At 59.3% G+C, this 86,321-nt stretch carries 69 protein-coding genes and 2 rRNA genes (2 of these 71 running past the window's edge); 26 read left to right on the top strand and 45 right to left on the bottom strand.

Annotated elements, in window-relative coordinates:
- From HU724_RS19250 to HU724_RS19260, 3 genes are all read left to right on the top strand, one after another.
- Window positions 1–320: the end of a winged helix-turn-helix domain-containing protein gene (locus HU724_RS19250; protein ID WP_186566135.1), read on the top strand. It extends 421 nt beyond the left edge of the window; the window shows 320 of its 741 coding nt (coding positions 422–741); its start codon lies off the left edge, out of view; the stop codon is at window positions 318–320.
- A gap of 277 nt (window positions 321–597) precedes the next feature.
- Complete coding sequence (locus HU724_RS19255; protein WP_041477289.1) at window positions 598–1,257, top strand: winged helix-turn-helix domain-containing protein; 660 nt, start codon at window positions 598–600, stop codon at window positions 1,255–1,257.
- A gap of 391 nt (window positions 1,258–1,648) precedes the next feature.
- A complete protein-coding gene (locus HU724_RS19260) occupies window positions 1,649–3,043 on the top strand; it encodes an undecaprenyl-phosphate glucose phosphotransferase (protein WP_122612703.1) in 1,395 nt (464 codons plus the stop codon).
- A 456-nt stretch (window positions 3,044–3,499) separates the two neighbouring features.
- Here the strand turns inward: HU724_RS19260 and HU724_RS19265 are convergent, their stop codons facing one another.
- The 6 genes from HU724_RS19265 to galE form a co-directional block, all read right to left on the bottom strand.
- Window positions 3,500–5,578, bottom strand: coding sequence for a YjbH domain-containing protein (locus HU724_RS19265; RefSeq protein WP_186566133.1), 2,079 nt, complete (start codon window positions 5,576–5,578; stop codon window positions 3,500–3,502).
- Window positions 5,575–6,336 (bottom strand): capsule biosynthesis GfcC family protein, encoded by a 762-nt coding sequence (locus HU724_RS19270; RefSeq protein WP_071173030.1) that lies wholly within the window; start codon window positions 6,334–6,336, stop codon window positions 5,575–5,577. The genes HU724_RS19265 and HU724_RS19270 overlap by 4 nt, the downstream gene beginning before the upstream one ends.
- Window positions 6,333–6,998, bottom strand: coding sequence for a YjbF family lipoprotein (locus tag HU724_RS19275; protein WP_186566131.1), 666 nt, complete (start codon window positions 6,996–6,998; stop codon window positions 6,333–6,335). Before HU724_RS19275 ends, HU724_RS19270 begins: the two co-directional genes overlap by 4 nt.
- Before the next feature lie 12 nt (window positions 6,999–7,010).
- The gene (locus HU724_RS19280; protein ID WP_177180896.1) at window positions 7,011–8,126 is read right to left on the bottom strand and encodes a polysaccharide biosynthesis/export family protein; all 1,116 of its coding nucleotides are present in this window, start codon (window positions 8,124–8,126) and stop codon (window positions 7,011–7,013) included.
- Between the two features lie 91 nt (window positions 8,127–8,217).
- Complete coding sequence (locus tag HU724_RS19285) at window positions 8,218–8,454, bottom strand: hypothetical protein (protein WP_016775457.1); 237 nt, start codon at window positions 8,452–8,454, stop codon at window positions 8,218–8,220.
- A 230-nt stretch (window positions 8,455–8,684) separates the two neighbouring features.
- Window positions 8,685–9,701, bottom strand: a complete 1,017-nt coding sequence (gene galE, locus HU724_RS19290; RefSeq protein WP_016775458.1) for a UDP-glucose 4-epimerase GalE — start codon at window positions 9,699–9,701, stop codon at window positions 8,685–8,687.
- A 387-nt stretch (window positions 9,702–10,088) separates the two neighbouring features.
- On the opposite strand from galE, the gene galU reads away from it, so the two are divergent.
- Together galU and HU724_RS19300 are read left to right on the top strand one after the other, a co-directional pair.
- On the top strand, window positions 10,089–10,922 hold the full coding sequence (gene galU, locus HU724_RS19295; RefSeq protein ID WP_041477294.1) for a UTP--glucose-1-phosphate uridylyltransferase GalU: 834 nt from the start codon (window positions 10,089–10,091) through the stop codon (window positions 10,920–10,922).
- Window positions 10,923–10,953: 31 nt separating this feature from the next.
- Window positions 10,954–11,367, top strand: coding sequence for a mannose-1-phosphate guanylyltransferase (locus HU724_RS19300; protein WP_133340466.1), 414 nt, complete (start codon window positions 10,954–10,956; stop codon window positions 11,365–11,367).
- 178 nt (window positions 11,368–11,545) lie between these two features.
- Here HU724_RS19300 and HU724_RS19305 read toward each other — a convergent pair whose 3' ends face one another.
- From HU724_RS19305 to HU724_RS19340, 8 genes are all read right to left on the bottom strand, one after another.
- Window positions 11,546–12,676, bottom strand: a complete 1,131-nt coding sequence (locus HU724_RS19305; RefSeq protein ID WP_186566129.1) for an SGNH/GDSL hydrolase family protein — start codon at window positions 12,674–12,676, stop codon at window positions 11,546–11,548.
- Window positions 12,677–12,785: 109 nt separating this feature from the next.
- Window positions 12,786–13,832, bottom strand: a complete 1,047-nt coding sequence (locus HU724_RS19310) for an acyltransferase family protein (RefSeq protein WP_076563644.1) — start codon at window positions 13,830–13,832, stop codon at window positions 12,786–12,788.
- Window positions 13,833–13,844: 12 nt separating this feature from the next.
- A complete protein-coding gene (locus tag HU724_RS19315) occupies window positions 13,845–14,948 on the bottom strand; it encodes a hypothetical protein (protein ID WP_016775461.1) in 1,104 nt (367 codons plus the stop codon).
- Window positions 14,939–16,171 (bottom strand): oligosaccharide flippase family protein, encoded by a 1,233-nt coding sequence (locus tag HU724_RS19320; RefSeq protein ID WP_186566126.1) that lies wholly within the window; start codon window positions 16,169–16,171, stop codon window positions 14,939–14,941. The genes HU724_RS19315 and HU724_RS19320 overlap by 10 nt, the downstream gene beginning before the upstream one ends.
- The gene (locus HU724_RS19325; RefSeq protein ID WP_186566124.1) at window positions 16,168–17,280 is read right to left on the bottom strand and encodes a polysaccharide pyruvyl transferase family protein; all 1,113 of its coding nucleotides are present in this window, start codon (window positions 17,278–17,280) and stop codon (window positions 16,168–16,170) included. The genes HU724_RS19320 and HU724_RS19325 overlap by 4 nt, the downstream gene beginning before the upstream one ends.
- 15 nt (window positions 17,281–17,295) lie before the next feature.
- On the bottom strand, window positions 17,296–18,378 hold the full coding sequence (locus tag HU724_RS19330; RefSeq protein WP_016775464.1) for a glycosyltransferase: 1,083 nt from the start codon (window positions 18,376–18,378) through the stop codon (window positions 17,296–17,298).
- 40 nt (window positions 18,379–18,418) lie between these two features.
- A complete protein-coding gene (locus HU724_RS19335; RefSeq protein ID WP_186566122.1) occupies window positions 18,419–20,641 on the bottom strand; it encodes a polysaccharide biosynthesis tyrosine autokinase in 2,223 nt (740 codons plus the stop codon).
- 39 nt (window positions 20,642–20,680) lie between these two features.
- Entirely contained in the window at window positions 20,681–21,121 is a 441-nt protein-coding gene (locus HU724_RS19340; protein WP_186566120.1) for a low molecular weight protein-tyrosine-phosphatase, read from the bottom strand.
- A 289-nt stretch (window positions 21,122–21,410) separates the two neighbouring features.
- On the opposite strand from HU724_RS19340, the gene HU724_RS19345 reads away from it, so the two are divergent.
- Together HU724_RS19345 and tal are read left to right on the top strand one after the other, a co-directional pair.
- Window positions 21,411–22,367 carry a glycosyl hydrolase family 5 gene (locus HU724_RS19345; protein WP_186566118.1) on the top strand — a complete coding sequence of 319 codons (957 nt, stop codon included), beginning with the start codon at window positions 21,411–21,413 and terminating at the stop codon, window positions 22,365–22,367.
- A 202-nt stretch (window positions 22,368–22,569) separates the two neighbouring features.
- Window positions 22,570–23,496 (top strand): transaldolase, encoded by a 927-nt coding sequence (tal, locus tag HU724_RS19350; RefSeq protein WP_016775468.1) that lies wholly within the window; start codon window positions 22,570–22,572, stop codon window positions 23,494–23,496.
- 214 nt (window positions 23,497–23,710) lie between these two features.
- On the opposite strand, the gene rssC is transcribed toward tal, so the two are convergent.
- From rssC to HU724_RS19365, 3 genes are all read right to left on the bottom strand, one after another.
- The gene (gene rssC / locus HU724_RS19355) at window positions 23,711–24,193 is read right to left on the bottom strand and encodes an anti-sigma factor antagonist RssC (RefSeq protein WP_003226553.1); all 483 of its coding nucleotides are present in this window, start codon (window positions 24,191–24,193) and stop codon (window positions 23,711–23,713) included.
- A complete protein-coding gene (gene rssB / locus HU724_RS19360) occupies window positions 24,193–25,374 on the bottom strand; it encodes a two-component system response regulator RssB (RefSeq protein ID WP_024013622.1) in 1,182 nt (393 codons plus the stop codon). The genes rssC and rssB overlap by 1 nt, the downstream gene beginning before the upstream one ends.
- A gap of 344 nt (window positions 25,375–25,718) precedes the next feature.
- Window positions 25,719–26,408 (bottom strand): MlaA family lipoprotein, encoded by a 690-nt coding sequence (locus tag HU724_RS19365; RefSeq protein WP_016775470.1) that lies wholly within the window; start codon window positions 26,406–26,408, stop codon window positions 25,719–25,721.
- Between the two features lie 199 nt (window positions 26,409–26,607).
- Between HU724_RS19365 and pcrP the strand changes: the two genes are divergently transcribed.
- Both pcrP and HU724_RS19375 read left to right on the top strand, forming a co-directional pair.
- Window positions 26,608–27,228: an HAD superfamily inactivated hydrolase PcrP gene (gene pcrP, locus HU724_RS19370; RefSeq protein ID WP_186566116.1), complete on the top strand. Its 621-nt coding sequence runs from the start codon at window positions 26,608–26,610 to the stop codon at window positions 27,226–27,228.
- A 108-nt stretch (window positions 27,229–27,336) separates the two neighbouring features.
- Window positions 27,337–27,600, top strand: coding sequence for a DUF4404 family protein (locus HU724_RS19375; RefSeq protein ID WP_016775472.1), 264 nt, complete (start codon window positions 27,337–27,339; stop codon window positions 27,598–27,600).
- Between the two features lie 186 nt (window positions 27,601–27,786).
- On the opposite strand, the gene queF is transcribed toward HU724_RS19375, so the two are convergent.
- A complete protein-coding gene (gene queF, locus HU724_RS19380) occupies window positions 27,787–28,617 on the bottom strand; it encodes an NADPH-dependent 7-cyano-7-deazaguanine reductase QueF (RefSeq protein ID WP_016775473.1) in 831 nt (276 codons plus the stop codon).
- Between the two features lie 61 nt (window positions 28,618–28,678).
- The gene (gene copI / locus HU724_RS19385; RefSeq protein ID WP_186566114.1) at window positions 28,679–29,212 is read right to left on the bottom strand and encodes a copper-resistant cuproprotein CopI; all 534 of its coding nucleotides are present in this window, start codon (window positions 29,210–29,212) and stop codon (window positions 28,679–28,681) included.
- A gap of 166 nt (window positions 29,213–29,378) precedes the next feature.
- Between copI and HU724_RS19390 the strand changes: the two genes are divergently transcribed.
- Both HU724_RS19390 and HU724_RS19395 read left to right on the top strand, forming a co-directional pair.
- Window positions 29,379–30,059, top strand: coding sequence for a heavy metal response regulator transcription factor (locus HU724_RS19390; RefSeq protein WP_133340484.1), 681 nt, complete (start codon window positions 29,379–29,381; stop codon window positions 30,057–30,059).
- Complete coding sequence (locus HU724_RS19395) at window positions 30,059–31,405, top strand: heavy metal sensor histidine kinase (protein ID WP_186566112.1); 1,347 nt, start codon at window positions 30,059–30,061, stop codon at window positions 31,403–31,405. The genes HU724_RS19390 and HU724_RS19395 overlap by 1 nt, the downstream gene beginning before the upstream one ends.
- Window positions 31,406–31,524: 119 nt before the next feature.
- Here the strand turns inward: HU724_RS19395 and HU724_RS19400 are convergent, their stop codons facing one another.
- The 3 genes from HU724_RS19400 to HU724_RS19410 form a co-directional block, all read right to left on the bottom strand.
- Complete coding sequence (locus tag HU724_RS19400; protein ID WP_071173051.1) at window positions 31,525–32,769, bottom strand: lipoprotein-releasing ABC transporter permease subunit; 1,245 nt, start codon at window positions 32,767–32,769, stop codon at window positions 31,525–31,527.
- Window positions 32,770–32,832: 63 nt separating this feature from the next.
- Window positions 32,833–33,531, bottom strand: coding sequence for a lipoprotein-releasing ABC transporter ATP-binding protein LolD (lolD, locus tag HU724_RS19405; RefSeq protein WP_024013628.1), 699 nt, complete (start codon window positions 33,529–33,531; stop codon window positions 32,833–32,835).
- Window positions 33,524–34,774: a lipoprotein-releasing ABC transporter permease subunit gene (locus HU724_RS19410; RefSeq protein WP_024013629.1), complete on the bottom strand. Its 1,251-nt coding sequence runs from the start codon at window positions 34,772–34,774 to the stop codon at window positions 33,524–33,526. Before HU724_RS19410 ends, lolD begins: the two co-directional genes overlap by 8 nt.
- 94 nt (window positions 34,775–34,868) lie before the next feature.
- Between HU724_RS19410 and HU724_RS19415 the strand changes: the two genes are divergently transcribed.
- Together HU724_RS19415 and HU724_RS19420 are read left to right on the top strand one after the other, a co-directional pair.
- Window positions 34,869–35,450, top strand: a complete 582-nt coding sequence (locus tag HU724_RS19415) for a PilZ domain-containing protein (RefSeq protein WP_016775478.1) — start codon at window positions 34,869–34,871, stop codon at window positions 35,448–35,450.
- A 14-nt stretch (window positions 35,451–35,464) separates the two neighbouring features.
- Window positions 35,465–36,187 (top strand): glycerophosphodiester phosphodiesterase, encoded by a 723-nt coding sequence (locus tag HU724_RS19420; protein ID WP_008087738.1) that lies wholly within the window; start codon window positions 35,465–35,467, stop codon window positions 36,185–36,187.
- A 42-nt stretch (window positions 36,188–36,229) separates the two neighbouring features.
- Here HU724_RS19420 and sthA read toward each other — a convergent pair whose 3' ends face one another.
- Window positions 36,230–37,624 carry a Si-specific NAD(P)(+) transhydrogenase gene (sthA, locus tag HU724_RS19425; protein WP_039760770.1) on the bottom strand — a complete coding sequence of 465 codons (1,395 nt, stop codon included), beginning with the start codon at window positions 37,622–37,624 and terminating at the stop codon, window positions 36,230–36,232.
- Window positions 37,625–37,825: 201 nt separating this feature from the next.
- On the bottom strand, window positions 37,826–38,872 hold the full coding sequence (locus tag HU724_RS19430; protein ID WP_186566110.1) for an FAD:protein FMN transferase: 1,047 nt from the start codon (window positions 38,870–38,872) through the stop codon (window positions 37,826–37,828).
- 75 nt (window positions 38,873–38,947) lie between these two features.
- On the opposite strand from HU724_RS19430, the gene HU724_RS19435 reads away from it, so the two are divergent.
- Complete coding sequence (locus HU724_RS19435) at window positions 38,948–40,249, top strand: MFS transporter (protein WP_186566108.1); 1,302 nt, start codon at window positions 38,948–38,950, stop codon at window positions 40,247–40,249.
- A 181-nt stretch (window positions 40,250–40,430) separates the two neighbouring features.
- Here HU724_RS19435 and HU724_RS19440 read toward each other — a convergent pair whose 3' ends face one another.
- A complete protein-coding gene (locus HU724_RS19440) occupies window positions 40,431–41,894 on the bottom strand; it encodes a glyceraldehyde-3-phosphate dehydrogenase (protein ID WP_016775482.1) in 1,464 nt (487 codons plus the stop codon).
- A gap of 354 nt (window positions 41,895–42,248) precedes the next feature.
- On the opposite strand from HU724_RS19440, the gene mfd reads away from it, so the two are divergent.
- Genes mfd through HU724_RS19455 form a run of 3 tightly spaced genes read left to right on the top strand, consistent with a single transcriptional unit; the run spans window position 42,249 to window position 48,977 of the window.
- Entirely contained in the window at window positions 42,249–45,698 is a 3,450-nt protein-coding gene (mfd, locus tag HU724_RS19445) for a transcription-repair coupling factor (protein ID WP_024013632.1), read from the top strand.
- A 10-nt stretch (window positions 45,699–45,708) separates the two neighbouring features.
- The gene (locus HU724_RS19450) at window positions 45,709–46,275 is read left to right on the top strand and encodes a CsiV family protein (protein ID WP_056791507.1); all 567 of its coding nucleotides are present in this window, start codon (window positions 45,709–45,711) and stop codon (window positions 46,273–46,275) included.
- A gap of 11 nt (window positions 46,276–46,286) precedes the next feature.
- Window positions 46,287–48,977, top strand: a complete 2,691-nt coding sequence (locus HU724_RS19455) for a DEAD/DEAH box helicase (RefSeq protein WP_186566106.1) — start codon at window positions 46,287–46,289, stop codon at window positions 48,975–48,977.
- A gap of 123 nt (window positions 48,978–49,100) precedes the next feature.
- Here HU724_RS19455 and HU724_RS19460 read toward each other — a convergent pair whose 3' ends face one another.
- The 4 genes from HU724_RS19460 to HU724_RS19475 form a co-directional block, all read right to left on the bottom strand.
- The gene (locus HU724_RS19460; RefSeq protein WP_186566104.1) at window positions 49,101–52,394 is read right to left on the bottom strand and encodes a DEAD/DEAH box helicase; all 3,294 of its coding nucleotides are present in this window, start codon (window positions 52,392–52,394) and stop codon (window positions 49,101–49,103) included.
- Between the two features lie 9 nt (window positions 52,395–52,403).
- Window positions 52,404–53,141 carry an S-methyl-5'-thioinosine phosphorylase gene (locus tag HU724_RS19465; RefSeq protein WP_186566102.1) on the bottom strand — a complete coding sequence of 246 codons (738 nt, stop codon included), beginning with the start codon at window positions 53,139–53,141 and terminating at the stop codon, window positions 52,404–52,406.
- Between the two features lie 12 nt (window positions 53,142–53,153).
- Window positions 53,154–54,152, bottom strand: a complete 999-nt coding sequence (gene nagZ / locus HU724_RS19470) for a beta-N-acetylhexosaminidase (protein ID WP_186566695.1) — start codon at window positions 54,150–54,152, stop codon at window positions 53,154–53,156.
- Window positions 54,153–54,322: 170 nt separating this feature from the next.
- Window positions 54,323–55,030: a TetR/AcrR family transcriptional regulator gene (locus tag HU724_RS19475; RefSeq protein WP_133340502.1), complete on the bottom strand. Its 708-nt coding sequence runs from the start codon at window positions 55,028–55,030 to the stop codon at window positions 54,323–54,325.
- A 229-nt stretch (window positions 55,031–55,259) separates the two neighbouring features.
- Between HU724_RS19475 and lexA the strand changes: the two genes are divergently transcribed.
- The gene (gene lexA / locus HU724_RS19480; protein WP_016775490.1) at window positions 55,260–55,868 is read left to right on the top strand and encodes a transcriptional repressor LexA; all 609 of its coding nucleotides are present in this window, start codon (window positions 55,260–55,262) and stop codon (window positions 55,866–55,868) included.
- 10 nt (window positions 55,869–55,878) lie between these two features.
- Window positions 55,879–56,352: an SOS-induced cell division inhibitor SulA gene (gene sulA, locus HU724_RS19485; RefSeq protein ID WP_186566100.1), complete on the top strand. Its 474-nt coding sequence runs from the start codon at window positions 55,879–55,881 to the stop codon at window positions 56,350–56,352.
- A gap of 99 nt (window positions 56,353–56,451) precedes the next feature.
- Here the strand turns inward: sulA and HU724_RS19490 are convergent, their stop codons facing one another.
- The 7 genes from HU724_RS19490 to HU724_RS19520 all read right to left on the bottom strand — a co-directional run bounded on the left by HU724_RS19490 (window position 56,452) and on the right by HU724_RS19520 (window position 64,856).
- Window positions 56,452–56,685 carry a hypothetical protein gene (locus tag HU724_RS19490; protein ID WP_003226592.1) on the bottom strand — a complete coding sequence of 78 codons (234 nt, stop codon included), beginning with the start codon at window positions 56,683–56,685 and terminating at the stop codon, window positions 56,452–56,454.
- Window positions 56,686–56,791: 106 nt separating this feature from the next.
- Window positions 56,792–57,316 (bottom strand): DUF6586 family protein, encoded by a 525-nt coding sequence (locus tag HU724_RS19495; RefSeq protein ID WP_186566098.1) that lies wholly within the window; start codon window positions 57,314–57,316, stop codon window positions 56,792–56,794.
- A gap of 144 nt (window positions 57,317–57,460) precedes the next feature.
- Complete coding sequence (gene topA, locus HU724_RS19500; protein WP_133340509.1) at window positions 57,461–60,094, bottom strand: type I DNA topoisomerase; 2,634 nt, start codon at window positions 60,092–60,094, stop codon at window positions 57,461–57,463.
- 114 nt (window positions 60,095–60,208) lie between these two features.
- Window positions 60,209–60,445 (bottom strand): DUF1653 domain-containing protein, encoded by a 237-nt coding sequence (locus tag HU724_RS19505; RefSeq protein ID WP_133340511.1) that lies wholly within the window; start codon window positions 60,443–60,445, stop codon window positions 60,209–60,211.
- Window positions 60,446–60,538: 93 nt separating this feature from the next.
- Complete coding sequence (gene fadA / locus HU724_RS19510; protein ID WP_016775495.1) at window positions 60,539–61,714, bottom strand: acetyl-CoA C-acyltransferase FadA; 1,176 nt, start codon at window positions 61,712–61,714, stop codon at window positions 60,539–60,541.
- A gap of 29 nt (window positions 61,715–61,743) precedes the next feature.
- Complete coding sequence (fadB, locus tag HU724_RS19515; protein ID WP_024013640.1) at window positions 61,744–63,891, bottom strand: fatty acid oxidation complex subunit alpha FadB; 2,148 nt, start codon at window positions 63,889–63,891, stop codon at window positions 61,744–61,746.
- Window positions 63,892–64,418: 527 nt separating this feature from the next.
- On the bottom strand, window positions 64,419–64,856 hold the full coding sequence (locus HU724_RS19520) for a hypothetical protein (protein ID WP_110603450.1): 438 nt from the start codon (window positions 64,854–64,856) through the stop codon (window positions 64,419–64,421).
- Between the two features lie 103 nt (window positions 64,857–64,959).
- Here HU724_RS19520 and HU724_RS19525 point away from each other — a divergent pair, with 103 nt between their 5' ends.
- The gene (locus HU724_RS19525) at window positions 64,960–65,397 is read left to right on the top strand and encodes a universal stress protein (RefSeq protein WP_016775498.1); all 438 of its coding nucleotides are present in this window, start codon (window positions 64,960–64,962) and stop codon (window positions 65,395–65,397) included.
- Window positions 65,398–65,589: 192 nt separating this feature from the next.
- Here the strand turns inward: HU724_RS19525 and HU724_RS19530 are convergent, their stop codons facing one another.
- Window positions 65,590–67,512, bottom strand: a complete 1,923-nt coding sequence (locus HU724_RS19530) for an ATP-binding cassette domain-containing protein (RefSeq protein ID WP_039760799.1) — start codon at window positions 67,510–67,512, stop codon at window positions 65,590–65,592.
- A gap of 214 nt (window positions 67,513–67,726) precedes the next feature.
- On the opposite strand from HU724_RS19530, the gene HU724_RS19535 reads away from it, so the two are divergent.
- The gene (locus tag HU724_RS19535) at window positions 67,727–69,655 is read left to right on the top strand and encodes a transglycosylase SLT domain-containing protein (RefSeq protein WP_122746893.1); all 1,929 of its coding nucleotides are present in this window, start codon (window positions 67,727–67,729) and stop codon (window positions 69,653–69,655) included.
- Between the two features lie 103 nt (window positions 69,656–69,758).
- Here the strand turns inward: HU724_RS19535 and HU724_RS19540 are convergent, their stop codons facing one another.
- Window positions 69,759–71,531, bottom strand: a complete 1,773-nt coding sequence (locus tag HU724_RS19540; RefSeq protein WP_186566096.1) for an ABC transporter transmembrane domain-containing protein — start codon at window positions 71,529–71,531, stop codon at window positions 69,759–69,761.
- A gap of 258 nt (window positions 71,532–71,789) precedes the next feature.
- On the opposite strand from HU724_RS19540, the gene HU724_RS19545 reads away from it, so the two are divergent.
- The gene (locus HU724_RS19545; protein WP_016775501.1) at window positions 71,790–71,969 is read left to right on the top strand and encodes a PA1571 family protein; all 180 of its coding nucleotides are present in this window, start codon (window positions 71,790–71,792) and stop codon (window positions 71,967–71,969) included.
- Window positions 71,970–72,123: 154 nt separating this feature from the next.
- Here the strand turns inward: HU724_RS19545 and pdxB are convergent, their stop codons facing one another.
- Complete coding sequence (pdxB, locus tag HU724_RS19550; RefSeq protein ID WP_186566094.1) at window positions 72,124–73,269, bottom strand: 4-phosphoerythronate dehydrogenase PdxB; 1,146 nt, start codon at window positions 73,267–73,269, stop codon at window positions 72,124–72,126.
- 160 nt (window positions 73,270–73,429) lie between these two features.
- On the opposite strand from pdxB, the gene HU724_RS19555 reads away from it, so the two are divergent.
- On the top strand, window positions 73,430–74,839 hold the full coding sequence (locus HU724_RS19555) for an MATE family efflux transporter (RefSeq protein ID WP_275970773.1): 1,410 nt from the start codon (window positions 73,430–73,432) through the stop codon (window positions 74,837–74,839).
- Between the two features lie 48 nt (window positions 74,840–74,887).
- Here HU724_RS19555 and tusA read toward each other — a convergent pair whose 3' ends face one another.
- Both tusA and rlmM read right to left on the bottom strand, forming a co-directional pair.
- A complete protein-coding gene (tusA, locus tag HU724_RS19560; RefSeq protein ID WP_016775503.1) occupies window positions 74,888–75,136 on the bottom strand; it encodes a sulfurtransferase TusA in 249 nt (82 codons plus the stop codon).
- Window positions 75,137–75,280: 144 nt separating this feature from the next.
- Window positions 75,281–76,354 (bottom strand): 23S rRNA (cytidine(2498)-2'-O)-methyltransferase RlmM, encoded by a 1,074-nt coding sequence (rlmM, locus tag HU724_RS19565; protein WP_186566090.1) that lies wholly within the window; start codon window positions 76,352–76,354, stop codon window positions 75,281–75,283.
- A gap of 222 nt (window positions 76,355–76,576) precedes the next feature.
- On the opposite strand from rlmM, the gene acnA reads away from it, so the two are divergent.
- A complete protein-coding gene (gene acnA / locus HU724_RS19570) occupies window positions 76,577–79,318 on the top strand; it encodes an aconitate hydratase AcnA (RefSeq protein WP_186566088.1) in 2,742 nt (913 codons plus the stop codon).
- Between the two features lie 314 nt (window positions 79,319–79,632).
- Here the strand turns inward: acnA and HU724_RS19575 are convergent, their stop codons facing one another.
- The gene (locus HU724_RS19575; RefSeq protein WP_186566086.1) at window positions 79,633–80,121 is read right to left on the bottom strand and encodes an SRPBCC family protein; all 489 of its coding nucleotides are present in this window, start codon (window positions 80,119–80,121) and stop codon (window positions 79,633–79,635) included.
- Window positions 80,122–80,297: 176 nt separating this feature from the next.
- Between HU724_RS19575 and HU724_RS19580 the strand changes: the two genes are divergently transcribed.
- Complete coding sequence (locus tag HU724_RS19580) at window positions 80,298–81,212, top strand: ADP-ribosylglycohydrolase family protein (protein ID WP_186566084.1); 915 nt, start codon at window positions 80,298–80,300, stop codon at window positions 81,210–81,212.
- Between the two features lie 40 nt (window positions 81,213–81,252).
- Window positions 81,253–81,657, top strand: coding sequence for a lysozyme inhibitor LprI family protein (locus HU724_RS19585; protein ID WP_186566082.1), 405 nt, complete (start codon window positions 81,253–81,255; stop codon window positions 81,655–81,657).
- Between the two features lie 44 nt (window positions 81,658–81,701).
- Here HU724_RS19585 and mrdA read toward each other — a convergent pair whose 3' ends face one another.
- The 3 genes from mrdA to HU724_RS19600 form a co-directional block, all read right to left on the bottom strand.
- On the bottom strand, window positions 81,702–83,594 hold the full coding sequence (mrdA, locus tag HU724_RS19590; protein ID WP_186566080.1) for a penicillin-binding protein 2: 1,893 nt from the start codon (window positions 83,592–83,594) through the stop codon (window positions 81,702–81,704).
- Window positions 83,595–83,786: 192 nt separating this feature from the next.
- Window positions 83,787–83,902, bottom strand: a 5S ribosomal RNA gene (gene rrf / locus HU724_RS19595).
- A gap of 147 nt (window positions 83,903–84,049) precedes the next feature.
- Window positions 84,050–86,321 (bottom strand): 23S ribosomal RNA (locus HU724_RS19600); it runs 622 nt beyond the window's last position.

Below are 86,321 nucleotides of genomic sequence, written 5' to 3' on the forward strand. Positions count from 1 at the left end.
GCGAAGACTGGCTACGAGATATCAATCTCACGCTTGATCCGACGCGGATCTGCCTGATGGACAGTCGGCGCAAACTGGATATTTCTTTCGCCGAAATGAAGATCCTCGAGGCCTTTGCGCACACCGGCAATCACATTCTGAGTCATGATGAAATCGCCAGCATCATGGGCCTCAACGCCAATTTCTACGACCCTCGGGCACTGGAAAAATCAATCAGTCGCTTGCGTGGAAAAATCAAGGACATGTATGGTACAAACGCGATTCAGAGCATCCGCGGCTACGGCTATCGCCTGATGCGGGGCCTGATATCGACTGCCTGAGTCTCGGGCAGTCTTCCCTTTTGCATACGTACGAAGGATCGTCTGATGCAGCCATATCGTTCCAATTGCGCCTCATACTTATTAAAACTCAAGCACTTGAATGAGCACGGCATCACGCCACATAACAATAAAACTCCATAACATAGCAGCAGATCGAGTGGAATTTATCGATGGCCATTTTCGGCCAGAACCCTGCCTACGATTACTTCCGAGGAAGTCATTGCTCGCCTGCCGATTTATCTTTTAGCCAATTTTGGTGTGTATTTAGGAGAGAGACATGGAAACGAGTACAACCCTCCCCAGAAAATATTTTGTTGTTGTGACGCACAGCACAACGTCGCAACGTGAACTGGAAAGCATCTTGTCCAGTGAGCGTTTCAATTCGTTTGGCACGTCGCAGGCACAAATGTTTGTTGAAGGTGTTGCTTCGCCCTCTTCCGCCCCGATGGTCATGGAGTTCAGTTACCCAAGCCTCAGCCGAAAGAATGTTGCGCGCAGTATCGAACATGATACTCAACGCATACTGGCCACTCTTGAAAATGAATGGCGAGCCGCGCAAACAGACAATCCGTTTCAAAGCTTCCCGACCCGCAGTGCAGAACGCGCTCATATCTCCAATGTCAGCGAGAGCACTGAGCCTTGCAGCGATACCTGGCATCTCGACGATGAACAAGGCGTGTTGCTCAAGGACAATGTTGCGATCAGCCTGACTGGCCTGGAAACCGCTCTGGTCAGGAAAATGCTGAGCCATGAAGAGCGCGTGGTCAGTCGTGATGACCTGATCATCAGCATTGGTCGGGAACCCGAGCAATACCGTGGCCTGGAAATGTGCCTGAGCCGATTGCAGGATAAATTCAAGAGCGCAAGTAATGGCGAGCGATTGTTCCGAGCCGTAAGAAATCGCGGATATTGCCTGATTCAAGAAGTCGTTGCGTAACCGAAGACGACCTTCAAACCGAGACAAACAGATATAAAGTGCGACTACAACAACAAGAAGAGCACTCTGTTTGGGTTTACCCTCCCTGATTCGATAAAAGCTTCCCTGCCTCCACCCTTCAACAGTAACAAATACGTCCCCGCTTTTTCATCCCCCGCTCTACGACCTTTTCTAACAACCTTCTATTTAAATATTAAAAAGTTGGCACTGTGCCATCTTGTTAGAACTCGTCAGACACCATTCCCGGCAATAACTTAGTCTATTGGCTGACGACAGTTCGGCTCTCGATGTTGTTACCTCAAGACACTCGCTAAAACAAAAACAATAAGTCTGCATAACAACTCGGCTTTCAACTGTTGAAACCTGAATGGACGTCTTTTGGGGATATCGTATGGATCTTTCTCTCAGTATTAATCGAAGCACGGGCCTCAAGGGACTGACCTTTTGGGGCCAATGGGCGCTGGCACAGGCTTTCGTTGTGACGCTGCTGTTCATTCTCGCTGAACAGCACACCGGCACCGTCGCGTTCTACTACCGAATGTGCGCCACCCTCGCCGTCCTGGCGTCGGTGCCGGCTTACACATTCAGCGGCGTTTATCGCAAACGCGACAACTACCTGACCGGCCTCGGCCGCTTGTTCATGGGCTGGTCGATGACCATGGCCGCGCTGGCGTGCATCGCGTTTGTCTGCCAGGCCGATGAGCTGTTTTCCCGTCAGGTGATTCTGAGCTGGGCGGTGTATGGCTTCCTCGGTCAGGCGTTCCTCTACGCGCCGCTGCATGCGTTTTCCAAGTACTACCAGCGTTCGCGTAAAAGCGAACACCGGACGTTGATCGTCGGTACTGGCGAATTGGCGTTGGGCCTGGCGAAAAAGCTCAGCCAACTGGAAAACCTGCCGCTGATCGGTCTGGTCAGCAACGGTGACAAACCGGTCCTCGCTTCCGACGCACCGCGTGTCGTTGGCGCTCAGGACGAGTTGCTTGAGCTGATCGAAGCCCACGACATTCGCCGCCTCTACATTACCCTGCCGCTGTGCGAAGCCGCGAAAATCGAAGCGATGTATGTCGATTTGCTCGGCGCCAACGTCGATGTGGTGTGGGTGCCGGACTTGAACAGCCTGACCCTGCTCAATCATTCGGTGAAAGTCGTGGACGGCCTGCCGGCGATTTACCTCAACGAAAGCCCGCTGACCAGCCGCCCCACCGCTGCTCTAAGCAAGAGTCTGGTTGAGAAAACCGTGGCATTCCTGGCGATCATCGCGCTCAGTCCGCTGCTGTTGATCATCGCTCTGGCGGTAAAACTCAACTCGCCCGGCCCGGTGTTTTTCAAGCAGGACCGCCATGGCTGGAACGGCAAGGTGATCAAGGTCTGGAAATTCCGCTCGATGCGTGTCCACGATGACCGCGAAGTGAAACAGGCCAGCCGCAATGACTCGCGCATTACCGCAGTAGGCCGTTTTATTCGCCGCACTTCCCTGGATGAGTTGCCGCAACTGTTCAACGTGTTGCAGGGGCACATGGCGCTGGTAGGTCCACGGCCGCATGCGGTGGCGCACAACAATTACTACTCGGGCAAGATCCTCGCTTACATGGCCCGTCACCGAATCAAACCGGGCATCACTGGCCTGGCACAGATCAGTGGCTGCCGCGGTGAGACCGACACCATTGACAAGATGCAGAAGCGTGTCGAGATCGACCTGCAGTACATCAACAGCTGGTCGTTGTGGCTGGATCTGAAGATCCTGGTGAAGACGCCGTTTACGTTGTTGTCGAAGGATATTTACTGAGGTTCAGCGCTGCAGATCACAAGGGGACGAAAGTCCCCTTTTTTGTGGGCGGGATTTGGGTAACCAGTATCGACTACAGGTGCGCCCCCGTGGGAGCGAGCCTGCTCGCGAAAGCGGTGTGTCAGGCGATGGAGACGTTGGATGTGCCGGACCATTCGCGAGCAGGCTCGCTCCCACAGGGATTCGGGTGATGACCAGGATGTGTGGCGTGACGCCGATTAAGTGTAGGAGCGAGCCTGCTCGCGAAAGCGGTGTGTCAGGCGATGGCGATGTTGAATGTGTCGGCGCCTTCGCGAGCAGGCTCGCTCCCACAGGGATCAGGGTTCGGGTCGAAAACTGTGCTGTAACACAACCCCCTGTGGGAGCGAGCCTGCTCGCGAAAGCGGTGTGCCAGGCGATGAAGATGTTGGATGCGCCGGCGCCTTCGCGAGCAGGCTCGCTCCCACAGACCAGCGCTTACTCGGTAATCTTCTCGAAGTTGCGATAGAACATGTCCCCTTCCCGGCTATCCGTCATCGAGTGCAGTTGATAGCTGCGGCTCAGTCTGGCGCCGCCATCTCGGGTCAGTGGCGCCCAGACCAGGTTGGCGCGGCGCATGGTCGACATGCTCATCATTTCGTCGAACGGGATCGACAGGTACAGGCCTTTGTCGAAACTACCTTCACCATATTCCGCGCTGCTGGCCGTGGTGATGGTTGCCCAGGCACCGACGCGCACGCCGTTGAAGAACTCACGCGAGATGTCCACGGTGGTGCCCCAGTCTCCGGCCAGATAGCGACCGACACTGACCGCCGCCAGCGTGTCGAAAGGCAGGTCGGTATAGCCGGTGATATGCCCGGTCACGACCGAGTAATCGCGCAAGGCAAAGCCCTGATCGAAATCACGCTGGCGCACCCAGTTCAGGTCCGCGCCCAGCGACCAGCGCTCGCCGGTCGGGCGGAACAACACTTCCGCGCCGACACCGGCAAACATTGATTCCAGATAACCGCCGTACACCATGCCGTACAGGTCTTTATCCAACTGCTCGGCATGGCTGAGCTGGAACAACGGCATGGTCGTGTTTGACGTGGTCAGATACTGGCGCAGATCCGTGCGCACGCGGGGCAATCCGCTCGGCGCGTCGTAGACGAATTTGTCGAAGTTGTTGACCAGGTTGGCGCTGAGCAAACCGCTCCACCAGGTGTTGCGGTTGAAGCGATATTCCGCGTCCGCATCAGCACTGAATTGATAGAGCAAACCATCCGGGCCGCCGACGTTCTGCTTGAAGCCCAGACCCACGCCATAGCTGAAATGCTGCGGCGCTTCGGTGTAGAGGGTTTTCTCGTTGTGCGGCATCGCCGGGTTGATTTCGGTGGTGCGGTGCAGCGCCTCCAAGGGTTCCTCGTTGTTGATCACTTCGCGAAAGGTCTGGCGCGGCAGGCTGGTTTCTTCCAGCGGCAAGTCGTAGCGCTTGTTGACCACGGTGAACCAGTCGATGTCGTCGTTGACGCTGTTGTCGAGAATCCGGCTCGCGCGGCCAACGGCTTTGGACGAATGGAAATAACGCTGCTGCTCGCCATAGACGATCAATTCGGAATCGCGCTGGCTGATGCGCTCGACCTTGTACCCGGCATTCTGCTGCAAACGCCGCGACACATCGGCCCAGTTGACCTGTTCCATCGAGGTCGTCGGCGCCTTCGCCGGCAACGGTTCGGGGGTCGGATCGTAGGTCTTGGCCGGCGCCTTGCGGCTGACGAAATTGGTGTGAAAGGTCACGCCGAACATCGCCGTATTGCCCCGCTCCCACGCGGCGCTCAAGTCGATCGAATCGGTCACCTTGAACACCGCGCCGAGGTTGATCGGCGAGTCCTGTTTGATCTCGTTGTCCTTCGGCTCGTTTTTGTAGTCGTTACCTTCGAATTCAAGCTTCAGACTCAGCCGATCCCAAGGCGTCTGGTAGCTCACGCCACCGAACAGCGAAGGCTTGCCACGAAAGTATGAGCCGGAGTTGACGTCGCCGGTGCCTTCCAGCGCCGGGCGCGTGTCGAAGCGATTGCTGACGTAGCCCAGCGGGTTGTCCAAGTCGCCGCGATTACCGATGTAGCCCCAGGCAATGCCGGCGCTGAAGTCGAAATTGTCGAAGCGCTTGTTGGCGACGAAGAATTCGCTGGAGAACAAACCGGTACCACCGATATCTCGAAAGCCCAGCGCCACTTCCGGCGCCCAGTGGCTTTCCTGCCACAGGCGTACCTTGGCGTCGACCGCCTTGTCCTTGTAGCTTTGACTGCCGCTGAGGGCCTCCGAGCCGTACGGCCGGTTGGTGATCGCGGTGTAGCGAAACGAACCTTCGAGCCAGTCCAGCGGTTGCAACGACACGCTGTAGCGGCTGTAGGGATCGGTGCGGTTGGCATTGACGCTCAGCTCGCCGGCCGGGGCCATGCGCGCCGTCGGCGTCTGCAACAGACCGGCGCCACCGAAGTCATTCTGGGTGATACGCGACTCGGCGTGAGCCAGACCGCAGGGCAATAACAACACAGCTGCAAAACGTAACTTCAACGAACCACCTCGGCCAGCTGCGTGGCAATGAATTCGGCCAACTGCTGATTCAATTCAGGAAGAGGCGGATCAAGATCATCATTTTTTATCGGTACCAGAATCCTGCTTCCGGCCACCGGAAACTGCCCGGACTCGCGATTCCAGTGCGCGATGCCGACGCGCCGCGAAACGCCGTTGGGCTGGATCAACCACAGGTAATCGGCCTCGGCATCGTCGAGAATCGAGCAGCCTTCGAGATATTCGCGCGCCTCTTGCAACGGCTGATAGGGCAAGTGGCATGGCTCGGTGACCGCGCCCAACACCTGCACTTCATCAACCCGTTTCGGATAGATCAGCCGATCGCCGTCATCCAGACGAATGTTGCGCGCGAAGCCGACTTCCACCGCCACCGGATCGAGGTCAGCGATCTGCCGTCCGGTCACTGGCATTTGTCGGACTTCTTCAGCAACCCGCTGTGCCAGTGCCGCGCGGCTTGGCCGATCGAACAGCGTTGCCATGCGTTGCAGCACCTCGAGATCGAACAACACGCCGACCTTGAGCCGTGTCTGTTCCTCGACCAGCGACTGGCGCAACAAGCCGCCCGCCAGCCAATAGCCTTCGGCATTGGGCACGGCTTCGCTGATCACATCGAACAGGCGTCCACCCGGCGGCAATGCGATCGGACCGGGATTGGCGACGTCGCCGGACACAGTGACGGCGGCCTGACTCGCCCCTGCGATCAGCAAAAGACCCGCCGCGATCAGGCTTAAGCGCTTCACGGCAGATGCCTGCGGTCAGGAGTCAATTGCACCAGCTTCACGCGCAGTTGCGAGGTCAGTTGTTGCTCGCTTTGCAGAATGAAACCGTCCCGCGGGTCGACCCAGTAACGGTTAGTCGCGCTGAGGCCGATGGCTGGGGCGTCGATCTGTTCATCGATGCGCAGCACCGAGTAAGGCTTGTCGAGAATGTCCAGGGTTTCGGTGGCGCGGCGCGAGAAGCGGCTGTTGACGATCACGCCGACTTCCTGGCCTTTGTACAGATCGATCCAGCGCCGTGTGGTGAAACCGTCGGCGACGTGATGCAGGCCTTGCTTGAACGGCGAGTCATCGGCCAGCCGCGTGCCATCCAGATCGCCTTGCAGGCCGAGGCCGATGCTGCGCACGGCGAGGCCATCGCGCAGCAGCAAAACCTGCTTGCCGGAGGCGACCCAGAATTGCAGGTCTTCGCGCTCGCGCACCAGCGCCAGTACACCTGAGCCGGATGGCGTGGTCAGTTTCAGTTGCGGGTAGTTGACCCCGGCGACTTCGGCCGCTGTCACATCAACCTCGTCGGGGCCGACGACGGCGGCTTTGAGGTTGTTCAGCGATGCGCTCATCAGCGGGTTACAGCCGCACAGCAACGAGGCCGCCATCAGGCAGACGCCCACTTTCAATAGGTTCACAGTCGGGCGGCCTTATTTGCTGTTGTTGCTGTATTCGCTCCAGTTCTTCGCTGCCGAAGCTCCGGTGCCGACAATCGACGCCGACGGCACCAACTGGCTGATGAAACGGTTCCAGCGAGTGACGTTGGCCGGGCCGACGTAGACGACATCCTGCGGCCGCACCTGAAAGTGCGAGGCCAGCGCCATGGCGGTCGGCGATTCGGCTTCGAGCTGATAGATCTTCGCCGGCTCGACGTCGAGATTTTCCACGCCGCGAATCACGTACACCGCGTTGCCGTTGGAACTGGTCTGACTCAGGCCACCGACCGAACCGAGCACGTCGGACAGGTTCATGGTTGCGGTCTTGAAGCTCAGCGCGCGCGGCTGGTTGACCTCGCCCATGACGTAGATGCGCTTGTTGTCGTTGTACGGCAGATACAGCTGATCGCCGCCCTTGAGGTAGACGTTCTGCAGTTCGGAATCCTGCTGATTGAGCGTGTCGAGATTGAGCGGATACACCCGCCCGTTGCGCGTCAGCAGCAGGCCCGACAAGTCGGCGTTATTGGTGTCGATGCCAGCGGAACCGAGGGCTTCGACCACACTCAGCGGATTGGTCGAAATCGCTTGCGGGCCGGCCTTCGTGACGGCGCCGGTGACCACGACTTTCTGGCTGGCGAAGCGCAACACCGCGACGTCGACCTGCGGCTCGGCGATGAATGCCGACAAACGCTGTTCGATGTCCGCGCGCAGTTGCTGGATAGTCCGGCCGGCCGCCTGGACTTCCTTGATGAACGGGTAATACAGCGTGCCATCGGAGCGCACCAGACGGCCGTTGGCATCGATCTGTTGTTGCGCGCCGGAGGGGGCAGTCAGCTCCGGGTGATCCCAGACGGTGATGTACAGCACGTCGTTGTTGCCGATGCGATATTCCGCCGGCGTCACCAGCAGTTCCGCCGGCAGCGACTCACGCTTCTGCGTGGCGCGGTTCATGGCGATCAGCTTCGGGGTGATCGGAATCAGCTCGACCCGACTGCTTTCGCTGGCACCCTGGCGGGTGATATCGCTGGTGCTCAGGTACTGGCCGGGGGAAAACATGCAACCTTGCAAAGCGAGACTTGCCAACATTAAAAGATAAACACTACGAGTCATAATGGCACTACGCTATTCAAGGGCGAATCCAAAAAACAAAGTCACCCGACTTGCGTCGGGCGACTCTGTACTGCACTAACAAATGTTCCTGTTAGTTATGCGTGCCGGTTGTACCGGTGGTACCCGTCGTACCGGTGGTACCGCCGTTGGCACTGCCACCGCTGTTGGACGCCGCTACAGCACTGGCAACCATTGCAGTACTGGCCGCGGGCGCTTGCGAAGCCGCCACACTGCCACCTACATTGGTTACCGCTGTCAACGGCGCTTCAGCGGCGGCAGCCCAGTTGCTCAACATCGTCAACAGGGCAACTGCCATCACTTTTTTCATAACAACTCCTTTCTAACATTCGAACTGTTAAAAAACAGATCTGTGTCAGAGCTGGTAGCTTTCAAGTCCGCAAAGAGCGCGAACAAGATCCGTTGTTCTTTCACAGTCCTGTGCAACTGCTAAAGTCGAACGGCAGGTTTATATCTACGGATTTGCAAATGGCATTGCCAGTGTAATTTCCCGACGTTATCTAACAACCTGACTGAAACTAACATCGGACTAAATGGCCATCATCGCGAATAACCATTGGGATGATTCGATTGCCAGCGCCAAGTGTCGGCGACCATGTCCTGCAAGTTGCGCGTGGCTTTCCAGCCGAGTTCTTTCGCCGCTTTCGAAGCATCGGCAAAACTCTCGGCGATATCACCGGCGCGGCGCGGCATCATCCGGTACGGCACCGGCCGCCCGCAGGCCTGTTCGAAGGCATGCAGCACTTGCAGCACGCTGTAGCCATCGCCGGTGCCGAGGTTCCAGGTGTGAATGCCGGTGCGCTCGCTGATCGACTGCAACGCTTTCAAATGCCCATCCGCCAGATCAACGACATGGATGTAATCGCGCACGCCGGTGCCATCGGCGGTCGGGTAATCGTTACCGAAGATCGACAGCTCGCGCAGGCTGCCGACCGCGACCTGGCTGATATACGGCACCAGATTGTTCGGGATGCCGTTGGGGTCTTCGCCCATGTGCCCGCTGGCGTGGGCACCGATCGGGTTGAAATAGCGCAGCAGCGCGATGCTCCAGCGCGGCTCGGCGAGGCTCAGGTCGCGCAGCACGTTCTCGACGATCAGCTTGGACTGGCCGTAGGGATTGGTCGGATTGCCCGTCGGAAAATCCTCGCGAATCGGCATCTCTTCAGGCTCGCCGTACACCGTCGCCGAGGAACTGAACACCAGCCGGAACACCCCCGCCGCCGCCATCGCCTGACACAGGGTGATGCTGCCGCCGACGTTGGTTTCGTAGTATTCGAGCGGCTTGCGGACACTCTCGCCCACGGCTTTGAGCCCGGCGAAATGCAGCACGGCGTCGATCTGATGCTCGCGGAAAATCCGGTCGAGCAGCGGCCGATCGCAGACATCGCCGCGAATCATCCATGCACTTTTGCCGCAAATGGCTTCAACGGCGTGAAGTGCTGCGTCGCTGCTGTTACAAAGATTATCCAGAACGACAACTTCATAACCTGCCTCAAGCAATGCAAGTGTGGTATGCGAGCCGATATAGCCGGCACCACCCGTTACCAGAATCTTCATAGCGCGGTCCGTCATTGAATAAATACCCGGTAGCGTGTCAAGCCATGCCTGGTGGATATGCGGAGCAATTCACACAAACAGGGCGACAACAACCTCAAACAAATTTAGTTCAACCACTGGCAATAATTATTTTTGCCGGTCAAACTGTTTGACGGATACTTATTAGCACTCCCTGGACACTTATCACTATCGACAGATACCGACTAAAAATAACTAATAACCAAGTAGTCGACATCTCATAACATTAGCACTTTTTAACAGCGCAACTAATTGCCAGCAACAACCTGACTCGGGTATTAAAGTAAGCCTTCAATAATCATTGAAACTTGCCGCCACTTTGTGGTGCGCAACCGTCGCCTGTGTTCCATGACTGTCCAGGATACTTTTATGATTCGTAAATGTTTGTTCCCCGCTGCCGGCTACGGCACGCGTTTCTTGCCGGCGACCAAAGCCATGCCGAAAGAGATGCTGCCGATCGTCAACAAGCCGTTGATCGAATACGCCGTTGAAGAAGCGCGGGACGCCGGCCTGCAACACATGGCCATCGTCACCGGCCGGGGCAAGCGCGCGCTGGAAGACCACTTCGACATCAGCTACGAACTCGAGCACCAGATTCGCGGCACCGAAAAAGAGAAATTCCTCGCCGGCACCCGCGAGCTGATCGACACCTGCACCTTCTCCTACACCCGTCAGGTGGAAATGAAAGGCCTGGGCCACGCCATTCTCAGCGGCCGCCCATTGATCGGCGACGAGCCGTTTGCCGTGGTGCTGGCCGACGACCTGTGCCTGAACCTCGAAGGCGATGGTGTGCTGTCGCAGATGATCCAGCTGTACAGGAAATTCCGCTGCTCGATCGTCGCCATCCAGGAAGTCCCGGCCGACCAGACCCACAAGTACGGCGTGATTGCCGGTGAGCTGATTTCCGAGGGTATCTACCGGGTCAACAACATGGTGGAAAAACCGGCGCCGCAGGACGCGCCGTCGAACCTGGCGATCATCGGGCGCTACATCCTCACCCCGGACATCTTCGACCTGATTGCCGACACCGAACCGGGCAAGGGCGGCGAAATCCAGATCACCGACGCACTGATGAAACAGGCGCAGAACGGCTGCGTGCTGGCCTACAAATTCAAAGGCCTGCGCTTTGATTGCGGCGATGCCGAGGGTTACTTGCAAGCGACCAATTTCTGCTACGACAACGTGTACCTCAAGGGCCGCTGAGACGGCTCCCCACCACCAGAGGCAGGCAACCATGAACATTGCACAACATTCGACAGAGATTGAACGTGAGGTGGGCAACCTCGGGGTGATGAGCTGGTTGTCGCGCCATCAACCGCTGCCCAGCGCCAACGAGACCTGGCTGGGCACGATTCTGCTGGTGGAGCGGATCGGTGTGTTTCCTGCGTCCGGCGATATTCGCCGGCCGCTGCGTGATCCCTATCCGCTACTCGCGCACCTGAAGGCGCTGTATGGCGAACAGGCGCTGGAAATGGATGACCGCGATGGCCTGAAGGTGATCTTCAGCGACTGGCGTTTTCGCGTGCGCATCTGCTGCAACGATCCGGCGATCATCATTAACGTCGAGACCCGCTGTGATGCGCGGTTGATGCCGCGCAAGCTTGACGAACTGTTGGGGCTCATCGACGCCTTCAAGCGCGACGCCTGATCACCCTGGCGTCACGCCAATCCATTGTGGGAGCGAGCCTGCTCGCGAAGGCGGCGGCACAGTCAGCATTGATCGTTCCCACGCTCCGCGTGGGAATGCATCCAGTGACGCTCTGCGTCACGCTGCGGAGGGACGCGGAGCGTCCCGGGCGGCATTCCTTTGCTGCGCGTGGGAACGATCATGGTGGCGAGTCGTCGCAACCGGTACTCGTACCACTTATCCAGCGATAAAAATAATCGGCAATCACCTTCCCGCCTGTTGCCGGCAACGGATGAATCTTGTCCGGGCCGATCATCGCGCTGGCGTAGCGTTTGACGTCGGGGCCAAACGCGCATTGCAGGTTGGCAAAACCGAGCTGCTGTTCACGCGCCCACGGCTCGAGCACCTGCGCATAGGCCGACATCGGATAAGCGCTGGAGCGCGTGGTGTCCTGACGCATGATCAGGTTGATGCTCGCCGCCGGCTGAATCTCGCGCAGCATGCTCACCAGACCCTGAACGTTATGCAGATACTGCGCAGGTTTGACGCCGAAGCCCTGATCGTTGCCGCCGAGCATGATCAGGTAAACGTCGGCCGGGATCTTCGACACCACGGCTTTCCATTGCGTCTGCCACTGTCGATCGGCGTGGTAGAAATCCGCCGATGCCGCGCCGGAGGCCGCCAGTTTCGACACCCGAATGCCCTTCTCATCATTCGTCATCCAAAGGCCGAACAACGTGGGCGCGCCCTTCACCACTTCCAGTCTGAATGACCAGTCTGCGGCTGATGGAACGCCCGCTAGCGCGACTTCCTGAACGCCTGAGCCTGCGAGTTTCAACGGTTGCCAGTCTTGCAGGGGCGACCAGCGATAGCGCAGCTCGTCGGACTCGCCATTGCCCAGATACAACAGTTTCGCCTGAGTGACCGTGGTATCGATGCGCGGCGAAGGGCTGGTATCGACTTGCAACCAGGCGCCCGGCTTGCCGCTGATCGTGCGACTGTCCGGACTGGCCTGGCCCAGCTCGGAAACCTTCCAGCCGCCACCGAAGTATTTGTCGCTGCTGCGGGTGTATTTGAAATGCGTGCCGCCCAGCGCCGCGCCGTGGTTGAAACCGACGTAACCGGGGCCGGCGAAACCCACCTCGGCGGCCACTCGCTGCACCAGTTTGTTCAGGTAGAAATCCTGCCCGGCGGTGTAGCTGTCGCCGATCACCGAAACCGCCAACACCTTGCCCGCCTTGCCCTCGCGCCACTGCGCAAAGCGCTGGCGGGCATCGTCTACCGTGATGGCCGTGGTGGCGACGGGTTGAGGGGCGTCTACTGGCATCATTGAATATTTCCTTTGTCCGGGATGGCCCCTTCGCGAGCAGGCTCGCTCCCACAAAAGACCTTGTGCAATTCACACAACCTCTGTGGGAGCGAGCCTGCTCGCGAAGCTTTCAGCTGTTCTGCGTCTGCACCACCGGAGCGACAATCACCGGTGCTTTTTTCTTCGCCGCGCGCTCGCCAAGGAACAGCACCGAAGTGAAGTTGAAACGACTGAACACCATCGCCAACAGCACCGGCCCGAGCAATCCACAACTCAGACCACCCAGCACCAGCAAGCTCTCATCCTTCACGCCGAGGCGCCCGAGGACAAAGCGCGAGGTCGCCGCGAACAAAACATGAAACAGGAAAATCGCATAGGAATATCCACCGAGCCAGGTCAGCGCTTTCGAGCGCATGTCACTCGACAGCAACGCGATGCAAGACACGCACCCCACCGCCAAACCAATCAGGCTGCGGCGATCGACAATCAGCTCACGATCAATCGCCGCGACATACAACAGCGTCAGCGAGATCAGCACAAACAACAGCGGCCCGATCACTTTGAAACGCTGCTTCAAAACATCGACATTTTCCTGACCGATCATCCCTGCAACAAAAAACGGCAGCAGATAAATCGCACCGTTGATACCGAACGCATCCAACGGCAACGGCGGCAGCAGGAACAACACCGCCGCAAACGCAAACAAGCCATACAGCCGCGTCGCCGAACGCAGCAGGCCGCGCCACTCCAGCAGGCCGACGAAGATGAAAATGCTGAACACCGCCTGCAGAAACCAGAAGTGGTTGATCGGCACCCAGAACGACAACAACGCGTCGATCACGCCGACGTCCTTGTTCACCCCCGGCCCCACCGCTTGCAGCACCGAGAACGGCACGCCGACGCAGAACAGCGGCACGATCAACCGCCGCACTTTGCCGACGAAGAAGGCGGAAAAGTCATTGCCGCGAATCTTGTAGATCGAATAGATGTAGCCGGAGATGAACGTGAACAGCGGCATGCGCACGTACACCATCGAGTCGGCGATGACCCGGAACGGCGAGCCGATGTCGATCTTCAAGCCGCCGCCCAGCGGGCCGATGACGTGATAGAGCACCAGCAGCAGGCACGCCAGGCCGCGCAGGGTTTCGATCTCCAGGGATTTTTTCTTGCTCGACATAGAGCACCTGCCTTAAGTGAGAATTCTTGATTCGACCTGCACCGGTTTGTTCGCGCGCAGCATCAAGCCCAGGCCGACGAACAACACCGGCACCACCATCGAGAAGTGGCGGGCGAAGGAGCCGAAGTCCGGCTCGAACAAGCCTTGCACCAACAGAAACGCCAGCGGAATCGCGATCAGTTCCTTGGGTTTGGTCTGGATCGGCGCGCCCTTGTAGTCGGTCGAAGTGATGACTTTGAACAGCAGCAGCGCGGTCATGATCATCAGCGCAACGAAGATCACCTGCCCCGGCCCGGACAGCAGAATCAGCTCAACCGGGAACGACAGGCGGAAGAAAATGATCATCGAATCCAGCGCCTGGGAGACGAAGTCGCTGCCGCTGAGCCACGAGACGATCAGCGACTTCGAGCCCTCCTCGCCCGCCGTGCGCAGCTCGTTGTTGCTCGCCCGGATCGACGACACCGGAAAGCCCAGCGCCAGCTGAATGGCCATGGCTACCGCCAGATAAAACAGGAACAGCATCAGAAAGAAGGTGAAACGCGAGACGTACTTTTTCATCACGCAGACGCCGACCCACGACAGCGAAAACAGAATCCAGTAGGGCCGGATCAGCACACCGTAAATCACCGCCGAGAGGAAAAAACCGCCGCGATATTTGCGCGTCAATGCGCTGAGCAGAATGCTCAACACCGCCACCGACACGATGATTTCCTTGGTCAGGTTCTCCAGGAAGAACGAGCGCACGATGCCCCACAGGCACAGGGTGCCGAAAATGGTCAGCGGCATGCGCCGAAACACCACCACCGGAATCGCCGTGAGGAAGAAATTGCAGAACATGCCGTAGGCCCAGGCGTTGGTCAGGTTGATCCCGGTGGGCCGCAGCAGGAACGCCGAACACTCGTAGGACGAGCGATCCGGCGAGAACGGGTTCCAGAAATTGCAGTTGTCGGCGCGCGCATACGACGACCACAAGGTCATCGCATCCGGACCCGGATCACGCGGCACCAGCAACGGCATCGCCACTGACAGAAACAGCCCGGTGAACAGAATCAGAAAGGAAATCGACGAATCGAATTTGCGCCCACGAAACTCGATGCGCGGCAGTTTCAGGCCCATGACAGCGCAGCCTTTTTCGCGCCGGTGACACGGGTCAACACTGCAATCACACTGAGCTGCACGACGATGGCGAAAACGTTGCCCCACGCCGCGCCATAGATTGAGTAATGCTTGATCAGCACATAGCTGACCGGCACTGAAATCAGCAGGCAGAGCGCCGCGCTGGCCAGCGACACCCGGCTGTTTTTCGAGGCAATCAAACCGCCCCAGACAATGTCGCCAATCGCCCGCAAGGCGAACGAAAAGATCAGCACCGCGAGGAGCGCGTTATCCGGACGCGGCACGCTGGCGGCGACGTAATCGAGCAGCACATTGAAAAACACATAGATCGCCACGGCCACAACGGCGGAAACCGCCAGCGAGCGCATCACCCATTTGTTGACGAACAGTTGCCTGACCGTAAATGCCTGCTGATCGGCCTGGAAACGCTTGGCCAACACCGGAATGCCGACCACTGCCACCACCGCATACGACAACGCCTGCAAAGTGTTGGCCGCCGACCACGCATACACATATTTACCGAGGCTGGCGTAGGGCTCCAGGTCGATGATCAGAAAGCGCTCAGCGTACTGACTCAGCGCAATCAAACCGGTGCCGAGATAGAACGGCAACCCGGCCTTCCACACCGTCGCGGTGTCCAGCGGCGCGGCTTCGCGGCCCTTGTGCACGTTCACCACGATCAAATAACCGGCGATGATTACCATCACGTTGGCGGCGACCCACAGCCACAACACACTGGCGATGCCCGCGACCCAGCCGAGCACCATGCCGCCCACCGCCAACACCGCCCAGAGGCCGGTCTTGATGAAGAACAGCAGAGCTCCGGCGGTGGCTTTCTGCGCGGAAAACACGAAGGAATTGATTTCGAACGACAGGTGCTCGGTGAGCAGCACCAGGGTCACGCACAGGATCAACGTGGCGGTCGCTTCCACCGACTGGAACAGCGAATAGATCAGCACGGTCAGTATCGACAACAACAGCCCCACCGCCAGATACAGCAGCAGAACCTTGTCGACCACCCGCCGCGAACTGCCGCCGACGCTGATCAGCCGGTTGATTTCGGAACTGAAGCCGACGCTGTAGAACTTCGATGCGATCAGCGAAGCCGCGACCACCACACCGTAAAAACCCAGCGCCTCGTAACCGAGGTAATGGGTGATGGCCAACACCAGCAAGAACTTCGCGCCCAAGGCTCCGCCGCGAAGCAACAGCCGAAATATCATCGAACGACACCCTTGATGATTTCGTCCATGGCCACGGTTTTCGCTTCGATTTCGCGGCAAGTGTCGGTCAGGCGCTTGCCGAAATCCGCCAAGGCATTGGGCGCGTAGACGGTGTTGATGATGGTGTCGACGTCGATGTCGCCGCCGTTGATCACCCAGTCGTCGACGCCCATGTCCTGATAGGCGCCAAAGCCTTTGCGCTCGTAGCTGATGTGATACGCCGGCACGCCGGAGAGCAGCGATTCGATGGCGCCGTGCAGACGCACCGAGATCACCAGGTCCGGTTGGTACTTGGCGATGGTTGCCTTAAGCGACAGCAGGTCTTCGTTGATGCCCAGCTCGCGGTAGAACGCGCCGTCATCGTTGCCACGTACGGCGCTTTGCACGGCACAGACCACTTTGCTTTTGTTCTTCAGACGCTGCAGCAGCAGTTTCAGATTGGCCACGTAAGCGACCTTCTTCTCTTTGCTCCACTCCGGCGGCTTGCGCAGCACCACGCACACCGTCGCCGGCGAAGCGGCGCAGCGGGTGAATTTCGGTTGCTGAAGAATCTTGCTCGCCAGCGACTGCACGGCCAGATCCGGCGCGCGGTAGACGTTTTCGCAAGCATCGAAAATCGCCGAGGAACGGTTGTCACGCACGAACACCGCATCGGCGCTGGCGTAGTGCTCGACAATCTTGCTGCTCTCGCCGTGGAACGGGCCGATGCTCTGCGGCAGGTACACCGACGGCACTTTGCTGAGAATCGCGGTTTCCAGTTGCTTGGCATGGCCGAGCTTCAGCTTGATGTGCTCGAAGGCGCTTTTCGAACGCATGTAACCGCCGCCGACACCGACGATCAGATCGGTCTTCTTCAGCAGATCGGCGAGCCCGGCGTAGGACTGATTGAGAAACACCGCTTGCTTGACCCGGCCCAGACCTTTGGCCGCCATCACCGGCGCATCGAAACGCGGGTGCGGCAGATAGTTGAACGACTCAGGGTCGGACGCCACGACACTGATCGCGGTGTCGTCACCGAAGTTACGCTGCACCAGAGCAATGGCCAGATCGACGAGCAGACCGTCACCGGAGTTGGACGCACTGTAGCCATGCAAAATCGTTACGTTCATAAGCTTGAGTTCTACTTAATAAGTGGGAGCGTGATACAGGTCGTAGGTCTGGCGGATCATCAACGCGGCGCTGAAGCGTTCGCGGACAATACTCCGGCCTTCATTGCCAAGGTCGAGCAGGCGCGGCTTCTGGATGATCGTCAACACGTCGGCCAGCGCCTGGTGATCGCCGGACGGAAAGACGTAGCCGGAGACTTCGTTGGTGACCAGTTCCGGCAGCGAGGTGCAGTTGCTGGCGATCACCGGCAGTCCCATGGCCATGCCTTCCAGCGGCACCATGGCAAAGCCTTCCCAGCGACTCGGCACGATCAGCGCATCGGCTTTCTGATACAGCGCCTGCACTTCACTCGGCGTCACCCAAGGCAGGTACTCGACCGAATCCATCGGCGGGCACTCGACCGAGTCCTCATTGACCGCACTGCCAACCACCGTCAGTTTGAGGTCGTTGCGATTGACCTTGGCGTAGGCCTTGAGCAGGACGTCGAAGCCTTTCTGGTAATCCAGGCGCCCGACGAACAGCAGATGAATCGGCTCGGCGCCAGCGCTTTTCGGTGCGTCATCCTTGTGATGAATGCCGTTGTAGATCAGCTTCATGCGCTTGCGCTCGATGCCGAAACGCGCGGCTTTATCCAGCTCGTACTGGCTGACGCAGATGATCACGTCGGTGACTTTCTGCAGCACCCGCTCGATCCACGCATAGACCTTCTGCTTGGTCGGCGAGCTTTCCATCAAGAACGAAAACGCGTGCGGGCAGTAGACGATTTTCGGCTTGCGCCATGGTCGCAACAGCACGCACACCACACGGCCGATCACCCCGGAAAAGGTGCTGTGCAAATGCACCACGTCGGGCTTTTCCTTGAGCAGCACCTGGCTCAGACGCCAGGCGAAACGCAGCAGCGATGGCACGTTGCGACCGCTGCGCGGGAATGTGCGCACTTGTTGCGGGGCGATGCCGTGCAGCTCCTTGGCCTGATCCTCGGGCACCAGATAGACCAGTTGATAATTCGCCGCGTCATCTTCGGGGGATGCCGAGATCGTGCGGATCACCGTCGCCACGCCACCTTTGATGGTCTCTGCCACGTGCAGTATTTTTTTCACAACTCACCCACTTCAAACAGGAAAGAACAATCGGCAACCATCAGGATTTGTCGGACGCGTATTCGTAGTTGTAATAGCCAGTGCCGCCGTAATAGCTGGCCGCACGCTTCTCGACGCCGTTGAACACCGCGCCTTTCAGCTCGATACCGTTTTGGGCGAAGCGGCGAATGGTCAGTTCGATCTCTTTGGCCGGGTTCACGCCGAAGCGGGTGACGATCAGGCTGATGCCGGCTTCGCGACCGACGATGGCAGCATCGGTCACCGCCAGCAGTGGCGGCGTGTCGATGATCACCAAGTCGTAGCGCTCGCTGAGTTCTGCCAGCAGTTCGCGGAAGTTGGCGTGCATCAGCAGCTCGGAAGGATTGGGCGGCACCTGTCCCCGGCTGATGAAGTGCAGGTTGTCGACTTCGACTTTGTTGATCGCCTGCTCAAGGGTGCAGCGCTTGACCAGCAGGTCGGACAGCCCGTTGCTGATCGGGGTGTTGAGGGTTTTGTGCAGGTGCCCTTTGCGCATGTCGGCATCGATCAGCACCACGCGCTGGCCGCTGAGGGCCATGACCGCCGCAAGGTTGGACGAGACGAAGGTCTTGCCGACCTGTGGGCTCGGCCCGGAAATCATGATGCGGTTGTTGGTCGAATCGAGCCCGGCAAAGTGCAGGCAGGTGCGCAGGCTGCGGATCGATTCGATCGACAGATCGGTCGGGTTGCGCAGCGCCAGCAGGTACGCCGGCTTGTCGACGCCATCGCGGGCGCGGCCCTTTTTGTTGTCCTCTTCTTCCTGCAAGGCACTGTAGGGAATCGACGCATAAACCGGCAGGCCCAACTGCTCGATGCCTTCCGGGCCTTCAAGGCCTCGGCTGAGGGATTTGCGCAGCAGCACCAGCGCCACGCCGACAAACGCGCCGAGCAATGTCGCGATCAGCACGATCAGTGGTTTCTTCGGTTTGATCGGATTGGTCAGGTCGACATCGGCAGTGTCGATCAGGCGCACGTTGCCGACGGCCCCGGCGCGTACGATGTCGAGTTCTTGGGATTTGTTCAGCAACTGCGTGTAGATCTGCGAAGCCACCTCGACGTCGCGGGTCAGGTTGAGCAATTCCTGCTGAGTAGCCGGCAAGTCCTGAACCTTGCCCTCGAGGGATTTCTGCTGCTGGGTCAATTCGCCGATCTGCGTCATCAAGGCGCGATAGGCCGGGTGCTGTTTGGTGAACTTGCGATCGAGTTCGGCCTGCTGCATTTTCAGCTCGGAGATGCGCGTTTCCAGCGCCACCGACTGGCCCAGCACCGACTGGGTTTCCAGCGAGATGTTCACGGTCTTGCCGTGGGTCTGGTAGGCATTCAAGGCGTCGCTGGCCTTGGCCAGATCACGCTTGACCTGGGGCAACTGGCTTTGCAGAAACGCGAGGCTCTGCGCGGCTTCCGCCGAAGTTCGGCGCACGTTTTGCTCGACATAGAGCGAGGCGATCTTGTTGAGGATCTTCACCGCCTCGGCCGCGTCCGAGCTGGCCAGCGCCAGACGAATGATCCCCGACTCCTTGCCCTGTTCGGAGATATCCAGCGCGTCCTGATAGCCCTGAATGGTCACGATGCGTGGATTGCGCACCACCTGAAAGCGCGTGCCGGGGTTGGCCGACAAGTGCGCGATCTGCCCTTCTACGCCGTCGTTGGCAAACGCTTCGCCGGCCACGCCTTCGGCGAGCAGATTGTCGTTTTCATCGAACAGCTGAAAACGCTGCTGCTCGCCGGCGATCAGGGTGAGTTTCTTGCCGAGCAGGTCCTTCGGCAATTGCAGCCGGTTGAACTCCAGACGCTCGCCACCCCAGGCGTAACTGTTCAAACCGAAACGCGGCGGCGCGACGCTGGTCTCGCTGTCTCCGCGATAGCGCCGCGAAAGAAAGCCGCCGAGCAACGGGAACGTGTTGGGGGTGACGTCGATATCCAGGCGCAGGTCGTCAACGGTTTTGCCGATCACCGCGCGGGATTTGATGATGCCGATTTCGGTCACCGACGGCGATTGCCCACCGAGCATGCTGTTGAGGTCGGAGAAACCGAGCATGTCGTTCTTTTTCGGTTCGACCTGCACCAGCGCGTTCGCCAGGTACACCGGCGTCGCCAGAACCGCATAGGCGACGCCGGTGACCATGAAGGCACCGGTCAGCGCGCCGATCAGCCACTTCTGGTCGATCAGGCTGCCGAAGATGCCGAGCAGATCAATACTGTCTTGATCATTGTCGCGGGTGCCGATTACGGACGGTAACTGCATAAGTCTGTTCTTACCATTTACTGTTCTGAAGAAGATTCATCAATGCCCGAGACGCTTTGCCCATGAACTAACAGCATCTTCAATCAATGCGTGGGCATGAATAAACGCGGCTTTGCCTTGACGATACGGATCATGTATTTCGCGCTCGCTCTGCCACTTGCCGAGCAGAAACACTTTGCCTCGGGCGTGCGAGGCAATCTTCAGCACTTGATTGACGTGGGCCTTTTCCATGACCAGGATCAGGTCCGAGTCATTGACGATGTCCGAAGTCAGTTGCCGCGCCTTGAAGGCCTCGGCGCAATGCCCGTGCTCTTCGAGAATCTGCCGCGCCGAGGCTTCCACGCCCTCGCCCACGCGGGCGGACAGGCCGGCAGAGGACACGGTGATGGCGGAGGGGCCCAGCGCGTTGCGCAGCAGCAGTTCAGCCGTCGGACTTCGGCATATATTGCCCACGCAGACAACGAGGATCTTTTTGAACAAGTCTTGCTTTCCTGTGTAATATCAAACAGCCAACATGCCGTGAAAATTAATGAACCCTCACGACTTTCCTGCACTCAGAAATAGCTTCGCCCTGTTAGTACAGGAACATTAAGTACCACAGCGTTTTAAGCCGCCCCAACCACAATTAGCGGACTAAAAATAACTGTGATTTTCAGTTGCTGTTTTCCTGACAAAAAATAACATTTGCGCACTTAGTGCCATCACCGTTATCGGAAATTGAGTAACGGGATAAATATTCGTAGTTGTCATTCTCTTCAGGAGAGCAGACATGAAAACAGCACAGCGCAATACACTCGCCGCCCTCGCCCTGATGGCGCTCGGTGCCACCAGCCAGGGTCACGCCAGTGAGCTGTTCCCCAACCTTCCAGCGAAAACCATTGGCGTGCAGGTGAAAATTCAGAGCTTCACCGCCGCCGATGCCGCGCAAATCAAGGCCGCAGGCTTCAGCTTTGTGCGCTTCGGCGTGTGGAGTGACAGCCTCACCGCCAAGACGTATCAGAAACAGGTCAGCGACGCCTTCGCCGCCGCCGCTTCCGCCGGCCTGCCGGTGCTGCTGACGGTGCGCGCGATCAAGGCATTGCCGGCCACGTCGCCGGAGGAGCTGGACGCCGCCGGCGGTAAGTTCGCCAACACCGTGACCGGGCTGGAAAAAACCTGGAGTTCACAATTGGTAGCGATCGAAATATGGAACGAACCGGACCTGGAAACCTATTGGCCGACGCGCAATTTCGATACCACCTTCGTGCCGTTCATGGCCGGCATGTGCAAGGCCTTCGAAGGTCAGCCGCAGACGACGCCACGGGTCGGCTTCGGCTTCGCCCGGCCGCCAAGCGCGGGCTCGGCGTCGACGGTGGCGATGAAAAGTATCGTCAGCGATTACCCCAAGTGCCTGAACGCCGTGTCCTATCACCCTTACGGCATGACCGCCACGCAGATCAGCAACGCACAGACCTTCATCCAGCAGAACTTCAATCTGCCGGGGGTCATCAGTGAATGGGGTGTTTCGGCCCTCGCCTCCAACGGTGGTCCTGAGGGGCAAGCAACCAAGATCAACGCGTTTATTACCGACGTTAAACGCCTCAATATTCCCCTGACCTCTATCTATGAATGGCGGAACAGTGAGTCGGGCAGCAACGATCGCGAGAAGAACTTCGGCTTTATCACCTCTGACGGCCAGCCAAAACCGGCGCGCTTGTCGGTAGAAGGTCTGTTGAACGCTGAGTAGGCATTGGGCAACCGGTCTGTTCACAGGTCGGTTGCTTTGAACCTGTGGGCTGTTTTGGCATCGTATTCAGCGACACCGCGCCCCACCTTTCAAACAATCGTTTTCAGGTTGTTGCCGCAGGGGCCATCGATCCACGAATGCACCCTTGAGCGCCCGTCAGCGCTCGGGTAATGTCTTCAGACCCATAGGATAGAGCACGCCCATGACTTCCAAGCTGGAACAACTCAAACAGTTCACCACCGTGGTTGCCGACACTGGCGACTTCGAAGCGATCGCCAGAGTCAAACCGACCGATGCCACCACCAACCCTTCCCTGCTGCTCAAGGCTTCGGCCATTCACGGTTACGCCGAACTGCTGAACGATTGCGTTCGCGACTGCAAGGGCGATGTCGGCCTGGCCAGCGACCGTTTCGGCGTCGCAGTGGGCAAGGAAATTCTCAACGTGGTTCCGGGCCGCATCTCCACCGAAGTGGATGCGCGCCTGTCCTTCGACCAGGATGCGATCCTCAAGCGTGCGCATCGTCTGATCGAGCTGTACGACAAGGCCGGCGTCGGCCGCGACCGCGTGCTGATCAAGATCGCCTCGACCTGGGAAGGCATCCGTGCCGCCGAGATCCTCGAGAAGGAAGGCATCCAGACCAACCTGACCCTGCTGTTTTCCTTCGCCCAGGCCGCCGCCTGCGCCGACGCCGGGGTGTTCCTGATTTCGCCGTTCGTGGGCCGTATCTACGACTGGTACAAGAAAGCCAACGGCAACGACTACACCGGCGCTGATGATCCGGGCGTGCAGTCGGTGACGCGCATCTACAACTACTACAAGGCCAACGACTACAAGACCGTGGTCATGGGCGCCAGCTTCCGTAACATCAACCAGATCGAACAACTGGCTGGCTGTGATCGCCTGACCATCAGCCCGGAACTGCTGGAGAAGCTCGCCGCCGACACCGGCAAGCTGGAACGCAAACTGGCGCCGGGCAATGCCGGTGAAGCACGCCTGAGCCTCAACGAAGCGCAATTCCGCTGGTTGTCCAACGAAGACGCAATGGCCACCGAGAAACTGGCTGAAGGCATCCGTCAGTTCGCCCGCGATCAGGAAAAACTGGAAGCATTGCTGCAGGCCAAGCTCTGATTTGATTTGTAGAATGCAAAAAGGGCGAACCTGTGAGGGTTCGCCCTTTTTCATTTTGCCTGCACTGATAAATGTATCGACCGACCCGACGCCATCGCGGGCAAGCCCGCTCCCACAGGGTATGTGGAGAACCCAAGTTTGAGGTTTCACGCGATCATTGTGGGAGCGGGCTTGCCCGCGATGAGGCCAGCCCAGACACCATCAATTCATGAGGTCAGTGTCTTTCCAGGGCATTGACCAGATCATGAAACGCTTCCCGATTGGAATCGTTCAGGCCCATGAGAATCTTGTGCGCTTCCAGCACCTTGATTCGCACCACTTCTTCGGACTGGTCCTGATCCGGCAGGTCGTCCAGGCACTCCGGGCACGGCACCGGGTGGTTGACGATGTTGAACACCTGCTCGAAGCCCATCGATTGCAGCAGACGGGTGATGTCTTCGTGGGTGGTGACAACCGTCGGCAACAGGCCGACCTTCTGCCGCGACAGGATCGACAGTTTGGCCAGCAGGCCCAAGGTGGTGCTGTCGATGCTGCGGGTTTCGGTCAAATCGATCACGATCGCGTTGAAATTCAGCGCGGTGAAGATTTTCTCAATAGTCGCATCCAACGCCGAACACAGGGTCAGGCGAACTTCACCGACGAACTTCAGGACGAAGGTGCCGTCCTGCTCGGCGAACTGGATTCTACCGGTACTCATTAAAGATTCCTGCTCAACACCAACAGGGCGATATCATCCGGCATCTCCCCTAGCGTGGCCAAACCAAACACTTGCCGCAGACCATCCAGGCTGCCGCCCGCTGACTTCACCCGTTCGGGCAAAGCAGCCTCTTTTTCTTTGAGCGTTGCTTCCGGCAAAAGGTCCAGAATGCCATCAGACATCAGCGTCAGGCTGAACGTCGGCGGCAGCTCAAGCACGTGGTCTTCGTAAGTGGCTTCATTGAAAAGCCCCACCGGCAGACCACGGCCTTCGAGATAACGAACACTGTCAGGCGTGTACAACACAGGCAAAGGCAGATGGCCGCCAATGCTATAGGTCAACAAACCGGTCTCCTCGTCGATGACTCCACCGACCATTGTGACGTGTTTACCCAGCTTACAACTGATCAGTCCCCGGTTGATATGACCGAGCACTTCCGAAGGCTTGAACTCCGGCAAGGTACCGCTGCGTTTCGACTCGAAGAGCAAACGCGTGGTCATGAACTTCAGCAGCACCGTGACGAAGGCTGATGACGCGCCATGCCCGGAAACATCCGCCAGATAAAACGCGACCCGGCGCTCGTCGACACGGAAATAGTCGACAAAATCACCCGACAGGTACAACGACGGGATGATCTGGTGGGCAAAATTGAATTCGTCGATGCTCCACGGGCTTTCCGGCAGCATGTTCATCTGCACCTGGCGACCGGCGTTCTGGTCTTCCTGGAGCAGGTTCAGGCTGGCTTCGAGCTCGCGGTTGGCCTTTTCCAGCTTCTCGCTGTAGCGCTGGTTTTCCAGCAGCAGCCGCGCACGATCCAGGGCCCGGCGCACGGAGTGCTCGAGCACAGCCAGATCTTCGAGAGGCTTGATCAGGTAATCCGCCGCGCCCAGGCGCAGGGCCTCGACCGCGTCGTTCATCACCCCGGCACCCGAAACCACGATCACCGGCGTATCGGGTGAGCGCTCGGTGACCTGACGGATCAGTTCGAGACCGCCCATCTGCGGCATACGCAGATCGCAGATGACCAGATCGGGCTCGTCTTGCTCGAATACCTGAAGACCCTGTTGACCGTTGCCGGCCTGCAGGACGCTGAAACCACTGTCTTCCAGATAGGCCGCGAGGCTCGCGCGCACTACCTCGTCATCATCGATTATCAGCAGCGTGGCACTGGTTTTTGGCATGTGGGCAAACGGCGCCAGAATTAGGTTGGCGTAGTGAGCGGGGCAACGGCCCTGCGCAGACTACTGGATTCGCTTTCTAGCCTCTCTGTTGCAGCGCTTTCAAGCATTCGCCTGGCGCGCGGTTTTAAACAGAGGTGCCCTTCTAAGGCGCAGACGGTACTCCCATCCGCAGAGCGTTTCAAGCATGCGCCGATTGTCGCTTGACGACTTTGTTTGTCAAATCACCGGGAGTTATAAGAACCGCTCCAACGGTAACCCGATGGAAGGTAGCGGCAGTCGCCGGTGACGCTCTGGCGCGGACAAAAAAGGCGACCCGAGGGTCGCCTTTCTGTCGCTGGTCGAAATCAGAAATCGTCTTCGACCTGACCGTCCTTCACCTTGAACTCGCGGTTTTGCAGGTAAGCATTGCGGATGAAGGTGTATTTGTCGCCGCTGATCAGCTTCTCGCTCGACAGCAGGCTGGCGCGGGTGTCGACGATGTTCAGGCCGAAGATCGAGTTACGCGTCGGCACGTGGTCGATGTAGCGGTACGCGCCGGTGAAGCTGTCGACGTATTTCGACGGTGCGTCACGCAGGGTGCTCGGGCCCATCAGCGGCAGCATCACGTACGGGCCGCTGCCCACGCCCCAGTAACCGAGGGTCTGACCGAAGTCTTCGTCGCTGCGGTTCAAGCCCATCTTGGTGCCGACATCAAAGAAGCCGAGCAGACCGAAGGTGGTGTTGAAAATCAGTCGGGCGGTATCAACCCCCGCTGCAGCCGGTTTGGCCTGGAGGATGTTGTTCGCCAGGTTGGTCACGTCACCGACGTTGCGGAACATATTGTGAATGCCGTCTTCAACGAACTGCGGGGTGATGAACTCATAACCCTGCGCCAATGGCTTCAGCGCGTAGGTATCAACGAAGTCGTTGAACTGGAAAATCGGCCGGTTGACGCTTTCCCAAGGGTCTTCTTCGGTGGCCGCCTGGGTGGCGAACGGCGCCAGCAACAGGCTGGCACATACACTTAGCTGAGTGAGCGAAGGGCTCCAGCGCATAGAAAAACTCCTTGGATTTGATACTGGCGCGGACCTCTCGGTCCAAGCATTAAGGCCGCTAGTATAAGCATAAACGGCGATTTGGGCAGTGCGCCGCTGCAAGGATATGCAGGAAGTTTCCTACACAGGCTTTCACTCGGCTGTCATGCAACTGTCACCCCAGCGCCCTAGTCTTGAGCGTTATTTCAGGGACGTTGCCATGACTCACGCCGAAACCTTGCCCGTCGCCGCGCCCGGCCTGACTGCCGTGCTGTTCGGCCTGAGCGGTTGCCTGGTGGATTTCGGTGCCCGCGCCGCGCAAGAGCTCAACGCCGAGCCGGAACATGCCAAAACTACACCCGGCGCACTCGATAGCCTGAAAAGTTTGCAGCGCCAGGGAATTCCCTGCGCGTGGCTCGACGAATTGCCCCCTGCCTTCGCTCAGCCACTGGCCGCCTCGCTGCCAGACTGGATCAAACCGACGCAACATTCAGCAACAATGAATCCGTGGCCCGCCCCCAACGCCTGCTGGCAAGCGTTGATGGCTCTGAACATCGACCGCCTCGACGGCTGCGTGCTGGTAAGCGGTGAGCCGCGCCTGTTACAGGCCGGTCTGAATGCCGGGTTATGGACGATTGGCCTGGCGTCCTGCGGCTCGCTATGCGGCCTCAGCCCGAGCGAGTGGCAGGCTTTGTCACAAAAGGAACGCGAAAAGTTGCGCGGCAAGGCAACCGTGCAGTTGTTCGGCCTGGGCGTGCATTCGGTGATCGATCATCTCGGCGAACTGGACGCCTGCCTCGCCGACATCAGCCTGCGCCGCGCCAAAGGCGAAAAGCCCTGATCGGCATCATGCAGGTTTACCGAGAGTGGATTAATCTAAAGGTCAGCCATAGACCTTTGGCGCGTGGCTGCGGTCAATGCCAGTGCCTATTGATAAAAGGAAACCACCATGCCCGCCCAAGAACTGCAAAAACAGCTCGATACCCTGCGCGAGCAGCTGGAACACAATCCACCGCTGTCGGAAGCCGAGCGTGAGGATCTGCATGCGCTGATGGCGCAGATCGAATCGGAAATCCAGCTGGAAACTGCCACCCAGGACGCGAGCATCGCCGACGGCGTGAACCTGGCGGTCGAACGCTTCGAAGTCGAACACCCGGCGATCGCCGGCACCCTGCGCAATATCATGAATACGCTGGGCAGCATGGGCATCTGACGCCCCGCCGCACAAAAAAGCCCTGCCAGCGATGGCAGGGCTTTTTCATTTCCGAAATGTGCATGCAAGCCCTTGTGGGAGCGAGCCTGCTCGCGAAGGGTCGTGGCAGTCGACATCATCGTTGAATGACACACCGCATTCGCGAGCAGGCTCGCACCCACAAGGGATATCGCACATTCCGTTTCTTTATTGACGTACAAGCCGGTGATTCGGCAGCTGCACCTCTTCAGTGCTGCGATACGGGTTGATATCCAGCCCACCCCGGCGCACATAGCGCGCAAACACCGTGAGTTTCTCCGGCTTCAACAACCGCTGCAGATCAAGAAAGATCCGCTCCACGCATTGCTCATGGAAGTCCGAATGCTGGCGGAAGCTGACGATGTACTCCAGCAGGCTGGCATGATCCAGCGCCGCGCCGCGATATTCCACCACGACGCTGCCCCAGTCCGGCTGGCTGGTCACCGGGCAGTTGGATTTGAGCAGATGGCTGTGCACGCTCTCTTCAACGATCCGCGAATCATCGCAACGCAGCAGCTCCGGACGCGGGTGTTCATAATTGCTCACGCTGATATCCAGATCGTCGATGCACACGCCCGGCAACGCCACCACGCCTTCAGCTTCCACGTCTTTCAGACTGCGCACCCGCACGCCCACCGGTTTGCCGGCAGCGGCGGACAGATCCTTGACCAGCGTCGCTTGCAATGTGGCGACGTCGGCGAACGGCGTCTGGTTCAGCGAGTTGAGGTAGAGCTTGAACGACTTCGATTCGATGATGTTCGGCGAGTCCGCCGGGATGCTGAATTCAGCGATCGCCACCACCGGTTTGCCCGAGGGCAGCAGCCACGACAGCTCGAAGCAGTTCCAGAAATCCACGCCTTTGTACGGCAGGGTTTCGGCGGTCAGGCCCAGCTCGGCCCATTTCGCGGTGCGCGGAATCGGGAACAGCAGGGACGGTGTGTAAGTGGCGATGTATTCGCTGGATTTGCCCAGCGGCGAATGTTCGGCTGCGGGATGCATGGCGGAAACCTGACTGAAGAATCAGCGGATTCTACCAGCCTTTGCCCGCGCCTTTGAGTGCTTACTGACTGACTGTCAGTTTGCCGACCATGCCCGCCTGATAATGCCCGGGGATATTGCAGGCAAACTCAAGCGCCATGGCCTTGCTGAAGGTCCAGGTCAACTCAGCAGTTTTACCGGGCTCGACCAGTACGCTGTTGGGGTCGTCATGCTGCATGCCATGCCCCATCGCCGCGTGATTCATGCCCGCCATATCGTGGGACATTTCTTTCATGCCGGTAGGCGTAAGCATGCCGCTTTGCTGCATCTGCAACATTTCCTGCTGGTGACTGGCATGCATCGCCGCATCACCGAGGTTGAATTCGTGCAGTAACTGGCCTTTATTCACCAGCACAAAGCGAATCGTCTCACCGGCCTTGACCTGTATGGCTTTCGGGTCGAAGTTCATGTCGCCCATGACGATTTCGATAGTCCGCGTGGCCTGGCTCGCCGCTGCCGGCTGGCCGAAGGCGAAGGTGTGCACCGGTGTCGCCCAAGCTGGCGTACTCAATGCCAGCAGACAGGCGGCTATTTTCAGGGAGGTGCGCAAAAACATGGTCGTACTCCAACAAGAGAAGGTTCAGCCTGTGGGAAACTCTAACCACCCAGGGCTGGCATCGACCTGACAGGCAGATTACAACTTTGTCAGCTTGGCGCTAATCGCCGGATCTCACGGTATAACGCCTTCGCCCTTCCAAATACCAACCCCGCCCGAGTCGCCCATGAAACTGTTGATCGTCGAAGACCAAGCGAAAACCGGCCAATACCTGCGTCAGGGCCTGACCGAGGCCGGATTCAATACCGAGCTGGTGGCCGACGGAATCAGCGGCCAGCAATTGGCCTTGAGCGGCGACTACGCGCTGTTGATCCTCGATGTAATGCTGCCCGGGCGCAGTGGCTGGCAGATTCTCCAAGCGGTGCGCAGCGCCGGTCTCGACACGCCGGTACTTTTTCTCACCGCCAAAGACGCCGTAGAGGACAGGGTTCACGGCCTCGAACTGGGCGCCGACGATTATCTGGTCAAGCCGTTCGCCTTTTCCGAGCTGCTCGCGCGGGTGCGCAGCCTGTTGCGGCGCGGTAGCGCGATCGCCCAGGAAACCAGTCTGCAACTGGCCGATCTGCGCCTGGATCTGATCCGTCGCCGGGTCGAGCGCAACGGCCAGCGCATCGACCTGACCGCCAAGGAATTCGCCCTGCTGGAAATGCTCCTGCGCCGTCAGGGTGAAGTCCTGCCCAAATCGCTGATCGCTTCGCAGGTTTGGGACATGAATTTCGACAGCGACACCAACGTCATCGAAGTGGCGATCCGCCGTTTGCGCCTGAAGATCGACGATGACTTTCCCAACAAGTTGATCCACACCGTGCGCGGCATGGGTTACGTGCTCGAAGAGCGTTCGCTGTGATGCGTCGTTGGTCCTTGAGCACGCGCCTGGCACTGTTGTTTGCCGCTTGCACTGCGGTGGTCTCGCTGTTCGCCGGGGTGCTGTTCGACCGCGCCAGCGAGGCGCACTTCATCGAACTCGATCAGCAACAACTGGAGACGAAACTGATCGGCCTGCGCCGCGCCTTGCAGGATCTGCAGCCTGCTCAACGCGAAGCGCGGCTGGCCGATGAACTCAGCCGTCAGGCGGATCTGTCGTTGCGCATCACCAGCGGCGACGGGCAGCACTGGTATGACAGCTCGGTGCAGATTCCGAAGAATCTGCCGCTGCAAACCGGCCTGTCGACCATCAGCCATGACGGCACCGATTACCGCGTGCTGCGCGCTCCGCTCTACCCGGACACAGCGGACTCGCCACAACTGACGCTGCTGCTGGACATAACCCATCACCAGCATTTTCTTACGCGCATGCAGCATCTGATCTGGCTGACCGTCGGCCTGTCAGCGCTGGCTACCGCCCTGCTCGGGGCCTGGGCCGCGCGCAGCGGTCTGCGCCCGTTGCGGCGGATGAGCGCGGTGGCCCGTGGGATTTCCGCGCAATCGCTGAATGCCCGACTGCCTGAAGAGAAGATGCCGCCAGAGCTTGCAGAAATGGCCTACAGCTTCAACGCCATGCTCGAACGCCTCGACGATTCGTTTCAGCGCCTCTCGGCATTCTCCGCCGACATCGCCCATGAGCTGCGCACACCGTTGTCGAATCTGCTGACCCACACCCAGGTCACCCTCACCCGCCCACGCGCACTGGAGGACTACCGCGAAGCGCTGCACAGCAACCTCGAAGAACTGCAATGGATGGCGCAACTGGTCAACGACATGCTCTATCTGGCCAAAGCTGACCACGGCTTGCTGATGCCCAAGCGCGAACCACTGGAGCTGGCGGATGAGGCCGACATGCTGCTGGAGTTTTTTGCGCCACTGGCGGAAGACGCTGGTGTGAGCTTGAGCCGTGAAGGTGAGGCGCAAATTGAAGGTGATCGCGGCATGTTGCGCCGGGCCTTGTCGAACCTGCTGGATAACGCACTGCGGTTTACCCCGGCCGAGGGTTATGTGCGCTTGAGCATCGTCGACGAGGGGGAAACCGTACGCGTCCGCGTCAAGAACAGTGGCGAGGGGATTTCCGCGCAATTACTGCCACGTCTGTTCGACCGCTTCTATCGGGCGGATCCGGCGCGGCAGGAAGGCAGCAGTGAGCATGCGGGGTTGGGTTTGTCGATTACCCATTCGATCGTGCGGGCACATGGCGGGACGATTCATTGCGAATCTGAAGCGGGTTGGACACGGTTTGTAATCGAGTTGCCTCGGACCTGATCGTTCCCACGCTCTGCGTGGGAATGCAGCCCGGGACGCTCCGCGTCCCTTCAAGAGCCGAACGCAGAGCGTCCATTGAGGCATTCCCACGCAGAGCGTGGGAACGAGCATGGAGTCGCTTACGAATATCTCAGCGCATGCGCCGGCTCGATCTTCGCCGCCCGCCACGCCGGATACACCGTCGCCAAAAAGCTCAGAATGAAACCCGCCGAGCAGATCAACAGCACATCCCCACCCTGCAGTTCCGAAGGCAGGTTGCTGACGAAATACACGTCCGAACTGAAGATATGCTGGCCGGTCACACGCTCGACCCAGCCGACCAGTTCGCTGACATTGAGCGCCGCAATCACGCCCAGCACGCCGCCAATGATGGTGCCGACAATACCGATCACCGTGCCCTGGACCATGAAGATCGCCATGATCTGCCGCGGTGTAGCGCCGATGGTGCGCAGAATCGCGATGTCGGCGCCCTTGTCGTTCACCACCATGATCAGCGTCGCGATGATGTTGAATGCCGCCACCGCGACGATCATCAGCAACAGCAGGCCAATCATGGTTTTTTCCATCTTCATCGCGCTGAACAGGCTGCCCTGGGTGTGAGTCCAGTCGTCAGCCTTGAAGTCAGCGCCGAGGCCACTGGCAATGTCCGCAGACACCTTCGGCGCGGCGTACAGATCCTTGACCGCCAGACGCACGCTCTGCACCTGATTCGGCTGCCAGTGCTGCATGGTCGCGGCGTCGGCGACATGAATCAGGCCCATCGAACCGTCCAGCTCGGCGCCAACCTTGAACACGCCCACCACATTCAGGCGCTGCATGCGCGGGGTGATACCGCCCGGCGCGGTGCTGACTTCCGGGACGATCAGAGTGATCTTGTCGCCGACATTGAGGCGGAAACGCCGCGCGGTGATTTCACCGATCACCACACCGAATTCCCCCGGCTTCAAGGCATCCAGACGACCCTGGACGATGTGCTGGGCAACGATCGACACCTTGCCTTCCTGGGCCGGATCAACGCCGCTGATCTGAATCGGCTGCATCGAACCCTTGTAGGAAAGCATGCCTTCCATCTCGGTGAACGGCACGGCGGCCGTCACTTCGGGATTTTTCATCGCAGCGGCGGCCACTGGCTGCCAGTCGTCGATCGGCTTGACGCCGACGATGGTGGCGTGAGGGACCATGCCGAGGATGCGCGAGCTCATTTCGCGCTGAAAGCCGTTCATCACCGACAGCACCACGATCATCGCCAGCACGCCGAGGGCGAGGCCGATCATCGAGGTCATCGAAATGAACGAAACAAAGCGATTGCGGCGCTTGGCGCGGGTATAGCGCGTGCCGATAAAGATCGATAACGGTCTGAACATTCGCTGGGGCACCGTATAGAAATAAAAGACCCGGCGCCGTTACGGGCGCCGGGTTTCAGCCAGTCAGATGGGAGTGAGGCAACCTTCCTGCAATTGCAGGACACGATCCATCTGGCGAGCCAGGTTCATGTCGTGCGTCACCACCAGGAACGCCGTGCGCATCGAAGTGCTCAGCTCCAGCATCAGATCCTGAATGCCTTCGGCGGTGTGCAGGTCGAGGTTGCCGGTCGGCTCATCGAGCATCACCAGCCCCGGGTTGTTGACCAGGGCACGGGCGATGGCCACGCGCTGACGCTCGCCGCCGGACAGTTCCGCCGGTTTGTGTTCCAGACGATGACCCAGCCCGACACGCTCCAGCAATGCCGTGGCACGCTGACGCGCCTCCGGGATCGCCGTCTTGCCGATCAGCAGCGGCATGCAGACGTTTTCCAGCGCGGTGAATTCCGGCAGCAGGTGGTGAAACTGGTAAACGAAACCAAGCGCGCGATTGCGCAGCAGGCCCCGCTTCTTCTCGCTCAACGCAGACAGTTCTTCACCGTCGAGCCAGACGCTGCCCTTGCTTGGCGTATCGAGACCGCCGAGCAGGTTGAGCAAGGTACTTTTGCCGGAACCGGATTTACCCACGATCGCCACACGCTCGCCTGGGTGCAACTCCAGTTGCAGGCCGGCCAGCACTTGTACCGACTCCGGACCCTCCTCGTAGGATTTGCCCAGATTACGGCAGCTCAGAATTGCTTGTTCACTCATGCCCGACTCACTCATAACGTAACGCCTCCGCCGGCTGGGTGCGCGCGGCACGCCAGGCGGGATACAGGGTGGCGAGGAAACTCAGGACCAACGCAGCGGCGCAGACCATGACGACGTCCTGGCTCTGTACCTGCGAAGGAAGATAATCAATGAAATACACGTCAGCATTAAGAAACTTGTGGCCGATCAGCCCTTCAAGCGCCGAAATGGCCGCACTGACATTCAGTGCCGCGAGGATCCCGACCACCGCGCCGATGGCCGTGCCGACCACGCCGATTACCGTGCCCTGAACCATGAACGTGCGCATGATCGTGCCCGGTGTCGCGCCGAGGGTGCGCAGAATGGCGATGTCGCCCTTCTTGTCGTTCACCACCATCACCAGCGTGGAAATGATGTTGAACGCGGCGACGGCGACGATCAGCAGCAACAGCAGCCCGATCATGGCTTTTTCCATGCGGATCGCTTGATACAGGTTGCCGTGGGTACGCGTCCAGTCGCGGGCGTAGTAACGATCTTCGCCGAGCTGCTGGGCAATGTTCCACGCCTCGCGCGGCGCCTGGAACAGGTCGTCGAACTTCAACCGCAGGCCCTGCACCTGATCGGCTTTCCAGCGGTGCATTTTCGCCAGATCCTGCAGATTGGTCACGCCGAGGTAGCCGTCGAGCTCACCGGCGCCGACATGGAAAATGCCGACCACGGTGAAGCGCTTCATGCGCGGGAACATGCCGGCCGGGGTCACGCTGACCTCCGGTGCGACGAAAGTAACCTTGTCGCCAATGCCGACGCCAAGCTTGGTCGCCGCCTTGTCGCCGATGACGATGCCGAAGCTGCCCGGTGTCAGGTCGTCGAGTTTGCCCTGCTTCATGAAGTTGTCGATGATCGACACATTGCGCTCGAGCGCAGGATCAATGGCATTGAGCAGCACCTTGGAAACCTGACCGTTGTTGGTCAGCAGGCCCTGCATCTGGGTGAACGGCGCCACCGCCGTCACCTGCCGGTTCTGCTTGACCTTGTCGGCCAGGCTCTGCCAGTCATTGATCGGCTCGCCGGTCTCGAGAGTAGCGTGGGGCACCATGCCCAGCACGCGGGTGCGCATCTCATGGTCGAAGCCGTTCATCACCGACAGCACAACGATCATCACGACCACGCCAAGGGCGAGCCCGATCATCGAAGTCAGGGAAATGAATGACACAAAATGATTGCGACGCTTTGCACGGGTATAACGCGTGCCGATAAATACGAAGAGAGGTCTGAACATGTCGGGGCTTGTTCGGAGGGAAAAGGAACGTCCTTGTGGCGGGGGTCGAAAACCAGCTTTACACTCAGACCACCGCCGCTACCATGGGTTCGCCATGTCGACATTAGATGAAGAAGATCGCCGCGAATACTACCGTATCGAGGACACGATCGCACTGGAAATTCGGCCCCTGTCCGCTCCCGAAGCCGCAGGCCAGGAAGTGTTGCAGGATGCTTCCCCACTCTTCAACCTGCTCAGCGAACTGCACCTGAGCGAATTCGAGTCGCAGCACCTGTTGCGGCAGATCAGCGAGCGCGACCGCGCCATCGCGGCGTTCCTCAAATCGCAGAACAAACGCATCGACCTGCTCAGCCAGGTGATCGCCCTGACCGTGCTCGGCCACATCGGCGAGCCGCAGCCGGTGATCATCTCCGAGGGCGGGATCGACTTTCAGTACCCGACCCCGATTGCCACCGGCGCGCACCTGTCGGTGAAACTGGTACTGATGCCGCAGGCGCTTGGCCTGCTGCTGCGTGCCCGGGTCACCCATTGCGATCCCAAGGGGGATGGGTATGACGTCGGCACCGAGTTCGAGCGTCCGACCGATGCCCAGCGCCAATTGCTCGCGCGCTACATCTTGCAAAAGCAGGCTCAGGAACGCCGTCTGGCCCGCGAACAGAACGAATCTGGCATTTAACTTAAGGAAGCACCGTGACCCTCATCTACGGCCACCGCGGCGCCAAGGGCGAAGCACCGGAAAACACCCTGAGCAGCTTTCAGGAATGCCTCAAGCACGGCGTGCGCCGCTGCGAACTGGATCTGCACCTGTCCAAGGACGGCGAGCTGATGGTCATCCATGACCCGACCCTCAAGCGCACCACCGACCGTCGCGGCAAAGTCGTCGAGCACACCGCTGCCGAGCTGGTCACCTACGACGCGCGCAAGGGCGGCCCGGGCTGGATCAAGCCGTGCCCGATTCCAACGCTGGAAGAATTGTTCGAGCAATGTGATTTCGAGCACTGGCAGCTGGAAGTCAAAAGCGCTTCACGCACCCGCGCGGCGACTACCGTGCTGGCGATTCGGGAAATGGCTCAGCGCCACGGCCTGCTCGACAAGGTGACGATCACCTCGAGTTCGCGGGAAGTCTTGAAGGCAGCGCTGGATCTGGTACCGGACGTATCCCGTGGCCTGGTGGCCGAATACGCCTGGCTCGATCCGTTGAAAGTCGCGGCGAGCTACGGTTGCGAAATTCTCGCTTTGAACTGGACGCTGTGTACGCCGGAACGCCTGCAGAAGGCGCAGCGTCAGGGCCTGCATGTGTCGGTGTGGACCGTCAACGAGCCTGCACTGATGCGCAGACTCGCCGACTTCGGCGTTGACAGCCTGATTACAGACTTTCCCGGTTTGGCCACTGCCACCCTTGAGAATTGCTGAAATCGGTCTCCCCGGCCGGCTCAGGCCACCGGCCGGAGCCCGTCAAAAAAGCCGGTTGAGGCCGTCGTACGCCGCTACCCGATAGGCTTCGGCCATGGTCGGGTAGTTGAACGTGGTGTTGACGAAATACTTCAGCGTATTCAGCTCGCCCGGCTGGTTCATGATCGCCTGACCGATGTGCACGATCTCCGACGCCTGATAACCGAAGCAGTGCACGCCGAGCACTTCCAGCGTTTCGCGGTGGAAGAGGATCTTCAGCATGCCCTGCGGCTCACCGGCAATCTGCGCCCGAGCCATGCTCTTGAAGAAGGCCTTGCCGACTTCGTACGGCACTTTCGCCTGGGTCAATTCCTGCTCGTTCTTGCCGATCGAGCTGATCTCCGGAATGGTGTAGATGCCGGTCGGCACGTCATTGACGAAGCGCCAGCTGCCATTGTCGACGATGCTGCCAGCGGCCGAACGACCCTGGTCGTGGGCGGCACTGGCCAGGCTTGGCCAGCCGATCACGTCACCGGCGCCGTAGATGTTCTCTATGCAGGTGCGGTAGTTCTGGTCGACTTCGATCTGGCCACGGCTGTTGACCTTGACCCCGATGTTTTCCAGACCCAGCGTGTCGGTGTTGCCGGTACGGCCGTTGCACCAGAGCAAGGCGTCGGCCTTGATCTTCTTGCCGGATTTCAGGTGCAGGATCACGCCGTTGTCCACGCCTTCGACGCGGTCGTACTCTTCGTTATGACGCACGGTGATGTTGTTGTTGCTGAAGTGGTAGCTCAACGCCTGGGAAATTTCCGAGTCGAGGAAGCTCAGCAACTGGCCACGGTTGTCGACCAGCTCGACCAGCACACCCAGACCACTGAAGATCGATGCGTATTCGCAACCGATCACACCAGCGCCGTAAACGATCAGTTTGCGCGGGGTGTGGCCGAGGCTGAGGATGGTGTCGCTATCGTAGATACGCGGGTGGTGGAAATCGATGTCCGCCGGGCGATACGGACGCGAACCGGTGGCGATGATGATGTGCTTGGCCACCAGTTTTTCCACCACGCCGTTGCCGCAAACCACTTCGATGGTTTGCTCGTCGGCGAAGCTGCCGGTACCGAAGAACACGTCGACGCGGTTACGGGCGTAGTAGCCGGTGCGCGATGCGACTTGTTTGGAAATGACTTTTTCGGCGCTTTTCAACACGTCCGGGAAGGAGAACCAGCGTGGCTCGCCGATCGCGCGGAACATCGGGTTGGTGTTGAACTGCATGATCTGCCGCACCGAGTGACGCAGTGCCTTGGACGGGATGGTGCCGAGGTGGGTGCAGTTGCCGCCGACCTGGCGACGGCTGTCGACCATCGCCACCTTGCGCCCCGCTTTGGCGGCGTTCATTGCCGCGCCTTCTCCCGCCGGGCCGGAACCCAGTACCACCACGTCGTAGTTGTAGACAGCCATGCGTACTCCTCAGAACAGGCCGCGGTGCCAGCAGCACCGGCGGCTAAATCACGCCGAACGGCGGCGCGAAGGAACAATTGGGGGCCAGTGAAGAACCCGGACACAGTCTATAGAAGCGTCAACGCCGCGCACATTAACCCTTGGTCGCGTCGTAGGCTACTTTTGCCTGCACTACAACGCCAGCTTTCGTCTTGTCTTCGGTCAGTTTTTTTCACCGACAAGCTGCGTAAATGCCTGACTGCTGCGGGTGACAAAACCTGTATCGGCACGCAGGACAAAGAATGCAGCAATGTCATGCTTTTGGGCATAGTCCCGCGCCCTTTCCGGCCCGAGAATCAGCAACAGCGTCGATAGTCCATCGGCCATCAACGCTGAAGGATGAATCACCGTGACTGACGCCAGATCATGTAGGACCGGTCGCCCGCTGCGTGCATCGAAGGTGTGGGAATAACGCCGACCGTCCTGCAGAAAATAATGGCGGTAGTCACCGGAGGTGGACACGCCGTAGCCATCGACATCGATAATCCGCTCGGCCACTTGCTGGTCATCGCGAGGCTCTTCGAGAGCGATGCGCCACGCTGAACCATCCGGCTTCTTGCCCCGGGCTTTGAGTTCGCCCGTGGCTTCGACCAGGTAATTTTCGATGCCCATGCCCTGCAATCTGGCGGCGATGGTATCCACGGCGTAACCGGCGGCAATACTGTTGAAGTCGACTTCGACGGCGGCGTCCTTGCACAACCGCTCGCCATCGATGCGCAGGTGCTGATGGCCAACCCGCTGCATGACCTCGGCCACAGCGGCCGCATCAGGGATCTTTTCTTCCCGTCCTTGCGGGCCGAATCCCCAGAGGTCCAGCAGCGGTTCCACGGTCAGGTCGTAGGAGCCTTCGCTTTGCGTTGAAAGCTGTTCGCCGATGCGGACCAATTCGAGCACCGCTGCCGGCATGGCTTGGCAGCTATCGGCGGGCAACGCGTTGAAACGCTGGATGGCGGAGTCACTTCGGTAAGTCGACAGCTGTTGATCGACTTCACCGAGGATGGCCTGCACTTCGCCGCGCACCCGCGCAGGATCGGCGCCCCCGGCGTGGCGCACGTACTTGACCGACCAGGTGCTGCCCATGGTCGAACCGCCAACCTGTTCCAGGGAATCGCCGCTGCCGCAGCCGCCGATTGCCACCGCCAACACCACAGGCCCCCACCAGCGTCCAGTTAACAATTCTTCATCTCCCCGCAAAACCACGGCGGCCATTATGAACTACAAGCGCCCGCTCGCTTCCCCATGGCTGCAACGCCTTTATACAAAATTGAACAGTGAGTACCTCCCATGTCCTCCACCACGGGCAAAGGCAAAGCGATCTTTCGCGTTGTCAGCGGCAACTTCCTCGAAATGTTCGACTTCATGGTCTACGGCTTCTATGCCACGGCCATCGCCAAAACCTTCTTCCCCACCGACAGCACCTTCGCTTCGCTGATGCTGTCGCTGGCGACCTTCGGCGCCGGCTTCCTGATGCGCCCGCTCGGGGCGATTTTCCTCGGCGCCTATATCGACCGTCACGGACGGCGCAAAGGGCTGATCATCACTTTGGCGATGATGGCCGCCGGTACGGTGCTGATTGCCTGCGTGCCCGGTTACGCGACGCTCGGCGTCGCCGCACCGCTACTGGTGTTGTTCGGCCGCCTGCTGCAAGGCTTCTCGGCGGGCGTGGAATTGGGCGGCGTGTCGGTGTATCTGGCGGAAATTTCTACGCCGGGGCGTAAAGGCTTTTTCGTCAGTTGGCAGTCCGCCAGCCAACAGGCAGCCGTGGTGTTCGCTGGCTTGCTCGGCGTTGCTCTGAATCACTGGCTGAGTCCGGAGCAAATGGGCGAATGGGGCTGGCGCGTGCCGTTTCTGATTGGCTGCATGATCGTGCCGGTGATTTTCTTCATCCGTCGCTCGCTGGAAGAAACTCCGGAATTCCAGGCGCGCACCCACCGCCCTACCCTCGGCGAAATCGTCCGCTCGATCGGCCAGAACTTCGGCATCGTCATTGCCGGCATGGCGCTGGTGGTGATGACCACGGTGTCGTTCTACCTGATCACTGCGTACACGCCGACGTTCGGCAAGGCCGAGCTGCATCTGTCGGACCTCGACGCCTTGCTGGTGACGGTGTGCATCGGCTTGTCGAACTTCTTCTGGCTACCGGTGATGGGCGCGGTATCCGACAGGATCGGCCGTAAACCCTTGCTGTTGGCAGCGACGATTCTGGCGACCCTCACGGCGTATCCGGCGCTGTCGTGGCTGGTGGCGAACCCCAGCTTCAGCCATTTGCTGATTGTCGAACTGTGGCTGTCGTTCCTTTATGGCTCGTACAACGGCGCGATGGTGGTGGCGCTGACCGAGATCATGCCGGTGGAAGTGCGCACGACCGGTTTCTCGCTGGCGTACAGCCTGGCGACGGCGACGTTCGGCGGCTTTACCCCGGCGGCGTGTACCTACCTGATTCATGTGCTGGACAACAAGGCAGCACCGGGGATCTGGCTCAGTGGCGCGGCGGTGTTGGGGTTGATTGCGACGTTGGTATTGTTCCGTGGCAACAGGCATGAGTTGCGCACGGCGCAGGCTGCTGTGGTTGGCGGCGCCAGCTAGATCGCACCCGCCAGCGCGATCGTTCCCACGCTCTGCGTGGGAATGCTTCAAGGGACGCTCCGCGTTCCAATGGGACGCAGAGCGTCCCGGGCTGCATTCCCACGCAGAGCGTGGGAACGATCGCTCCACAAACAGAAACGCCCCGACAAAATGCCGGGGCGTTTTCATTCAAGCCTGAGGCTTAGCGCGGGAACGCTGGCGGATTCACATCAGCCATGTCTTCCATCACGCGAACCACCTGGCAGCTGTAGCCGAACTCGTTGTCGTACCAGACGTACAGAACGACGCGGTTGTCCTGCACGATGGTCGCTTCAGCATCGACCACACCAGCGTGACGCGAGCCGACGAAGTCGGTCGACACCACTTCCTGCGAATTGACGAAGTCGATCTGCTTGTGCAGCTCGGAGTGCAGCGCCATGTAGCGCAGGTACTCGTTCATCTCTTCACGGGTGGCGGCTTTCTCAAGGTTGAGGTTGAGAATAGCCATCGACACGTTTGGCGTCGGAACGCGGATTGCGTTACCGGTCAGCTTGCCGGCCAGCTCAGGCAGAGCCTTGGCAGCAGCGGTAGCGGCACCGGTCTCGGTGATTACCATGTTCAGCGCGGCGCTACGACCACGGCGATCGCCCTTGTGGAAGTTGTCGATCAGGTTCTGGTCGTTGGTGTACGAGTGAACGGTTTCGACGTGACCGTTGATGATGCCGAACTTGTCGTTGACCGCTTTGAGCACCGGCACGATGGCGTTGGTGGTGCAGGACGCAGCCGAGACGATCTTGTCGTCAGCGGTGATTTCACCGTGGTTGATGCCGTGAACGATGTTCTTCAGCTTGCCCTTGCCAGGCGCGGTCAGAACAACGCGGTCGATACCCGGGCAGGCCAGGTGCTGACCCAGGCCATCGGCGTCACGCCATACACCGGTGTTGTCCACCAGCAGCGCGTCTTTGATGCCGTACTGGGTGTAATCCACCTCGGTCGGGTTCTTCGCGTAGATCACCTGGATCAGGTTACCGTTGGCGGTGATGGTGTTGTTTTCTTCGTCGATGGTAATGGTGCCGTTGAACGAACCGTGTACCGAATCGCGACGCAGCAGGCTGGCGCGTTTGGTCAGGTCGTTCTCGGCGCCTTTGCGCACGACGATGGCGCGCAGACGCAGGCCGTCGCCACCACCGGTTTTCTCGATCAGGATGCGCGCCAGCAGACGGCCGATACGACCGAAGCCGTAAAGAACAACGTCGGTGCCTTTGCGGGCCGAGGCGTTCTGCTGGCCAACCACGTCAGCCATCTCTTCACGCACGAACTGCTCGGCGCTGCGGCCGTTGCCTTCGTTACGGAACTTGAACGCCAGCTTGCCCAGATCCACCGACGCCGCGCCGAGCTTGAGCTCGCTCATGGCCTTGAGCAGTGGGAATGTTTCGTGGACGGAGAGTTCGCTGTCGTCCGAAGAACGGTGGCGAGCAAAGCGGTGAGCTTTGAGAATCGCGATGACAGACTGGTTGATCAGGCTGCGGCCATAGATCGAGCTAACCACGTTGTTATTGCGGTAGAGCTGACCGATAAGCGGGATCATCGCTTCTGCGAGTGCTTCACGGTCGATCCATTCACCAAGACACTGGTCGGGCTTCTGAGTCACGGTAACCTTCCACATGTAGGGGCAGAAAAAAGGGGCTACATTATGCCGCCGACAAGCCCTTTCAGCAATGCGCGCTTGTCGCGCAATCGGTAACAAATTCCCGTTCAAAAAATTTACGCCCTTCTCCAGCCCAATAAAACCGGGGCTTTCAGCGCAGTCAATTTTTCGACGACTGTTAGACGATGTCTGTAACCCTCCGTAACACCACCCGGTTTCGGCACTACATAACCATGAAAAAAGTGCTCGTTTTTATGGTTACCACTACATTTCGTCCAAACCATGAAGATAGACGCAGTCTGCAACTGACAGGCGGCACCGGAGGCCGCTACAATTACCGACTTTGTCGCAACGCCTGGAGCTCAACCTTCCGTGCCTGTTCTGCGTCTACCGCTACTCCCTGCCGAAGCAGGTAAACAGCACTGGGGCAATCTGCCCGGTGCCGCCCTCAGCCTGGCGATTGCCGAGGCTGCCAGCGCTGCCAAGCGCTTTACCCTGCTGCTGACCGCCGACAGCCAAAGCGCCGAACGGCTGGAACAGGAGCTGAGTTTCTTCGCCCCGGATTTGCCCGTACTGCATTTCCCCGACTGGGAAACCCTGCCCTACGACCTGTTCTCGCCGCACCAGGACATCATCTCCCAGCGCATCGCCAGCCTGTATCGCCTGCCGGAACTGGCCCACGGCGTGCTGGTGGTTCCGATCACCACCGCTTTGCATCGCTTGGCGCCGACCAAATTCCTCCTCGGCAGCAGCCTGGTGCTGGACATCGGCCAGAAGCTCGACGTCGAACAGATGCGCGCGCGGCTCGAAGCCAGCGGCTATCGCTATGTCGACACGGTGTACGAGCACGGCGAGTTCACCGTACGCGGCGCGCTGATCGACCTGTTCCCCATGGGCAGCAAACTGCCGTATCGCATCGACCTGTTCGATGACGAAATCGAAACCCTGCGCACCTTCGATCCGGAAACCCAGCGCTCGATCGACAAGGTCGAGTCGGTCAAGCTGCTGCCGGCCCGCGAATTCCCGTTGCAGAAAGACGCAGTCACCCGCTTCAAGGCGCGCTTTCGCGAGCGCTTCGACGTCGACTTCCGTCGCTGCCCGATCTTTCAGGATTTGAGCAGCGGTATCACCCCGGCCGGTATCGAGTACTACCTGCCGCTGTTCTTCGACGAAACTTCGACGCTGTTCGATTACCTGCCCCAGGACACACAAGTGTTCTCGCTGCCGGGCATCGAGCAGGCGGCGGAAAACTTCTGGAACGACGTGCGCAATCGTTATGAAGAACGCCGCGTCGATCCATCGCGTCCTTTATTGCCACCGGCCGAACTGTTCCTGCCGGTGGAAGACTGCTTCGCGCGCCTGAAGAACTGGCCACGCGTCGTTGCCAGTCAACAGGACGTAGAAAGTGGCGTCGGCCGCGAGCGCTTCCCGGCGCACGCGCTGCCGGATCTGGCCATCGAAGCCAAGGCCACGCAACCACTGGCGGCGCTGGCCGGCTTCCTCGAAGAATTCCCCGGTCGCGTGCTGTTCACCGCTGAATCGGCGGGTCGTCGCGAAGTCCTGCTGGAACTGCTGGAACGCCTGAAGCTGCGGCCGAAAACCGTCGACAGCTGGCCGGACTTCGTCGCCAGCAAGGATCGTCTGGCGATCACCATCGCCCCGCTCGACGAAGGTTTGCTGCTCGACGACCCGGCGCTGGCGCTGGTGGCGGAAAGTCCGCTGTTCGGCCAACGGGTCATGCAACGTCGTCGCCGCGAGAAGCGCAGCGACGTCAGCAACGATGCGGTGATCAAGAACCTCACCGAACTGCGCGAAGGCGCGCCGGTGGTGCATATCGACCACGGTGTCGGGCGCTATCTGGGCCTGACGATTCTGGAAATCGACAATCAGGCCGCCGAATTCCTCACCCTCGAATACGCCGAGAACGCCAAGCTCTACGTGCCGGTGGCCAACCTGCACCTGATCGCGCGCTACACCGGCAGCGACGATTCGCTCGCGCCGCTGCACCGCCTCGGCTCGGAAACCTGGCAGAAAGCCAAGCGCAAAGCCGCCGAGCAGGTGCGTGACGTCGCCGCCGAATTGCTCGACATCTACGCCCGTCGCGCCGCTCGTGAAGGTTACGCCTTCGCCGATCCTAAGGCCGATTACGCCACCTTCAGCGCCGGTTTCCCGTTCGAGGAAACCCCCGACCAGCAAGCGACCATCGAGGCCGTGCGCGAAGACATGCTCGCGCCGAAACCGATGGATCGCCTAGTCTGCGGCGACGTCGGCTTCGGCAAGACCGAAGTGGCCATGCGCGCCGCGTTCATTGCCGTGCACGGCGGGCGTCAGGTGGCGATTCTGGTGCCGACCACCCTGCTCGCCCAGCAGCACTACAACAGCTTCCGCGACCGCTTCGCCGACTGGCCGGTGACCGTGGAAGTGATGAGCCGCTTCAAATCGGCTAAGGAAGTCAACGCGGCGATCGCCGATCTGGCGGAAGGCAAGATCGACATCGTCATCGGCACGCACAAACTGCTGTCCGATGATGTGAAGATCAAAAACCTCGGGCTGGTGATCATCGACGAAGAACACCGCTTTGGCGTACGCCAGAAAGAACAGCTCAAGGCCCTGCGCAGCGAGGTCGACATCCTCACCCTGACTGCGACGCCGATTCCGCGCACGCTGAACATGGCGGTGTCGGGCATGCGCGACCTGTCGATCATCGCCACGCCACCAGCGCGTCGCCTGTCGGTGCGCACCTTCGTCATGGAGCAGAACAAGAGCACGGTCAAAGAGGCCCTGCTGCGTGAACTGCTGCGTGGCGGTCAGGTTTACTACCTGCACAACGATGTGAAGACCATCGAAAAATGCGCCGCCGACCTCGCCGAACTGGTGCCGGAAGCGCGCATCGGTATCGGCCACGGGCAGATGCGCGAACGTGAACTCGAACAGGTGATGAGCGACTTCTACCACAAGCGCTTCAACGTGCTGATCGCCTCGACCATCATCGAGACCGGCATCGACGTGCCGAGCGCCAACACCATCATCATCGAACGCGCCGACAAGTTCGGTCTGGCCCAGCTGCACCAGTTGCGCGGTCGTGTCGGCCGCAGTCACCACCAGGCTTACGCCTACCTGCTGACGCCGCCGCGCCAGCAGATCACTTCCGACGCGGAAAAGCGTCTGGAAGCGATCGCCAATACCCAGGACCTCGGTGCCGGTTTCGTGCTGGCCACCAACGACCTGGAAATCCGTGGCGCCGGCGAACTGCTCGGCGATGGCCAGAGCGGGCAAATTCAGGCCGTCGGTTTCACCCTGTACATGGAAATGCTCGAGCGCGCGGTGAAGTCGATCCGCAAGGGCGAGCAGCCGAACCTCGATCAACCGCTGGGCGGCGGCCCGGAAGTCAATCTGCGGGTGCCGGCGCTGATTCCGGAAGATTACCTGCCGGATGTACATGCGCGGTTGATTCTGTATAAACGCATCGCCTCGGCCACCGACGAGGAAGGCCTCAAGGATCTGCAGGTGGAGATGATCGACCGCTTCGGCCTGTTGCCGGAGCCGACCAAGAACCTGGTGCGGATCACCGCGTTGAAATTGCAGGCGGAAAAGCTCGGCATCAAGAAAGTCGACGGTGGGCCGCAAGGCGGACGTATCGAGTTCGAAGCGCAGACGCCGGTTGACCCGATGACCCTGATCAAGCTGATCCAGACGCAGCCCAAGCGCTACAAATTCGAAGGCGCGACGATGTTTAAATTCCAGGTGCCGATGGAGCGCCCGGAAGAACGTTTCAATACTGTCGAGGCGCTGTTTGAGCGTCTCATCCCGAAATCCGCTTGAAGGACGCCCGATGCGCCTGTTCCGCTCTCTGACTTTGTTGCTTGCACTTGCAGCACCGACGGCGTTTGCCGATGACACGTATCAGGTCGAAATGATCCTGGTGCGCCAGAATGCCGTCCCGGCCATCGTCAGCCGCGCCGCCCCGGAAGACTGGGCCGCAGGCGCCCAGCGTCTGGGCAGCGACAGCCAGCGCACCCCAGCGCTGAATGATGTAGTGAACAAACTCACCGCCAGCGGCGAGTACACCGTGCTGATGCACAAAGCCTGGCAGCAGAGCCTCGGCGAAGCGCCGGCAAAAGTCGCAGTGAGCGAAGGACAGGAACAGTTCGGCCAGTTCCCGATCGAGGGCACGCTGGAAATGAAACTCGGCCGCTTCACCGACGTGACCGCCGATTTCTGGGTCAATCAGATCGACGCCAATGGCTTGGTCACCGCCAGTGAGCGCCTGCGTCAGGACAGCCACACCAAGAACGGCCAGCTCAATTACCTCGACAACGGTCATCTGGCCCTGCTGATCAAGATCACTTCCCTGACCGCGCCAGCGCCTCGCGAAGCGCCTGAAGTCGTGCCGGACTGATCGAAGTCCTTATGCCGCCGCCCCTGAGCAAACCGCTGGCCCCGTCGTGGGTCAGCCGATTCAAAGAACAGAGTCTGGAGCGCGGCCGCCGCTACGCTTTGGAGAATCGGGTGCGCATCGCCCAGGTCGGCGATGCGACCATCACCGCCAGTTGCGAAGGCTCCGGCGGCAGTGTCTACCGGCAAACCATCCATCTGCGCGAGTCAGCCAAAGCGACGCTGTTGCTGGTCGACGCCACCTGCACCTGCCCGGTGCGCAGCAATTGCAAACATTGCGCGGCGGTGCTGCTGAAAATCCAGGAAACCCTCGACTACCCCGCCGCCGCGAAAGATGCCGAGCTGCTGGAGAAGCTCCAGGCCGTGCTGGAAAACCGCAGCCCGAAAGCGCCACCGCAAGTGCTGGTGGACAACGTGCAGCCGGTGCCGCGCCTGTGGCTGGCGAGCGTCGAGTTCAGCGCCTTCGAGCCGCGCAACGGCAAGATGCAGCGCTACATTCAGCATCGTGCGGCGCTGTCGTTCAGCTATCTGGACGAATACGTCAGCGGGCAAAAACACAGCGATATCCTGATCCGTCAGGAAGCCCAGACCCTGCGGATAAAACGTCATCCGGACGTCGAACAGTCTTACCGCGAACAGTTGCGCATCCTCGGTTTCCGCATCGCCACCCGGCAGAGCAAAGCGCTGCCGGAAAGCGCCGGCGAACTCTACGAGATGGTCAACGACAGCGCCTGGCTGACCTTCACGCTCAATGACTTGCCGAAGTTGCGCAGCCAGGGCTGGGAGTTGCAGATCGATGAGGAATTCGGTTTCGACCTGACCGCCGTCGACGACTGGTACGCCACCGTCGAACAGGCGCCGGAGCGCGACTGGTTTGATCTGGAGCTGGGCATCATTGTCAACGGCGAACGCCTGAGCCTGCTGCCGATCCTGCTGAATCTGATGCGCTCGCACACCGAGATCCTCAACCCGGAACGCCTCGCCCGGCGTCGCGATGACGAGCTGATTCTGGTGAACATTCCGCAACGCAGCAGCGAGCATGGGCCGTTGCAAGTGGCGCTGCCCCTCGGTCGCTTGAAGCCGGTATTGATGACCTTGGGCGAGTTCTATTTGCAGGAGCCGGGCGAAACCACCCTGCGTCTGAGCAAGGCTGACGCCACCCGGCTCAATTCGCTGGAAGGCCTGCCGCTGTTGTGGGAAGGCGGCGAGCAGATGCGCACCTTCGCCCAGCGCCTGCGCGACATCCGCGATTTCAGCGCCCAAGCGCCGCAAGGCTTGAACGCGACGCTGCGCCCGTATCAGCTTGAAGGCTTGAGCTGGATGCAATCGCTGCGGCAACTGGAGGTCGGCGGGATTCTTGCGGATGACATGGGCCTGGGCAAAACCCTACAGACCCTGGCGCATATTCTCAGCGAGAAGAACGCCGGACGCCTCGATCGTCCGTGCATGGTGGTGATGCCGACCAGCCTGATTCCGAACTGGCTCGATGAGGCGGCGCACTTCACCCCGCAACTGAAAGTCCTCGCACTGTACGGCGCGACGCGAAAAAAGCACTTCGACAATCTGGCCGACTTCGACCTGATCCTCACCACTTACGCCCTGTTGCCCAAGGACCTTGAGCGTTTGGCCAAACAGCCGTTGCACGTGCTGGTGCTGGACGAAGCGCAATACATCAAGAACCCCAACAGCAAAGCCGCCCAGGCCGCCCGCGAGCTGAACGCGCGCCAGCGCCTGTGCCTCAGCGGCACGCCGCTGGAAAACCACTTGGGCGAGCTGTGGTCGCTGTTCCACTTCCTGCTGCCGGGCTGGCTTGGCGACGTGAAAAGTTTCAATGCCGATTACCGCGTGCCGATCGAAAAGCGCGGCAGTGAAGTCAGACTGCAACACCTCAACGGTCGGATAAAACCGTTTCTGCTGCGCCGCACCAAAGAGCAGGTTGCCACGGAGCTGCCGCCGAAAACCGAAATCATCCATTGGGTCGAACTCAACGAAGCGCAGCGCGACGTGTACGAGACCATGCGCCTGGCGATGGACAAGAAGGTCCGTGACGAGATCACTCGCAAAGGCGTGGCACGCAGCCAGATCATCATTCTCGAAGCATTGCTCAAGCTGCGCCAGGTCTGCTGCGATCTGCGCCTGGTCAACGACGCCACCCTGCCCGCACGCGGCAGCACCTCGGGCAAACTCGACAGCCTGATGGAAATGCTTGAGGAGTTGTTCGAGGAAGGCCGGCGGATTCTGCTGTTCTCGCAATTCACTTCGATGCTGACATTGATCGAAGAGGAATTGAAAAAACGCAAGATCGCTTACGCCCTTCTCACTGGCCAGACCCGTGACCGGCGCACACCGGTGAAGGAATTCCAGAGCGGCACGAGGCAGATCTTTCTGATCAGCCTGAAGGCCGGTGGCGTCGGCTTGAACCTGACCGAAGCCGACACGGTGATTCACTACGACCCGTGGTGGAACCCGGCAACCGAGAATCAGGCGACTGACCGCGCGTATCGAATCGGCCAAGAGAAACCGGTGTTCGTCTACAAGATGATTGCCCGGGGCACAGTGGAAGAGAAGATTCAGCACCTGCAGAAGGAAAAGTCTGACCTGGCAGCGGGCGTGCTCGATGGGCGCAAGGCCGGGGACTGGAAGTTGCAGAGCGATGATATTGAAGCGCTGTTTGCGCCGTTGCCGGACAAGATCGACAAGCGTTGAAAGCGGCGTTGCTGGTTAGATAGCTTTTCGCGAGCAGGCTCGCTCCCACACGATCCAGATTCACTGAAGATCAAATGTGGGAGCGAGCCTGCTCGCGAATGGCCACACCGCGATTTAAACCCTTCAACCTCGGGAAACCGGCAACGGCGCAAACAACGCCTCGATATCACTCTGTTCCAGTTTGAATCCGCCCGTCGTGCCACCCTCAAGCACCGCCCCGGCCAGCGCCGCTTTCTCCTGCTGCAACGCCTGGATCTTTTCTTCGACGGTGCCTTTGGCAATCAACTTGTAGACGAACACCGGATTGTTCTGCCCGATGCGATACGCCCGATCAGTCGCCTGATTCTCCACTGCTGGGTTCCACCACGGATCGAAGTGAATCACCGTGTCCGCCGCCGTCAGGTTCAGACCAGTGCCCCCGGCCTTGAGGCTGATCAGGAACAACGGCACCTTGCCGCCCTGGAAATCCCTCACCGGCGTGCGCCGATCGGTGGTGTCGCCGGTCAGCAATGAGTAGGCAAGCCCGCGTTGCTGCAACTCCTGCTCGATCAGCGCCAGCATCGAGGTGAATTGGGAAAACAGCAGAATGCGCCGACCTTCGCCGAGCAATTCTTCGAGCATCTCCATCAGGCTGATCAGCTTGCCGCTGCCCGAGCGCAACGCTTTCGCCGTCAGCGGCATATTGACCAGGCGTAGATCGCAGCAGACCTGGCGCAGCTTGAGCAGCGCATCGAGGATGATGATCTGACTGCGCGCCACGCCGCTGCGGGCGATTTCGTCGCGGACCTTTTTGTCCATCGCCACACGCACCGTCTCATAGACGTCGCGCTGACCATCGCTGAGTTCGACCCAGTGGATGATCTCGGTTTTCGGTGGCAACTCGGTGGCGACCTGATCCTTCTTGCGTCGCAGCAAAAACGGCTTGATGCGCGCGGTCAGGTGCTGCATGCGCTGCACATTGCCGTGTTTCTCGATCGGCGTGCGGTAATCGCGGTTGAAGGATTTGCTGTCGCCGAGCCAGCCGGGCATGAGGAAATGGAACTGCGACCACAGCTCACCGAGGTGGTTTTCCAGCGGCGTACCGCTCAGACACAAGCGCTGACGGGCCTGTAAGTCACGGGCGGCCTGGGCGGCTTTGCTCAGCGGGTTCTTGATGTTCTGCGCTTCGTCGAGAATCAGCACGCTCCACAACTGCGGCTGCAAGATTTCCAGGTCCCTGGGCAGCAATGCATAAGTGGTCAGCACCAAGTCGTATTCGCCCAGAGTGGCAAAGTCCTTTTGCCGCCCGCTGCCGTGCAGCGCCAGTACTTTCAACTGCGGCGTGAAGCGCTCGGCCTCGTCGAGCCAGTTGGGAATCAGGCTGGTCGGCATCACCGCCAGTGCCGGACAGTCCAGACGCCCGGCGTGTTTCTCCGTGAGCAGATGCGCCAGGGTCTGCAGGGTTTTACCCAGGCCCATGTCATCGCCCAGAATGCCGCCGACCTCCAGCTCGCGCAGGGTCTGCATCCAGTTCAGGCCTTCGAGTTGATACGGGCGCAGCTGCGCGTTGAGGCCGGCCGGCGCAGCAACCTGGGCGTGGCTGGAATTCTGCAGACGCTTGGCAAAAGTGCGCAGACGTTCGCCGCCCTGCCAGTCCAGCGGCACGCCATCGAGCATACTCAGGCGCGCGGCGTCTGGAGCGGTCAAACGCAGCGCATCGCCTTGGTGTCCGCCCAGGTACAGCTCGCCGAGCGTCGCCATCAGCGGTTTGACCCGACTCAGCGGCAACGCGACTTTGGCGCCCGCCGGTTCGCCAAAACCGCTGGGCTTGAGCTCGATCAGGATTTTTTCATCATCGCTGCGCTGCGCCAGATTGACCGGGTCGAGCAAGCGCGGCTGGGTCCGCAACAGGTGCAGAAGGATCGGCAGCAAGCTGTAACGTTCGCCGTTGACGACGATACCCAACTGCAGATCAAACCACTGATGCGTGGCCTCTTCTTCGACCTCGGCGTACCACTGTTCAACCGGTTGTACATCGAAATGGAAACCGGGACTGATCTCGATTTTCCAGTCTGCGGCGCGCAGTGTGGCCAGCCCTTCGTGCATGAACCCGAGCCAGGCGGAATCATCCGGCAAGGTAAACATCTCGCCAGGACGATCCATTGCACTCTTGCGCGTGGCTTTCTTGAAGCCATGTTTTTGCAGGTTCTGGCGCAGCTTCTTTTCCAGCGCCGGTTGACGCTGAATGCGCTGGGTTTCGCTGCCGTTGAGGATCATCACTTCCGGGTTGCGATCCACCGCCGGATGACCGTTGTAGGTAAACAGCAGAGCGGCGCGGTGCTCCAGCACATATTCCCAGCGCGAGCGTTCTCGGCCGCTGACCAGGGTCAGTTGCGGCTGCGGCAGCACGTCATCGAGGATCCGTTCGGTGAGTTTGTGCGGTGGCGCAATTTGGGTCGCCGCGCTCATGCGATGGCTGAACTGCATGGCCTGACGCGCCGGAATATCTGGCGCCTGGGTCAAATGACAGGCGAGTTTTTCTTCCAGCTCAGTGAACAGCGGGCCAACCTGGCGCTGCTCGCGATCAAGATAATAAAGCGGCTCCAGCGCCAGCACGGTTTCCTGCGCGGCTTCGGCACTGCTCCATTGCGCGCGGAATCCGCCATCGGCCTGCTCAGCCCAAGAGAACTGACCGACGCGTTTCACCCCCGGTGTCAGCGCTCGCAGGTCTTCGAAGTCGAGGAACAGCCGCGAAGTACGCAGGAGCATTTCCAGCAGTTCGGCGCCACTGCTGCCTTCCAGCGGATAGCCGCTGTAATAGGCGTGATGGGAATGCATGGCGACCAACAGCCGGGCGATGCGCAGATCCAGCTCGGACAGGTAGCCGGGCTGGCGCATGAGCATTTCCGCGAGCGAGTACATCGGTTTGACCTCGCGTAATTCGCCGCTCTTGAGCTGGTAAACCTTGAAAATATCCAGCAGCCACTTGCCGTTCGCAGACGTCGGTTTGAGCTTGTAAAACAGACGCGTACCTGCGGTTTGCGCACTTTCTTCAGCGGGCTTGGCCGGCACGGGAATTGTCGAAAGCCAATGCTCCAGCGCTCGTCCCAACGGGGTCTGCGCGTCACTTCCAGACGCATCCTCGCCAGTGCCCAGCAGGTGATAGAGCACCGCTGCGCTGTGCTTGCAGTCGATTGCAACAGGACAGCTGCACAGGCAACGCAGGTTTACCGACCCCAGCCGATCTTCGGACAGATAAATGCTTTGCTCATACGCCTGAAGTTGCGAGCCGACGCAGAACGCCTCTATCTTCCTGTCATCGATCTCGAGGATCTCGACCCGGTCATCGGCAGCATAAGCCCGGGCCTTGGCCAACGCCTTGCTACTGAATGCGTGGGTCCATGTCAGCCCTTTGAGCCGCTCGATGAAAATGCTCATGGACAGTCCTTAGCTGGTCAGCACCCGGGCCAACGTTGATTTCACCTTGCCCATGCCGTCGTGCAGGGCCTGCTCGATTTCGGCCATGGTGATGACTTCGGTGGTTTTGCCGGCTGCAGGATTCACCACCAGCGCCAGACAGGCGTAATCCAGATCCAGCTCACGCGCCAGCGCTGCTTCCGGCATGCCGGTCATGCCGACGATGTCGCAGCCGTCACGCTCCAGTCGCACGATCTCGGCGACCGTTTCCAGACGCGGTCCCTGGGTGCAGGCGTACACGCCTTGATCGCTGTATTCGCAGCCTTCGGCGGCGACCGCGGCAATCAGTTGCTGACGCAACGGCTCGCTGTAGGGAAAGCTGAAATCGATGTGGGTGACGTGCTCCAGATCATCGGCGAAATAGGTGTGCTCGCGCCCACTGGTGTAGTCGACGATCTGGTGCGGCACGCAGAAATGCCCGGTGCCCATGGCCGGATGGATCCCGCCAACGGCATTTACGGCGATGATCGCTTCGGCACCCGCCTGCTTCAGCGCCCAGAGGTTGGCGCGGTAGTTGACCTTGTGCGGCGGGAAACGATGCGGGTGACCGTGTCGGGCGAGGAACAGCACTTCCTTGCCGGCGTATTCACCAATCTGCACCTCGGCCGAAGGCGCGCCGTACGGGGTGTCGACTGCCAGCGACTGGCGAATGCTCAGGCCTTCGAGCTGAGTCAGGCCAGTGCCACCGATGATTGCGTAAACGGTCATAACGAAAAATCCTTACTCGATCAGTTGAGCGTCTTTGAGCGCGCCGAGGGCGGTGAGCCAACGCGGGTCCTGACGATAATCGGTGCTGGCGAAGGCCTGCCCGCGCATCTTCGCGATGCGCGCGGAAGGCTTGACCTTCATACGCTGGGCGGCACTCAACGCCAGCTCGGCTGCCGCGCGGTCGTTGCACACCAGACCCATGTCGCAACCGGCACTCAGCGCGGCTTCGATGCGGCTGGCAGCGTCGCCGACCACGTGGGCGCCGGCCATCGACAGATCATCGCTGAAGATCACGCCATCGAACTGCAACTCGCCGCGCAGGATCTCCTGCAGCCAGCGTCGGGAGAAACCGGCGGGCTGCGAGTCGACTTGCGGATAGATGACGTGGGCCGGCATGACGGCGGCCAGCTGCTTGCTCAAACGGGCGAAGGGCACCAGATCATTGGCGCGGATTTCGTCGAGACTGCGCTCGTCGTTCGGAATCGCCACATGGGAGTCGGCTTCGGCCCAGCCGTGTCCCGGGAAATGCTTGCCGGTGGCGGCCATGCCCGCGCTGTTCATGCCGCGAATGAATGCACCGGCGAGCAAGGCTGCGCGCTCGGGATCGCCTTCGAAAGAACGGGTGCCGACCACAGCGCTGCGCTGATAGTCCAGATCCAGCACCGGGGCGAAACTCAGGTCGAGTCCGACCGCCAGCACTTCAGTGGCCATAATCCAGCCGCATTGCTCGGCGAGGTACTCTGCATTCGGGTTATCGGCGATGGCGCGCATCGCTGGCAGACGGACGAAACCCTGACGCAAGCGCTGCACGCGCCCGCCTTCCTGATCCACTGCCAGCAGCAGATCCGGGCGAATCGCGCGGATCGCGGCGCTGAGCTCGCGCACCTGGCGTGGATGCTCAATGTTACGGGCGAAAATGATCAGGCCGCCCACTTCGGGCTGACGCAACAATTGGCGATCTTCGGCCGTCAGCCAGGTACCGGCGACGTCCACCATCAACGAGCCTTGCAGGCCAGCAGTCATAGAGATTCCTTGAAAACGAAAAACCCGATCTGCTTGCATTCGCTACCGTGGGCAACGCCCGGACGGTTAGCAGAATTCATGCAGATCGGGTTCAGTACGAGAGTCGGCATGGCCGGCTAGCTTAGCGGATACCAGCTGCCGCGCCCACCCGTGCGCGGTCAAACCTTGGCGGCGACCGACATGGATTTGCTGCGCGGACGCAATTGTGCGCTGGCCATGGCTGTATCGGTGACGCCGGTTTCGGCGCGCATGCCGGCAGCGAGGAACGGCACCATCAGGCGCATCACTTGTTCGATGGAGGTATTGACGCCGAAATCGGTCTCGGCGATCGCGCGCAAGGCCTTGATCCCGGACATGCTGAACGCAGCGGCGCCAAGCATGAAGTGCACGCGCCAGAACAGTTCGATCGGCGGAATGCGTGGCGCCGCTTCATTGACCAGCAGCATGTAGCGGCGGAACACTTTGCCGTACATGTCTTCCAGATAACGCCGCAAGTGGCCCTGGCTTTGACTGAACGCGAGGCCGAGCAAGCGCATGAAGATCGACAGGTCATTACCGCTGCGAGGCTGCACGACGAGCGCCTGCTCGACGAGAATTTCCAGCAACTCCTCTAGGGTCGGCTTGTTCTCAGGCTTGGCCTGACGGCGCTCCAGCTCTTTATCAAGGCTGACGCAGAACGGACCGAGGAAGCGCGAGAACACGGCCTGGATCAGCGCCTTTTTCGAGCCGAAGTGATAATTCACCGCAGCCAGATTGACGCCAGCCTTGCTGGTGATCAAACGCAATGAGGTTTCAGCGAATCCTTTCTCCGCGAACAACTGCTCGGCAGCATCAAGAATGCGTTCAACGGTTTCCGACTGGGCCATGGCTACTCCGCCTGACAAACACTTGTTTGAAACATACGTTTCAGCCTGTGCCTTGTCAAGCCTGCCGGTTCGTTTTGGGAATGGTCGGTCAGCTATTTAACCACACAAGGCGCCAGCATTAATAAGTGCTCTGCGCGACCGCTCGGCGGGCGGCAAAAAAACGCCCATTGCCAAGACCGCTTCACTGTATATAATCCCAGTCACTGTATAAAAAGACAGAGCGATCAATATGCTAAAGCTGACGCCACGCCAAGCCGAGATTCTGGCCTTTATCAAACGTTGCCTCGAAGACAACGGCTATCCGCCCACCCGTGCGGAAATCGCTCAGGAACTGGGTTTCAAATCGCCAAATGCGGCGGAGGAACATCTCAAGGCCCTGGCCCGCAAGGGCGCGATCGAGATGACCCCAGGTGCTTCCCGCGGCATCCGTATTCCCGGATTCGAAGCCAAGGCCGATGACTCCACCCTGCCGATCATTGGCCGAGTGGCTGCCGGCGCGCCGATCCTCGCCCAGCAGCACATCGAAGAATCCTGCAACATCAACCCGACCTTCTTCCATCCTCGCGCCGACTACCTGTTGCGTGTGCACGGCATGAGCATGAAGGACATCGGCATCTTCGACGGCGACTTGCTGGCAGTTCACACTACTCGCGAAGCGCGTAATGGTCAGGTTGTGGTTGCCCGTATCGGCGACGAAGTGACGGTCAAACGCTTCAAGCGTGAAGGCAGCAAAGTCTGGCTGATCGCTGAAAACCCCGAGTTTGCCCCTATCGAAGTCGACCTGAAAGATCAGGAACTGGTGATCGAAGGCTTGAGTGTCGGCGTCATTCGCCGCTAAAGGAGGCTCCATGCAGTTCCCACACACACCTCAGCAAACACAACTGCCTTTGTTTGAAGCGTTTCTGGCGCAGCCGATAGCGCCGATCCTCAAAGAAGTGGTCGAGCGTGACTGGAATGCCAAACCTGACGCCTTCAGTGAGCTATCGCTGCGCGGTGCGGCCGGGAACTGCCTGAACCTGCTCGCCCCGATCCTGCGTGAGCTCAGCGAGGATCAGGATGCTCGCTGGCTGACGCTGATCGCCCCACCCGCCAGCCTGACGCAAACCTGGCTGCGCGATGCCGGCCTGAATCGCGAACGCATTCTACTGCTGCAACCGCGCGGCACTCAAAGTGCTCAGCAACTGGCGTGCGACGCGTTGCGACTGGGTCGCAGCCACACCGTGGTGACATGGCTAAACCCGTTGAATGCCAATTCGCGGCAACAACTGATCAGCGCCGCGCGTACGGGCGAAGCTCAGAGCCTGAACATTCGTTTGGGTTGATGATTGATGGCAATGCGCGCTGTGTGAAGCGCAGGGCTTCTCCAGGGACAGAGAAGCCGATCTGAAGCGCAAGCGACCGAGAAAAGGCCACAGCGTGAATCAATGAAGAACCCGCGGCCCCTCTTCCTTATCAAACTCGCCTTCAACCATACGACCCGCCATCTGTACGCCAACGCTCAACATCGCTTTGGCGATTTCAACGTGCTGGCCCTGCAGGAACGCTTTGGCATCCTCGGAGAAATCCAGCGTCACCAGAGAACCTTCGTCCTCAGCCCTGCGCAGTTCGATTCGGCCGTCTGGTAACTCGACAATTTCTAGAAAGGACGTTGGCATATAGGTCTGTTCTCCACGAAAGGCAGCGATTATATAGACATCATTCGAGCTTCGCTCAGGATCTTGACCAGCAGCATGTTTCAGATTGCCACTGCGCCAAACTACCTCAGCACTCGTTCAAGCCTTCCCGGAAACGCAGGGCCAGGCCCTTGAGGTTCTGCCGCCAGCTCTCCAGCTCATCTCGACTGAGCTCTTCTGGCGCCTCTTCTTCATCAAGATTAATCGCTTGAATCAGCGGCTGCGTCACATCGCCTTTCGGCTTGCGTGGCGCCCTCGGTGGCTGAAACAGTGCTGCGTGCGCCGCCAGCAGTTTCGCCAGCCAGGTTTCGGGATTACCGGCCAGCTCGACCATTTCCGCCAGCTCCGGGATCGCTATCGAGTCCAGCACTTCGCGCCTCAGCAACTCCTCCGCCCTCGGCGAATTGGCCTGCGGCAGACGATAAAAGCCAGCGATCTCATGACACAAGCCCAGCAGTGCGCCGTAGAGGTGAAACAGCGCCGACTCACGCCCGGCCTGGATAAGCGCCAGAGAATTCATCGCCCGCCCTTCTTCAGCGCGAGCCAGAGCTTCGAGCGCCAAGCCGGCGAAATAGATCTTCTGGTTGGTGCGGGTATAGAGTTCGTGGGCCATGACGGCAGCCTCCACAACGAAATAATTGCTTCACACAGGTCGGACAGTGTCGTGGATCAGCCGATGCCACCGCAAGCACAAAACAAAAAGGCCGCATGAAACCCTCAAGGTTTCATGCGGCCTTTTCGCTGTTCAGACTAGCACTTACTCAGCCTTGGCCTTTGCGCTGCGCTTGTCTTCAACAGTCCACTTGCCACCGTCGTAATACGCCTTCCAGCCTGTCGGTTTGCCATCGACTTCGGTCTGGACGTATTGCTCCTTGGTCTTGCGGCTGTAGCGGATGACCGCTGGCAGACCGTCAGGATCCTTTTGCGGAGCCTCGCACAGGAAGTGGTACTTCGGATCGATCTCGTCCTTGTGCGGCAGAATCTCGATCACCAGCGGAGCGCGAGTCTCGCGGTTTTTCGGGAACTGACTGGCAGCCAGGAACAGACCGGAGGCACCGTCGCGCAAGATGTAGGTGTCGTTGACCTTTTCGCATTTCAGCTCAGGCATCTTCACCGGATCCATCTTCGGCGGCGCCGCGTCACCGCTCTTCAGCAGCTTGCGGGTGTTCTTGCACTCCGGGTTGGTGCATCCGAAGAACTTGCCGAAACGGCCGGTCTTGAGCTGCATTTCACTGCCGCACTTATCGCATTCCAGACTCGGACCTTCATAGCCCTTGATGCGATAGCTGCCCTCTTCAATTTCGTAACCGGCGCAATCCGGGTTGTTGCCGCAGATGTGCAACTTGCGCTTTTCGTCCAGCAGGTAGGCGTCCATCGCCGTGCTGCAGATCGGGCAGCGATGCTTGCCACGCAGTACCAGCGATTCCGATTCGCCCTCGTCGTCCGCTGCGATTTCATCGCCCGGCACCAGATTGACGGTGGCCTTGCAGCGCTCTTTCGGCGGCAGGCTGTAGCCCGAGCAGCCGAGGAACACGCCAGTCGAGGCAGTACGAATCTGCATCGGACGACCGCACGTGGTGCACGGAATGTCAGTCATGACCGGCTGGTTGGCGCGCATGCCGCTGTCCGGGTTTTCCGCTACTTCGAGTTTCTTCTTGAAGTCGCCGTAGAACTCGTCCAGCACATTTTTCCAGTCGCGCTCGCCATGCGCCACGTCATCGAGGTTCTCTTCCATGCCGGCAGTGAAGCCGTAGTCCATGAGATTGGAGAAGCTCTCCGACAGACGCTCGGTAACAATGTCGCCCATCTTTTCCGAGTAGAAACGACGGTTGTGCAGGGTCACATAACCGCGATCCTGAATGGTCGAAATGATCGCAGCGTAGGTCGAAGGACGACCGATGCCGCGCTTTTCCATTTCCTTGACCAGACTGGCCTCGGAGTAACGCGCCGGTGGCTTGGTGAAATGCTGCGACGGATCGAGCTTGATCAGCTTCATCACATCGCCCTGGGCCATGTCCGGCAGCACGTCATCATCGCCAGGCTTGGCAATCTGCGGCATCACCCGGGTGTAACCGTCGAACTTGAGGATACGGCCCTTGGCGCGCAGTTCGAAGTCGCCAGCGCCGACGCTGACGGTGGTCGACAGGTACTGCGCCGGCAGCATCTGGCAGGCGAGGAACTGGCGCCAGATCAGCTCGTACAGACGCTCGGCATCACGCTCCATGCCCGCCAGCTTGCTTGGCGTAGTGTTGGCGTCGGACGGACGAATCGCTTCGTGAGCCTCTTGCGCGCCTTCCTTGCTGCTGTAGACGTTCGGCGATTCCGGCAGGTATTTCTTGCCGAATTCGTCCTCGATGTAAGTGCGCGCCATCGCCACGGCGTCGGCCGAGAGATTGGTCGAGTCGGTACGCATGTAAGTGATGTAGCCGGCTTCGTACAGACGCTGGGCCATCATCATGGTTTTCTTCACGCCGAAACCGAGGCGGTTGCTCGCAGCCTGCTGCAAGGTCGACGTGATGAACGGCGCCGACGGCTTGCTGCTGGTCGGTTTGTCTTCGCGCTTGACGATGCTGTAGCTGGAGGACTTGAGCTTCTCCAGCGCAGCCATGGCCTGGGCTTCGTTCAGCGGCTTGAAGGCTTCGCCTTTTTCGCGAGCCACTTCGAAACGCACGGTCGAGCCTTTGGCAGTGCCGAGATCAGCATGCACTTCCCAGTATTCTTCGGGATTGAACGCACGGATTTCGCGCTCACGCTCGACCACCAGTTTTACCGCAACCGATTGCACGCGACCGGCGGACAGGCCACGGGCGATCTTGGCCCACAGCAGCGGCGAGACCATATAGCCGACGACGCGGTCGAGGAAACGACGCGCCTGCTGGGCGTTGACACGATCAATGTCCAGCTCGCCCGGCTCGGAGAAGGCTTCCTGAATCGCCTTCTTGGTGATCTCGTTGAACACCACGCGCTTGTAGCGGCTGTCGTCACCACCGATGGCTTCGCGCAGGTGCCAGGCAATGGCTTCCCCCTCGCGATCCAAGTCGGTTGCGAGATAGATGGTGTCAGCATCCTTGGCGAGCCGGCGCAGCTCTTCGATGACCTTCTCTTTGCCGGGAAGGATCTCGTACTGGGCTTTCCAGCCGTGCTCCGGATCGACGCCCATGCGCGAGACCAGCTGCTTGCGCGCTTTCTCTTTCGGCGAGAGCACCGGACCTTCGCCCGCAGCAGCCTTGCCGCGCTTGGCGGCTGGCTCTTTGCTGGCGCTAGCCGAACCGCTGGTGGGCAGGTCTCGGATATGGCCGATACTCGACTTCACCACGTATTGGTTGCCCAGATACTTGTTGATGGTCTTGGCCTTAGCCGGGGATTCCACAATGACCAGCGATTTGCCCATGGATCAGAAAATTCCTGAATTCTAGAAGTGAAAGGCGGTTGGCGCCTGACGCGGCACCGCTATATATAGTTGATACAAGGTGAGGTCAAGCGCAGGGTTGTCTGCGCAGTCGCCTTATGCCTTGTCAAAAAGGCTCGGTTCGGCTTGCACCAAAGCAAAGCGCGGCACCTGCTCGCCGTCAACCTCGACCGACTCGACGAACATGCTCAGCGGGCGCACCCAATAGCCGTAATCGCCATACAGGGCTTGGTAAAAGACCACTTCTTCTTCGGTTTCCGAATGGCGCGCAACACTGAATACGCGGTATTGCGGACCTTTGTAATGTTGATAGAGCCCAGGTTGTATCGGCATGCTTCGGCCCTCACTGAAATCTTTTCAAAAATAAATAAAAAACCCAAAAACAAAAACCGGGGCACTGGGCCCCGGCTTCCATCGACGAGACGCTTAAACGCGTTCGAAGACGGTGGAGATGCCTTGGCCGAGACCAATGCACATAGTGGCCACCCCGAAGGTGCCGCTATTCTGCTTCATCACGTTCAACAGGGTGCCGGAAATACGTGCACCGGAGCAACCGAACGGGTGACCCAGGGCGATCGCGCCGCCGTGCAGGTTAACCTTCTCGTTCATCTTGTCGAGCACTTTCAGATCTTTCAGCACTGGCAAGGCCTGTGCGGCGAAAGCTTCGTTGAGCTCGAAGAAGTCGATATCGTTGATGCCAAGGCCCGCACGCTTCAGGGCTTTTTGTGTCGCCGGCACTGGACCATAGCCCATGATTGCCGGGTCCACACCGGCCACTGCCATCGAACGGATTACCGCCATTGGCTGGATGCCCAGGTCCTGCGCACGCTGCGCCGACATCACGATCATGCACGAAGCACCATCGGTGATCTGCGACGAAGTACCGGCAGTCACGGTGCCGCCTTTCGGATTGAATGCCGGCTTGAGCGCCGCCAGACTTTCCAGGGTGGTTTCCGGACGAATGGTTTCGTCGTAGTCGTACAGTTTCAGGAAACCGTTCTCGTCGTAACCCTGCATCGGGATGATTTCGTCTTTGAACTTGCCTTCCACGGTTGCCTTGTGGGCCAACTGGTGGGAACGCACGCCAAAGGCATCCTGTTGCTCACGAGTGATGCCGTGCATCTTGCCAAGCATTTCAGCGGTCAGGCCCATCATGCCCGAGGCTTTCGCCGCGTACAGCGACATGTGCGGGTTCGGATCGACACCATGCATCATGCTCACGTGGCCCATGTGCTCGACGCCGCCGACCACGAACACGTCACCGTTGCCGGTCATGATCGCTTGCGCAGCAGTGTGCAGTGCACTCATCGACGAGCCACACAGACGGCTGACGGTCTGGCCGGCCGAGGTGTGCGGAATCTGGGTCATCAGCGAAGCCATGCGCGCGATGTTCCAGCCCTGTTCCAGGGTCTGGTTGACGCAGCCCCAGATCACATCCTCGACTTCCGCCGGGTCGACCTTGCTGTTACGTTCCAGCAGTTTGCTGATTAGGTGCGCCGACATGTCTTCAGCGCGGGTGTTGCGGTGCATGCCGCCCTTGGAGCGGCCCATCGGAGTACGACCGAAGTCGACAATCACGACGTCTCTAGGATTCAAGCTCATAAGTTCACTCTCACTCTAGTTGGGGGCGCTTAACCGAAGAAGCTCTGGCCGTTCTTGGCCATTTCGCGCAGCTTCGCGGTCGGGTGGTACAGCGCGCCCAAATCAGCGTACTGGTCAGCCAGGGCAACGAACTCGGCAACACCGATCGAATCGATGTAGCGCAGCGCACCGCCACGGAATGGAGGGAAACCGATACCGTAAACCAGACCCATGTCGGCTTCGGCGGCGGTTTCAACGATGCCGTCTTCCAGGCAACGCACGGTTTCCAGGCACAGCGGGATCATCATCCAGTTGATGATGTCTTCGTCAGTGACTTCGCGCTGCTCGTAAACGATCGGCTTGAGCACTTCGAGTACCGACGGATCGGCGACTTTCTTCTGCTTGCCTTTCTTGTCGGCCTCGTAGGCGTAGAAGCCCTTGCCGTTCTTCTGGCCCAGGCGTTTGGCTTCGTACAGCACGTCGATGGCCGAACGACGGTCATCCTTCATGCGATCCGGGAAACCTTCAGCCATGACGTCGCGACCGTGGTGACCGGTGTCGATGCCGACCACGTCCATCAGGTACGCAGGACCCATCGGCCAGCCGAATTTTTCCATGACTTTGTCGATGCGGACGAAGTCGACACCGGCGCTGACCAGCTTGGCGAAACCACCGAAGTACGGGAACAGCACGCGGTTCACCAGGAAGCCCGGGCAGTCGTTGACCACGATCGGGTTCTTGCCCATTTTCTTCGCGTAGGCAACGGTAGTGGCGATCGCCAGTTCGCTGGACTTCTCGCCACGGATCACTTCCACCAGCGGCATCATGTGCACCGGGTTGAAGAAGTGCATGCCGACAAAGTTTTCCGGACGCTTGAGGGCCTTGGCCAGCAGGCTGATGGAAATGGTCGAGGTGTTGGACGCGAGGATGGTGTCCTCTTTGACCTTGTCTTCGACTTCAGCCAGTACCGCTTGCTTGACCTTCGGGTTTTCGACCACAGCTTCGACGACCAGATCGACGTGACCGAAGTCGCCATACGACAGCGTCGGACGAATGCCGTTGAGCACTTCAGCCATCTTCGCGGCGGTCATGCGACCCTTGTCAACGCGGCCGACCAGCAGCTTGGCGGCTTCGGCCAGACCTTGCTCGATACCGTGCTCGTTGATGTCCTTCATCAGGATCGGCGTGCCTTTGGAGGCCGACTGATAGGCGATACCGCCACCCATGATGCCGGCGCCCAGTACGGCAGCCTGCTTCACGTCTTTGGCGATTTCGTCGTAGGCCTTGGCCTTTTTCTTCAGTTCCTGATCGTTCAGGAACAGGCCGATCAGGCTCTGCGCAGCAGAGGTCTTGGCCAGTTTGACGAAGCCTGCTGCTTCCACTTCCAGCGCTTTGTCGCGACCGAAGTTTGCGGCTTTCTGGATGGTCTTGATCGCTTCAACCGGCGCCGGGTAGTTCGGACCGGCCTGGCCAGCCACGAAACCTTTGGCAGTTTCGAAAGCCATCATTTGCTCAATGGCGTTCAACTTGAGTTTTTCAAGTTTCGGCTGACGCTTGGCCTTGTAATCGAACTCGCCGGAGATGGCGCGCTTGATCAGCTCAAGGGCAGCTTCCTGCAATTTTTCAGGGGCGACTACGGCGTCGACGGCGCTGACTTTCAGCGCGTCTTCCGGGCGGTTTTCCTTGCCGGCGGCAATCCACTCGATGGCATTGTCGACACCGATCAGGCGTGGCAGACGCACGGTACCGCCGAAGCCCGGGTAGATGCCCAGTTTGACTTCAGGCAGACCAATCTTGGCCTTGGTGGACATGACGCGATAGTCAGCCGCCAGGCACATTTCCAGACCGCCACCGAGGGCGATGCCGTTGATGGCCGCGACGGTTGGCACGTTGAGGTCTTCGAAATCGCTGAAGATCTTGTTGGCTTCGAGATTGCCAGCAACCAGCTCGGCATCCGGCAGCTTGAAGTTGTCGACAAATTCGGTGATGTCGGCGCCGACGATGAATACGTCCTTGCCGCTGCTGACGATCACGCCCTTGATCGAAGCATCTGCCTTGATGGTGTCTACGGCCTGACGCAGTTCGTTCAGGGTTAGACGGTTGAACTTGTTGACGGACTCACCCTTGAGGTCGAATTTCAATTCGACGATGCCACTTTCAAGAGCTTTAACCGTGATGGCTTTACCTTCGTAAATCATCAACTGATCTCCACGATATGGAAGCTGAACAGTACACGTCGGACGCAGGCTTATGGCTCAGAAGGACGCTTTGCTCGTCGATACTGACACCGTCCGCCTGGCACACCCGCCAACGCGATAGTCGGGATTCTGTAGGAGCAGTCTGTAAGACAAACGCTCAATTCATACGCCCGTTTGATTCGGGTATGTCACCTTCACGGAATTTCTGACAATTGTCAATCGCCCTAAATTCGGGCTGAAATGCGACTTTGCAGTCATTTCTGCACCATGATGAGCAGCAACACCCGTCTCGATGTTGAGCCATTCATAGAATCAATAGTTAGAAAAGTCGCCCTAATTTCCACTGGAGCCCTGGTCAGAAGGCTACGCTGGGTGGACTGCGAGGAAATTTGCCGACGCGATCGAAGCGCCTGCCGCAAAAAAAGATTACCGGCCTGCCTGGCCAACCCGCCCGACGAATCATGTCGGGCTTTTTATTGCTCGTCTGCCAGACCTTCCACACCGTTGCAGTGAGAAAAGTCGCCGTTTCACGCCAGCGCTTTCAGCGTCGCGTCGATATCCTGCAGAACCGTCGCCTCGCCCTTTTCGCCCCAGTACAAGGCGATCATCTGCTTGTCCGCTTCGATCTTGAAAACATTCCCCGGCAATTTTTCGAAATAATCGAGCAGGGTCCGGTCATCGCAGACTTCTTGCCATTGATTGACCCACACGCCCGGGGTTTTCTGCCAATAGGTCCAGCACGCCGGTTGACTGCCACGCCGCGGCCGGTGGAACTGGGCGCAGGGATTCGGCGGCTCCGGCAGCAGCCAGTGCGGCCACTCCTGCGGCGCCAGCTGCATCGCCAGGCCGATGCGTCGCGCCTCCATGCGCAGGGCCATGCGCCCGCTCTGCGTGCGCGATGGGCGCAACCATGCCAGTGGACTTAAAACTACCAGCAGGATTGACACCACCAGCCAGACCGTCATATCTGTACTCCCGATTTTTGATGAGCGCATTGTGTCACTTGCGAACCAATGCGCTTGAAACCAGCCATACTTACCAATATCGAACCCTCAGGAGGAGCACCTCATGCCCTACCACCACATACTGGTCGCCGTAGATCTGACCGAAGAGTGCGACCCTGTGATCCACCGCGCCCGCGAGCTGTCGGTGAGCAACGCTGCCAAGTTGTCGCTGGTGCATATCGTTGAACCAATGGCCATGGCCTTCGGTGGCGACGTGCCGATGGACCTGTCACAACTGCAACAACAGCAGTTCGATCAGGCCAAGGAGCGTCTTGAAAAACTCAAATCGAAATATCCAGAGCTTGAAGGCGCCAATTGCCATCTGACCTACGGCCAGCCCCGCCAGGAAATCCATCATTTTGCCAAGGAACAAGCGTGCGATCTGATCGTGGTCGGAAGCCATGGCCGTCATGGCCTGGCACTGCTGCTCGGCTCGACTGCGAATGATGTGCTGCACGGTGCGCCATGCGATGTACTGGCGGTGCACCTGGTCAAACGTTGATCTGTCTTGCTCTTTGTGGGAGCGAGCCTGCTCGCGAATACGTCGGCACATACAATATGAGTGCTGCCTGACACGCCGCTTTCGCGAGCAGGCTCGCTCCCACAGGTGATTTGTTCCAGCCTGTAGATCGCGTTACATATGAAAAGCCCGGCGCTCATCACTGAGCGCCGGGCTTTTTCACATCCGGATCAATCAGGCATCCAGCTCGGCCCAACGCTCCACCAACGCATCCAGCTCGGCCTGTAATTGCTCCAGCGAAGCAATCACTTTGGCCGTTTCCGCCGGCGGACGCTGGTAGAAACCGGCTTCAGCCATTTCCGCCTCAACCGCGGCGATCTGCTGCTCCTTGGCGTCGATGTCGCCCGGCAAGGCTTCCAGCTCACGCTGCAGCTTGTAGCTGAGTTTCTTCTTGGCAACCGGAGCAGCAGCGGCAGGCGCAGCCACCGGAGCCGGCTCAGCGGTAACCACCGCCGAATTCAGGTCAGCCTTGCCCGACTTGCTTTCAGTCACACCCAACAGACGCGGCGAGCCGCCCTGACGGATCCAGTCCTGATAGCCGCCGACATATTCACGAACTTTGCCTTCACCTTCGAAGACCAGGGTGCTGGTCACCACGTTATCGAGGAATGCCCGGTCGTGGCTGACCATCAGCACGGTGCCGTTGAAGGTCAGCAGCACTTCTTCGAGCAGCTCGAGGGTTTCCACATCGAGGTCGTTGGTCGGTTCGTCGAGTACCAGCAGGTTCGCCGGTTTGCTGAACAGCTTCGCCAGCAACAGACGCGCACGCTCGCCACCGGACAACGCCTTGACCGGCGTGCGTGCACGCTGCGGGCTGAACAGGAAGTCGCCGAGATAGCTCAGCACGTGACGGCTCTGCCCGTCGATGTCGATGAAGTCGCGACCTTCGGCGACGTTGTCGATCACGGTTTTTTCCAGATCCAGCTGATGGCGCAACTGGTCGAAGTAGGCGACGTCGATACGCGTGCCCTCTTCCACTTTGCCGCTGGTCGGTTGCAGACCGCTGAGCATCAGTTTCAACAGGGTGGTCTTGCCGGTACCGTTGGCGCCGAGCAGACCGATACGGTCGCCGCGCTGCAGGACCATGGAGAAATCCTTGATCAGGAACGGCCCGCCCGGATGCGCGAAGCTCACGTTCTCGAGCACCATCACCTGCTTGCCGGATTTGTCGGCGGTTTCCAGCTGGATGTTGGCCTTGCCGGTACGCTCGCGACGCTCACTACGCTCAACGCGCAGGGCTTTGAGGGCGCGCACGCGACCTTCGTTGCGAGTGCGGCGGGCCTTGATGCCCTGACGGATCCACACTTCTTCCTGAGCCAGACGCTTGTCGAACAACGCGTTGGCGGTTTCTTCAGCGGCCAGCGCGGCTTCTTTGTGCACGAGGAAACTGGCGTAGTCGCCGTTCCAGTCGATCAGGCCGCCGCGATCCAGTTCGAGGATGCGCGTGGCGAGGTTTTGCAGGAAGGAACGGTCGTGCGTGATGAACAGCACGGCGCCCTGGAAATCTTTCAGCGCTTCTTCGAGCCAGGCAATCGCACCGATGTCCAGGTGGTTGGTCGGTTCGTCGAGCAGCAGCAGATCCGGTTCGGACACCAGCGCCTGCGCCAGCAGCACGCGGCGACGCCAGCCGCCGGAGAGTTCGGCGAGGGTCTTGTCGGCCGGCAATTGCAGGCGGCTCAGGGTGCTGTCGACCAGCGTCTGCAAGCGCCAGCCGTCACGGGCTTCGAGGTCGTGCTGAACATGCATCAGCTTGTCCAGATCGGCGTCGGTGACGATGTTCTGGCTCAGGTGATGGTATTCGGCGAGCAAGGCGCCAACACCATCGAGGCCTTCAGCGACCACGTCAAATACCGTCCGGTCGTCGGCCACTGGCAATTCTTGCGGCAATTCGCCGATTTTCAGACCGGGGGCACGCCACACCGAGCCGTCATCGGGCTTCTGGTCGCCCTTGACCAGTTTCATCATGCTGGACTTGCCAGTGCCGTTGCGGCCGATGATGCACACCCGCTCACCACGGGCGATCTGCCAGGACACCTTGTCCAACAACGGCATAGCGCCGAACGCAAGGGACACATCGCTGAATTTGAGCAGGGTCATGAGCTTCTCCAAAAACCGGGCGCGCATTCTACCTGACTTGAGGCTTCAGCAGGCCGGCAATTTGTCTGTCGAAGCACTCTGCACAACATTTGTTGCGAACTTGTGCAGCGAGGCTCGCAAAGCTTTCGCCGCTTGCTGGCAAAAGGCTAAGCTACAGGCAATTCAGTGCGGATTTCGATCGGCACTTGTCATGATTTCTCTGCCCGGATGTCTCATGCGCAGTCGCCTTTTCAGTGTTTTGTCCTGCTTGTTTCTTACCGCCGCTGCCGCTCAATCCGTCCAGGCGGTGGACTTGTCCACCCAACGCCAGTATTACGATGAAGCCAAGCGCGCCTTGGCCAAGGGTGATACCGGCCCGTATTTCCGTTACAGCCAGGCGCTGGCCGATTATCCGCTGGAACCGTATCTGGCCTACGACGAGCTGACCGCGCGTCTGAAGACGGCGAGCAACGCCGAGATCGAGAAATTCCTCGCCGAACACGGTGATTTGCCGCAGGCCAATTGGATGAAACTGCGCTGGTTGCGCTGGCTCGCCGACCGTGGCGACTGGGCGACCTTCGTCAAGTACTACGATCCGAAGCTGAATTTCACCGAACTGGACTGCCTCAACGCGCAGTACCAGATCAGCCACGACAAGAAAGCCGAAGGCTATGCCAACGCAGAAAAACTCTGGCTGACCGGCAAATCGCAACCGGCTGCGTGTGACGCGCTGTTCGGCATCTGGGCTGCCGACGGCCAACTCACCGAGCAGAAACGCTGGGAGCGCACCAAGCTTGCCGCGCAGGCACGCAACTATCCACTGGCCAACAGCCTGATCAACGGCCTGACCACCCTCGCCCCGCGCGGTCGTTTGCTGGTCGACGTGGCGCAGAAACCCGAACTGCTCAACCAGCCGTCGCGCTTCACCCCGGCCGACGAGCCGATGTCAGACGTCGTCAGCCTCGGCCTGCGCCGCCTCGCTCGGCAGGATCCGGACAAGGCCATGGCTTTGCTCGACGGTTACGCCAGCAGCATGCATTTCTCTCGTGATGAAAAAGTCGCGATCGCTCGCGAGATCGGCCTGACCCTTGCGCGCCGCTTCGACAGCCGCGCGCTGGACGTCATGACCAAATACGATCCGGAGCTGCGCGACAACACCGTCTCGGAATGGCGCCTGCGCCTGCTCTTGCGTCTGGCACGCTGGAATGATGCCTATGAGCTGACCAAACGTCTGCCGCAAGACCTGGCCACCACCAACCGTTGGCGCTACTGGCAGGCGCGCAGCCTGGAACTGGCCGAACCACAAAACCCGCAAGCGCTGACCCTGTACAAGAATCTGGCGCGGGAACGAGACTTCTACGGTTTCCTCGCCGCAGACCGTTCACAATCGCCTTACTCGCTGAACAACAAGCCGCTGGTGCTCAGCCAGGCGTTGATCAACAAAGTCCGTAACACCCCCGGCGTACGTCGCGCGCTGGAGTTTCATGCACGTGGGCAGATCGTCGACGGGCGTCGCGAGTGGTATCACGTCAGCCGACATTTCAATCGCGATGAAATGGTCGCCCAGGCCAAACTGGCCTACGACCTGAAATGGTACTTTCCGGCGATTCGCACCATCAGTCAGGCGCAGTACTGGGACGATCTGGACATCCGCTTCCCGATGGCGCACCGCGATACCCTCGTGCGTGAAGCCAAGGTGCGCGGCCTGCATTCGAGCTGGGTGTTCGCCATCACCCGGCAGGAAAGCGCCTTCATGGATGATGCGCGCTCCAGCGTCGGCGCCAGCGGCCTGATGCAATTGATGCCCGGCACGGCCAAGGAAACCGCGCGCAAGTTCAGCATTCCACTGGCCTCGCCCCAGCAAGTGCTCAATCCAGACAAGAACATCCAGCTCGGCGCCGCTTACCTCAGCCAGGTGCACAGCCAGTTCAACGGCAACCGCGTCCTCGCCTCCGCCGCTTACAACGCCGGCCCTGGGCGCGTGCGTCAGTGGCTGCGCGGCGCTGATCACCTGAGCTTTGACGTCTGGGTGGAAAGCATCCCTTTCGACGAAACCCGTCAATACGTGCAGAACGTGTTGTCTTACTCGGTGATCTACGGGCAAAAGCTCAACTCGCCGCAACCGCTGGTGGATTGGCATGAGCGGTATTTTGATGATCAATGAGCAGGCAGCGACAGCCGGAGAATGAAAAATGCCCGTATCGTGAGATACGGGCATTTTTTATGGCGCATTACTGGGTCGGTTACTGGGTCGGTTACTGGGTCGGTTAATCAGGCTGGCCATCATTAAACTGCAACGCCGCCAGCCGTGCGTACAGCGGATTGCTGGCGATCAATTGCTGATGTGTCCCCACCGCTACCAGCTTGCCCTGATCCATCACTGCAATGCGGTCAGCGTTCTTCACCGTGGCCAGTCGGTGCGCGATGACCAACGTGGTGCGGTTTTCCATCAGCGTTGGCAGGGCCTGCTGGATCAGATGTTCGCTCTGTGCGTCGAGGGCGCTGGTGGCTTCGTCCAACAGTAGGATCGGCGCGTCTACCAGCAAGGCGCGGGCAATGGCCAGACGTTGGCGCTGACCGCCGGACAACCCGAGGCCGCCATCTCCCAGATGAGTTTGATAGCCGTCCGGCATTTGTTCGATGAAGTCGTGGGCGTGGGCAATTCGCGCAGCTTCCTTGACCTGCTCAAGCGTGGCCGTCGGGCAGCCGTAGCGGATGTTTTCCTCCACACTGCCGAAGAACAGCGCGGGCGTTTGCGAAACGAGTGCGAAACAGCGGCGCAGATCCAGCGGGTCAAGGCTGGTCAGCGGCACGCCATCGAGGAGAATCTGCCCCTCGCGTGGATCGTAGAAGCGCAGCAACAAGTCGTAAACCGTGGACTTGCCCGCGCCCGACGGCCCCACCAATGCCAGGGTTTCGCCCGCCCTCACTGTCAGATTCAAGCCATCGACTGCGTAGCTTTGCGGACGCGACGGGTAGGAAAAACGCACGTCGCGCAGTTCAAGTTCACCTTTGACTCGCGCTGGCAGCGTCACCAATCCACTCGTCGGTGGCTGGATGATGTTTTCCGACCGCAGCAATTCCGCAATGCGTTCAGCAGCGCCCGCAGCGCGTTGCAGTTCGCCGATCACTTCGCTCAGCGTGCCGAACGCGCTGCCGACAATCAGGCTGTAGAAAACGAATGCCGCCAGCTCGCCGGCCGAGATACGCCCGGCCATTACGTCCATGCCGCCGACCCACAACATCACCGCCACCGCGCCAAGCACCAGCACGATCACCAAAGTGATCAACCACGCTCGCTGGAAAATCCGTTTGCGCGCAGTTTCGAACGCCTGCTCGACGGTCGAAGCGAAACGCTGCTCGTCCTGAACCTGGTGGTTGTAGGCTTGCACGGTTTTGATCTGGCCGAGGGTTTCCGACACATAGCTGCCAATGTCGGCGATACGGTCCTGGCTCTGGCGCGACAGATTGCGCACACGGCGGCCGAAAATCAGGATCGGCGCGATCACCAGCGGCAGTGCAATCACGACAATGCTGGTCAACTTCGGATTGGTGATGAACAGCAGCACTACACCACCGATCACCATCAGCAGATTGCGCAGGAACAGCGAGAGTGACGAACCGATCACCGATTGCAGCAAGGTGGTGTCAGCGGTCAGGCGCGACTGGATTTCCGAGCTGCGGTTGTCCTCATAAAAGCCCGGATGCAGATACACCAGGTGATTGAACACCTGACGGCGAATGTCGGCGACCACGCGCTCGCCGATCCAGGACACCAGATAGAATCGGGCAAAGGTGCCCAGCGCCAGCCCGAGCACCAGCAACATGAAAATCCCGATCGACTGATTGAGCAGATGCGGCGAACGGGTCATGAAACCCTGGTCTACCAACAACTTGATGCCCTGCCCCATCGACAGGGTAATGCCGGCGGTGACGATCAGCGCGAGCAAAGCGCCGAAGGCATGCCAGCGGTACGGCAGGAGAAAATGACTGGTCAGGCGCAGGGCGCGCCGGTGTCGGGAAGAAAGCATGGAGATCATGGAGTTCACGTCTGCGCAGATGGATCGGGCCAGCCTACAGACTCAGATGGGGTGGAACTCTGTAAATCACAATGAGTCAGGTTAAATATGCCCGGGATGTCCGGATGCTAGAAACGATTGGTCTAAGGTTGCGGTTGAGACGAGCGGTCATTTCTGTTTGAGTAGAGATGCCGCCCGCCGACAGACCGCAGGGAGTTGTCACAGCCTGGTCACGTGGCGGTTTTAACTTAGGCACACAACCTGATGAGGAGACAGGCCATGTCCTTGCAACACAGCAGCGAAGACAAGATTGAAGTGATGCGCACCAAACCCGGTCAGTCTCTGGGTTGCTCGATTATCGATGAGCAGGGCCGCGAAGTACCGATCACTGAAGACATGATCCAGGACGCTTGCCGCGAACTGGAGAAGCGATTGGTCAAGCCTGCCGAACAAGAGTGATGTAGCCACCGTCTTCCTGACCCGGCCCTGATTGGCCGGGTTTTTTATGTCTGTAATTCAGCTGCGAATCGTGTAGGAGCTGCCGAAGGCTGCGATCTTTTAATCTTCAAAAAGCAAGATCAAGAGATCGCAGCCTCGTTTCACTCGACAGCTCCTACAGGACACGGGTTGCCCCCAGCGCCGCCACAATCTGCCGCAACCCCGGCGCATCACCTTCAATTCGCACCTTCAGCCCTTCAATCTCGCGGCGCACCGGATACTGCTTGCGCAACACGTCAAACGCCGCTCGCTGCTCGGCGACATTCCCCACCAGACTGCGGCGGAAATCCGCATCATCGCGGCGCGGGTCGTACACGCCCCGGCACAACATCGCCAGCGCCCATGCCGGATCGCTGTCACCGTGCAGGGAAACTTCCGACAACCAGGGTGCTGGCAGCAGATCACTGAGCGCGATAGCCGCAGGTTGGCCAATGAAAGCGCAGTAGGCCTGATAAATTTGCGCGGTCCCGCGTTGCTTGCCGTCGAGGCTGTAACCGGCAATATGGGGCGTGGCCAATACGCAGAGCTCGGCCAGCGCAGGGTCGACTTCCGGCTCCTTCTCCCAGACGTCGAGCACCGCTTGCAGGTCCTCGCGCTCCAGCAGCACCTCACGCAGCGCTGCATTGTCCACCACTGGACCGCGCGCCGCGTTGATCAGCCATGCACCCTGCTTGAGTTGCTGCAAACGCTGTTGATCGAACAGGTGCCAGGTTGCAGAGTCGCCGCTGCGGGTCAATGGCGTATGCAGGCTGATCACGTCGCACTGCTCAATGATCTGCTCGAGGCTGACATATTCGCCGCCCTCGGCAGCCTGCCGCGGCGGATCGCAGACCTTGACGTTCCAGCCCAGGCCCTTCAGGACCTTGATCAAGCGCCCCCCCACTTCACCGGCGCCGACGACGCCGTAAGTGCGCTGAGTCAGATCTGCGCCTTCGATCTCGGCCAGTGTCATCAGACTGCCCAGCACGTAGTCGACAACACCACGAGCATTGCAACCCGGCGCGCTCGACCAGCAGATCCCGGCCTCGTTGAAGTAGTCAAGATCCAGATGATCGGTGCCGATGGTGCAGGTGCCGACAAAGCGCACCTTGCTGCCTTCGAGCAGCGCGCGATTGACGTTGGTCACCGAACGCACCAGCAACACATCAGCCTGCTCGACCGTCGCGCGGTCAATGGAGCGGCCCGGCACTCGGCGGATGTCGCCGAAACCGGCAAAAAAGGCATCGAGCAGCGGGATATTTTCGTCGGCAACAATCAGCATGGCGGGCTCCTTGGGCGGATCGGCAGTTTAGGTGCTGACGCGTCGATCAGCCAGCAGGGTTTGCGCTTACAAATACGCAACAGAGGATATTTCCTGACCGAGGCGTCAGCGGCGTAGAATGCGCCGCTCTGCGCATCAATACTTTCTGGACGCTTTGCCTGTGAACCCTGTAACTGACCAACCTGTCGCCGTCTCCCTGACCCGCCCTGCGCGGATTCGCCTGGAGTTGAAAAACCTGCTCGCCCTGGCCCTGCCGATCATCATCGCGCAACTGGCGACCACCGCCATGGGCTTCGTCGATGCGGTGATGGCCGGGCGCGTCGGGCCCAAGGACCTGGCGGCAGTGGCGCTGGGCAACTCGATCTGGGTTCCGGTGTTTCTGTTGATGACCGGCACCCTGCTGGCCACCACACCAAAAGTCGCCCAGCGTTTCGGCGCCGGCAAGCACAGCGAAATTGGCCCGATTGTGCGTCAGGCGTTATGGCTGGCATTGGTAGTCGGACTGATCGCCACCTCGATGCTGGTCGCCGCAGAGCCAGTACTGCACCTGATGAAGGTCGATCCCGAGCTGATAGGCCCGTGCATGCAATATCTGCACGGCATCGCCAGCGGCTTGCCGGCGGTGGCCTTCTATCACGTATTGCGTTGCACCAGTGATGGCATCGGCCGCACCCGCCCGGCCATGGTGTTGGGCCTGTGCGGTCTGGCATTGAACATCCCGCTGAACTACATCTTCATCTACGGCCACTTCGGCGTGCCGGCCATGGGCGGCGTCGGCTGCGGCTGGGCCACGGCAATCGTGATGTGGGTGATGGCGCTGGGCCTGGCCGGGTACGAGCGCTGGGCACCGGCCTATCGTTCGAGCGAACTGTTCAGCCGTTTCGACTGGCCGCAGTGGGCGGTGATCAAACGTCTGCTGTCGATTGGTTTGCCGATCGGCATCGCGGTGTTTGCCGAGTCGAGCATCTTCGCCGTGATCGCCCTGCTGATCGGCAGCCTCGGCGCGACGGTGGTGGCCGGGCATCAGATCGCGCTGAACGTCAGCTCGCTGGTGTTCATGATTCCCTATTCGCTGGGCATGGCGGTCACCGTGCGTGTCGGCCAGGCGCTGGGCCGCGAGGAACCGCGAGAGGCACGTTTTGCCGCTGGAGTCGGCATGGGCACGGCGCTGGCCTACGCCTGCCTGTCGGCGAGCCTGATGCTGGCGCTGCGCGAGCCGATTGCGGCGATCTATACCGCTGATCCAACGGTGATTCACATTGCGGCGATGCTGATTGTCTATTCGGCGCTATTCCAGTTTTCCGATGCAATTCAAGTGACCGCAGCAGGCGCACTGCGTGGCTATCAGGATACTCGGGTGACGATGATCCTGACTCTGTTCGCCTACTGGGGGATTGGTTTGCCGGTGGGTTACGCGTTGGGTCTGACCGATTGGCTCGGTGAGCCACGTGGGCCGAGCGGGTTGTGGCAGGGTTTGATCGTCGGCTTGAGCTGCGCGGCGCTGATGCTGTCGATTCGTCTGACACGCAGTGCGCGCAAGCGGATTCGAATCAGTCGTTCGATGGGTTGATCACCCATAAAAAAAGACCTGCATTTGCAGGTCTTTTTTTGCCCAGAATCAGGACTTCTTGCGAATCCAGTACAGATAGGTGCCGGCCTCTTCATGCTGGCTGACCAGCTCGTGGTCAAGAAACACGCAGAACTTGGGGATATCGCGCTTGGTCGAGGGATCGGTGGCGATCACCTTGAGCAGGCCGCCGGGCACCAGATCGCGGATGTGCTGATGCAACATCATCACCGGCTCCGGGCAATTGAGGCCGGTGGCGTCGAGGGTGCCGTCGACCGGGGTATCGATCATTTCACTCATGGTTCACTCCAGAAACTGGCCGGCATTGTCGCGCATTGCTTGGGATATCGTCCAACCCATGTGGGAGCGAGCCTGCTCGCGAAGGCAATCCGTCAGCCCCACCACTTTCGCGAGCAGGCTCGCTCCCACAGGTTCAGCGTTGTGTCAGCGCGATTTGGTTTTTCTGCTGTCGTGCCGGCGCAAATGGCAAGTCACTTCCTCGCGGTCGTGATAGAGCTGCTTGCAGCCGATATCAACCTTGATCCCACGCGCCTTGAAACCGTCGGCAATGCGCTCGAGCAGACGTTTCACTTCGGCATAACGCTGCTTCATCGGCAGCTTCAGGTTGACCACTGCTTCGCGGCAATGTCCTTCGCCGATCCACTCTTCCAGCATCGCCGCGTTACGCGCCGGTTTCTCGACAATGTCGCAAACCATCCAGTCCACCGGCTGCTTGGGCTTGAAGGTGAAACCATCCGCCATCAGATGCTGGACCAATCCGGTTTCCATCAGGCTTTCGGCCATCGGGCCGTTGTCGATGGCGGTGACCAGCATGCCACGGTTGACCAGTTGCCAGGTCCAGCCGCCCGGCGCGGCGCCGAGGTCAACGCCAGTCATGTCGCTGTGCAGGCGATCTTCCCACTGGTCGCGCGGAATGAAGTGGTGCCACGCCTCCTCCAGCTTCAAGGTCGACCGGCTCGGCGCCTCGCGGGGAAACTTCAGGCGCGGAATGCCCATCGGCCACATCGCCGAATTGCCGGCATCGGCCATGCCTAAAAACACCTCGCGTCCGCTTTTGAAGGTCAGCAACAAACGCGGCCTGCTGGCGTCTTCCACCAGTTTGCCAGCGGCGGTCAGCGCCTTGCGCAGCGGGCCTTCGAACTTTTTGCAGAAATTCGACAGTTCCTTGCCGTCATTGGTATCGACCACTTCCAGCCACAGACTGCCAAACACCGGAAAATCGGCCATGTGCGCGAGAATCACACTGATCCGGTCGTTTTCCGGCAGATCGATGAAAAAGCCGCGCGCCCACTGCCGCGGGAAGATCAATTCGGCGAAACGCTGACCGCGCATCAGGCGTTCAGCACCGTCCGCTTCAGTACAGACAAACTCGGCGCAGGCCGTGGCGGTTTTGGCTTTGGCGTAACCGGCGACATTGAGACGGGCGGCGAGATCGGAAATCTCCGAACAGACTTCGCCTTCGAAGCCGGGCCGGCAATGCATGAATAGGGTGTTCATTCTTACTCCTGGGCAGCGGTCGATCATTCGGCCGCTGCGCGATGCTCAAGCCTTGCGTTGCCGCAATGCCTGTCACGAAAACCGGCGCATGATAGCTGAAGTCGGAACCATGGTTGCGCCGATAGAGTCCAGTTATTAGCCAGCTACTCAAAACAGGGCTAGGTTTAATGCTCTGCCCGTCCCCTCAGTCCGTAGCCGTGCGGACTCAAAGGAGTGATCGTAATGCCGTCCCTCGATAGTCTGAAGTCACTGAAAACCCTACAAATCGATGCCACGACCTACCACTATTTCAGCCTGCCGGAAGCCGCCAAAAGCCTGGGCGACCTCGACAAGCTGCCGATGTCATTGAAGGTCCTGCTGGAAAATCTGCTGCGCTGGGAAGACGAAAAAACCGTCACCGGCGCCGACCTCAAAGCCATCGCCGCCTGGCTCAAGGAGCGCCGCTCCGATCGCGAAATCCAGTACCGCCCTGCCCGTGTATTGATGCAGGATTTTACCGGCGTCCCCGCCGTGGTCGATCTCGCCGCCATGCGTGCGGCAATGGCCAAGGCCGGCGGCGACCCGCAACGGATCAATCCGTTGTCGCCGGTGGACCTGGTGATCGACCACTCGGTGATGGTCGACAAGTTCGCCAGCGCCAGTGCGTTCGAACAGAACGTCGACATCGAAATGCAACGCAACGGCGAGCGCTATGCCTTCCTGCGCTGGGGCCAGAGTGCGTTCGATAACTTCAGCGTGGTCCCGCCGGGTACCGGCATCTGCCACCAGGTCAACCTTGAATACCTCGGCCGCACCGTCTGGACCAAAGACGAGGATGGCCGCACCTACGCGTTCCCCGACACGCTGGTCGGCACCGACTCCCACACCACCATGATCAACGGTCTCGGCGTGCTCGGCTGGGGCGTTGGCGGGATCGAAGCGGAAGCGGCGATGCTCGGGCAACCGGTCTCGATGCTGATTCCAGAAGTGATCGGCTTCAAGCTCACTGGCAAACTCAAGGAAGGCATCACCGCCACCGATCTGGTGTTGACCGTGACGCAGATGCTGCGCAAAAAAGGCGTGGTCGGCAAATTCGTCGAGTTTTACGGCGACGGTCTCGCCGACCTGCCACTGGCCGACCGCGCGACCATCGCCAACATGGCCCCGGAATACGGTGCGACGTGCGGCTTCTTCCCGGTCGACGATGTCACGCTGGAATACCTGCGCCTGTCCGGTCGCCCGCCGGAAGTGGTGAAACTGGTCGAGGCCTACACCAAGGCTCAAGGCCTGTGGCGTCTGCCGGGTCAGGAGCCGGTGTTTACCGACAGCCTGGCGCTGGACATGAGCAGCGTCGAGGCAAGCCTGGCCGGACCGAAACGTCCGCAGGATCGAGTCTCGCTGCCGAACGTCGCGCAGGCCTTCAGTGATTTCATCGACTTGCAATTCAAACCCACCAGCAAGGAAGAAGGACGCCTGGAAAGCGAGGGCGGTGGCGGCGTGGCGGTGGGCAACGCCGATCTGGTCGGTGAGGCGGACTACGAATACGAGGGCAAGACCTATCGCCTGAAAAACGGTGCAGTGGTGATCGCCGCGATCACATCCTGCACCAACACTTCCAACCCGAGCGTGATGATGGCCGCAGGGTTACTGGCGAAGAAAGCCGTCGAGAAAGGCCTGACGCGCAAACCTTGGGTGAAGAGTTCATTGGCGCCGGGTTCGAAGGTCGTCACCGACTATTACAAGGCTGCCGGGCTGACTCAGTACCTTGATCAGCTCGGGTTTTCGTTGGTCGGCTACGGTTGCACCACCTGCATCGGCAACTCCGGGCCACTGCCGGAGCCGATCGAGAAAGCCATTCAGAAAGCCGATCTGACCGTCGCATCAGTCCTGTCCGGCAACCGCAACTTCGAAGGTCGCGTACACCCACTGGTGAAAACCAACTGGCTGGCCTCGCCTCCGCTGGTCGTCGCTTACGCATTGGCTGGCAGCGTGCGCACCGATATCAGCAGCGAACCGCTGGGTGAGGATCAACAGGGCAATCCGGTGTATCTGCGTGATATCTGGCCAAGCAGCCGGGAAATCGCCGAAGCGGTGAATCAGGTCAATACGGCGATGTTCCACAAGGAATACGCCGAAGTGTTTGCCGGCGACGAACAATGGCAAGCCATCGAGGTGCCGCAAGCGGCCACATACGTCTGGCAGGACGATTCGACCTACATTCAGCATCCACCTTTCTTCGACGACATTTCCGGCCCTCTGCCGGAAGTCAAAGATGTTAAAGGCGCGCGGGTCTTGGCCTTGCTCGGTGATTCAGTGACCACCGACCACATCTCCCCCGCCGGCAACATCAAGGTCGACAGCCCTGCCGGACGTTATCTACAGGAAAAAGGCGTCGAACCGCGCGACTTCAACTCCTACGGTTCCCGTCGCGGCAATCATGAAGTGATGATGCGCGGCACGTTTGCCAACATCCGTATTCGCAACGAAATGCTTGGGGGCGAGGAAGGCGGGAACACCATTTACATTCCCACCGGGGAAAAAATGGCGATCTATGACGCAGCGATGAAATATCAGGCTTCGGGGACGCCGTTGGTGGTGATTGCCGGTCAGGAGTACGGCACCGGGTCGAGCCGTGACTGGGCGGCGAAAGGCACCAATCTGCTGGGCGTCAAAGCCGTGATTGCGGAGAGCTTCGAACGCATTCACCGCTCAAATCTGGTCGGCATGGGTGTGCTGCCGTTGCAGTTCAAGCTTGATCAGAACCGCAAGAGCCTCAATCTGACCGGCAAAGAGACGTTTGAGATTCTGGGATTGACCGGCGTCGAGCTGAGGCCGCGGATGAACCTGCCGCTGGTAATCACTCGCGAGGATGGGCGTCAGGAGAAGATTGAAGTCTTGTGCCGGATTGATACCTTGAATGAAGTTGAGTACTTCAAATCCGGGGGGATTCTGCATTATGTGTTGCGGCAGTTGATTGCTTCGTGACGGGGTGACATTCGCCCAGGCTGTGATCTTTTTGACTTGGCTTTCAAAAGCAGGATCAAAAGATCGCAGCCTTCGGCGGCTCCTGCATTCAGGCGAAAAAAAACCCGCCGAAGCGGGTTTTTCCCAAGACCATTATCGACTCCCTGTCGGCAGCGATCCTTGCGATGGTCGATCGTCCATGATCCTGAAACACTCCCTGTGTCTCAGTTGATGTGTGTAGATTACCCAGTGGATCCAATCAGCAATAGTCGTAAAAGCTACCAACGCGTGTAAGACATTCGCCATACAGACACTTCCGAAAACCCTTAGACCTGTCAGGCACTGCCGCTTGCACGAGCCCTGGCGCTTTCGGCGAGAAACTGTTCAAGCCTGCTCAACTGCTCCTCCCAGCCGCGACTGTCCATGTAATACGCCTCTTTCTGACGGATATCAGGGATGTGCGCGAAGCCGGATTCCGAGACCTTGAGTAGTGTGCCGTCTTCGAAGTCCTGCAATTCGAACTTGACCAGTGTGGTCGGCTCTTGTGAATAGTCGATCTTCGGGTTGACCGCATACGGGTGCCAGCGAAAAGAAAACAACTGCTGCGGCTCGACCCGCTCGATCAGCACATTCCACAATACGTGTTCATAACCGGGGTACGTGACCTGGCCCTGCGTCCACTCGCCGGCGATGAAACGCCGGCCCTCGAGAGCCACGCCGAACCACTGGCCAAAGGCCTCGGCATCGACCAATGCACGCCAGACGTGGGAACGCGACGCCTTGAGCGTGATTTTGCGTTCGAAACTGTTAGGTACTGGTTTCATACGTCACCTCCTGTTCTGAACACTAGGCTTGTATGACCACATGTCCAATGCGAAGTTGTATCCAGGCGCTGCAGCCACCGCTTTGAGCGGACACATCCTGCGGTATTTTCCGCTCTGTGATCGGCGCCGCCTGACCTGCTATCTTTCCAGCGAATCCGCAGAAACAAGGACGAATCATGCAGCCTTCTCTTGCCGATCGGTATCGCGGCGCCCTCCTCGGCCTGGCTTGCGGCGATGCGGTCGGTACAACGGTCGAGTTCCAACCGCGAGGATCATTCCTGCCGCTGAGCGACATGGTTGGCGGCGGCCCGTTCCAGCTCAAGCCTGGGCAATGGACCGATGACACCTCAATGGCACTGTGCCTGGCCGAAAGCCTGCTGCGCAAAAACGGTTTCGATGCGGCTGATCAGATGGGCCGCTATCTCAATTGGTGGAAATGGGGATACCTGAGCTCCACCGGTGAATGTTTCGACATCGGCATGACCGTCAGCCAGGCGCTGGAACAGTATCAGCGAACCGGGGAGCCTTTCGCAGGGTCGAGTGATCCGTTGACTGCTGGTAACGGGTCGCTGATGCGGTTGGCACCAGTCGTGCTGTTTTATTTTCCGGACGCTCGACAGATCCAGATCCACGCTGCCGACAGTTCGCGCACAACCCATGCTGCGCCGGAGGCAATCGAGTGCTGCCTATTGCTGGCTGATCTGATCGCACGAGCGCTTGAGGGTGCGGAGAAAACACAGCTACGCCGGGCGCCACTGTTATCTCTCTCCCAGCCCGATGTGGTTGCAATTGCCCGAGGTGAGTATCTCGGCAAAGCGGAAAACGAAATCAAAGGCAGCGGTTATAGCGTGAAATCGCTGGAAGCCGCTTTGTGGTGCTTTCACCACACGCAGACGTACGCCGACGCGGTGTTGAAAGCAGCCAATCTCGGTGATGATGCGGATACGACGGCGGCTATCGTGGGTCAGTTGGCAGGTACTTTCTACGGTGCTAGGGCAATTCCCGAACACTGGCTGGAGCGGCTGCATGAAGGCGAAGAAATCACCGCCACTGCGGATCGCTTGCTTGAGGCCTCCCGGCTACGTACATAACACTCGATACACTTTTTCCACTCGATACAGCGAGAACCTTATGTCAGTGCGTCTGCTTCTGGCCCTTGCGCCCTTTATGTTTGCCCCTTTCGCCCATGCCGCCGTCGATTGCGCCAACGCCAGCGATCAGGCGACGATGAATCAGTGCGCGGGGCAAGCCTTCAAAGCGGCAGACAAGGAGTTGAATACGCTCTATCAGCAGATCACCGGGCGTCTCAAGGACAACCCGGACGGAAAGAGGCTGCTGGTTAACGCGCAGCGGGCATGGGTCAGCTTCCGGGATGCCGAGTGCAAGTTTTCGGCTTCTGGGGTGGCGGGCGGGAGTGTTTATCCATTGGTTTACAGTGGCTGTCTCACAGCCGTCACCAAGGCTCGGGTAGAAACCTTCAAGCAATATTTGAACTGTGAGGAAGGTGATATGAGTTGCCCAGTACCCGGTGCGTAATCACAGGCTCCGCTTAGGGAGCCTGTGCTGTGAACCGTTACGCCTCAGACGTGAGGATCGCCCGGCGCTTTGCTCGGCGCTGCGTATTGCGGCTTGAGGTGGCCTTCCTTATCGAGTAACCAGGCGTCCATGATCTGCCGCACAACGGGACCGGCAACACGACCACCCGCCTCGCCGTTCTCGATCATTACCGAGATGGCGATCTTCGGATGTTCGGCCGGTGCGAATCCTACAAACAGGGCGTTGTCACGGTGGCGCTCGAGGGTTTTCTCACGGTTGTAGCGCTCACCCTGCTTGATCGCCACCACTTGCGCCGTACCACTCTTGCCAGCGATGCGGTATTGCGCCCCCGCAGCCGCCGCTCGTGCGATGCCTCGAGCATCGTGCATGACCATCTGCATTCCGTGATTGACCTGCTCCCAATCGCGCGGATCTTTAAGCAGAATGTTCGGCATCGGGTGCTCGTCAACCGGCGCAACGCCGTCGACCGACTTGGCCAGATGCGGTCGATTCCATATCCCTTTGTTGGCAATCAGTGCAGTGGCTTGGGCCAATTGCAGCGGTGTGACCTGCATGTAGCCCTGGCCGATGCCGAGAATAACTGTCTCGCCGGGATACCACGCCTGTCGCCGTGTAGCGCGTTTCCACGCTTGCGACGGCATCAGACCTGGCGATTCTTCAAACATATCCAGCGAGACTTTTTCTCCAAGGCCGAACATCGCCATGTAGTCGTGCAGACGATCAATGCCAAGCTTGTGCGCCAGATCATAGAAGTAGGTGTCGTTCGAGCGCATGATCGCCGCGTCCATGTCCACCCAACCGTCACCACTGTGGTTCCAGTTGCGATACTTGTGATCGAAGTCCGGTAATTGGTAATAGCCGGGATCGAATACGCGGGTCTGCGGAGTTACGACGCCTGCGTCCAGCCCTGCGATGGCGACTTCCGGTTTGATCGTCGAGCCTGGGGCGTACAGCCCACGCAATACGCGGTTGAACAATGGCCGATCGATGGAATCTCGCAGCGCTGAATATTCCTTCGAACTGATCCCGGTGACGAACAGATTCGGATCGAAACTCGGATTGCTGACCATCGCCAGCACTTCTCCAGTGGACGGGTCGAGAGCTACCACTGAACCACGACGGTCGCCCAAAGCGGCTTCGGCAGCTTCTTGCAGCTTGACATCGAGGCTCAGGACGATGTTCTTGCCTGGCACCGGATCGGTGTGCTTGAGTACCCGTAGCACACGGCCTTGAGCATTGGTTTCGACTTCTTCGTAACCGACATGGCCGTGCAACTGCGCTTCATAAAAACGCTCGATACCGGTTTTACCAATGGATTGCGTACCTCGGTACTCCACGGAGTCGAGAGCTTTCGATTCTTTTTCATTGATCCGACCGACATAACCGATCGAATGGGCGAAATGTGCGCCGAGGGGATAGTGGCGGACAAACTGCGGTTCGACATCAAGTCCCGGTAAGCGAAACTCGTTAACCGCCAGGACGGCAATCTGCTCTTCCGTCAGCTCATAAAACAGGGTGACCGGTGTGAACGGATGCCGGGATTGCTTCATCGCCTTGTCGAATACCGTGCGGTCTTCAGCAGGCAAGTGCAGCAAGTTGATGACTTCGTCCAATTCTTGATTGACGTCGGTGGCACGCTCACGGGTGATGGTCAGGTTGTAGCTGGGGCGATTGTCGGCGAGCAACACACCGTTGCGGTCGTAGATCAATCCACGGGTTGGCGGTATCGGGAGGACATGGACGCGATTGTTTTCGGAGATGGTCGAGTGGTAGTCGAACTCCACGACCTGGAGGATGTACAGGCGCACCACCAGAGCGCAGCTGATGGCGAAGACGAACAGAGCGCAGGCAATCAATCGTTTGTTGACCAGCCGCGTCTCTTTTTCATGATCCTTGATCGGGATTGGTTCAGGCATTTCTACAGCAACTCTTTGACATAAAATGAGTGCCGATCCGTGGGCAGGATATCAGTCCGTTAAAAAACGAGCTGCACCATACCAAAACTCGCCATCCACTTCAGGATGAATTTCCCCGGTAGCAGGCTGAAAACTTTCTCGCAGGCAAAACAAAACCCCAACTGCTTTCGCAATTGGGGTTTCGGAATTTAATCTTGACGATGACCTACTCTCACATGGGGAAACCCCACACTACCATCGGCGATGCATCGTTTCACTGCTGAGTTCGGGATGGGATCAGGTGGTTCCAACGCTCTATGGTCGTCAAGAAATTCGGGTACTGACTCGTGACCAGATGGCCTCGCTTCAGCAAATTGGGTATGTGACAGCTGGTGTTTGTGCGTTTCGAACTTTCGGTTCGTTTCGTCTTCACACACCGCAATCTGGCCTTTCGACGCAAATTGCTTGGGTGTTATATGGTCAAGCCTCACGGGCAATTAGTATTGGTTAGCTCAACGCCTCACAGCGCTTACACACCCAACCTATCAACGTCGTAGTCTTCGACGGCCCTTCAGGGAACTCAAGGTTCCAGTGAGATCTCATCTTGAGGCAAGTTTCCCGCTTAGATGCTTTCAGCGGTTATCTTTCCCGAACATAGCTACCCGGCAATGCCACTGGCGTGACAACCGGAACACCAGAGGTTCGTCCACTCCGGTCCTCTCGTACTAGGAGCAGCCCCTCTCAAATCTCAAACGTCCACGGCAGATAGGGACCGAACTGTCTCACGACGTTCTAAACCCAGCTCGCGTACCACTTTAAATGGCGAACAGCCATACCCTTGGGACCGGCTTCAGCCCCAGGATGTGATGAGCCGACATCGAGGTGCCAAACACCGCCGTCGATATGAACTCTTGGGCGGTATCAGCCTGTTATCCCCGGAGTACCTTTTATCCGTTGAGCGATGGCCCTTCCATACAGAACCACCGGATCACTAAGACCTACTTTCGTACCTGCTCGACGTGTCTGTCTCGCAGTCAAGCGCGCTTTTGCCTTTATACTCTACGACCGATTTCCGACCGGTCTGAGCGCACCTTCGTACTCCTCCGTTACTCTTTAGGAGGAGACCGCCCCAGTCAAACTACCCACCATACACTGTCCTCGATCCGGATAACGGACCTGAGTTAGAACCTCAAAGTTGCCAGGGTGGTATTTCAAGGATGGCTCCACGCGAACTGGCGTCCACGCTTCAAAGCCTCCCACCTATCCTACACAAGCAAATTCAAAGTCCAGTGCAAAGCTATAGTAAAGGTTCACGGGGTCTTTCCGTCTAGCCGCGGATACACTGCATCTTCACAGCGATTTCAATTTCACTGAGTCTCGGGTGGAGACAGCGCCGCCATCGTTACGCCATTCGTGCAGGTCGGAACTTACCCGACAAGGAATTTCGCTACCTTAGGACCGTTATAGTTACGGCCGCCGTTTACCGGGGCTTCGATCAAGAGCTTCGCGTTAGCTAACCCCATCAATTAACCTTCCGGCACCGGGCAGGCGTCACACCCTATACGTCCACTTTCGTGTTTGCAGAGTGCTGTGTTTTTAATAAACAGTCGCAGCGGCCTGGTATCTTCGACCGGCATGAGCTTACGGAGCAAGTCCTTCACCCTCACCGGCGCACCTTCTCCCGAAGTTACGGTGCCATTTTGCCTAGTTCCTTCACCCGAGTTCTCTCAAGCGCCTTGGTATTCTCTACCCAACCACCTGTGTCGGTTTGGGGTACGGTTCCTGGTTACCTGAAGCTTAGAAGCTTTTCTTGGAAGCATGGCATCAACCACTTCGTCACCCAAAGGGTAACTCGTCATCAGCTCTCGGCCTTAAGATCCCGGATTTACCTAAGATCTCAGCCTACCACCTTAAACTTGGACAACCAACGCCAAGCTGGCCTAGCCTTCTCCGTCCCTCCATCGCAATAACCAGAAGTACAGGAATATTAACCTGTTTTCCATCGACTACGCTTTTCAGCCTCGCCTTAGGGACCGACTAACCCTGCGTCGATTAACGTTGCGCAGGAAACCTTGGTCTTTCGGCGTGGGTGTTTTTCACACCCATTGTCGTTACTCATGTCAGCATTCGCACTTCTGATACCTCCAGCAAGCTTCTCAACTCACCTTCACAGGCTTACAGAACGCTCCTCTACCGCATCACCCGAAGGTGATACCCGTAGCTTCGGTGTATGGTTTGAGCCCCGTTACATCTTCCGCGCAGGCCGACTCGACTAGTGAGCTATTACGCTTTCTTTAAAGGGTGGCTGCTTCTAAGCCAACCTCCTAGCTGTCTAAGCCTTCCCACATCGTTTCCCACTTAACCATAACTTTGGGACCTTAGCTGACGGTCTGGGTTGTTTCCCTTTTCACGACGGACGTTAGCACCCGCCGTGTGTCTCCCATGCTCGGCACTTGTAGGTATTCGGAGTTTGCATCGGTTTGGTAAGTCGGGATGACCCCCTAGCCGAAACAGTGCTCTACCCCCTACAGTGATACATGAGGCGCTACCTAAATAGCTTTCGAGGAGAACCAGCTATCTCCGAGCTTGATTAGCCTTTCACTCCGATCCACAGGTCATCCGCTAACTTTTCAACGGTAGTCGGTTCGGTCCTCCAGTCAGTGTTACCTAACCTTCAACCTGCCCATGGATAGATCGCCCGGTTTCGGGTCTATTCCCAGCGACTAGACGCCCTATTAAGACTCGCTT

This window comes from Pseudomonas iranensis, from assembly GCF_014268585.2.
Classification (GTDB): domain Bacteria; phylum Pseudomonadota; class Gammaproteobacteria; order Pseudomonadales; family Pseudomonadaceae; genus Aquipseudomonas; species Aquipseudomonas iranensis.

Excerpts from the sequence above, each read along its gene's own strand:
- HU724_RS19255 (WP_041477289.1), top strand. The coding sequence starts at position 598 with ATGGAAACGAGTACAACCCTCCCCAGAAAATATTTTGTTGTTGTGACG.
- HU724_RS19260 (WP_122612703.1), top strand. The coding sequence starts at position 1,649 with ATGGATCTTTCTCTCAGTATTAATCGAAGCACGGGCCTCAAGGGACTG.
- HU724_RS19280 (WP_177180896.1), bottom strand. The coding sequence starts at position 8,126 with ATGACTCGTAGTGTTTATCTTTTAATGTTGGCAAGTCTCGCTTTGCAA.
- HU724_RS19285 (WP_016775457.1), bottom strand. The coding sequence starts at position 8,454 with ATGAAAAAAGTGATGGCAGTTGCCCTGTTGACGATGTTGAGCAACTGG.
- galE (WP_016775458.1), bottom strand. The coding sequence starts at position 9,701 with ATGAAGATTCTGGTAACGGGTGGTGCCGGCTATATCGGCTCGCATACC.
- galU (WP_041477294.1), top strand. The coding sequence starts at position 10,089 with ATGATTCGTAAATGTTTGTTCCCCGCTGCCGGCTACGGCACGCGTTTC.
- HU724_RS19300 (WP_133340466.1), top strand. The coding sequence starts at position 10,954 with ATGAACATTGCACAACATTCGACAGAGATTGAACGTGAGGTGGGCAAC.
- HU724_RS19305 (WP_186566129.1), bottom strand. The coding sequence starts at position 12,676 with ATGATGCCAGTAGACGCCCCTCAACCCGTCGCCACCACGGCCATCACG.
- HU724_RS19310 (WP_076563644.1), bottom strand. The coding sequence starts at position 13,832 with ATGTCGAGCAAGAAAAAATCCCTGGAGATCGAAACCCTGCGCGGCCTG.
- HU724_RS19315 (WP_016775461.1), bottom strand. The coding sequence starts at position 14,948 with ATGGGCCTGAAACTGCCGCGCATCGAGTTTCGTGGGCGCAAATTCGAT.
- HU724_RS19320 (WP_186566126.1), bottom strand. The coding sequence starts at position 16,171 with ATGATATTTCGGCTGTTGCTTCGCGGCGGAGCCTTGGGCGCGAAGTTC.
- HU724_RS19325 (WP_186566124.1), bottom strand. The coding sequence starts at position 17,280 with ATGAACGTAACGATTTTGCATGGCTACAGTGCGTCCAACTCCGGTGAC.
- HU724_RS19335 (WP_186566122.1), bottom strand. The coding sequence starts at position 20,641 with ATGCAGTTACCGTCCGTAATCGGCACCCGCGACAATGATCAAGACAGT.
- HU724_RS19345 (WP_186566118.1), top strand. The coding sequence starts at position 21,411 with ATGAAAACAGCACAGCGCAATACACTCGCCGCCCTCGCCCTGATGGCG.
- tal (WP_016775468.1), top strand. The coding sequence starts at position 22,570 with ATGACTTCCAAGCTGGAACAACTCAAACAGTTCACCACCGTGGTTGCC.
- rssC (WP_003226553.1), bottom strand. The coding sequence starts at position 24,193 with ATGAGTACCGGTAGAATCCAGTTCGCCGAGCAGGACGGCACCTTCGTC.
- rssB (WP_024013622.1), bottom strand. The coding sequence starts at position 25,374 with ATGCCAAAAACCAGTGCCACGCTGCTGATAATCGATGATGACGAGGTA.
- HU724_RS19365 (WP_016775470.1), bottom strand. The coding sequence starts at position 26,408 with ATGCGCTGGAGCCCTTCGCTCACTCAGCTAAGTGTATGTGCCAGCCTG.
- pcrP (WP_186566116.1), top strand. The coding sequence starts at position 26,608 with ATGACTCACGCCGAAACCTTGCCCGTCGCCGCGCCCGGCCTGACTGCC.
- HU724_RS19375 (WP_016775472.1), top strand. The coding sequence starts at position 27,337 with ATGCCCGCCCAAGAACTGCAAAAACAGCTCGATACCCTGCGCGAGCAG.
- queF (WP_016775473.1), bottom strand. The coding sequence starts at position 28,617 with ATGCATCCCGCAGCCGAACATTCGCCGCTGGGCAAATCCAGCGAATAC.
- copI (WP_186566114.1), bottom strand. The coding sequence starts at position 29,212 with ATGTTTTTGCGCACCTCCCTGAAAATAGCCGCCTGTCTGCTGGCATTG.
- HU724_RS19390 (WP_133340484.1), top strand. The coding sequence starts at position 29,379 with ATGAAACTGTTGATCGTCGAAGACCAAGCGAAAACCGGCCAATACCTG.
- HU724_RS19395 (WP_186566112.1), top strand. The coding sequence starts at position 30,059 with ATGCGTCGTTGGTCCTTGAGCACGCGCCTGGCACTGTTGTTTGCCGCT.
- HU724_RS19400 (WP_071173051.1), bottom strand. The coding sequence starts at position 32,769 with ATGTTCAGACCGTTATCGATCTTTATCGGCACGCGCTATACCCGCGCC.
- lolD (WP_024013628.1), bottom strand. The coding sequence starts at position 33,531 with ATGAGTGAGTCGGGCATGAGTGAACAAGCAATTCTGAGCTGCCGTAAT.
- HU724_RS19410 (WP_024013629.1), bottom strand. The coding sequence starts at position 34,774 with ATGTTCAGACCTCTCTTCGTATTTATCGGCACGCGTTATACCCGTGCA.
- HU724_RS19415 (WP_016775478.1), top strand. The coding sequence starts at position 34,869 with ATGTCGACATTAGATGAAGAAGATCGCCGCGAATACTACCGTATCGAG.
- sthA (WP_039760770.1), bottom strand. The coding sequence starts at position 37,624 with ATGGCTGTCTACAACTACGACGTGGTGGTACTGGGTTCCGGCCCGGCG.
- HU724_RS19430 (WP_186566110.1), bottom strand. The coding sequence starts at position 38,872 with ATGGCCGCCGTGGTTTTGCGGGGAGATGAAGAATTGTTAACTGGACGC.
- HU724_RS19435 (WP_186566108.1), top strand. The coding sequence starts at position 38,948 with ATGTCCTCCACCACGGGCAAAGGCAAAGCGATCTTTCGCGTTGTCAGC.
- HU724_RS19440 (WP_016775482.1), bottom strand. The coding sequence starts at position 41,894 with ATGTGGAAGGTTACCGTGACTCAGAAGCCCGACCAGTGTCTTGGTGAA.
- HU724_RS19450 (WP_056791507.1), top strand. The coding sequence starts at position 45,709 with ATGCGCCTGTTCCGCTCTCTGACTTTGTTGCTTGCACTTGCAGCACCG.
- HU724_RS19455 (WP_186566106.1), top strand. The coding sequence starts at position 46,287 with ATGCCGCCGCCCCTGAGCAAACCGCTGGCCCCGTCGTGGGTCAGCCGA.
- HU724_RS19460 (WP_186566104.1), bottom strand. The coding sequence starts at position 52,394 with ATGAGCATTTTCATCGAGCGGCTCAAAGGGCTGACATGGACCCACGCA.
- HU724_RS19465 (WP_186566102.1), bottom strand. The coding sequence starts at position 53,141 with ATGACCGTTTACGCAATCATCGGTGGCACTGGCCTGACTCAGCTCGAA.
- HU724_RS19475 (WP_133340502.1), bottom strand. The coding sequence starts at position 55,030 with ATGGCCCAGTCGGAAACCGTTGAACGCATTCTTGATGCTGCCGAGCAG.
- lexA (WP_016775490.1), top strand. The coding sequence starts at position 55,260 with ATGCTAAAGCTGACGCCACGCCAAGCCGAGATTCTGGCCTTTATCAAA.
- sulA (WP_186566100.1), top strand. The coding sequence starts at position 55,879 with ATGCAGTTCCCACACACACCTCAGCAAACACAACTGCCTTTGTTTGAA.
- HU724_RS19490 (WP_003226592.1), bottom strand. The coding sequence starts at position 56,685 with ATGCCAACGTCCTTTCTAGAAATTGTCGAGTTACCAGACGGCCGAATC.
- HU724_RS19495 (WP_186566098.1), bottom strand. The coding sequence starts at position 57,316 with ATGGCCCACGAACTCTATACCCGCACCAACCAGAAGATCTATTTCGCC.
- topA (WP_133340509.1), bottom strand. The coding sequence starts at position 60,094 with ATGGGCAAATCGCTGGTCATTGTGGAATCCCCGGCTAAGGCCAAGACC.
- HU724_RS19505 (WP_133340511.1), bottom strand. The coding sequence starts at position 60,445 with ATGCCGATACAACCTGGGCTCTATCAACATTACAAAGGTCCGCAATAC.
- fadA (WP_016775495.1), bottom strand. The coding sequence starts at position 61,714 with ATGAGCTTGAATCCTAGAGACGTCGTGATTGTCGACTTCGGTCGTACT.
- fadB (WP_024013640.1), bottom strand. The coding sequence starts at position 63,891 with ATGATTTACGAAGGTAAAGCCATCACGGTTAAAGCTCTTGAAAGTGGC.
- HU724_RS19520 (WP_110603450.1), bottom strand. The coding sequence starts at position 64,856 with ATGACGGTCTGGCTGGTGGTGTCAATCCTGCTGGTAGTTTTAAGTCCA.
- HU724_RS19525 (WP_016775498.1), top strand. The coding sequence starts at position 64,960 with ATGCCCTACCACCACATACTGGTCGCCGTAGATCTGACCGAAGAGTGC.
- HU724_RS19530 (WP_039760799.1), bottom strand. The coding sequence starts at position 67,512 with ATGACCCTGCTCAAATTCAGCGATGTGTCCCTTGCGTTCGGCGCTATG.
- HU724_RS19535 (WP_122746893.1), top strand. The coding sequence starts at position 67,727 with ATGCGCAGTCGCCTTTTCAGTGTTTTGTCCTGCTTGTTTCTTACCGCC.
- HU724_RS19540 (WP_186566096.1), bottom strand. The coding sequence starts at position 71,531 with ATGATCTCCATGCTTTCTTCCCGACACCGGCGCGCCCTGCGCCTGACC.
- HU724_RS19545 (WP_016775501.1), top strand. The coding sequence starts at position 71,790 with ATGTCCTTGCAACACAGCAGCGAAGACAAGATTGAAGTGATGCGCACC.
- pdxB (WP_186566094.1), bottom strand. The coding sequence starts at position 73,269 with ATGCTGATTGTTGCCGACGAAAATATCCCGCTGCTCGATGCCTTTTTT.
- tusA (WP_016775503.1), bottom strand. The coding sequence starts at position 75,136 with ATGAGTGAAATGATCGATACCCCGGTCGACGGCACCCTCGACGCCACC.
- rlmM (WP_186566090.1), bottom strand. The coding sequence starts at position 76,354 with ATGAACACCCTATTCATGCATTGCCGGCCCGGCTTCGAAGGCGAAGTC.
- acnA (WP_186566088.1), top strand. The coding sequence starts at position 76,577 with ATGCCGTCCCTCGATAGTCTGAAGTCACTGAAAACCCTACAAATCGAT.
- HU724_RS19575 (WP_186566086.1), bottom strand. The coding sequence starts at position 80,121 with ATGAAACCAGTACCTAACAGTTTCGAACGCAAAATCACGCTCAAGGCG.
- HU724_RS19580 (WP_186566084.1), top strand. The coding sequence starts at position 80,298 with ATGCAGCCTTCTCTTGCCGATCGGTATCGCGGCGCCCTCCTCGGCCTG.
- HU724_RS19585 (WP_186566082.1), top strand. The coding sequence starts at position 81,253 with ATGTCAGTGCGTCTGCTTCTGGCCCTTGCGCCCTTTATGTTTGCCCCT.
- mrdA (WP_186566080.1), bottom strand. The coding sequence starts at position 83,594 with ATGCCTGAACCAATCCCGATCAAGGATCATGAAAAAGAGACGCGGCTG.